We start from the raw sequence: 115,343 nt of genomic DNA on the forward strand, positions 1-115,343 counted from the left end.
GTCGAGTTCATCGACGAAGACATCGACCACGCGCACTGGATTGGTATCGCTGACGTAGTCGTCGAGGCTTTCGGGAAGCAAGGTGCTTTGACCTCGGTGTTCACCCTGGATAAACCGTTTCATGGGATTCCCTTGCAATGAAATTCTTAGAAACTATAGCAAGGGTTTGTCCTGGCGTTTTTACACACTCTGGGCCAGAAGCTAACGGTTTCAGCCCCACGACAAGCGCGACCGTTGATCAACGAATTCGCTTATTGCCACCTCCACGCATTCAATACCCTTTTTCTGAAGACTTCAGAGCGGCTGAGCTAGATAGCCACGGCATTATGAGAGGCAGCATTTTTTGAATTTCTTCCCGCTTCCGCAAGGGCATGGATTGTTACGCCCTACCTTGGGCCCGGTCGAGCGCAGCCTTGAGGCGATAGCGTCCAGCCTAGTTGCTTTGCCCATTCCCTGCGTCAACACATCCATTTCTTCACTCTCTTGCCATGGGAAATCCAAGTTGACCCCAAAACGCAGAGCTTGGTCATTCGGACGAAGACAAACGCCAAACCAAGTACTCGCTCGCTCGGTGTACTTTCGGGCGTGACAATGCCTTTGCAAGTTCGGTCCAGCAACTTCAATCGGGTCGTTACTGCAGTGGATGGTCAAGCCGGTATCGCCTTGGCCTAAGGCTGCAGTGAAATCGTGGTTTTTGCCGTCGATTGCTGCCATTTGGGCTATCTGATCGATGGCCTTGCTAGCAGCAATGACGGTGTCCTCGCTAAGCGTCAGCACAGTGAAGCCGAGATCAATGATGGCGGGCTCTCGTGAGGCTTCAATAGCCTTAACCATGCGACCCAACGCCGTTGTGGCAAACTTTGTAAGTATGCCGTCAGGCGTACCCTTGCCAGGAATGCCCTCTCGCCTAACAAGCATCGCTACGTCCAAGTCTGCCGAAATGTCGTCGTCCAGCAGCACCATTGTGTTCTCATCATTCAGCCACAGGTTCTGCTTGAGGTGGTACGAGAGGATCGTTAGTTCGTGTGAGGCCATCAACTTCTCGGTATATCCCGTCCTGCGGTCGATATAACTGAGTAGCTGGAGCGGCGAGTCCAGCATCTCCGTCATAGCATCGAGCGCAAAAACATCCAGCACGAATGGCTGCGAAATAGTCTCGGTCGGAGTGCACTTCAAGAACTGCCGCGCCTGGAAGCTAAGTGCAGGATAGTGATCGGCAATTAAGCACAAAACGTATATGCGCTTGAGCTTGCCTGGCAGCGTTACAGCATTACCAGCCGCATCCCGGAACGCGCACTTACCCTCTTCCAGCAGATGGGCACAAAGGTATGCCTGATCACTTGAGTCTTGAATACTCTTCTTAAAGTCGTCCTGGATTTGGAGGTCGTTGCCGCGCCGGGCCTCTAGCGTCAGTCGCTTCGACTTGGCTTGCACAACCAGAGCGCGGTCGCCGAACAGCACCAGGACATCAATCTCGCCACGTTTGTTGCCATCCGATCCGAATATATCGATGTTGTAGAGAACGTTGCCTACACCAAAGACCAGTGTTAGCCGCTCGACGGCAAATTGTTCTGTGAAGAGACCGCGGTGCTTCATAGCAGTGCTGACATAAGCCTTATCTGCGCCCATCCAATAGAACGGAGCTTCATACAGCGCCTCGACCAAGCTGTAGATATGAAGGAGTGCGTAACCGCCACCCGGCATGGGTATTAGAGGACAGGCGTTTATGATATTGAAATCGTGCAGCGCAGTGAATTGCTCGTTGCACGGGTTCTCCGGTGCTGCGAAAGCCATCAAGACATGCCCAACGACAGTGGCGTCCATGCGTGCGCAGTCGGCAACTTCCTGGATTGAAAACGTGAAGCTTGGTAGTAACGTCCATTTTTCCGGGGCGACCTGGCTCATCGACTGGAACGTCTTGACCACCTTTTCGTCCTGCAGCCGCGAGATCGCATAGACAACGTCGCGAGCCTGCTGGATCGAGAAATGCTTTTTCGCTACGAGCCAACTGTCATCGCGTCCATATTTGCCCGGCGAGAAGTCGCGGTACTGGAAGCTGTAGGCAGATTCTCCCCCGTAGAAAATGGGTTCTCGCAGGACAGCACCGTTAGTGAACGGGTTGAAGTCTTTGTCGTTGATCTTGGCCGGGTCAAAGCCAGCCCAGGATGCATCCGACATTGCGAGATGAATTTCTTCGAGCAGCGCCTCTGTTGCCTTGATGTAGCCGTCGATTGTCTTCGGCGTGGGCAAGGTGCAGTCGATATCTCGTTTGAGCATCAGGCCGATGAGAGTCGATATTTCAGTGCGGATTAACCGGCTCTTTGAGAAGATTTGCTGCATGTCTTCAGCCTTCATCTCACCCGAATACCGGATCATGTTGTCCCGGAAACAAAGGTAAGCGACAGCATGCACGTACCCCGGCGAGACACACAGCTCTGCCAACGCATTAAAGATTTCTTCTTCCGGCCGCATTAGCTTGGCCACATTCTTCATGAATTTCGCTCCCTGATATTGCGCATCGCCGGCGGATCCTTCTTCAGTTTGCAGTTATAGGGGAAAGTAGACAAATCTCTTATCGAGCAGAGTGGCTGCTTCTGGCCGATTATTGTCTTTCGCAAATGAATGCGATGGGTCGCCTTCTGCGATTTGTGACCGACCTCAGTCGCCCCTATGAGAAGTGTCGAAGAGCAAAGGCAGCGCTCATTCATTGGAGGCAAGGTCCGCTATCCGAGCCTCCGCCGTTGCTTCCAAAAGATAGAGCTGGTTGATCAGCATGAACTCGCGCACAGCCTCCCGCGGATCGCTGAGAATCTCACGGTGTGCCCGTGGATTACGGTAGGCAAGGAAAACTGCCACGAACAGTCCCGCTTTTCCTGCTTGCTCACCGCCGTCTAGATCGTTCCAGTGGAGCAGAGACTTATCACCCTCAAAGGCTTTTTTAAACAGGTGAGAGCCACTCTTGTCATAAATGCCTATTCTATCTCTAACAATGTCTTCTAACCGACGAAAGGCGGTACTAATCGCTGAGTCCGGATTCTCAAAGAGGCTGATCGCCAACTCTACAAGTCTCTCGTCGAGAAGCCCAAAATTGATAGCAGCTGGAAAGCATCGCTGAATACCACGGACCTCAGTTTTCTGCTGCGAATTTGGCCGACTCAGGATGTAGTCGTAGTATCTTGTTGGACGGATAGGGCGAGACTTTTCCAGTTTCTCCAAATCAGATGAAAGTAGGCATCCAGCCTCAGTCCGTTGCTTCAACGCTTGGTCGATCTCGTACTCTTCAATCTCTATACTCAGCAGTTGCAGGATCTGTAGCGCAGTAGAAAGCCCTGTCGGCCCCTCTCCCGAATACCCCGAGGTGAAGCCTGGCTTTATAAGCACCTGTCGTGTTGGGAAGATATTTAGCAAAAAGCTATGTTCGCCAATACGTCCATCGAACCAAGATAAAAGCCACGCTGACTCGATCTTCTCGCCAGAATTGATGATATGCACGATAGCGTCGATTGAGTCCTGAGTGACTCTGGAGCTGCCGTGATACTCAATTCCTGCAATTTTGCTTATATCTATAGATCTCCTCATTTTCGCTCCCTAATATCAGAATTTAGTTCACATGCAGTGGTGGTCCGAAACTTATGGCGTCTTGCTAATGCTCTTGCGAGATGAGCATACCGCACCGTCATCGGACTCGAGGGTGTCCCGAGACGTTCTGCAACGTCACGATGTGCGCACCACTCATGATGAGCTGGCTAGCAACGGTGTGGCGTACCACATGGATGGCTTATTCTCTCCGTAGTTTGATCAAAGTGGACGCAACGACAATCGCGAACAGGAAAAGCGGTAAAGGTTGATTTTGTCTGCTCCAAACGTCCTCCTCTGGCCGTAAGCTACGCTCGGCTCCGACTGTTTGCTGCAATAGCAGCAGGGTGCTAGCCCTGAGTTGTGCCCTAATACCGAAGTTTTCAGCCCTTTTGAAATGTGGTTGGCTTCAGGATTTCCATTTACATCTTAAAGGACCCACGAATTATGGCCGATCAGCCAGCGTCGCATGCACCCGGCCTTTGGATATTCAAAGAGCAGGATGCCGAGGGTATGCTCACCGGAAGAACTACTATCTTCGAAGGGGTAGAGCTGCAGCCGCTAACGTACGCCGACCTTGCCAACATAAAGAAGCTCCACGGTCCGATTAACATCCCGTTGAGCTGGTCCAGGGCCCGCATCGTCGAGAGCAACATACCGGGTATATCCGTTGACGATGTCGCCAACATCAACACTACGTTAGAAACCCCATTTACAAATATGGCGATTGGGCTCGTCCGCGGTGGCTGGCTGCCATCTGGGCTAGCCCTGCGGGACAACATGGTGGTGTTGCCAGATCGTTGCACCATGAGTGATCTGGTGGAGCGTTATCGAGACGGGCAAAAGCTCCGTCATGGAAATGACTTCCTTGATCTCTTCCAAGACAAGACCGTGCTAATCAATCCTGGTTTATTCGCCATGGAGGGCAACAAGCGACAGCTGCCAACATCTGAGCAGGTAGCGGAGCAGTGGGCCGAGGCCTGCGGAAAAATCCGGGCGGCACTACCAGAGGCTCAGCTCACTCCAGACTCCGCAATCCAAGGAATTGTGGGACTATTGGACGAAATGCGCGAGCAAATGTCGCGTAAAATTCAGTTCCTTTGCCAGGTGGCTCCAATGCTGCAGTCACCAGTAAGTAGACTTCGTCTTCCGCAAGTCTGGGATAAGGTACTTGAAATCGCTCAGCGCTGCGGTCTGCCACGAAACACGCTGGTAGTGCTTGCCGCGCTTAGCATTGTCTGCGTCGACAATGGCGCGGGTCCCGCGAAGCGGCTAATAAAACCGTCTTCAAAGTACTCTACCGGAGATGCTCACAATGCCCTTGCGGATCTCCGAGCTTTGGAGCTACTCCTCCATTTTTACGCGCGCTTTCCCCAAGAAAAGATCATGCTTTGTACAGGGGACAAGAATCTGGCGCTGTTCTGGGCGGGCATGCGCGCTTCGGGCTTTGTGTACGGAAATGAAGGGTCTATTAGTTACACGCTTTCACCACTCGATGCGCTATTGCCTAACGTAACTCCTGACTTATGGGAGACTTATATTCGGGGCTGACTGGGCGAGTATGTATGAAGGCCCAGCATGGTCGGCAATAAATGGTTCCATATGTTCGCCATAGCCTTAAAGATAAGGTTGTAGCAGCAAGACCAACATCACGCTATTTTCGCGAGTGTATCTCGTGCGGTTTCGAGGGTGGACCCTGATACAGTTGCTGGCCGAGAGGCGCCTGGAGAAACAGACTAAAACCGGTCAGAAGCAAGCTTTTACTAGGACTCAGCTCAGGATACAAAACTAGGTGCGATTCAACGCCGCCAAACGAATAGAATAGGCAGAACTCTTCACTTAGCCGCTAGAGTCCGGCTACCGGATTTACTTGGGCTCGATGGGCTAGCGTACGGGCAAACGCTATAACAAAAATTAAAATGGTTGGCTGCTACTGAATGGAACTTCAACTACTACTGGATCAGGCAAAATCCCTGAGGGTAAAACGCGTCAAGGGTTACTTGGCAAATTTCGATATTTATCAAGGGCCTTCCTCCCGAGGAATTGGAAATTGCTACGGTCAGAAGGGCGGGCTGGATGGAGAAAAAATCCTCACCAGTGCGATTATGAGCGTCGAGCAGCGGGGAGAGTTATTTGTGCTCACAACGTTCGATGGCTACAACTATATAGTGCTGAATCTTAACCCAAGGGTAGGCCCAATTGATGTGCTTTCGCTGGATATGGCCCGGCGTATGCGAGGTAACGATTCTAATAGGTCAGATTGAGACGCTAAACAGGGTCCAATTGAATTGCCCCTAGATTAGCGGACACCTGCCAGTGGTGAAGGACGGCTAACGCACCAGCCAGGGACACAACGGTACCGGTGGTCATCTCACGGTTTGGGTGTGTCTCGACGGCATCAATCCCCCGGATTAAAGCAGTTGCAGCTTCAACGCGTCTCTGTCCCAACCCGGGCGGCAGCGCGAACTCAGTCAGATCATCCACTGCAACCCAGGCCTGCTGCCAAGGTCCCATATTTGTTTTTTCCAGTACAGATTCTAGTATCACAAAGGTGATCGAACCGCGTACCGGTAACGACGAGTAGAAAGACCGCTGCGCACCCGGACGCAGGTTATCTACCCAGCCGACGTACCAGCCTATGACTGCAACATGATGCCTGAGTGGCGGAGCAGTCTGCTGATAGATGCCGAGGAGGCTGAGCTAAGCCATTTGCTGCTCGCACGGCCGATAGCGGTTCCCTTGTCAGTGAGCCATGCCGTTTCTGCGAGGCGCGTGGTAATAAAATACCCAAAAGACGCTCTCGAACATTCAATAAGCCTGAGAGCCCTCAAGAATCCTATCCGGCGTTTGAAAAAAACGCATCGGGATCATCCTTTTTTGGCAAAAACAGTCATTTAGTGATGTGCGTCTAGCTCTCGAGCGTCTAGATTCGTTCTTGATGCGAACCAGCACTTGACTCCTTTTGGGTACAAGATTCTGGTGCCTGAACAGCTTTGTTGTATCCCTTGTTCAAGCTAGTGCAGTTACTACACATGGAAATGATATTCAGGGTGGTTTATGCCCGAATATGGTGATGAGGCCTGAAAAATGATCACGATAGTGTCTATGAAAGAGCGGGCTCATCCGAGCCAGAAAAAAACAATAAGCTCCTTCGAGGTGACCGATGCGTGAAAACCTGCCTGTAAGCGGCCGTAACCTAGAGCTCCCGGCGAGCGCCAATATCCTCTCCACTACATCTCCCCAAAGTCATATCACTTACGTTAACCACGACTTCATCAAGATCAGTGGCTTCACCGAGGAAGAGCTGATTGGGCAACCACACAATATTGTGCGGCACCCCGATATGCCTACGCACGCCTTTGAACATATGTGGAGCACCTTAAAATCGGGGCGCTCATGGATGGGCCTGGTCAAAAACCGTTGCAAGAACGGTGATCACTACTGGGTCAGTGCCTTTGTCACGCCCATCAAGAAGAAGGGTGAGATCGTTGAGTTTCAGTCAGTCCGCACCAAACCAGCAGCTGAGCACGTCGCAGCCGCTGAGAAGGCCTATGCCAAGCTAAAGAGTGGCAAAGCGCTCGCCACCGGGCCTTCAGTAGGATTGAGGCTGAAGATGGGATTCGCAGTCTGCGCCAGCATACTGGTCGGCGTGACGGGTACAGCGCTGATTACCGGTATGCCTCTGTTTAGTAGCGTGCTGGCAATAACAGCCAGTGCTGGCTTGGGCTCAGCGGCCATTGTTGCGTTGCTTTCTCCCTTGGAGAGGCTGACGCGAATGGCTAAGGAAACAGCACACAACCCATTGAGTCAGGGGCTATATACCGGGCGCCAAGACGAGTTTGGCCAAATTGAGTTTGCGTTGCGTATGTTGGAGGCTGAAACCGCTTCCGTTGTGGGGCGTATCGGTGACGCCTCAGAGCAACTGCGTAAAAATGCGGTCAGTCTTCTTGATGACATTTCATCCAGCAAGAGACTGACAGCCGAACAGCAGGCTGAAACAGACCAGATAGCGACCGCTGTCACCGAGATGGCTGCCAGCATCCAGCAGGTTGCCAGCAACGCGCAAGGTGCCGCAGATGCAGCTGAAAAGGCTGACAGGGAAACATCCTCTGGCCAAAACCTGGTCACACATACCAGCCAGTCCATTACCAAGCTTGAAGCCGAGATTCGTCAGGCTGCGGAAGTCATCGATCAACTTGAAGGCCAGAGTAATGACATCTCCAAAGTACTGGATGTCATTCGGGGGATCGCCGAGCAGACCAACTTGCTGGCCCTCAACGCGGCTATTGAGGCTGCACGCGCCGGTGAGCAAGGGCGCGGTTTTGCCGTTGTGGCCGATGAAGTGCGCAGCCTAGCCTCCCGCACGCAGGAATCAACAACCGATATCCAAAGCATGATCAGCGCGTTACAGGCACATGCCCTTTCTGCGGTAACCGTCATGCGGCACAGCAGTGAACAGGCCAACGCCAGTGTCAGTAATGCCCAGGAAGCCGCTAACGCATTAAACGGCATCGGACTGCGAGTAAACGAGATAACCGAAATGAATACTCAGATCGCGACAGCTGTCGAACAGCAGGGTGCGGTCAGTGAAGATATTAACCGGAGCATCAACAGCATTAAGGTCACCGCCAATACCAGTGTGCGAACCGTACAGAAGAATTACGAAAGTGCCGAAGCGGTCAATCGTCTATCCGCTGCGATGAGCGAGCTGGCGCAGCAGTTCTGGGAGAAGCGCCGCTAGGCGGCTCCTGCCTGGTTTGCACACTGGTTGGATTGATATGCGCAATAGTTGGGGCGATGTGAAATGGAAGTTGTTGTTATCGGGAATGCTGCTTCAGAGCAATGGATGCGCCGACACGTCGAGAAGCTGGCGTCGCAGGGGCTAGCGTGCCGTTTCCTGGATTGGCAGCGTAACCTGCCGGGTGATTTTGCGCCTGATTGCTGGCTGGTTGACCTTGATGCCGTGGATACCAGTGACCTGGAAACTCAAGAGTGCTTTAAAAAGCTGCAGGCCGAGCTTGCAGGCAAGCCTCTGCTCATGATGGCCGAGACCTTCTCTCTCTCGTTGGCACAGTCCGCTTTGACAATGGGCGCGACGCGCTGCCTGGAGAAACCGGTCACACCCCGAATGCTCTGCGAAACCTGCCTGGGAGTTGGCGTCGGAGAGCCGCACCCTGGCGGCAAGGTGGCTGTTCTTGAAGAACGGCCCAGCGTCTATCATGAAGTTAACCAGGCATTGGCGGATGTCGGACTGTGTAGTAATCAGCTGCGTGATATTCAGGCAGGTCTTGTGGCGTTACGCCGCTCTCCCCCGGATGCGGTGGTACTAAGTCACTACCCCGACAGCATCAGCTTTCGAACTGTAATTGATCTGCTGCGGTCCTTTCCTGAAGTCAGCGCGATTCCTGTTTTCCTGCTCAAAGGAAAAGTTCGAGACACAGACCTCCTGAAGACCTTGAATGGGCTCGTTGATGTTGCTTGGGCGAATAATCCGGAACAGCTGGCGACGGCGATCTACCGCCGCCTCGCGGCAACTCCGTCAACGAGTACCATCCGTCACCGTCTCTATGAAAGATTTCATGACTATGAGCAGGAGCGACGCGCATTCAACCTGCATGCCATCGTCAGTAAAACTGACCGAAAGGGTAATATCCTGGAGGTGAACGAAAGGTTCTGTGAGATCAGCGGCTATTCCATGGATGAATTGGTTGGCCAGAATCACAGAATACTCAAGTCAAGCATTCACTCGCCTGCGTTCTATGGCGATTTATGGGCAACTATCAGTCAGGGTCGGGTCTGGCGCGGTGAAATCTGCAATCGAGCCAAAGACGGTTCGAACTATTGGGTATCCTCGACCATTGTTCCCTACCTGGATCAGTACGGCAGTCCCTATCAGTACATCGCGGTTCGCAAGGACATCACGCACGTCAAAGGCGCGGAGTCCATTATTAGCCAGCAAGGCCAGTTGGCCTCTCGTCTGGGCGAAGCCGGAGCCAGGTTGCTCGATGTCGGCTGGCAAAATGGCGCACCCGGGCTTCGAGCAGCCTTGGCACCGTTATGCCAACTGCTGCAAGCAGATAGCATTCGTCTGGAGCTATATCAGTCTTATCCCTTTGTGAAGCATTGGCCAGACTCGTTGCCGGCCACCAGTACTATGCCAGCATTGCTGATTCAGATGGATGAAGTACCTGTCCCCGAAAGCAGCGTGGGCAAGGCCCTGCTGATCGAAGCAGCGCTGTTGATAAATGCTAACCGGGCTGGATCGGTGGGGCTGCATGGCAATGCCAGCACTATCGCCGAAACCTTCACTCAAAGCGGGTTGATGGAGCTGCTCGCCAACATTCTGGCTGCAGCACTAACCCGTTGGGGAAGAGAGTACGAGCATGAAAAGGGGCGGGAGCGCCTTCGTATAGCGCAAAAAAATTCCAGAATCGGCACTTGGGAATGGAATATAGCGGGCGGTGAGCTTTTCTGGACAGAACAGATCCCCGTGCTTTTTGGTTACAGCGAAGGAGAGCTGCAGACGTCTTATGAAAACTTTATCGATGCCGTCCACCCAGACGACCGGGACAAAGTGTCAACCGCGATTCAGGAAACGATTGAGGACGATCGGCCCTATCGTATAGAGCACCGCGTTGTCTGGCCAGATGGCAGCATCCGTTGGCTGCTGGAAACCGGAGACATAACCCGCGACGAAACAGGCCGCGCTGTGCAGATGCTCGGAGTAGTGCAGGATGTGACCGAGCTGCGGGAGGCGGACCTGAAGCTGGAGGGTCAGGCCAGTCTGCTGAACATGCTCCATGACTCGCTCACCGCGTTCGTTCTCGAAGGGCGATTCCGAAGCACCCTGGATACCATGCTGGGCAATCTGCTTAAGCTTACGGATAGCGAGTTTGGCTACCTGGCGGAAGTTCTCTACGACGATAACGCGAAGGCCTACCTAAGAATACAGGCCATATCAGACATCAGTTGGGACGCTGAGTCAGCAGCGAGTTATAGCCGGGTAGGCAAAGACAATTTCGAATTTCGTGATCTGGACAATCTTCTGGGTGCCTGCATCCGGGAAGGTGCTCCGGTCATCGCGGATCAGAGAACGGAGGGTTCTGCGTTCACTAACCTACCAGGAGGCCATCCCGAGATCAGGTCCTTTCTGAGCGTACCCATCTATGTTGGCCCAGAGCTGGTGGGTACGTTTGCTCTGGCTAACCGACAGGGCGGATACGATAAAAACCTCATTGAATTTCTTCGTCCATTCACAGCCACTTATGGGGTGATTATCAATTCGCAACGCATGCTGGATATGGAGGAAGTTAACCGCAAGAATCTGATTCGCGCCAAGCGTCGAGCGGACCAGGCCAACCGGGCAAAGTCAGAGTTCTTGTCCAGTATGAGTCATGAACTGCGTACACCTCTCAACGCAATACAGGGTTTTGGTCAGTTGCTGGAGAATGATTCCGGCCTGGACGAGGAGCAGCAAGACAATGTGCTCGAGATCCTCAATGCAAGCCGGCATCTGCTTATTCTGATCAACGAAGTGCTCGACCTGGCCAAGGTCGAGTCCGGCAAACTGGAACTGTCACTGGAGGTCATCCAGGTCCACGAACTACTGGAAGAGACCCTGACTCTGGTTCGGCATTCCGCCCAGTCTCGCAATATCAAGCTACGCATCAAGGATTCCTCTGGGGCCCGAGTGACTGCTGACCGGACCCGCTTGAAGCAAGCTCTGTTAAACCTGGTGTCCAACGCCGTCAAATACAATCGGGTGGGCGGCGATGTGGTGATCTCTGCCAAACGGCTTGACGATAACTGGGTAGATATCCGGGTATCCGATACGGGGCCGGGGATTGCGCCTTCGCAGATCACAGAGTTGTTTCAACCCTTCAACCGGCTGGGGGCCGAATTGAGCCATATAGAAGGCACGGGGATCGGCCTGGCCCTGACTCAGCGGTTGCTGGATCTGATGGGCGGAAGCGTTGGGGTAGAAAGTCAGGTTGGCGAGGGCTCTACATTCTGGCTGCGTCTACCTTCCGGGGAGAATGACGATAGCGTCACTACCAGCGCCTCGCCCGTGTTACAGCCAGACAGCCTTGCGGTGGCGGGTAGCGAGGAAAACACAAGAACCGTTCTTTACATCGAGGACAACCCCGCAAACCTCAAATTGATAGCCCGCATTCTGCAACGCTACGACGGAGCTCATTTATTGACTACCTCCAGCGGGATGGAGGGGTTTGCCATGGCAAAAGAGCGACAACCGGATATTGTGCTGCTTGATATAAATCTGCCGGATACCGATGGCTATAGCGTTCTGAGGAATTTGAAAGCCAGCGAAGATACCGCAGATATTCCGGTAGTTGCCCTCACCGCTAACGCCATGCATAGCGAGGTACGCCGTGGTAAACATGCGGGTTTTGATGAATACCTGACCAAGCCGATCAGCGTAGACGAGTTGCTCGCTACCCTGGAAAAATATTTGAGGTGATCTGGATATGTCTGCATTCCATGATGTCGATCTGTATGACCAAACCATATTAGTGGTTGATGATGAGCCGGTGAACCTGAAACTGCTGGAACGTATTCTCTCCTCTGAGGGTTATCGACATATTGTTTCTATCAGTGACCCTATGCAGGTTTTGCCGGCGTACAAGCAACACCAGCCAGCGCTGATCCTGCTGGACCTGAACATGCCCGGCCTGAACGGATTTCAGGTGATGGAACAATTGGCCGAGCTGAAGGATTTGATTGCACCTCCCATCGTGGTGCTGACAGCGCAAAGCCAACAGGATTCGCTATTGTGTGCACTTCAGCATGGCGCCCGTGACTATGTGACCAAGCCGTTTGACCGGCGTGAACTACTGATGAGAGTCCGTAATTTTCTGGATGCTCATGTGACTCACCGTCTGGTAAGGGATCAGAAAGAGCACCTGGAAGCGCTGGTCAAGGAAAGAACCAGTGAGCTTCACGACACGCGGTTGCAGATAATCCGCCGTCTTGGTCATGCTGCAGAGTATCGGGACGAAGAAACCGGCAACCACATTGTGCGGATGAGTAAGATGTGTGCCCTGCTCGCAAGCAAATTAGGATGGTCCGAAGCCCAATGTGATCTCATTCTTCAAGCCAGCCCGATGCACGATGTTGGCAAGATCGGCATACCGGATGCCATCCTTCTGAAGCCCGGAAAGTTGCAGTCAGACGAGTGGGAGACAATGAAGACCCATGCAGAAATAGGTGCGCGTTTGCTGGATGGAAACGACAGTGATCTGTTGACCATGGCCAGGGAAATTGCGTTAAGCCATCATGAGAAGTGGGACGGTAGCGGTTATCCTCTGGGCCTGTCTGACACAACAATACCCCTGTCCGGACGAATAGCAGCACTTGCCGATGTTTTCGATGCTTTGACTTCACGGCGGCCCTATAAGGAAGCCTGGTCGGTTACCGATGCTGTTGATCTTATCCGAAATAATCGGGGGCGCCATTTTGATCCCGACCTTGTCGATCTGTTTCTGGCAGATGTCGACAGCTTTGTGCGGATCAAGGATGCATACATTGATTAGCGCCAAGCACTCCATCTAGCTGCAGGCGCATTACCCCGGCGTTGCTACAGATCGCTCCTGATGCTGCAGCCGGGTTCAGCACAATTGTCGTTACTAATTACAGACCGGCTCTTTGTTACTGACCAGCCAACGACTTTCGGCGCTACCAACAGGGTCGCGAAGGACTTTTACGTTATGTCTGTTTTTTTCTAAACGAGCCAGAACTGACAATGTGTCTTTCGGGTATTCACCGAAGGCCGCGTAATAGTAATTAGAGAATCGACCCGTATGTAAAAAGCCCCACTTCATCGCCTGCTGCGCAATCGTCGTTTTCTCGGGATAGCTCTGAATTATCGCTTCTCGTGCCTTGATCAAGCGCCGCCCCCTGACATATTGATAGGGCGATTGGCCAATGTAATCGTGCATCAGATAGTGCAGATTTCGGATGCTCAAGCCGGATCGCTTTGCGATAGATTCGATATCGACTTGGTGCAAAAGCTCCTCGTTCATCAGCGCAATAGCTTTGCAGACGCGGCGATCATCGCTGATTTTTTTTCGAGGCTTAACCGAGGACAAACATCCGGGCTCGATTAATTCATGTAGGAGCCTGTTGAGGTTTTCCAGTTGTTTTTGGGCATGCTGATAGTTTTTGAAGAAGGGCGTCGCACCTAAAAACAAATGTAAAATATCTAACAATTGTGCCTGGCTTCGCTCAAAAGAATAACGATAGCCGCTACCGTTTAAGGTATTCAGCTGTATAGCGAATACATGAGTCTCACCTGACAGGGTAGCCCGGAAGTCCTCGTGGGGATCAAGCACGAACGGTTTCCAGGGGTCGCATATGTATCGGGAACTGCCGGTCTCGAAGTCTATTCTGCCCGCAATTGGCATGATTATAGCCGCTGCCCCGCCGTTGACCCCTGAAATGATACTGCTTTTATTCAGGTACGCTCCGACTGCATTCAAACTATGCGATGAAACAAAGGACAGCCTTGCTCTAAATCCAGTATTGACCAGCGGCACCAAAAATTTTTGGGAAATGATGGGTAGATGCGTGCTCTCCTGTAGGGCAGAGAGCCAAATTTCAGGGTCAGATGTGTCTAGCCGTAAAAAGTGCTCAAGCAAGAATTCTTGACTACTGCAGAGGTCCATACAAATACCTTATGATTTACGCGGGTATTATATGGCAAAAACTCCTCATTTCTTATCCGATTCCTGCACTTTACAACGTTAAGTGACAGAAAAGGCTTTTGTAGCACCATCATACCGCCGATTGGGTTCCACCCGTCACCCCGGAAGGTTGTAAAACGCCTGTGCGCAGTCAACGCGCCCTCAACGATCTAGCAGGCGCTACCGTTGAGCGATTCCTGGACCTGTTTCCCTTCGACATTGCCTGCGGTCGTTTCATGCTTGTCAGCGTGAGTGGCCTGCTGTTTGCCAACCGCCTCAGTTGCTCATCAAGCGTCTGCCCCTGAAGCAGCCAACAACGACGCAACTGTTTTATCAGCGCCTACAATTCATTTCGTCCCACCTCAGAGAGCAGCACTAGGCTGGCTACCTCTTGCTTGAAAAAGGATGAAAAAGTGCATCGTTTTCAGATCATCGGACGCCTTGTTTAGCGAGCTGATTTTACCATCTACGTTGGTGCGCGGGATCGCAAGACTACTAAACCCTCACTTTTGCGTCTATCGGCTGTTGGGCCAAGAGATAGAATTACGCTGGGATGCCAGCGGCATCGCCACTACTCACCATGGCTGCTTCGCTGGACCGACTGTGAACTCGTTGATGGTCATGTCTTCGGGCTGGTCGATCGCAAAGGCAACGACACTGGCGATCCGATCTGGCGAGATACCGAACTTGTCATACACGCCCTGCATCTGGTCCAGCGATGCCTGGTCGGTGAAGGTGGTCAGCAGCTCGGTATTGATCGCCGCCGGATAGATAGTCGCGGTACGGATGTTGGTGCCCTCCATGGCGGATTCCATGCGCAGGACTTCCATGAAATCGCGCACGAACCACTTGGTGCCGCCATAAACTGCGCCGCCCGGGTATGCTTTGAGACCCGCAACCGATGAGGTAGCGATAACATGGCCAGACTTCTGCGCCAGGAATTCGGGCAGTACCGCCGCAACGCCATTGAGCACGCCTTTGATGTTGACGTCGACCATCTGGTGCCACTCGTCAGTCTTGAGTGCGGAGAGTGGCGAATTTGGCATCAAACCCGCGTTCAGGAAAATAACGTCTACGCGGCCAAAGCTGTCTTTGGCCAGCTTGACGATGGTGTCGTTCTCGGGCTGCTGGGTGACATCCAACGCTTGATATATGGCCTGGCCACCGGACTGCTTAATCTCGTCGGCGATGCGCTTCAGGTTGTCTGTGCGGCGCGCGCCGAGCACGACCTTGGCACCTTTACTGGCGAGCAGCTTGGCGGTGGCCTCGCCGATGCCGGAGGATGCGCCGGTGATGATGACGACTTTATCTTTGATCATTATGTTTCTCCTGGTTCAGGCTGCACGTGACGCGAAGTTAGGTGTGCCGGACAAAAATCCACACACCTCTGAGGTTTGTGAGTCCAGCTGACATTCGGTCAAACAGTATCTTGTCTATCTGATCATACAGATCGACGTGACTGGCTGACGTTATTCATTTCTGAGCTGGTTTTTCTACATTCTCGTGTCGTGCTCGCTTTGCACTGCACCGTTCACTGCCTGGGTTCGGCTACTAATTCTTGGAAAACGTGATGTTCGCATCACCGGGGCCAAGCGCCTGTGCCAGGCCGTCTGGGTCGTCTACGTGGCCAAGACGGGTGTAGGAATAAGACGAGTTGAAGCTCAGATAAAAGACCACCAGAGTGCTTGACCCGTAGAGCATCAGGTCGCCGTTGCGGATCGTTTTGGGCCGGCTGGCGTTGGACGGTAACGCCCGTGGCAACTGCGCGTGCTTCTCGTTGTCGTTGAGGTCGGACATGTTGATCGTGAGCGGCAGCATCGCGGCAAACTCGCGAGCCGCCTCGGTATCAGCCAGGGTAATGGCGAAGCGGTGTTCGCCGATGATCATCCACATACTAGCCTCCTCCGGTTGGACAGTGGCCGCAGCGGTTGCCGCGCTGCGCAAGCTTGACGCGCCAGGCTGAGCGGCGGCGCAGGCGCCGAACACAAACAGGCCGCACAGCAGGGCTGCCCCATGAAAGACTCGCTGACTACACGCGGGGTGTTTTTTTCTGCCGATGTAGTATTGGCTGCAGCAAGTGGTGCTAAAAGATGCCTTCATTGGGTTCTCCTGGGATGCGCAGCTCAGGCCACTTCCCGGGGCTGAACGCGTGAAGTCAGAAAGGCGAGTAAGGCCGCGAACAGCAACACAAGCGCACTCGCCCCGAAGGCGCTCTGGTAGCCTGCCGAGTCAAAAAGCATCCCACCCAGGGTCGAACCCAAGGCAATGGACAACTGGATCACTGCTACCATCAGGCCTCCGCCAGCCTCGGCCTGGTCCGGCATGACGTCGGCAATCCAACTCCACCAGGCAACAGGCGCGGCGGTCGCCAGCAAACCCCACAGGCCCAGTAGCGTCGCGACGGCGGCCATCCAGGTCCCGAAGAAAATTAGCGCTACAGCGATCACCGCCATCAACAAGGGTGTCACAACCAGCACCTTGTAGAGGCCGCGATTGAGCATAAAACCAATCAGCGCGGTGCCGATGAAACCCGCTATGCCTATCGCCAGCAGGATAAGCGACAGCGTGGACACACCGACCTGCGTCACCGTTTCGAGGAACGGCCGCACATAGGTAAAGAGAACAAACTGCCCCATGAAGAAAGCGCCACAGGCACCGATGCCCAAGGCAACGGTTCGATTTTTGAGTACCTTGAAAACATTACCTGAACCGGGCGCGCGCTCCTGGGCAGGCATGTCCGGCAAGCTGATCCACTGCCAGACAAGGGCCACAGTCGCCAATGGCACCAGACAAAAGAAGGCGCCGCGCCAACCCATGACTGAGCCGAGGTAAGCGCCAAGCGGCGCAGCGATGACCATTGCCAGCGCGTTGCCACCGTTGAAGATCGCCAGTGCGCGCGGCAGCCGTGCGACAGGCACCAGGCGCATGGCGGTAGCCGCTGACAACGACCAGAAGCCACCGATGACCACACCTATGAGCGCCCGGCCTAGCATGTAGATTAGATAGTTTGGCGCCAGCGCAACCACGACGCCGGACACCGCCATCAGCGTAGTCAGGCCGATTAGCAATGTCTTGCGGTTCATTCCGCCCGCCAACGTCGAGATCGACAGACTGGTCAGTACCGCGAGCGCACCTGAGATCGCAATGCCTTGCCCAGCCATCCCCTCACTGACGAGAAGATCGGTCGCAATCGGCGTCAGCAGGCTGACCGGCATAAACTCTGAAGCAATCAGTGCGAAGACGCACAGCGACATCGCGAAGACGCCGCTCCAATTAGCTGGCGGCGCTGCGGTAGGCTGAATAGAAGCGGCCGTGGGCAGGGCCTCACCTGTGTGGGTCGTCATAAATACACTGCTCTCTGCTATCGGTAGGAAACGCCATACGACCACCAAAGCTTGGCGGCTGGCTTTTCAGTGCTTGTATGATCAACCTCAAGATCCGGCCAGACTAGCTAATGTATTCTTATATAGCTTATTAGCTCAGCTAATTAATATTAGGTCGGATTTTATGGGAAACTGATCCATGGCTAGACGCAACCTCAATGATTTACTGTATTTCGTCACTGTCGCGCGCGAAGGCAGCTTTACGCGCGCGGCCTCGCTGATGGGCGTCACGCAATCGGCGCTCAGCCAGGCTGTCAGCGGCCTGGAAGCGCGACTTGAGATTCGACTGCTGACGCGCACCACACGCAGCGTGTCGCTCACCGCCGCGGGTGAACGTCTGTTGAATTCCATCGGCCATCGCATTGACGAAATCGACGCGGAGCTGGACGAGTTGACGGCCCTGCGCGATAAGCCGGCAGGCACGGTTCGGATCACCACGGGGGAACATGTTCTGCGGACTACGCTGCTGCCAAAGCTGACTCCACTTTTACTCGAGTACCCTGAGATCGATATCGAATTCGACATTAACTATGGCTTTCGGGATATCGTGGCTGATCGTTTCGATGCTGGCGTGCGCCTGGGCGACACGATCGACAAGGATATGATCGCGACGCCGGTCGGGCCGCAGCTGCGCATGGCCGTCGCCGCTTCTCCGGCTTATTTCGCAACGCACCCGGCGCCCCGCCAGCCAAGCGATCTGGTAAACCACAATTGCATCAACATGCGTTTGCAGAGTGCCGGTGGACTCTACACGTGGGAGTTCGAGCATCGTGGCCACCCCCTGGACGTGCGAGTGGATGGGCAGCTCATTTTCAATACCTCACCCGCTATGGTTGACGCAGCTTTGGCCGGAGTGGGCATCGCCTTTTTGCCTGAAGACGAGTTCGCGCCACATCTTGAGGAAGGTCGATTGTTGCGCGTACTGGAAGCCTACTGCCCTCCCTTTCCGGGCTACTACCTGTACTACCCGAGCCGCAGGCAGCCATCACACGCGTTCTCTCTGGTGTTGGATGCGTTACGCGTGACGAGATAAATACTACAACCGTTATTCGCATCCGCTACTGCCAAAAGCGCAGAATATAAGAGTCTTACCTGCCTACACTCAGGCAATCGCCTGATGAAAAAGCCGAGACACCCACGGCCGCGCTGGTGCCTTTGTCTCGTCGTCTTGGCTAGAAAGCGAACATCCGTTGCCAATTGGTCAGTCAAACTTGATAGCGTCTTTGCTGTTAAATTTGCCTCGCTTTCAAGTTGCAGAAAGAGTTCATGCGAACCTGAAGCGTGCTGAACGCTGGCAGTACCTTTTTAGGCACCTTAGTAGAACATCCAGCCGATTCAACCAAGTGCCAAGGTGAGACTTACTCAACACCAGGCTGGGCTCATCAGTGTGTCATCACTGACAAGGAACCCTGCGCGACGCAACAATCGATAAGACCATCAAGGCTCCGGGCAGTCACAGCACCGTAATCCAAATGTCATCTTGCTGTCGCACTCTGTAGCGTCCAACACCCTAACGTCAGATGCTAATGAGGCTTACGATGCAATCAGTTTGTCGCCGACTGCTGCACCACCTGTGCTTTGCTATGGTTTTTTTACCGGGGCTGGTGTCTGCCCACGCGCTGGAAATCCATGGTTCCAACACCATTGGCGCTACCCTGGCACCCATGTTGATGACGCGTTTTCTGGAACAACTAAGCGGCCAGCCCGTTATCAGTAGTGCCAGCGGCACCGAGAACGAAACCCTACTCAGCACGAGCAAAGACGGCAAACCGCTAACCGTATTGGTAGCCGCGCACGGCTCCAGTACCGGCTTTACCGCAATGCAAGCCAACCAGGCCGATATCTGGGCGGCCTCACGTCGCGTCAAACCTGCTGAAATAGCGGCTATGGCAGCGCGCGCAGATATGACCAGTGCCGATAGCGAGCATGTGATAGCCATTGATGGTCTGGCGATTCTGGTACACCCCGCCAACCCGGTAGACCAGCTCAGCATAGAAACCCTGGCACAGATTTTTGCTGGTGAGATCACTAACTGGTCGGCCGTTGGTGGGCCTGATCGGGCGATCCAGGTATACGCCCGCGATGAGCAATCCGGCACCTGGGACACCTTCAAGGATCTGGTGTTGCGCGGCCAATACGCGATGACCGACGGCGCCCGGCGTTACGAGTCAAACGACCAGCTGTCAGCGGATGTAAGCCGAGATCCTGCCGGCATAGGATTCGCCGGGTTTGCCTCCGTCGGTAACAGCAAACTGCTCGCCATCGCTGACGGCAATGCGCCAGCGCTTAAGCCCAGCAAACTCTCGGTAGCGACCGAGGACTACCCACTGTCGCGTCGGCTTTATCTTTACACTCCCGCGCAAACGGGCGAGCCACTGGCGCAGAGCTTTATCGACTTTACCCAAAGCCATGCGGGACAAGAGATCGTCGCTCAATCGGGGTTCTTTTCTCAGACACCCTTTGCGGTTGACCCCGTGCTTGACGACAGCGTGCCGGAGACATTCAAGCGCCTGACTGCACGCTACCAGCGTTTATCAGTGAACATCCGCTTTGCCGAAGGCAACACCACGCTGGACAACAAGGCGCATCGCGACCTACTGCGCATTCAGACCTACCTTGCTGACACTGGCAAAACCGGCTCAGACATTATGCTGATTGGCTTTGCCGACCAGCAAAGCAACGAGCTACGCGCCCAAATGATTTCCGAACTACGCGCTCAGACAGCCAGTAAGGCGCTACGCGAACTCGGCACCGTAGTGCAAGGCTACGTCGGCTACGGTCACTACATGCAGGTAGGGTCTGCGGGTGGCGAGACCGGTGCACAACGCAACGGCAGGGTCGAAGTCTGGGTACAGCGTTGAGCCATTGCACCCCGCTGACTAACAACTGACAACCGCACTCTCACTGAGCTGCAGCAGCCGCGAAACGAACAAGCGAATCATGTTGTCCTAGTATTAGTTCCAATGAGCAAGGCATGCGCATCAGGGAGTCGTTAGTTCGGCGAGCGCAGCCCCGCTTTCCTGTTCTGTTTCAGGGAGTCTATGCAATGCCCATGATCGAGATAAATGGCGTAGAGATCGCTTACGAAGACACCGGCCCGCGCGACGCGCCAGCCATAGTGCTGGCGCACTCGCTGTTCTTCGACCACCGCATGTTTGAGCATCAGGTCGCGCGCTTTGCTGAAGACTACCGGGTGATCGCTTACGACCAGCGTGGTCATGGCTTCACCCCGCATCCCAAGAACGGTGAGTACGGCATGGACGCCCTGACCGAGGATGCCGCCGCCTTGATCCAGCGCCTGGAGCTGGGCCCCGTCCATATCGTCGGCAACTCGATGGGTGGTTTCGTGGCACTGCGCCTCGGCGCCCGTTACCCAGCGCTGGTGCGCTCAGTCACCACCGTCGGTTCATCTGCCGATAAGGAACACAACATCGAGCAGTACCGACCGCTGGTAGAGGCCATGAAGGAACACGGCGCCGCGCCGGTGATTGAGCAACTGATGTACACCATGTTTGGCGACACCACCCTCGCCGCGCAATCGCAGGCGAGCCTGCGTTCAACCTGGCGCAATCGCATGGCGGCACTGGCACGCGAAACTGGCTCAGCCGCCGAAGCGGTCGTTGAGCGCCAGAGCGTGGTCGATGAACTGGCGCTGATCAAGGTCCCGGTGCTGGCGATTGCCGGCGACGAAGACCACGCCTATGGCATCGACCTGTCGGAGCAAATAGCGCAAGGAGTCGATGACGGACGCTGCATTGTCATCAAGGCCGCTGGACACTCCGCCAGTCTGGAGGCGCCCGGGCCGGTTAACGAGGCACTGGCAGCGCACTTCAAGCGCGCTGAAGCGACAAGTTGATTTAGCCTGCCGGGTGATAGTGCGCAACGGTCAGTTGAGCACTATCACCCACAATGCAGCGTCAGGCGTTAATCAGCGTACTGCGCTATTTCCTTACTGCGCGGCTGCGGCCAAGCGTAATGCTCGCTTGCGGTGGCTCAGGTAGATCAGCGCCAGCGCCCCCATCAGCAAGGCCATCGACAGATAGCGTGATGGGTCCAAAGGCAAGCGGCTATTACCCAGCCAACCAAAATGATCAATCAGCAGGCTCATCAGCAGTTGACCGGAAATGACGGCGACCGTCGCCGCTGCCGTGCCAACTCGCGGTACAGCAAATACGATAGCCAGCATGTACACCACACCGAACAGCGCACCAATCAATTGCCATTTGGGTACGCTGAACAAGGTCGCCTCACTTGGCGACTCAAAAAAGAACATCAGCAGAAAGGTAATAACCGCGCCCATGGCGAAGGTTAACCAAGCGCTTTCGACTACGCCCGTCTGGGCGCCCAGCTTGCCGTTGATGGAAGACTGCGCAGCCAATACCGCACCGCCGAGTAATAAGATCGCAAAAATAATGGGTAACATCGGGTCACTCTCCTCTTACATCAGCCAAAGTGCGGCAAAAATCATCGCTAGCGCCAACACCCGGTAACCATCCACCGCACGCTTTTCGCTGCCTAGCAGGCCAAAGTGATCGATGAGTAGACTGGCAGCGACCTGCCCGCAAAGGATACCGACCATGGTCATACCGACCCCGACCAAGGGCGTAGCGATGGTCAGGATAACGACGTAAATCGGCCCCAGAATGCCCCCGGTCAACAGCCAGCGCGGCTGTGCAAACAGCAATCCCAATTGACGTTTGCGGGTAAACACCAAGACCAATGACAGCAGTAGTGCGCCGACCATAAAGATCGACAGCGTGGCGGAAAGATGCCCAACCTGCTCGCCCAACGGACCCAACAGTCCCGCCTCGACCGACAGCCCCATGCCTGCTACCAGTACCATCAGCAAAATGATTGCCTGTTGCATACCGCCTCCTTTTATCAAGCCGGCAAGGGTAATCTGCGTATCGTATTGCTACAATACGCGCAACCAACAAAGGACTATTGCATTTTGGACAACTCTCCCAGCTTGCTCGCGCTTCGCCTGTTTGTGCGTGTTGCCATGACCGGCAGCTTTATCGAGGCCGCACGTTTCTTCAGCCTGCCCGCCTCCTCGGTATCCCGGCATATCGCAGCTCTGGAAACACAGCTAGGCCAGCGCCTATTGTTTCGGCATACCCGTGCAGTCCGTCTGACGGACGCGGGAGAACGCTATTATCAGGATGTAAAACAGATACTCGACAACCTCGAGCTAGCCAACGAGCAGGTCAGCGGCGGCGCCAGCGGCCCGCGCGGACTATTACGCATCAATGCGCCTGTGGCCTTTGGTCGACGGCATATCGCTCCGTTGCTGGCAGCACTGCAATCGCAGTACCCGTTTCTGAATATCGAGTTGACCTTGAGCGATGCCTTTATCGACCCGGTGCAGGAGGGAGCCGATGTGGTAATCCGCGTCGGCGCGCTGCGCGACTCCAGTCTGGTGGCGCGTAAGCTGGCGCCGCAGCGCTTTTTTGCCTGCGCGGCGCCAGCCTATATCGAGCAGCACGGAGCGCCCGCGCACCCGGATCAATTGGCGCACCACAACTGCCTGGTATACAAGGGAACACGCGGCATTCAGCCTTGGTACTTCCGCCAGCAGGCAGCGCCTGAGCTGTTTCAGCGCTATGACGTTAAAGGCAACCTCTATGGTAACAACGCCGAGAGCCTGGTTGAGGCAGCGCTGCAGGGGCAGGGTATTGTGTTGTTTCCTACCTGGCTGCTGTATGAGGCACTGCGCGAACGCACGCTGCTACCCATCCTGACTGCATTTGAAGCGTCCGGGGAGCCGACACTGGAGGGCATTCATGTGATCTATCCGGAAAATCGCCTGCGCTCATCAAAGGTCGCTGCTTTTCTGCAGCATCTTTTCGAGCAAATACACGAGCGCCCCTACTGGGATGACTAACCCGTTATGGGGTGAGCCCATACCTGACCGCCCGAGCCGCTCTATCTGTCGGATGCACAATAATTCTGCGCACTATCTGTCAGGTGCCCAAACCCCGGATCGTAAATAAAAATAGGCCCAATAGTCGCTTGACCGCATGGCTGTCACTGCCTAGGGTGGCGATCGAAATTTCCGCCGAGGCCTTCATGACCGACCGTACCAAGCTGCCCCCAACAGTCTACCTTTTGGGCCTGACCATCTTTTCGTTAGTCACGGCTGAATTCATGGTCGCCGGTATGATGCCCGCCCTGGCCGAATCCTTTTCCGTTAGTCTTGCGCAAGTCGGCAACCTTATCGCCTTTTATGCCTTAGGTATGGCACTGGGTGGACCACCTGTTACCGTCATGCTGCTGGCCCGACGCGTGAGTAACAAGCATGCTCTGGTATCGCTGCTGGCTGTCTATGTATTCGCTGGTGCACTTGCAGCTGCCGCGCCCACCTACCTGATACTGGCGATAGCACGCTGCATCATGGGGGTTTCCAGCGCCGCCTGCATCGGCTTATGCATGACCATCTGTGCGGGCATGGTATCGACAGAAATGCGCGGCCGGGCGCTATCGGTGGTGCTGGCCGGGCTGATGTTGTCACCCGTCGCCGGGGTACCCATGACCGCTTGGGTAGAGCAGCACTTTGGCTGGCGCGCCAGCGGTTGGCTGGTGGTGGCACTGGCACTTATATGTACTGGCTTGGCGGCCAAGCGCCTGCCAAAAGTAAAACCCGGCAGCGAACCGCCGCTAAGCAGCCAGTGGAGCGCACTTAGAAGCACCCAGCTATGGGGCGCCTATATCACCAGCGGCTTGATCATTGGCTCGACCTTCGCCGCGTTCAGCTATTGCACCCCTATTCTGATTGACGAAGTCGGCGTCAAACCAAGCCACGTTGCTCCCCTGCTGGCGGTCTATGGCATAGCCAACCTGATAGGCAACATGTTTGTCGGGCGCATTGCCGACCGGCACACCATGCCTGCCCTCGGCTGGGGCCTGGCGTTGATGGCCCTGGCTCTGGGCGGCTTCGCTCTGGCCGGTGACCTGGTATGGCTTAACCTCGGCTGTTTCGTTTTGCTCGGTCTGACCGGCGTCGCGCTCAACCCCGCCATGGTCGCCCGCGTGATGAAAGCGGCGGAACCCAGTGCCTTGGTCAATGCACTGCACACCTCGGTCATCACCGCGGGACTTGCCTTCGGCAGTTGGGCTGGTGGCGCCGTAATCGAACAGGGTTATGGCCTGCGCGCGCCGCTGTGGGTCGGCGCGGCCATTGCAGTTGTGGGTTTGCTAAGCCTCTGGCGTCCGGTGGTGTTTCGAGCAAAGGCAGAGGTTTGTACCTGAGGACTTCCGCGCTGCTAGTCAGGCCGGGCTGACCAACCAATGCACTTGCCCATGAACCGCGTATTAGCCCCGCAAGGACGCGGACGCCAACGCATCGCGGGTCCCGAAGACGCGGACCAACTCATCGACCGTAGTCAGCCCCTCTCTTACCAGGCGCGCGCCGGTATCCCATACCGGCACATGGTTTGCTTCGGTCAACAGGCCCTCCAGCCGCGCGCGACTGCCGCCCTCTTCGACCCAACGCGCCAGCGGCGCATCGAACACCAGCATTTCATACACCGGCACCCGACCATGGAAACCGGTATGTCGGCAGTAGTCACAGCCCTCGCCACGCATGTGCTGCACGCCCGCCAGTAGCGCATCCAGACCAGCGGGAATTGCGTTCGGCGTTGCCGCAGGCGTTTTGCACTGCGGGCAAAGGCAGCGCGCCAGGCGCTGGTTGATGCAGCCGATAAGCGTCTCGGCCAACGCCTGCGGAGCAATACCCAGCGCCATAAGCCGACCGACCACACCAGATACACTATTGACGTGCAGTGTCGACAATACCAAGTGGCCGGTTTCTGCCGCACGGATAGCCGCTTCCGCGGTTTCCGCATCGCGGATTTCACCCACCAGCATGATGTCCGGATCATGCCGCAGAAAGTGTCGGATAGCGGTGTCGAAGGTGTAGTTCGCCTTGCGGTTAACCTGGGTTTGCGAGGCCACCGGCAACTCGTACTCGATCGGATCTTCGACGGTCAGAATACTCTTGCCGGTCATACCTAATGGACGCAGTCCGGCATGCAATGTGGTGGTCTTGCCCGAACCGGTCGGGCCCGTCATCAGGAAGATGCCGTGTGGCTGCTGAAACAATGCCTGCAGGCGCTGCAGGTGCTCAGGCGCAAAGCCTAATTCCTCCAGCCCGGCAACCGAGACCCCTTTGGGTAACAAGCGCAGAACGACACTTTCGCCTTGTGGCGTAATGCTCGTGGAGGCGCGAATATCGTAGGTCTGATTATCGATGGTGACAGAAAAGCGGCCATCCTGCGGGCGCAGATTGTCGGAAATATCCATCGCCGCAATCACCTTAATAGCGGCCACCAGTCTCATCATGCCGCGATCCAGCGCGATGATCGGGACCAATACACCGTCGATGCGAAAGGCCATATGTAGTGACTGTGGTTCAGGCTGCAGATGAATATCGGTGGCGCGCTCGCTGACGGCCAGCGCCAGCATGTGGTTGATCAACTGATTGACCGGAAAAGAGCCCTGAGTATCCTGGCGAACCTGACGATACTCGCGCTCAAATTCGCTTAATACGGTGCGCTGGTTAGCTGAATACAGGGTTTCTATACGACGGGCTACCGCACTAAAGTCGCCTTGCCACAGGCGCGCGGGCAAGCCACTGCGACGCTGAATCAAACTTTGCGCACGTTGTGGGTCCGCATTACCGACAACGGCCTCCAAGTGCCCTGCGTGAACCCGCAATGGCAGCAAACCGTGGGACAGACAAGCGTCCCGCGTGAACAGCGCAACGACGCCAGGGTCAGATTCGGGCCACTCATCGGAGCCGATATAGGGCAAACCATGATGATCCGCCAGCACGCGGGCAAGGTCGCTTGCAGACACCAGGCCCAACCGAATCAGCATCTGACTCAGCGACTCACCCGTGACGGCTTGCTTTTGGCGCGCGTAGGCCAGCTGAGTAGGATCAAGAATTCCGAGCGACGTCAGCGTATTACCGAGTTCCGGAGCATCCAACGAGGCAGGTAAAGTATCCACGCGGCTCATCAAGGATCCATCAGGTAATAAGCGGTCAAGGTGACCACCTGTGATTCATCAAGGTTCCTGACCGACGTTTGCCCATAGCCCACGCGGTTATCCAGGCTCCACTCGCTGCTGCTGGTGCTGGTTTTGTCCGCCTCGCTTGCTTCCCTGAAGCTACCAAACCGCGCATCGGCATTACCGTCTACCAAGCGGTCGATCATACGCGCCAGATCGGGCGTCAAGCCTCTCAGAACCAACACATTCTTGCGCTGCACCACGTAGAGACCGGCGCTGCTACCCGGAACACTCCAGCTCACGTTGACAAAGCAGGCGCTGACATCCTGCGGGTTACCGTTGCTATCGAGGTAACCATAATGAGTTTCAAAACCCTCCGAGCGCCCAGGCGGCATGGCCACGCCGGCGGCATACATGGCGTTGCGCAAATCAAGACCGCACAGTTCGCTATCATCAGCGCCATTTACCTTGCCTGTGGGAGTGATCTGGCTGTCACCGGGCGCGACACCGACCCGATCAACATGATTGAGAAAGGCCATCTGCCAGCCACGCACAAAGCTGGTCGCCATGTGCTGATAGACCGTATTGCGCTGCAGGTTGCTGCCCAGGGTCAAGGCGCTAATTATCAAGGCGACGATAATCAGGGCAACGGACATTTCCAGGAGGGTAAACCCCCGTTGGCGAAAGCGGTTATGCGTAGTCATAAGAGTCTCTTTAATGTGTTACTGAGCCGATAGCGCATCGGTATCAGCGTTGACGACGTTAGCGCGCACGCTGTCATGCAAGTCATCCAGTTCGTCGATAAGATCGTCGAGTTCATCCAGCTGGTCACGCACCTGGTTCAGGTTCTGTACCGCTGTAACCTGGGTGGCTATTGCCGTGCCCACCAGAATAGTGTTGCCCGCAATGGCACCGATCGAAGCCCCTACAGCAGCTGCAGTAGCCCCCGCTGTATTGATAGCCGATGCTGTCGCGGTAGGCGCACTTGCCGCTGCAGACGCAACCGAGGCAGTTGCCGAAGCGATGGAAGCACCCGTCTGAAAGTTATCCGCAAATGCCATATCCTCGACCAACTCCAACTGGTCCCGATAGTCGCGCAGGGCCTGGCGGAACATAGCCAGGGTAGACACCACATTAGGATGGGCATGTCCGGCGGTCGCGAGCTGTGCCGAGCACTCCAGCTGCTCCCATAGCTGGTTGAAACGAACCGCACTGACGCTATCGTCATAATCGCGACTGCTACTGCGTAGCGGGTGCTCAAAAGCCAGGCCGGTCGCATTGGTGCCGTCGAATAGCGAGCCATTACCGTCGCGATCTGCCTGGCCGGGATCAACCAGAACATAAGCTACTGCTTCGCGGGAACCGCGATACTGCATATGCAAATACTGTGTGTCGGCAGTCGCGGTCTGCGCAACGCCCAGTGCCCGACAAAAATCCAGCGGTGTGCTGCTACCAAGCACGGCCAAACCCGACGTCGGCGGCAATCCGGACACCAGCGTAGGCTGCCAGCGGTCTGCCAGGGTCGTTAGACTCGTATCGTTCATCGCCACATTATCGCTACGCACATAAACGCCATACCGGTAGTCATAGCCATAGGCGTTACGGAGCGGCCCGCCGAGTCCAACCGACAGGTAAGGAAAACCACCGGCCACAGCGGGGCAATCTTCCAACCCGTCCTGATCGGCATCAGCACAGGGCAGTCTACCCGTCGCCAACGCAAAGCCAGCCAATGCGTCCTGGGTACTTGTTACGTCCGTTACCGCGGACTCCACGCTGGCCAGCCGACTCAACGACGGAATCAGTGACATGAGTACCGCAGCGATCAAGCCCATCACCACCAGTACTATCGAAAGCTCAATCAACGTCATACCCTGCTGACGATATACAGGCTTCATTGGAACCACCCCTTTGCATCACGGCTAAGCACCAGGGCCGAAGCCTTTTGCCGATAGGCCAACGCCGCATTACGCGCAACTTCGGCGGCATTGCGCTGCTGCACTGCTGTCGCCAGTTCGTCCTTTTTGCCAGCCACATCCTCAGCGCTACTTTGCAACTCAGTGACGATCATTGCCGCTGCGATCGCCGCATTGACCGACGCTACCGCTATGGCAGCCGCGCCTGTCGCACTGGCGAGGCCGGTAGCCAGGTCATTCAACGCCATCGCAGTGCCCGCGGCCGAGTTGAACAGCGCGATCGTCCGCTTCAACTCAGCCATATCCAGACTGGTTTCACGCACCGACTCACCAAACAGTCGAAAATCCAGATAAAACTGGTATGCACGCCAGGCGTCATATGCCGCGTTGGCATCTCGCGCAGCCGCGCTGACGCTGGCAATGATATGAGGACAATCAAGCCGTGCAGACAATTCAGCAAAACTGATGGCGGTTACCGTGTCATCGTAGTTATCGCTATCGCTACGGCCAACCGACTCGAACACCAGACCAGCTACATTGTTACCGTCCAGTGGCTGGCCATTGGCGTTACGATCCGCGCTACCTGGATCAACGAATAAAAAGGCCGGATTTACGCCAGCACTCCCCCCCAGCGCCAGCACACTGGCCTCGCCAGACTGGAGACCGCCAGACAAACCAAGCCTGAGCCCCTGACAGAAGTCCAACGCGTTGGTTGCCGTCGACACCTCACCACTGAGCAGCTTGGGCTGGTAACTGCTTTGCAGCGCGGTGAGGTTGGCTATGGAATGCTGGTATACCGCGTACACATAGGGGTAGCCGCTGTCGTTAACCAAAGGCTTACCCAGTCCAACGGTGCGATAGGGATATCGGCCGCGCCGAGTGCCATTGCAATTTTCCAAACCATCGCCATTGGCATCAGGGCAAGGAAGGCGGTCATGTTGCACGATAAAGCCAACGCTGGCATTGACCGCCAGCTTATTCTGATCAAGCGATGGAGCCGCACTCTGGACGCTGTCCAGTAAGCTCAACGTCATTGGCAGCATGGCAAACAAAAAGCCCAGGACCGATAAGGACAAGGCCATTTCCAGGAGACTAAAACCGGACTGTCGCTGCGTATTCATCGTACGGTTCCTTTCGAATCCAGTTGGCGCACCAAGTCATCCATACCACTGAAAATCGACAGTGGCCCGGAGCTGGTTCCCAGCGCCGCGCAGGCAGCAGCATCGTAGTACTGGCTAGCGCTATCGCAGAGTGGGTTAGAGTTCTGTGACGCTTGCAGGTCCGCGCAGGCAGCAGCATCGTAAGAAGGGCTGGCAATGTCGCATAACGCGTTGTTGCCAGCATTGCCAGCGCCACTTCCCGGCGCTCCAGCCTTACAGCTGTTGGTGCTGGGGTCATAGTCCTGATTGAACTGCAAAGCACAGTCCAGCGCGGCATAGCTGTCATAGGCCTTGTCTGCCTCACTACGCGCGTTTTCGGCAGCTGCGCGGAGCTGATCCAGCTCGTACCACGCATCACGATCAGCGGTGTAAGCATCAACATGCGCGTCGAACGCAGCCCCCAGATTGTCGCGTAAGGGACAGGGCTGGTTAGCCTGGCATTCAACGCTCGCCAGCAGGGCTTCGCGTGCTTCCTCGATGCGTTGTTGTGCTGACTCTTGGGCAGCTTGCGCATCAGCGGACAAATCAACAGGGTTACCGCTTCCATCGGTAATAGGGTTGCCGTCCCCGTCAACCAGGTCGACACCCGCTAAGTTTTCTGCCGACTGCTCCGCGCTGTACCACGCATCAATCGACGACTCGACGCCTATCACGGGATCTGAGGGGAGATTATCTGGGTCAATATCCCCCGGCCGCGGGAAACCATAAAGATTGTCGCGCGCCGCGGTCTGAGCGTCTGCCGGTAGAAGGCCAATCTGCGCCTCAAGCGCACCGCGACTTGCATCCGCATCGCTCTTGGGGCCAGCCTGATAAGCAGCTTCAGCCTGCGCATAAGCGCTCTCTGCCGCCTGCGCGTCAGCATTGGCCTGCTGATAGTCGGCAAAGGCTGAGTCGACCATGGCCTGCGTAATACCCAAGTCCGTATCCGCGGTATCGGGCGCACCTGCCTTGTCGGCGATATCGACGTACAACGCGGTAGCCGTTATCTGCAACCCCAACGCCGTGCCCGACAGCACCGCCGCCGCAATATTTAAACCCAGCCCAGTAGCCGCCGCCGCAGTGGCGGCAGTATAGACAGGGATCAAGGCACAGCCGAGAAAGGGGGGAATAGGACAAGTGGCTGTTACCCCAGCCAACAGTCCGATTGAGATACCTTGTACTTCCGAGGCACCTGATACCCCAGCCGCTGCCTGTGCAAGCGACCAGACGGCAAGTGCAGTACCTACACCATTCATCAGTACGCCTTGGTCTGCACTGTCCTGATTGGACTCAGCAAAGGCGATATTTTCTTCCTCAAGAGCAATGGCGTTCGCCGCCAGATCCAACGAGCGCTGAGCCACGTCGCAGTGCATCAGGTCAAAAAGTTCTATTAGGCCGCGTCCGCGAACACTATCGTCATAGTTATTGGAGATGGGGGTGCGCGGCGCGTTGAAACCGCTGGCACTGGCGCTATTGAGTCCGTCGTAGCGATCACCGTCGTTATCTGCATCGGCTTGGCCCGGACTGGCCAGCATGTAAGCCATACCGGCTCGCGTCGTGTCGTCGTAGCTAACAAAAAGGTGGCTGGTATCGACGGGGCGAGACGCCGCTGTTGCCAGCCCTACACACAAATCCAGGCTATTGCGGTTACCCAGATCATAGGCTGTGCTATCGGCATTGGTGGGTTTGAAGCGCTCGGCCGCGACGGCCAGGTCAGCGTCGATCGAAGCGTTGCGGTAGACACCATAGCGTAGCGCTCGGCCACCTTGCTCGCCCACCTCGTATCCGACTGCCGCGAGACCAAGCGTGCGGTAGGGCAGTGTACCCTTGGTCACGCCGGCGGCGCAGTTCTCAATCCCATCGGCGTCCGTATCCGGACACGGCAAACGCCCGTTCCAGGCAGCAAACTGGCGCAGTTGTTGGTCTGCGGCAGTCAGCGCAGCGTCCGTATTCTGCAGCGCCTGCTGGATGCTGACGTCCGTCGTTTTATAAAGCAGCGCAAACACCAGACCGGATAGCACAGCCAGCAAGGCGGCTAGCTCCAGCAAGGTGAAGCCTCGAGACCTGGGGTGGGGAGCGGAGGACATTAGCTTCATAACGAATCCTTTCAGCGAAGCTGGGTGCTTTGCGCGATGAGGTCGTATACCGGCAGCAGAAATACCACTACGACGAAAATGAACAGTCCACCCGCCAGCAACAGAATGACCGGCTTGATGACCTCCGCCAACGTAGAGACCAGGTGATTGAGTCGACGCCGATACTCATCGGCCAGGGTGCGCAATTGTCCGTCCAGGTTGCCGCTCTGCTCGCCAACGTTGATCAGGCGAATCATGAGCGGTGAAAAAACGCCGCTACGCTCCAGCTCGCGCGACAGCGAGTTACCCCGCTGCACCCCTTCACGCGCCTGCCGAATCGCCTTGCGATAGACCTCGTTGCGCGTCGCCTCCTCCAGAATAGCCAAGCCTTCCAATAGGTTAATGCCCGCTGCTACCAGAAGCGCCAGATATTCACTGATGAAGGCCATTGAGGAGGTGCGCACCAGCGTACGGCTAATCGGCAAACGATACGCCAACCAGAAAAAACCGGCGCGTACCCGCTGCACCCGACTAAGCAATAGCGGGAATAACACCAGGGCACACAGTACCCAGTAGCCATAAGCAGCAAGCAGCTCGCGCGTCCACTCCACACCGCGCATGACGCTCTGTGTCAGCGGCGGCAAGTGCGCACCCATCTGTTGAAACATATTGGCCAGATCCGGCAGCACGTAATACACCCAGAACAGGGCTGCGCAAACAATGGTGACTACAACAAAGGCAGGGTAAATCAAGGCGCGATACACATCCTGGCGCAGCGCGGTAATACGGCCCAAATGCTCGGCAGCATCCATCAATACGCGATCAAGGTTACCCGAGCGCTCGCCGATATCGACTAGATGGCGAACCGTAGCCGGTAGCTGATGCGAATAAAAAACCATACGTGAAGACAAGGTATTGCCCGCCTGCACGCCAGCAAGCAAATCGCGCGCCATCGACTTCAGGGCCGGCTGAGTAGCATCTTTGCTCAAGTCCTCCAGCGCCATATCAATCGGCAAGCCACTACGCAGCATCAAGCCGAGACTGTGCAGAAACTCGGCCAACAAAGGCAGCGCAATGCTGCGCCGCAGAAGCAAGGCGAACGAGTCAAAAAAAGGAATAACCCAGCTGGGCAGCACCGACAGGTGCAAGATAACCGCGTGCTCCCGTCGCTCCACCAATAGGTGCGCCGCACTAAAGTCGTCGACCGGCAATTTTGACAAGCCGAGCCGCGCTTTGCCCTGCGCGGATACTACGCGGTAAAACACATAGCGAAAGTTCAACGCATTCATTCGCTTGCTCCACCAATGCAATCGAGCAAGTAAGCCGTGTCTGCATCGGGCTGCCCGGTGGCGAGCAAGTCATTCTGCTTCTGGAAAAAAGCCAGCGCAGTAGCGGTGCGCGGCCCCATAACCCCGTCGATATCGGCTTCTGCCAACAGGCCCTGCTGAGCCAACGACTGCTGCAATGCGATGATAGCGCTGTCGTCAGCCCCGAAAGGCTGTGGCTGTGCCGGCAACGCAGAACGAAATAGCACTAGATTACCTTCAGACAAAGGATAACTTGTTTGCCCGTGGCATCCTTCCTGCCAATCCAGAGGCAAAAGTACCGCCAACCAAGGTTGCGTATCGCTTCGCTCCGGCAGCCACTGGATAACCTGCGACCAGTGCTCGGGCGGCGCCTCGCCAACAGCCAGAGGTGCATACCGGTCGATAAACTGTTGCCAGGCAAGCGCTTGCGGCTCAGGCTCGGCTTCAACCTTCGCAACAGCAACCGGCGCTACTGATGCCACCGCGGGTACCGGCTTAATGACAGCCCAGTCCGGGCGGACATCCAACACCACCAGGCCCGCGATCACCCCTATTGCTGCGACGCCAGCCACCAGCTTGGCGGCGTAAACGCCAGGATTCCGCTTGGCTTGAGGCTGAAAACCAAGCTCGTAGGCAGCAGTATTAACCAGGGCCGCAGTGATACGCGACGAGTCGCTCGCCGCCAAACCATAGAGGCAACGGTCAACCAGAATATGCACGCGGCGAATATAACCATGACTAAAATAGTGCAAGCGGCGGAGCGCACCCTGGTCAAGCGTTAGCGCCTGCGGACTTCCCGCCCACTGCAGGCGATGATGCAGGTAGGTATCGAGCTCGCTCAGCGTCAAGGGTGACAACTCCAGACGCAGTGCAATACGGCTGGCCAACTGACGCATATCATAGCGATCCAGCGTAAGACTGATCTCCGGCTGCGCCACCATAACGATCTGGAGCAACTTGGCCTGGCTTGCTTCCAGATTGCTCAACTGGCGTACCAACTCCAGACTGGAAACATCCAGACCCTGCGCGTCATCGAGGATAAGCACACAGTTATGGCCCGCATCTCGCTGCTGCAACAGCCAATCATTCAGGGCTTGCAGTAAAGACTCCAGGCTATCGCCTTGGGCCTCTATACCGAAGTCGCGATTGATCGCGCGCAACAACTCGGGGCCTTGCAGAAAGGTATTGAACACCAGAGCCGTGCGGGTTCCCTGACCTGCCAACCGCGTCAACAGAGCGCGAGACAGGGTGCTTTTGCCAACACCTACGTCGCCCGTGACCAGCATGAATCCCTTGCGCTGCTCGATGAAATGCACCAACTCGGTGAATTGCTGAGCCAATCGAGGAGAAAAGAAAATGCCGTGCTCGTCTGGCGTGACCGGAAAGGGGTTACGCACAAATCCGAAGTGCTGAAGATAGGCTGACAGGTGTACAGACGCATTCATCAGCGCCGCTCCATCATGCGCTGTAATGCACGCAGCGACTCATCATCAGGGTATTGCGCCAGCATTGAACCCACGCGCCCACGCGCCGAGGCCTTGCGACCCGCCTGCCAATCCAGCACTGACAGGTTATAACCCGCCTCGCGATCCTGCGGTAGTCGGGACAACACCCTGGTATAGGCTTGGCGCGCCAGCTCAGGACAGTCCGCACGCATGCAGTAATAGCCTTGCATTCTGGCAACCATCAAATGCGACTCACCCAGCGCCAGCCGCGTTTGCCCAAGCACTGCGTTAGCCTCCTCAAGACGGTCGGCAGCCAAGGCAGCATTGAATGATCTGAAGAGTTCTGCCGGATTCACCTTGGCAGGCGCCAGGGCCGGTTCAGGCGCAGCAGGTACAGCCCTGGTCTGAGCCGGCGCCTGGACTGCTGCTTCACTAGCGACCACAACCGCTGCGGAGGCGATAGTCGGGGCGACGCGGCGTACTGGCGTTTCTACCAGAGGCGGCGACGGCGGCGATGTGGGCAGTACAGTCCGATTCTGACGCGCAGCGGATGCACTGGCAGTAACAGCATCCTGGTCATTCGGCCGGTTCTGCACAGGCCTTGCGCCGACTGGCTTGACCACCCGATCCAGAACGGCACCAGACAAACGCGAGCCAGCCACGGGTTCTGATGACACAGAATCGGTGCTAACTGAGGCAACCGGGACTGGATCATGCTCAACCTGCTGTACTGACACTCGCGACTGCAAAGGCTGGAAGACCAGTACCACCAGCAAGCCCACCAGCAAAATCAGTACCGCGATCACCCAAGGCATTATCCAACGCGCAGGCGTCACGACGCTGCCGGACAGGGTAGGTTCCTGTGCCGGTTGATTGTCGTGCTGACGCAGCGCGTCGAATATCAGGCTCATGGTCTGCGCACTTACAGAATCTGAACGCGAAGGACAAGAACCAGCTCACGTGCAGAGGTCGATTCCGCCTGCCCGCCAAGGATCCCACCGACGAACGGAATGTCGCTAATACCCGGCAAGCCATCTTTGGTACGGCTACCGTTTTCACCGATCAAACCACCAATGATCACCATGTCACCGTCGTTGAGCGACAGGGAGGTAGTCATGCCCTTGAAGTCGACCCGTGGCAGCGAAATCTTCAGTGGGTTTTCGGTACTACCCACATCAACCAGCGCAAGCGAGTTCTCCTGCACCGACGTCTGCATCGGATTGATGGTGAGGTGAATAGAACCGTCTTGCGATACAAAGGGAATCACACCCAGCATGACACCGTCGAAGACGTTGGAGGTGACCACACTGGCCGTGGTTGCCAGCAGACCACCGCCGCCGTTCTGAGTATTGGAGCTGGACTGGGCGATATAGCGGATGTTGCTACCCACGCTCACCACCGCCGGCTGGGTATTACGTACCCTGATCGAGGGGTTGGAGAGAATATGGATAGTACCGAAGGTTTTCATCAGGTCGAGCCCGATGTTGTGATGATCGCCACCCTGAGCGATGCCCAGCGAAGGAGTACCTGCAGTACCCAGTGCCGTAGACGGAATCAATACGCTACGGCCAGCATTGATAGCATCTGGCACTGTGGTATTAATCGCACCCAGGGTCAACGGGTTAGAGGCGTAAGACAGAGCCGCATTGGCGCGCAATATGTTCCAGTCGACGCCGTAGCTGAACTGGTCGTTGAGTTCAATATCGAGAATCTGCGCCTCAATCAGCACCTGGCGGTTGAGCACCGATTTGTAGTGTTCAACCAACCGCCCAACGGCGGCCAACTGCGACGGACGACCGCGCACAAACAAGGTGCCGGTGGAGCGGTTGAGCATGTATGCCGGCTGCTGGCCACTACCCATGCTTTGCTCGAAAGGGTTGCGTTCGGCGCTGGACTCGCCGATCAGGGCAACCAGCATACGATCAATCTGTTCATAGGGGTTGACGTCATTCGTGTTGCGGCCAGAGACCGAAAAACTGCTGCGCAAGCCGCTGCTGCCCGAACCGGCACTGGCTGAAGATGCGCCGTCACCGCCGGTGCTGCTGGCACCAAAGACATCACCACCGGCGTTGAAATCGGCGGTGCTCATGGTCAGCAGAAAATCGAGATCAAAGACCTGCTCCTTGAACTCCTGAACCACCAGCATGTTGTTGTGCACTTCACCTGACAGGTCAAGCGACTTGGTAATTTCTTCAAACGCCTGGCTGGCTGGCACCGAGTTAAGCGACAGCGAGATCGTACGCGGATCACTCGACAGCGTGCCGGGTAGTACCAGGTTCAGTCCTGCCTGATCAGCAATGGCCTTGAGCAGGTTGCGCACGTCTTCATCGTTGGCCTGCAGAGAGACGTTGATGGCATCCAGCGGGTTGAAGCGCGGCACCATCGGCTCAAGCACCGGCGGCTGGGTCTGCTCCAGACTCTTTCTCAGCTCATCCTGCAGTACACGCAGCTTGTCCGATTCCTGCACAAGTCGTTCCTGCAGCAAGGGCTGAGAACGCTCATCAACAGCCTGTACTTTTTTGGCATCCACTTTGGAAGGGCCAACGCTACAACCGCTCAACGTTGTTGCCACAACTGCGCTTAGCCAGAAACTCCGTTTAAAACGAAGCGCAATTCTAGGGTCAAGATTCATGAGGCTACTCCTGGTACGCCTGATTCCATATTAAAATTGTCGGCAGCCCAATTACTGGGTCAAATAACCGAGCAGTTCGGCAAACCCCACCGCTACGATGGCGTCGTCATACTGTTCATCTTGTGTGGTCAACGGACCGGAAACGCAGAGTCCTCCCCCGGCCGGCCACTTGAGATCGCTGTTCTCGCCATCAAAGGCGTCACCGTCGTCATCCGCATCCCGGGTACCCGCGTAGGCCACGAAAAAGGCCAGGTTACCCAGAGGGTTAGTCGCGCAATTGGCGGCACCCGCCTGCTGCGCGTCCCCGGTGACATGAATGCGCCCGGCATCAAAGGCGCGTGCGCCCAGAGCGCGCAGGGCGTAGCGCAAGTCATTCAGACTCAAGTAACCGCTGGTTCCGAGTGCATCGCCGGTTCTTTCGGTCAATGTGCTCAGGTCACCCGCGGTGCTGTTATCGCGGAATACGCCGTAAACGTAGCGCTGCCTTACCGCCTCGCTCAGACCTTGAGTCTCCGGCATATTCAATGTCTGAAAGGGCACACCACCCACCATGTGGTTGGTTGAACCCTGACCACAGGCACCATCGCTGCCGCCCTCGAAACCGTTGCCGTTGGTATCGGCGCAAGGCAGTCGGTAATGGCGTAGCGCATACTGGAACAGGGCGGCCGCTATCTGATCCTGATAGCCTTGGGCGATGCTTTTGTCCTGGCTTAGCGCCTGCCCCCGATATTGCATGACGATCAGCGCCATACCGCCAACCAGCGCCAAAACCAGCGCCAGCTCCAATAAACTGAACCCTTGCTGACGTGATAAATGCCCAGCGTGACTCATGGTGAAACCAGCCCTGATCTCGCGTTCAAGCTGTCGGTAACAGTCTCTTGCATCTCGCGTAAATCACGACTCAGTTGCTGCAGGCGCTGAGGATCCGCACGCGATCCTTTCATTGCCTCAAGCAGCATCGCCTCATTGAGTGCAGCCAGTTCTTGACTGCTGCGCATTTGCTGGCGAACAGTATCAACATCAATCTGGTGCTCAATGCCGTTATCCTTGAGCTGCCGGTTGAGCTGTTCAAGCACAGCAACCATGCCTTCTACATCACCCGGCTTTAGGCTCTTAAGCTTGCTGAACGCATCATCACGCGAGGCCAACAAGGCTTCCCGGCGGCGCTTGGCCTGCTCACGTAGAGCCTCCCGCGACTGCGCTCCGGCAGCACGCTCTGACTCTTCGGAAGCACGCGCTGGCGCGACCTGCTCGGGCGAACCGACAGCGTCTGCCGTTGCTGACGAAGACGCGCTCAGCGCCTCATAGCGCTTCCAGAGCGCATCGATATCTTTGCCACTGTCAGACGAAGATGACGACTGGGTCGGCATCACCACCGCAGGCGCACTCTGCTCTGCAGGTATAAACGTCTCAGGCTGCTCACTTTTGAGCCACACCAGCACCGCCAGCAACAGCAGCACCGGAACACCCAGGGCGAGAAAGCGACCGAGACTCATCTGCCGTCCTTGACCTTCAACACAGCCACTTGGCCGCCGCGACTCAGCGACACCTGACCAGGTCTGATGTCACGAACCACAACACCACGCCCGAGTGAATCACCGCGGCGTACGTAACGACCATTGACCACTGCTGAGCGAACCCCCGCCGACGAGACAACCATGCTGGCTTGATAGCGCGTCCACCACGGCGGACCAGAGCGCACCCGAATCACTTCAGGTTCAGGCGCTTCGGCCTGCGGTTCTACCTGAGGGTCTGGCTGTGGTTCTGGCAGGGGCTGCGGCAGCGTCTCTACAGCAGCCCCGGTGAGCAATACCTCTGCCTTTTCGCGCTCTCGCAATTGGCGGGCATTCTCGAGTTGCTGAGCCAACAGCTCGTTCAGCTCCAGAAACTCCATGACCTTCTCGCCCAAACGCGCGTCCAGACTCTGCAACTGCGAGTCCTGGCTCGCACGGGCCATCTGTATGTCACGCTCGGCGGCCTGCGCCAACTGATAAGCCAAACCACAAGAGCTAGTTGCTACCAGCAACATCGCTGCGGCGAAGTATTTCCTTTTCATTTCTCACTCCAGGTCAGCGCCAGGCGAAACAGGCTGTTACCAAGGCCGCTGGTGATTTCTCGCCGCTCTACTTCGTACCCAAGCTTTTGCAAGGCCTCAACAAAGCGTTCTTCTGCGGCAAAAGGTGCAGCCACACTGGCACTGCGACCAGCCACAATTATCAATACACCTGCGTCGTCAGAGACGATGCCGGCTTCGGTCAGATCAATACCCGCTGGAACCGTCTGACGCAGATCACGAATAAGACTTGCGGGGTCCGGTGTGCGCCGGACACGATCAGACAAACGCACAAACTCTGCCCGCTCGCGCTGGGTTACCGCCATACTCTGCGCCTCTCCCAGAGCCCCGTTCATCTCACTGAAGGTCTGACTCAGGCTCTGTGTCTGCGCCTCGTTCAACTCGGCTTGCAGCGACGATGCCTGATGCTTCCAATAGAGAGCGCCACCTGCCCCGGTCAAACAAAAGGTCACCATCACAGCTGCGACCAAGGGCATAATGCGGTTAGCCAGATAAAGAGAGCGACTAACCCCATCCAGATCAGCGCGCTTCGCATTGAGCTGATCAAACAGCAGGCGTGCCGGCAAGGCAGGCTTAACGCTCTGCGTTCCGGCCTCTTTTAACGCTTCGACAAGCAACTGACTTTCGTCGCTGGTGCGCTCGATCAGCACACACTCAGCTTGATCGTCATCGCCTTGCAAGCCGACCTGCTGGGCATGAATATAGGCTGCGATGCGTCTATACGGCTGGTCATCGTTGGCGTATAGACGCTGACGGCTCGCCTGCAATAGCGAACCATCCTGAAACACCAGCACATCAACACTCTCGTCATGGACAAAGGCCAGCACGCCGGAGACCAGCTGTTGGCGTTGCGCCAGCAGGATCAATGCTTCAAGCAACGGGAACAGCAACACATGGTCGCTCTGCTGCTTAACCCAGCGCTGATACGCCATGTGGAGCGCCACCGGGACAGCCGTGTAGGCTGTTTGGGCAAAATCCCCCTGGCGCTCACACGCATGCATCAACACCCGGGCCAGACCATCGATATCACCCTCGTCGCGAAGTCGCTTTTCCAGCAGTGGCGCAAGGTTCTGATGATGGGCCGGCAAGGCTTCTACGCCGAAGGGCGCGCCTTGATAATCGGTAATGATGATGACGGGACCACGCGGCGACGCCAGGCGCTGTGACAAGGCATTAGCTGAAGCGCCTTCTGCCGGACCACCCAGGTCGAACAGTAGCTGGGCAGCACTCATTGCGCTCTCCGCGAGTAGTACTCACCCGACAACGACAGTTGCACGACACTGCGCTGGTCACTCGCAGGAGAGGCGATAAACAGTGAGCCGTTGTCACTTAACAGCTTCAAGGAAAAAGCCTTGGGCAGCATAAAGCCGTCCTGACCAGATTCCAGGCTGCTGAGCAAGGTGTCGGCCTCAACGCGAGAGAAACGTTTGGCGTCCACTTCAATTGAGCGCACGTCCCATAGACTGGTTCGCCACCCACGCTGGTCGGCGCGTGCAGCCAGCGCGTGCCACTGCTCGCTTGCATCGCTCCAGCGAGCCAGTTGCTGCTTGGCACTGCCCTCTTGATCAGCCTGGCGACGGGTTTCGGTCAGTTGCTGCTGAAGCAGTCTCGCTTCAGCTTTATAACTAAACGCAACACTTGCCAGGAAAGGCAACGCAATAGCACTGACGACAATCAGCAGCATGCATAAACGACCTTGGCTTAGCATGCTTGATCCGGGGAAATGCTGCGTAGTCACTGATCCATTGCCCAATGCGCAGTAACCAGCATCACATCCCGATCGCGCCCAGTGCCCTTACCGAATGCTTCGGGGTGCGCGTCTGTCGATGAGAAGGTGTTGTTAGCACTCCACTCCAACCCTGGCACCTGCCGAGTGCTCTGCAGGGTGTTGCGATTGGCGTTCTGCTGACGAAAACGTCCTTCAGTAGCGTCGGGGCGACCATCAACCATTTGGTCCATCTTGCGCGCCAGATCAGGAGTCAGTCCGCGGATCACCATCACGTTACCCGAGCCGCTGATGGTTCCTACCGGATTCCACTGGAAACAGATTTGCAGCTCCACCGGATTCCCGTTGGTGTCTTTGTAAGCGTAACGATCTTCCATGCCCTCGGCCCGACCTGACGGCATAGTAATGCCGACGCGGTCGACCAACGCTTGCAGATCCAGATTCGACAGAGCGGGATCGCCTACGCCGGATGAGTCAGCTGGGTAGCCGTCACCATGGCATAGTCGGCGTCCGGTATTACGGTAGTTACCAGGAACACCGGCAACAGCGCCGCGCAGGTTGTCGAACACGGTTTCATAGCCGTTCACCATGAGCGTAGGTGCTACCTGGTTATCACCCAGGACCACACCTGTGCGCTGGTAATACAGATCGTAAACCTGCTTCCAAGGCATCAGAAACTTGCTTTGGATCCGGTTATATTCCGCTTCCTGGAGCACGTCACGGCCGATACTCAGACCACCCATGATGAGCCCCATGACGGCCATCACCAGCACGATTTCCATCAAGGTGTACCCAGCCTGCTGTTTGCGCATGGATCTTGCCGTTGGCGACATCATCGCAACCTCCAGACTCACTGGTTCATCTTGTAAGTAGCAACGACCGTAATAACCTGATCTTCATCCAGGTTCTGATCCGTATCAGTGGCGGAACCAGAGCCAGCGCCATAAGCCTGGGTGTTGTTTGCAGCCCACTCAATCCCGGGCAGACCATCGGAATCGTTGGCGATGTCATACTTGCGGAAAAGGCCTTCGCGGGCATCAGCCTGACCATCAATCATTTGATCAAGCGAGCGAGCCAAATCAGGCGTCAGACCGGTAATAACCATGACATTGCCTGAACTGGCGGGAGAGCCCGGATTATTCCACTGGAAGCAGATTTGTAGCTCCTGGGGATTACCGTTGGTATCGAGGTAGGCGTAACGATCCTCGAAGCCTTCGGCACGGCCAGGCGGCATGCGGATGCCGTGACGATCCATTTCACCGTGCAGGATGAGATCGGCTTCACGCGTCATATTTGGCGCAGCACCACCCTGGCAGATAGCGTTGGGTGGGGTAGCTCCGGTCATATCCCGACCTGACACCAGATCATCTACCACTTCAAAGGTAGCGCCATTGACCATCAGCCGCGGTTGAGTCTGGCTATCGCCAATCACGACACCTGAACGCAAAAAATGCGCGTTGTAGGCACTAACCCACTGATCAACAAACTTCTGTTTGACCTTGGTGTATTCGGCGTTTCGCTGAATATCTTTGCCAATAGAAACGGCCCCAAGGATCAAGCCAATTACAACCAGAACGAGAGAGATTTCGACCAAGGTGAAGCCACGCTGGCGCTGGGACGAAACGCGTTTGAATGCACTCATGTTTTTTTCCATTAATGAGTTTTCTGGATATCAGAGCAGGCCAACCGCTTAGCGGAACTAATCCTTTTAAAGCCTGTCAGACTGCAACAGGCCGGACTTTGCCACGGCCAATGTGAATTGCGTCAGTCTCGAATATCTCAAAACTCTCAACGTATTTTTGACATGCGTGCGCAAGCTCCGCATTTAGCGGCATACAGCCATCATAGGTTGGTTGAAGACTCTAAACGCCCTCAGAAAGAGGGCTTAATAGACGGTATTGCCACTAAAAGCAGGCCGCTTTACCGGTAAACACAATACCCTTGCCAAACACCGAGCGGATAGGCAAACGCAGGCCCTGTTTTTTGGCCTTGGCACGGAGACGACTGAGTATGACGTCGATTCTGTGTGTATCGGTTTCCTCTGCGTAATCGAACAGCAGGTCATGTAACGCCTCCCGGCTGAATATCTGCGTTGCAGAGCGCATAAGCGGCTTTAGCAAATCAAGCTCCTGCGAAGAAAGTACAACTTCATCGCCAATAGGGCCTGATAAACGCATCTGTTCAAGATCCAGTAGCCATTTATCCTGCTGCACCTCAAATACCGCGTCACTCGAGTTCGTATCGCCAGCGCGCAATCGACTACAAAGCGCATACAAGGAAGCGGTAAAGCTTGCGAAGTTGATTGGCTTTACCAGGAAAAGATCCGCGCCAAGATTGATTCCTCGCAGACGCTCTCGCTCACCGCCCTGGGCGGTCAAGATAACCAGGCCATATCCACCTAGAGCATGAAGATACTCAATGACACTAAAACCATCTTCGCCGGGTAAACCAAGATCGACTATCACGACCTCTACCGGATTACGGTGCAGTTCTTTCCAGAAGGCTTCGGCGCTCCCCACGCCCCACGCGCTATAACCACGGTGACGCAAAAAGAACAGCAATTCCTCGCGTAGATCCACGTTGTCTTCGATCACGGCAATACGCAAGCCAGCCAGACTCATAACTCCCTCCCCCAAAGGTCTGGAAATATAAAAACAAAACGGCAACCCGCATTACTGTTGTCCGCCAACTTCAGGCTTCCGCCATGCGCCTGGGCAATTTGTCTGGCAACAAAGAGCCCCAAACCAACGCCTCCTGCGTTTTGGCCAGATTGACTGGCTTGGCGGTAGCGCTCGAAAATATGCGGCGTTAACGCGGCGGCTATCCCGTTGCCGGAATCAGCTATAGATACAAGCCAGGCGCTATCCTCGCGCCGCAGCTCCACGACAATGGCCCCCTTCGGAGAGTACTTCACCGCGTTGTCGATTACGTTTGATAAGGCAATACGCATCAGCGCCGGATCGACATTGGCCACCGCCTCAATATCGGACAAATCAGTCACTTCCTCGCCTTCGAATGTAAGCACCCAGTGGTGATGATCTGAAAGATGGACGAGTGAGGCGGCAGAACTGAGTAACTCGGCCAAGCGGGTTGGCTCTGGCGCGATGATCAGACTCTGTGCATCAAGGCGGGAATCTGCGAGGCAATTATCCGTCAGCTGCACCAGACGTTCCGTGGCTCGCTCAATGCGTCGATGGCGTCGGCTCTGAGATTCTGCCGAGGTATCTGCCAATCGCATATTTTCCAGACTGGCCGTAATCACTGCCAGCGGTGTTCTGAATTCGTGAGCAACCATACCCATAAATTGACGCTGATGAAATCTGGCCTCGCGCTCGACTCTAAGATCATGCGCCAAGCCTGCCTTTTCCAACGCTTGTTGCCGCCTTTTACGCACCTGGATAATGGCAAGCCACGGCACCAGCAGCATGTTCTCAAGCAGGGCCGCCTGCCAAAGCACATAGATTTCTTTGCGGTACTCTAAAAAGCCCAGCACAGTCCCCACGCCCGCCAGACTGATGAGAATGCAAAACAAGGGACTGGCGCCCACCAGCAAGGGAACTGAAGACGGTCGATCGTGCCACCAGAGATAAAGACCTAAACCGAGGCTGAAAAAACCGACCAACAAGTAAAGAACGATCATGCAGCGAAAGGCTTCGCCATAAAAACCCAGCGGCACACTAAATACCAAGAGTGCAATCGCGCCACTGCTGGCCAACATCGCGCGATAAATCCGCGGCATGCGTTTACGCAGCGCCAACGCCTCAGCGGTCAGCCAGATGACGGCAGCGTAGGAAAGCAGAGTGAAAACGCCAGTTAGGTAATGCTGTATAAGCAAACCCCGGGCGGGCAACAGCCAGGCTATATAACCCTGAACGCAGGCAACTAATCCGTAAGTAGCCGACATTGCGGTGACAGACCACAGCAGCCGACTTCGAAGGGTAATGGCAAGCGACAAGGCGATCAGGCTGGATAAAAGGGCGACACCAAAGTAAATACTCCACTTATTGGTCGCGCGAATAGCCTGCGGCGTGAACTCGTTTGGCTCCCAGAAGGTCAGCTGCAGCATCAAGGCACTACTGCTGGCAACCCTCAACAAAAACTCATAACCGGCTTCGCTTGCCGGCACTTTAAACAAGGGAAAACGATAATCCAGATTACCCGCCGGGCCAGGGTGAGTGTCGCCGCTCTGCCACAGCTGCCAAGCGCCCGCCTGGTTCAGCGGACGGTAAAAAATCTGCACATCGTCAAGAAATGTAGGATGCATTTCCATCCAACGCTCGCCGGACGTAAAGGCGGAAGCAGGCAGCTCAAAGCTAAACCAGTATACCGAGCGGGTGTAGCCCCTGGAGACCGTAACCGAGGTATAGGTATCGGCCTCAGCCTGCAACAACGGCAGCACCGTATCCCTGGTCAGATCGCCAGCAATATCTTCATAGGTTTCGTAAGGCAGATCACTACCCAGCTTGAGCGGAGCAGACCAAACTGGCATGACAAAAGACACGCACAGACACAGCAACAGAACCAGACTGAAAAAGAATCGCACAAATCCCTCGCGCGTTACGCCACAGGAAGCAACCCCACCCCCCCGTGAAAAGTTGTGAATCATTGCACATTTTGGGAAAAAAGAGGAGGTTGAAAAGAGGAGCTCAACGCTAGGCTTGTCGGATTAACGCATACCGATCACATCAAGAGGATTAAGGTGAGGGAAATAGGGCGCAGCTAGAGTAAACGCTTCAGGATAGAAAAACTGGAGTACTACGGCGCTTGGTTAAAGCCGCAGCACACAGCAACATTACCGCTCTCAATCGGCTATATAATTCACGTCCGGCAGGCACTCAAAACCCGGTTTGGCGAGAAGATAGCCCTGCATCAGATCGACACCCGCAGCTCGCAGCCAGCGATACTCTTCAACTGTCTCGATGCCTTCAGCCAAGGCAGTGATGTTAAGATCGTGGAGCATGGCCAGCGTATTACTAACGATAACCTGCCGCGTCTTGTCGGTATCGATATTGCGGATCAGCCCCATATCGAGCTTGACGATATCGGTTTGAAAATCGGCCAGCAGATTTAGCCCGGAATGCCCGGAGCCAAAGTCATCCGTAGCCGTTTTAAAGCCCAGCGCCTGGTAATACTCCACGATCCGCTTAATGTGAGCACTATCTTCAAAGCGCTCGACCTCGGTGAACTCGAACATGATACGTTCAGTCGGAAAACTGAATTGCTTGGCAGCTTCCAGCGTCGTGCGAATACACAGCTCCGGCTTATAGATGGCGTTGGGAAGAAAATTGATACTCAGCATCGAGTCGATACCCAGCTTTGATGCCAAGGCGATAGCCTTGATGCGACAAAGCTGATCGAATGGGTAGCGATTATCTTCATTTACGCGGGAAATAATTGAGTAGGCCGACTCATTATTCAGACCGCGCACCAGAGCTTCGTAACCGTAGACACGCTGATCCTTGCTGCTCACGATAGGCTGAAAGGCCATGGTGAAATCAAACTCCAGATCGTTGCCGTCGACGCACCGATCACACATCACTCTTTCAACATTACTTGATTCGCTTCCCATCACCCGAGCCCCGCTGCACCTTGTTTATTTAATTAATCGTGGCGTAAATAGCGCTTATATAGCCACGGAAATTACCGAGCATGATCATGCGACCAACGACGCAGCACTCAGTAACTAACCAGACAAAATACATTAGCACTATAGCTGAAGCATGCCCGGTCAATACTGAAGGCTTACCCAGCGGGTTGTCCAGCATACAAAATAGCGGGGGGAAGGAAATATGACCAAGAATTAAGATCTACGACCACCTGCAAGGCAGGCCTGCAGGCAGCCGCGGTCAGGGATTACATTGTCAAAAGCTAACCGAGTAGATCAGCCAGCGAGTCAAACTTATCGAGCAAAAAGGCATTTAACCGGCACCAGGCCAGCGGGTTGGTGCTGCACTCCCCCGCAGCAATCGCCTGCCTGAACGCGTTAACATCTACCCGGTTCAGATAACCCAGCGCGTCATCCATCCGCTCGGCCGTACCAAAGCCACCCTCGAGCATTTCCGCAATAGCTTCTTCACGGCTCCAGCCGTCATATACGATGCGGTACATGGCGCTGATCAAACCGGTGCGGTTTTGCCCGTGCTTGCAATGCATCAGCACACCGCCGCGCTGCTCGCCTGCGCGTATGGCCCGCAGCACAGCAATCACCTGAGTATCCGTCACGCGATCAGCTCGCAGCGGCATGTGGATACCCCGGATATCGCTACCGGCCAACCATGATTCATCACTCTGCTGATACAGATTGATCACGGTGCGGATACCACGCTCGTGCAACTCGACAAGGTCCCGGGTATCCGGCAGAGCACTGCGGTAAAGCGTGGGGCTGAGTGTGTAAAAACGAAAACGCGCGTTTAGCGGGGCAGCCCAACCTGACGGCCGAGGATCTTCTGCGCCCAAGGTCGGCGGCGGGATAGTCACATCACCACTGCGCAATACGTCCGGCCGCCAGAGCGCGACAATGGCCAGGATGCAAACCGGCAGCAATAACCAGGCGGCGAGCCGGCCCAGGCGCTTAAACCGGCTCATGGCGAACCTCCTCGCCAACCGTGACCGCACGCGCAGCAAGAACTGGCTGACGGTAAAGTATCAGGCGATAGCACATCAGGCTGATGCACCAGTCAAATAATAGCGTCCACAGGTTGTGCGACATGAAATGCGCCCCCTGCATGGTCCGCCCGATAGAGAAAATCGTCCCCAGGCTCAACGCCACAATCAAGGCAACGCGAGCCGCGCGCGGGCGACGATCGCGCAACATGAAAAACAGCGCCAGCAGCGAAAACCCGGAAGAAGCGTGCCCACCGGGCCAGCACCGACCAGGTTTGTCAGACGGTGGCCGCGCGCTCAGCAGCGGCGTATGCACCTGATCACCGCCGTATTGTTGCAAACTCCACGGACACTGCACATTGGTCAGGCGCTTTAGTGGTGTGACCAGACTGGTGCACAGCGCCATCGCCAGCACCAGGTAGCCCAGCGAGCGGCGATACTGCCGAAAACGCGTTGGCAGCAGGCTAATCAGAAAGCCGACAATGGCCAGCACACCTATGACGATCACCGCCTGTTTCGCGCGGTCGTGCAATATGTCTTCCAGAAAGAAGCTGTGCCGCCCGATAAAGCCGACACCCGGCTCATAGAAAAGGTTTGAGATCGCCACATCCACCGGGGTCGGATCCAGCACCAGCAACAAAGCCATGACAGTCAGGGGCAGGGTAAACCAGAGACGAAAGTTGAAGTCTCTGGACGTCTGGTTAAGCGACCTCATTTTTGGCCAACCCGCACGGAGGGTTGAACCAATGGATGCCAGGCCAGCAACTCGTGGGTAAAGTCGTAACTGGCGCCCTCGTAATAGGCAATACTGCGCGCCACCAGCGGGTCACTCTGCTGCGCGCTGCTTTCCAGGCTTTCGCCCAGGGCATCGTCGTGCCGACGCATCATCTGCCGCGGGCTGAGAATCGCCAGGTTGGTACCGTCGAACAGGCCCAGATGCTGGTAGTTGCCAATCAGCGCGCGGCCAGGGGCAGCGTCCTTGCGCAGCACATTGCGGCCGAAGAAGGTCGAGGTGTAATCCATGTTCAACAAGCCGAGCAGCGTAGGCGCGATATCGATCTGACTGGTCAGGGTGCTGACATCAGCTGGCGTAATCAGGCTGGGCGCATAAATGAACAGTGGGATGTGATAGTTACTGACCGGCAAGTCCTCCATACCGGCGCTACCCGCTGTATGGTCAGCGACAAAGATAAACACCGTGTTAGCAAACCAGGGTTTCTGGCGTGCGGCGCGCAGGAACTCGCCAATAGCGTAATCGGTGTACTTCACCGCGCCCTCACGACCACTGCCTGAGGGAATATCAATACGCCCCTCAGGATAGCTGTATGGGCGGTGGTTGGAGGTGGTCATCAGCTGCAGAAAGAACGGGCTGCCTTGAGCAAAGTCGGCATCTGCCACTTTCAGGGTCTGCTGATAAAGGTCCTCATCGCTCATGCCCCAGGCGTTGGTAAAGGTGACTTCATCATCTGGCACACTGCCCTGATCGACGATGCGATAACCATTGCCCTCGAAAAAGGCATTCATGTTGTCGAAGTAGCCGCGCCCGCCATACATGAACACGCTGTCATAGCCTTGCGCACTGAACTGCTGACCCAGGCTGGCAAAGCCGCTTTCGCGACCCACCCGCTTGACGATAGAGCGGCCAGGCGTGGGCGGAATTGACAGGGTAATGGCTTCTAACCCGCGGGTAGTGCGAGTGCCAGTAGCGTAAAGATTGCTGAAGTACAGGCTCTGCTGACGCAGGGCATCCAACTCGGGGCTGAGGCCGCGAGTATCGCCCTCACTGCCCAGATACTTGGCGCTCAAACTCTCGATGGTCACCAGAATGACGTTCATGCGCTTGGGTTGACCGGGATTATCGATGGTCCGGCGAATGCTCAACGGGTCCGCATCGACAAAGAGCGCGTTGGGTTCTTTCACTTCATCACGCAGTTGCGAGGCAACCTGCTGCAACGGTAGCACCGGATAGAACTGCTCATAGTCCAGCTCGTTGTTACGGAAAGCCGCAAAGAACTGATAGGGGCCGTTCGCAGACAGCTCGTGCTGGTAGGCGTTACCACCGCTAGCACGAGGAAAGTCCTGTCCTACCACGAAAATACCCAGACCAAAGAGCAACGCCCAACCTGTGAGCACCAGGCCACGCTGGCGCCACGCAAGCACGGGCGCGGTAGCAACGCGGCGCATCTGACCACGCAGCGCCACTGTCATACCCACAGCGATTAACGCCAGGACCGCAAGCAGCGGATACACCGGATAAGACTCAAGAATATTATTGAGCACCTCATCGGAGTAAACCAGATAGTCCACTGCGATAAAGTTGAAGCGCACACTGAACTCATCCCAGAACAGCCATTCCGAGACCGCAGTGAACAGCATGATGAAGATGCTCAGGGTCAGCACTGCTTGCAGCAGCAGCCGATTCCAGCGACTCTGCCACAGCCGCGTAGGGCAAAGCAGCAGATAGAGCGCCAATGGCGCCAGTGCATATAGCAGAAAAACCAGGTCGTAGACAAAGCCTTCGCTGTAGAGCGACAGGGTGCTGCCAAGGTCCAGCTGCGCCTCAGGTAAATGCGTAAACAGCAATAAGCTGCGCGTCATTACGAAAAGGGCCAGCCAGATCAGCGCGATCAGAGCAATAAAACGTGTTTGCGCATATTTGAACAGGTGCATTGTATGATCCGTATTGATGAGACTGGCGCCAGTGTGGCCATACGGCTGTCAGCAGCTCGTCAACGCGGTGTGAAAAAAACGTTAATCAACATCGACTCAAGGGTGAGGCAGCTGGATGCGAATTCTGGTAATTGAAGATAACCGCGACATTCTGGCCAATGTGCTGGACTACCTGCAGCTCAAGGGCTACACGGTAGATTGCGCGCAGGATGGGCTGTCCGGCCTGCACCTGGCGGTAAGCGAACACTATGACCTGATCGTGCTGGATATCATGCTGCCTGGCATCGACGGCTATCAGCTCTGCCAACGCCTGCGCGACGACGCCCAGCGCGATACGCCGATCATCATGCTGACCGCACGCGACCAATTGGAAGATCGACTCAAGGGACTTAATAGCGGCGCCGATGACTACCTGGTCAAACCTTTTGCCCTGTCCGAGCTGGTGGCCCGTATCGAGGCTATATTGCGAAGGAGCCAGGGCGGAGGCGCCAAACATAAGCTGCAGGTAGCCGACCTCAGTTACGATCTGGATACCCTGCAGGTGAGCCGTCAGGGCCGAGCACTTAAACTCAACCCGGTTGGGCTGAAGTTACTGGAAGTATTGATGCGCAAGAGTCCGGCGGTAGTGCGTCGTGCGGTCCTTGAGGAAGCACTTTGGGGCGAGGAACTCCCGGATAGCGACAGCCTGCGCAGCCATGTACACCAGTTGCGCCAGGTCATAGATAAACCTTTTGCCCAGCCGCTGCTGCATACCATGCACGGACTGGGCTACTGCCTTGCCGAGCGTAGCGATGACCTCTAAACAACCACTGGTTCGCCGCATCATCATTGCTTTTACCCTGATGACCCTGGTTGTCAGTGGCGGCTTCTCCCTGGGCATTGTGGCCATAGTGCACTTTATTGAAGAGCATCTGGTCACCAAGGAAATGAGCGAGGAGCTCGATAGCATTCTGCAAAAGGATCTGGCCAAGGGCATACCGCCGCGGCTGGACCTCAAGACCCAGCTGTTTGCCTCGCACATGCCTGGCTATGAAATACCCAAAAACTTTATTGGTCTGGATGAAGGCTTTAACGAGGTAGTGGGCGACACAGAAGCCTATTACGTCTTTATCCGCGATACACCGCAGCAGCGCTATGTTCTGGTGCAGGAGCAAGCCGAGTTCGAGGCGCGAGAAAACGCCCTGTTCGCTGTCGTCTTTGCCGGCTTCATACTCACCGGCCTGGCCGCCTGGCTGCTCGGCTGGTTGATGGCGCAGACCATTATTGCGCCGTTGGCACGCCTGGCTCAGCAAGTTCGCCACCGCGATCAGCTGCTGACCATCGCCCCCAATCTGGCGCCGGAATATCCGGAGGATGAAGTCGGCCACCTGGCTGCCGCGTTCGATGAAACCCTGGGGCAACTGCGCAGCTCGCTTGAACGCGAACGCCTGTTTACCAGTGATGTCAGTCACGAATTGCGTACGCCGCTAATGGTCATAGCCTCTTCTGCCGAGCTGCTGGAAGCTAGCGTGCTGGACGAGCGAGGCCGTAACCAGGTTGATCGCATCCAACGCGCCACCGCTGAAATAAGCGACCTGGTCGAGACCTTTCTATTATTAGCGCGCGCCACAACCCATCCAAACCCAACAGGCGGCAGCTTGACCCTCGAACAGGTTGCACGCGAGCTAGCCGAACGCTGGGCTCCCCGCTTCGCCGAAAAGGGGCTCGCGTTTAACCTTGTTATTGAAGAACATAACCCGCAGTTACTGCATGGCAGCTTTCTCAGCACCGTCATGTCCAACCTGATGCGCAATGCGTTGCATTACACCGAGCACGGCGAGGTTCGCCTGCTGCTGAGCGCCCGCGGCTTTCGTGTGGAAGATACCGGCCAGGGCGTACCCCGCGCGCAACAGGAGGATATTTTCAAGCCCTTTGTACGTGGCTCCGAGGCACGGGGGGAAGGCCTTGGCCTTGGGCTGTCACTGGTCAAACGCATCTGCGCCCATCAGCGCTGGCAAGTGCGTATGTATTCCTTGCCCGCGGGCGGTAGCTGCTTTGAGGTGAACTTGACCTGAGCACAGCAGCCGCATCAGGGAAAAGGGCCTTGGTTGGCCCACGGCATAGGCGCCATCGCGGTAATAGATGACGTTTCACGAAATTTTGACATGCTTTTGACACGCGCTTGACCGGCGGATGCTTAGTCTGGCCCAGAAATATCATTCTGAGAGCCTAACCATGACCAAGCCCGCCGCCATCAAGCTCGAGTTTTCTGAAAAGTATGATCAGCAGCACGCCCACCAGTATCTGCACAAGCACCAGACCGGCCTGTTTCGCCGACTGTCGAACTGGCGTGATATGCAGCTGGCGCGTCATGCGCTGAGCGATGCCGGTGCGCCACAACTGGTTCTTGATCTGCCCTGCGGCGCGGGCCGCTTTTGGCCGCTACTGGCCGAGTCACCCAACCGAGTCATTCTCGCTGCCGATAACTCAGAAGACATGCTGAAAACCGCAGTGGCTGGTCAGCCAGCCGATGTGGTGGCACGGGTCAAGACCTTCCAGACTTCAGCCTTCGATATCGACTTGAGTGACAACGCTGTCGACAGCATCTTTTGCATGCGCCTGATCCATCACGTCGCCGAGTCTGAACATCGCCTCGCCATGTTACGTGAGCTGCGCCGGGTAACCCGCGACACCGTCATCATTTCACTCTGGGTCGACGGCAATTTCAAAGCCTGGAAGCGTAAGCGTCTTGAAGCGAAGCGCGCCGCACGCGGAAAGCGCTCAGACAATCAAAATCGCTTTCTGGTGCGCCGCGAAACCATCGAGAGTGAGTTTCGGGCAGCCGGTTTCAGCATCCTCAATCATCACGACTTCCTACCCGGCTACGCCATGTGGCGCGTTTACGTCCTGCGCAAGGTTCGCCCATGAACGCTGGGTTCTGGCAGCCAGCCGGGGTAATTGAGCGCTTTCAGCAAAGCGCTTTTGACCGCTGGTGGAGCATGCCGGGTGAATGGGTCGAAGAAAGGAACCAACGCCGTGGCGGTGAAAGCGGCGTTAAGTTGCTGCCGCCGCTGAAAGGCGGTCAGCCGCCGCTGTACAGCAAGCGCCAGGTGGGGCACGTATTTCGCTCATTGCGCCACCCGCTGGGCTTGCCAACCGTGCTGCGCGAGCAGCACGCATTGATGGCCTGTGAACAGCTCGGGATCAAGGTGCCCAAGCGGGTGTTCTGCGCCGCGCGCAAACGGCAGGGACAGTGGCAAGCGCTGCTGATAACCGAAGAGCTTAGTGGCTTCGTCAGTCTTGATGACTGGTATGCCGAGCACGCACCCACGCTGCACGCCAGCAGCCGGCAGGCGATCCTGCAACGCTTGGCGCAGGTGTTACGTCGGCTGCATCAGAGCCGCCGGCAACACGGTTGCCTGTATAGCAAACACATCTACATCAGCCTCAACACAAAAGAGCCCGAGGTAGCACTGCTGGACCTGGAAAAAAGCCGCCGCCGACTGCTGCGCAGCGAAGCCGCTCAACATGACCTGTCACAGCTGGAACGCCGCCGTGGTGCGATGCCCGAGTCCGACTGGCAGTATTTGCTAAAATGCTACAACACATCCAACGTCGAATTAATAGGAGCCAATAATGCGTCCTAATCCTGCGCCTCGCGAAGAAGCACTGGCCTTTAAAAGCCGTGGCGGCTTTGGCCGGGTCTTCAAGGCGACCGGTTACTCATTGGCGGGCCTGCGCGCAGCCATAGTGGGTGAAGCGGCGTTTCGTCAGCTACTGGCCTTGAGCGCTGTATTGATCCCACTGGCCTGCCTGCTTGAGGTCAGCTCGCTGGAGCGTGCCGTGCTACTACTGGTGGTCTTTGTAGCGCTGATCGTTGAGCTGCTCAACTCGGCTATAGAGGCCGTGGTAGATCGTATTTCGCTGGAACTGCACCCACTGTCCAAACAAGCCAAGGACATGGGCAGCGCCGCACAACTGATCTCGCTGTTGATGATACTCACCGTCTGGCTGGTGATCTTGCTCTAATCCCCTGCCCGCCCCGGCCTCTACCTGACTGGAAACTGCCTATCCATGCGTGCTTCCCGTAATTCGACTGATACACGTCAGCCGATCGTTGGCCTGCGCGGTCAACTGCTGTTCGTTGTCGCTTCGCTGTTTGCCATCACCGCACTGCTCACTCTGCTACGCGCAGCGTTGCTGAGCTACAACTGGGAACTGGCATCCACTGCCTCCTGGCGCGACTTGGGCGAAGCCTTCTATAACGGGCTGCGCTTTGACATGCGGATTGTGGTCCTGGCCGGCGCACCGCTGATCCTGTCATTCTTCAGTATCAGATTGATGCAATTGCGCAAGCTGCAGTGCCTTTGGCTAACGTTTGCGGCTTTGCTGATCAGTCTCCTCGGCGTCGTTGAGCTGAATTTCTATCGCGAATTTCATCAACGCCTGAACGCACTGGTATTTCAATACCTGCAGGAAGATCCAGCCACCGTACTGCGGATGCTCTGGTATGGCTTTCCGGTCGTGCGTCTGCTGCTGGCACTAGCCATTTTATCCGTGCTGATGTTCAGCGTGTTTCGCTGGCTTGATCGACACACGCGGAGCGCGCCCGGCCATAACAGCACTCTGCTCACCCAACGCGGCGCGCTCGCGGCCAGACTGGGTATCTTGCTGCTATTACTCATCAGCTCCACCGTATTGGCTCGCGGTACCCTACGACAAGGCCCACCGCTGCGCTGGGGGGATGCCTATACTACCGACTCGATGTTCGCTAATCAGCTAGGACTGAATCCGGCACTCACACTCTACGCCGCCGCCAAGGCGCAATACTCGGATCACAGAAGCAACGCCTGGGTAGACCTGATGCCGGCAGAACAGGCAACCCAGATAACGCGAGAGATGTTGCTTGGCGCACATGACCAACTGGTCGAGCCAGAACTGGCACCGATCCGCCGCGACTACCAACCGCCCGCAGACGGCACACTACCCATCCGCAATGTAGTGGTCATCCTGATGGAGAGCTTTGCCGGCTACTACACCGGCGCGCTCGGCTCACCGCTGCAGATTACGCCCGAGTTCGACAAACTGAGCGAGCAGGGTCTGTTGTTTACCCGTTATTTTTCGAACGGCACCCACACCCATCAGGGTATGTTCGCCACCATGGCCTGTTTCCCCAACGTCCCTGCCTTCGAATATCTGATGCAGGAACCGGAGGGCACCCATCAGTTCTCCGGGTTACCGCAGCTCCTGAGCGCGCGCGACTTTAATGACCTGTACGTCTACAACGGCGACTTTGCCTGGGACAACCAGCGTGGTTTTTTCGGCAATCAGGGCATGACGCGCTTTATCGGCCGCAACGACTACGTGAACCCCGTGGTGTCAGATCCCACCTGGGGCGTGTCCGATCAGGACATGTTTGACCGCGCCGTCACCGAGCTACGCCAACTCGACCCGGAGAAGCCGTTCTACGCGCTGCTGCAAACGCTATCGAATCACACGCCCTACGCACTGCCCGATACGCTGCCCGTGGAAGCGGTTACCGGTCAGGGTAGTTACGCCGACGAGCATCTGACGGCGATGCGCTACTCAGATTGGGCGCTCGGTCGCTTCTTTGCGCAGATCAAGGACGAGCCCTACTACGATCAGACGCTGTTTGTGATCGTCGGTGATCACGGTTTTGGTACACCACAACAGCTGACCGATCTGGACCTATTGCGCTTTCATGTACCGCTGCTGCTCATCGCACCTGGCATGACCGAACGCTTCGGTGAAAATAACGACATCGTTGGCACTCAGGTCGATATCGTTCCCACCATCATGGGCCGACTGGGCGGCGAAGTACGACATCAATGCTGGGGGCGTGACCTGCTCAGTCTGCCCACTGACGACCAGGGCGTTGGCATAATCAAGCCGTCTGGCGGTGGCCAAACGGTCGGCATTATCCGTGGTGACGAGGTGCTGATTCAGCCACGTGACGAGGAACCCAAACTCTACCGCTATCAATTGGGTGCCGAGCCCAAGGCCATACCAGAGACGGCTGCGCCGCAACTACAAGACTGGCAACAGCAGCTTGAAGCCTATGTACAGACTGCAACCCAGGCGCTGCTGGATGACAAGGTGGGCGTTGCGGAGTCCACGCAACGCACCGGCTTGGACCCTGCCACCCCGTAGCCGTCAGTCAACTCAGCCTGCGCGTTAGCTGTGCGCGCAGGCTGGCAGACCACCAACCACGGGCCGCAAGCGGAAAAAGAACTTTAAGCAACGTCCACTTCGGGCGCTGCGTCTTCGGGAATCACCAGCGATAAAAAGATCGCACTCAAACCTGCCAGCGTGATCGGCGTTGCAAAGACCTGCTTCATCAGCCCAGGCAAATGCTGAGTCGCATCAGGCACCAGGGTGACCCCCAGAGCCAAACCAAAAGACACCGCCATGATGTAGACACGACGCAGAGTCATTTCCTGAGCAGCCAGAATACGCACACCGGCCACAGCAATGGTTGAAAACAGTACCAGGGTCGCACCACCGAGAACCGGTTTTGGGATGATCAGAAAGAACGAACCTATCACCGGGAACAACCCCAATAGCAGCAAAAAAACGCCTGCCCACAAGCCGACATGACGACTGGCCACACCGGTCATTTGGATGACACCATTGTTTTGTGAAAACGTGGTATTCGGAAACGTATTGAAAATAGCCGCGATCGCCGAGTTAATGCCATCACCCAAGACGCCGCCCTTGATGCGCTGCATATAGAGGTCACCTTCCACCGGCTCCCCTGAGACAACCGAGTTGGCGGTTAAATCGCCGGAGGTTTCAATCGCCGTCACCAGATACAAAAAGGCGATGGGTACGAACAGTACGAAATCAAAATCGATACCGTACTTAAAGGGGATCGGCAGGGCAAAAAACTGAGCCGAGCCCAAAGAAGACCAGTTAACCAGTCCGAGAAAGCTAGCGACCACGGTACCCAGGATCAAACCGATCATGATCGCTGAAATACGTAACATCGGTTTGCCAATAAAGGTCATCACCAAAATAACAGCAACCACAAAACCGCCCAACAACAGGTAAATAGGTTTACCCAAATCCTCCCCGGCCCGCGCGCCGCCGGCAAAATCAGTGAAGCCCGATTTAATCAGGCTTAAACCAATGATGGTAATAACGATGCCCGTTACTGTCGGTGTGATAACCCGCTTCAATTTGTCCAGAAACTGCGACAGCACAATTTCGACAAGAGAGCCGACCAGACACAGCCCAAAGATCATCGCCAGAATATCTTCCGGCGTGCCACCTTTGCCTTTAACGGCAAAACCGGCGGCTAGCACAGCACCCAAAAACGCAAAGCTGGTACCTTGCATGCTGAGCATGCCAGAACCAACAGGCCCGATTTTTTTACACTGAATGAAGGTCGCGATGCCCGAGACAAAAAACGCCATGGCAATCAGGTAGGGGGTATAAGCACCCAGTCCCAAGGCGCCACCAATAATCAACGAAGGCGTCGCCACGCCAACAATCGACGCCAGCACATGTTGCACCGCGGCCAAGGCGGCTTTTGCCGGAGGTGGCACGTCATTCAAGCCGTACACCAACGCGGTTGAAGTTTTGCTCATTGGTCATTCTTCCCTGTTTTATTACGTTTTTTATCACACCCCCCTGGGTGTAAAAAGCAAAAACGCAAATGTTCATTAACGAGGCATGACCTTGGATTACCCGATGTGCACCGCACTAAAATCAGGCAATACCACTAAAAAGTACACTTAAGCCGCGGTCTAACCCCGTTGCTAGCGTCACTGCGATTTTTGCGCCAACCCTGCATGACCTCTTTAAATGACAAAAAACGGGGCTCGAAACCGTAGTAAAAATCCAACGCTCGCGCCCCCACCAAGAACCACTCGCTCAGGTAACAGCAGTTACAAGGTGCGCGCAATGAGAGCCGCCGATTCCTGCACCAAGTCATCTTCTACCGCCTGACGCGCCAACCTTTATTGCGTCGCAGCCGTCGCCAGGCCATAACTGTGCCGGTCAGGCTAATCAGCAAACCAGCTATGCTGAACGCGATCATAAGCCCATCCCACAGTGGCCTGTTCTGCAACAACGGCAACCAATCCCAACTGTGTAACAGCGAAAACAACACTCGCGACAGTCGCCCCGCGCTGCCGGTGTGGCTCAGTATCACCCCGCTGCGCGGGTCGATATGCAGCCAGGTCTGCGCCGGGTCATCAAAGCGTACGCGCAATACCGGCAGCGGCTTTGCCAAGTGCCCCAGCATGCTGTGCTCACTGCGCGCGTAGTAGTAAAAGTCGTAATGACGGAGCCACTCCTGCTGCACCCTGCCCTGCGGCCAGACTCGCTCTACCGCACGCGCCAACAAAGGCTCGGGTAGACGCTGCGCCACCGGACCGTTACCCAACAGCACGCGGCTGCTGCCAGCCGCATCTCTGGCCACCACGACCGGCTCACCAGCCACTCGCCGCCAGCTCAGCTCTACCGGTGTCATACCGCTGGCCTGAAAGCGCTGCAGCGTTTGCGTTGGTGTCTGCGCAAAGATCTCAGGAGCCAGAGTTCCTCCGCTATAGGCCGAGGTATCCAGCGCAGGCGTGCGGGTAAACATCGACCAGGGATTCATCGACATCAGGCCGCTAAAAATCCAGCAGACCAGCAAACCGCCCGCGACCAGGCCAACCAGATGGTGCCAGCGCGCAATCCCTTTATAGGGCGAATGCGAGCCGTTGCGATAACGCCGCTTGCCACGCCAGCGCAGTACGCCCAGCACCATACCCAACAACGCCATGACTGTTGCGGCCAAGGACAGATATACGACTGTGTTGTGCCATGCAGGCTGCAACCAGTTGCCGCGCAGCGGGTAAAGCCAGTGAATCCAGGCACCCGCCCAATTCCACCGCCGCTCGTTAGCTGTCGCATCACGCACCACCGCGCCGCTGTGGCTGGAAATATAGAGCAGGCGCTGGTCTGCGTCCTGCAGCTGCACGCGGTAAAGCGGACGGTCCGCATCCAGCGCACGCGAATGGGTCCAGACATCTTCATCAATCAGCCCGCTCGCCTGCATTACCGCATCAGGCGCAAACTGCCGCGCTGCCTGCAGGGCCTGCGCCGCGCTAATCGAGCTTACCCGCTCGCCGGTACGCGCATTGATCGCCACGTCCCTGGCGCCGCGATAGCCCAGCACGTAATGCGGCTGTCCACGCAGACTGGTCAGACGCATGCTGTCCGGCGGCTGACGGTAATCGGCGCTCGTCTGGGCCCGTGCCAGGCTAATGCAGCACTCATCCACCGACAGTGGCGGCAAGTGTGCCAGATGCTCTCGCGGCGTCAGCTTGGGGTAACCCACATACATCATCACCACGCCCGAGATAAACCACATCGCCATAAACAGGCAAAGCACCATGCCAAGCCAGCGGTGCCACAAATACAGGTAACGTTTCATCACCCTCTCCCGGCCAACAGGTGCAAGGCACCCACTGGCGGCTATCGGTTATCAGAAGCGGGTTTGCAGCGCGACCTCGAAGGTACGTGGCGCGCCAAGATAGAGCATGGTCGAGCCGGCCTGACGGGCGTAGATCTCGTCCGTCAGGTTGCGACCACGCAACGTTAGCTGGGTATCGGCGGCCACTTCATAGCCCACAAAGCCGCCGAATAGTGTGTAGGACGGCGTCGACAGCGTATTAGCCGCGTCGGCGTACACCGAGGCCACATAACGCGCGTCCAGTCCCAACTGCCAGCGCGGCGCGACATCATAGGTCAGCCACAGGTTGCCTACCTTGTCCGGCACATTGCTCGGGCTGTTGCCCGCGCGTGAGACGCTGGCGCCGCCGATGGTTTCGTTGAATTCGTCGTACTCGGCATCCACCCAGGCGACGTTACCCTCGGCCAACAATTTTGGCGTTACCAATAAGGAACCGGCCACTTCGATGCCGGTAGACGTCTGCTGCCCCACCGGCAGTGTTTCGCCCGGATTATTGGGGTCGTTGGTGACCAGATCCTTGCGGGTGATTTGGTAGATTGCCACTGTGGCGCTGCCGCGCCCGTCGAGAAAGTCGAGCTTGCTGCCGACTTCCCACTGCTCGCCGGTGGTCAGGTCAAAATCCTGAGTCTGGCCAAAGCTGGCCGTCGTCAGCACGCCAGCCGGCGGATCAGCGGCGGTGCTGTATTGCACGTATACGTTGGCTGCCGGCGTCAGTTCGTAAACCAGCCCAATACGTCCTGTGGTCGGCTCATAGGTTTGACCAAATTCGGCAGGATTGCTGGCGGAAGGCGTTTGGTGGTTAGTGACCTGCAAATCGATCCAGTCGTGCCGCAGGCCGGTTAACAGCGCCAGCCGGTCGGTCAGCTCGGTACGGTTCTCCAGATACAGCGCCCAGGTATTCAGCTCGTTGCTGCGCTGTGGCTCATGACCCGGTGTCATGCCTGGTATGTCGTAGAAGTGGCCGGGGGTAAAGTTGTCCGGGTCGACTACGTCAAACACCGCCGAGATAGAGCGCGGATAGCGCGTTTGTACGTTGTGGCTGTAATCCAGCCCGAGCGACCAGTCGCTCTTGCGGTGAAACAGTAAGCGATTATGCAGTAGCTCTACGCGGTCGCCGTTGACCTCCTGATCGTGGCGCTGCAGTAGGGCTGCCGAGCGGCTGATCTGGCTGTTGTCCGCCGTATAGGTGTAGCGCTCCAGATTGCGGTAATTACGCTCGGTATTGTAGTGATAGAAGGTATTGCGCAACCGTGTCTGATCGCCGATCCAATACTCGGTGATCGAGCGCAGCCAACGCACCCGCTGCTCGTAGCGACCATCTTCTACGTTATAGTTTTCAAAGCGACGGCTTTCGTCGATCGTCATTTCGCCGCTAATCGGTTGCAGTACCGGCGTGCCCCAATAGGGGCTATCGACCTGCTCGTTCTGGTATTCCAGCGCCAGGGTATGTGATAGCTGCTCGCTGAAGTCGGTGCGCAGCGACAGGGCTGAGGTAAAGGCGCTGCGCTCCTCGCGATCCACATAGCCGTTGCTGTCCGTCTGGCTGATATCCAGGCGCAGAGTATTGCGCACCGGTCCGTCATTGAGCACCTGGTTCAGGCCTAATGCGAATTCGCGGCTGTCATAGCTGCCGTACTTGATGCGCCCCTCGCTGAACGAGTGGCTGGGGTCGGCCAGCTTGCTAATGTAGTTGATTGAACCGCCTACACCGCCAGCCCCGTTGAGAAAGCTCGATGCCCCGCCAATCGCCTCAACCCGGTCGTAAATCCAACTATCTACCGGGCGGGCGGCAATGGCATCGTACTGCAGCGTGATGCCATTAAACATCTGGGTTACCTGCGAGCTGGTAAAGCCGCGCCAGGAAACAAAGCCCGCAGAGCCGGGCGGCGCAGCAGCTGTCACACCGGGAATACCGGCGAGAATATCCTGAGTATTCTCGGCGCCGCGTGCGCTGATCTGCTCACGGTTGACCACCGACACCGAGGCCGGAGTTTGCCGCGGCGTGATGTCCAACCGCGAGCCCGTTTCGGCAGGTACATCAAGCTGCAGGCCGACGGGGCTTTGCCTGTTGCCAAGCACTTCCAGCGCGGGCAGCTCAAGCGCATCCTCGGCCAAGGCATATGTAACAGGCGCGCACAGCAGCAACGCGCCAGTAGAGCGAAGAAAAAACGATTTCATTGGGTAATTCCTGACAAATCCATTGGCTCGATCAGGCGCACTGCAAGGCAGGGCAAGCGGGTCGAGAGCATCAATACCGCCACGGTGGCGGTGGAAAGGTCAGAACAGTGGCGACGCCCTGGGGTTGGCCGGCGGCCAGGCATAGCGTGGGTACCCGCGCGGCACCAGACGGCGCAGGGCGGGCGGCTGATCGCGCCGTATCGTCAATAACCAGGCAAGCGCAAACAGCAATGCGATGGAAAGCGTAATGCTCCCGCAAACCGGGCACTTGAACGCCATCAGGTTGGTTGCCGAGCTGCCATCATCAGCGCTTAAATCCACACTGCTACCGTAGCCCAGCGAGCAAAACACAATGCCCACGCCGCTCAGCTGCATGCCCGCCGTCTGCCCATGCAGCAGACCACAGGTCGGCACATTGAACAGGATGCTGAAATACAGCAGCCAGGCAAAAAGGGAGCGTTGGGAGGGCGTAAGTATCATGGCGGCAAGTCTAGCAACGCGCCAGCAAGAGCGGAACGTAATCTATAGCTACAGAATGTCGCAAGGCTTAAGCCAGCGGCTCAATAAAAGCCTATTAGCTATCGCACAAGTGGGCATCAATCAAAGGCGCCACCCTATCGGCGGCCTCGACCACCACCCAATGACCAGCCTCATTGAAGCGCTCAACCTTGCTGGCACCAAAACGGTCAGCGTATCGCGTGGCAATGAAGGGGTCACGCTGCCCCCACAGCACCAGCGTCGGATGCTCTGCGGTAACGACCAGCATACGGGTCTCCCAGCCAGCGAAGTTGCCAGGATCGGTCGCGCGATAAAGTTGCAGTGCCTGTTGGCGAACCGAGGGTGTGAAACGTCGGTAGGCGTCAGTGATCTGCCGCTGACTCAGACCCGGACCACCGCTGCGCAGTGCAGCACTGAACATGGCCTTGCCCAGCCAGGGTACCCCCATCAGCAGCATGGCCAACTCACCTAATCGCGGCTGACGCCAGACACGCGCCCAGAAGTGCCAGCGATAGTCCTGCTGAAACACGCTATTGGTAATAATCAGGCGGCGCACACGTTCAGGGTAGGTGGTCGCGAAGGCGAGACCATAGACACCACCAAAGTCATGCATCAGCAGGTCAACAGGACGCTCCACACCAAGAGCATCGAGTAAGTGGGCGACCCATTCGGCCATACCTTTCAAGGTGGTTTCACTGTGATCCGCGCGCGCTTCACTGGCGCCGAATCCGGGTAGGTCAGGCACTATCAGGTGGTAGTTGCCACGTAGTTTCGCAATCAACGGCAACCACATCAGGTGGCTGTCGGGATTGCCATGCAGCAGCAGAAGCGGTTGCCCAGCTCCGCGCACATAGACTTCATTGGCTACGCCGTTTACCTGAACCTTCATGGCTATCCATAACCTGAGTCATGCCCCCCCTTTCCGTGGGGCGAAGTGGAAGCGGCGGTCTGGTCAGAAGCGATTAAAGATATCGCTCACCACAGCGATGGGCGAGCCGAACAGGTCGCCGGTTGGCAATGGCGATTGGGATGAAGCAAAAACAGCGGCTGCGCCAAACATCAAAGCGAGCGCCAGAGGAACGAACCACGAAGAACCTGACTTGATCATGCTAATTTCTCCTTCATCCAGCCTGAGGCGGAATGCAGAAATATTATTTTTGTATTGAAGCAACAGTTTGTTGCATAAAACGTAGATCGTCCACTGTTAAAGCGCCAGTTAACTGACAATGCGCGCCATATTCGCCGCGGATATGACACACCATTGGAAAATACTGCGACTTATCGTGAGGCTGAATGTCGTATCGGCCGTAAAGCGTGCAAGCGGGCTGTACAGCGACCTTTAGACCAAGGTAAGTATTAGTCAGTGTTGTGTTTGAATGACAACAATCCCGCTAACTCGAATTCAAATGATGCTAGCCAGCCAAGCTGGACTCTGCGGAGAAAGGTGAGGCAGAGTAGAAACCCTGTAGTTACCACAGAGTCACGCGAGAGAATGGCAAGATGAAAATTGGCAAACTGGCCGACCTCACCGGCACCGCGGTGGAAACCATTCGTTACTATGAACGCGAAGGTCTGCTACCCGAAGCAGCGCGCAGCGAGGGTAACTATCGCCAGTATCAGGATCATCACCTGGAGCAACTGGTGTTCATCCGCAACTGTCGTGCGCTCGATATGACGCTGAATGAAATCCGTGAGCTACTGCGTTTGCGCGAGCAACCTGAAGCCAGCTGTGGCGACGTCAACGGTCTGATTGACGAGCATATTGGTCACGTCAGCGACCGCTTACTCAGCCTGAGCCAACTGCGCGAACAACTGATTGAGCTACGCCATCGCTGCCATAGCGCCAGCGACGTAGATCATTGCGGCATTATTCAGCAGCTGGAAACCAGCGGCGCCGTAGAGTGCGGCGACGCTGATTCACATGTTGGCCGCAGCCATGGCCACTGACCTTAGCTGGCCTGGCGGACTTCTTTCTCCAGCTCGGCCTTGAGTGCCGGATCGAGCTGCAACTGGCTAGCCAGCTCCTGCAGATAGCTGCGCTCCATAAAGTTCTCTTCATCCACAATCAGCACGCTGGCCAAATACATCTCTGCCGCCATTTCCGGCGTGCTGGCAGCACTGGCAATCTCACTCGGGTCCAATGGTTTGTTCAGCTCGCGATCAAACCACTGTTGCATTGACGCATCGCTGGTCAGCTTGCCGATTTCCGCGTCGATTAACTCACGCTCGCGATCATCCACGTGACCATCTGCCTTCGCCGCGCCAATCACCGCGCGCAGAATGGCATGGCTGTGCTGCTCTGCCTGCGGTGCCGGCAAGCGATCCACGGTTTGCGGTTGCCCTTGGGGCGCAGATTGGTTCTGCTGCTGCCAATTGCTGAAAGCTTTGTAGGCCACTACGCCCAGTGCAGCCAGGCCACCATACTTGATCGCCTTGCCACCAAACTTGCGGGCCTTTTTGTTACCCAGCAGCATGCCGATCGCGCCTGCCGCCAGAGCTCCACCGCCAGCACCGCTGAGCAGGCTACCCAGCTGACTGTTACCGCCACCGCTGTTCTGGCTGGCTTGCGTCGAGGAACCGCTCTGTCCGCCCAGCATACCGCTACCCGCCTTCAACAACTGATCGAGCAATCCACCTGTGTTCATTCCGTTCTCCTGAAATAGTCACTACTCGGATTTGGACCTGCTACCGACAACAAGGCTCCCGACAAGAAAAGCCAAGTTGTTGCCACATTTTTCCGTCACTACGACGCAGAATGAACCACACTGAACTTAACTGGAGCTTACAATCTGATTGAGGAAATACCCATGGTAGAGACCAAGGGCAAGACACTGCTGGTATTCGGCGGCAGCGGACTGGTGGGCATGGACATTCTGCGGCAGGCGCTAGCCAATCCGGCCGTTACTAAAGTAGTAGCGCCCACCAGGCGGCCTTTGCCTGTTTCGGTCACGCACTATGCGCATTTAGAGAATCCGCAGGTCGACTTCAGCGAGCTACCCGATGACGCCCCATGGTGGCGAGCCGACGCCGCGCTATGCGCACTTGGCACAACCCTGAAACAGGCCGGTTCAAAAGCGGCTTTCCGTTTGGTGGATCGAGAGTATGTCTGTGCGGCGGCGCGGCTATCGCTGCGCGCGGGAACCCGCACCTTCGTGCTCAACTCGGCCGTCGGAGCCAGTGCACGCTCCGGCTCTTTCTACCTGCGGGTAAAGGGCGAGGTAGAGCATGATCTGGGCGCCATGGACTTTCGTTCCTTAACACTGGTACGGCCGTCGATTCTCGATGGCGGCCCGCGACCGGATGACCGCCCGGGCGAAGTTATGGGGCTGCTGATTTCGCGAACCTTCAAACCTCTAATACCCAAGCGCCTGCGAGCGGTTAAAACCAGCGATGTAGCAGCAGCCATGCTGCAGGCAGCGTTGACCGCACCGGTGGGTCAGCAGGTAATCGAATCCAACGCCATCACCCGGCAGCGCTGAATCCAGGCGGCCAAACCGGCTTAAGGTGCCAATGTCATCACATCAACGCGCAGGGCTAAACCGGCATGGTGGGCTGGCATGGCACCCTTAAGTGTTGCGATAGATCAGGGTGGGGGGCTTACAATCAATTTCGGGACTCACCAACGCTGCGCTAAGCAGCACCAGATGAAGCCTATCAATTCAAATAATGGCACAATGATCTCAATGCGGCGCAGCAGAAACGAGTCAATAAGGTCTAGACTCATTAGCATTAGCATTAGCAGCTCGCCATGACGCACACTCGGGACACCAGATGATCAGCTACAACCAAAAACGCTTTCTTATCGTTGATGACTTTTCCGACTTTCGCTCCTCGGTAAAAAGCATGCTGGGCCAAATGGCGGCAAAACATATCGATATCGCAGCCAATGGCGAAGAAGCGATCGCCCAGTGCCGCAACTGCAAATACGACATCATTCTGCACGACTACAATCTCGGCGAAGGCAAGAACGGTCAACAGGTACTGGAAGAATTACACCAAGGCGGCCTGATCAGTCCGCAGTGCATTTTTATCATGGTGACCGCCGAGAGCAGTCAGGCCATGGTGCTCGCGGCACTGGAATTCGAACCCGACGCCTACCTGACCAAGCCCTTTACCCGCGCCAGCCTGCAACAACGGCTGGACAAGCTGGTCGAGCGTAAAATCGCGTTGCAGCCTATTCTTGCGCCACTGGCACAGCAGCAACACCGCGAAGTACTGCAAGCGTGCGAAAAAGTAATCAAGGCTGAGCCACGCTACGCCCCGTTATGCCAGCGCTACAAAGCCGATGCTCTGAAGGCCCTTGGTATGCACAAGGAACTCGAAGCCCAGCTGACGAGCCTGCTGGCAGAGCGCCCCATGCCCTGGGCACTGAGTATGCTGGGTAATCATTGGCTGGAACGCGGCGAACTCGACAAGGCAGAAAGCAGCCTGGAACAGGGCATGAGCCAGTTCCCCATGTTGCCGGCGCTATATGACTGCCTGGCTAAGGTAAAAGTCGCCAAAGGTGACCTGATCAAGGCACAGACGTTTCTCGAACAGGCTGTCAAGATTTCGCCTAACAGCCCGCAGCGCCAGGCCGAGCTGGGCAAACTGGCCCGCGCTAACCAGGACCCCGAACGTGCTATCAGAGCCTACCGGCAAGCCGTCAATCTGGGCCGTCACTCAAAGTTTCGTGATCCGGAAAACCATTTGAATCTGGCCGGCAGCCTGCAGGATCAGGCCGGTGACGGGGCGCCCTCGCCCAAAGCCTTGCTGGAAATCAGGCAAACCCTGGGGGACGTCAGCAAAAGCTGGAAGAATGATCCGGGCCTGACCGCGCGTGCTGACCTGGCGCAGGCCACCAGCCTGATCAAGGCTGGCAAGCAGAGCGAAGCCAAACAGTTGGCGCTCAACGCCAGCGAAAAACTCGGCTCGCTGGATACCTTCTTCCCTGCAGAGACAGCGCTCGAGGTGGCCAGCCAACTGCGTGCTTTGGGACAGGCTGATCAGGCGGACACGCTGCTTAGCACCTGCGCCGAAATGTACGGCGATGACCCCAAGGTGATGGCAGGCATTGCCGAACAGACCAGCGATCCCGCTATCCTGACCGCGGGCGAGCATGCACAAACGCACAACCGCGAAGGTATTCGCCTGTATCAGCAAAAGCAGTATCCCGAGGCGCTGGAGAGTTTCCGCGCCGCACAGGCAATGCAACCGCGCAACATCAGTTTCGCGCTCAACACCGCCCAGTCACTGGTGCGTCTGCTGATCAACGAGCCGACACCCGCGCTACGCGAAGAGTGCATGGCCTGTCTGGAGCAGGTGCGCAGCATGCCCAGCTCAGATCATCGACATGAGCGGTATCGCAAGCTGTGTGAGCGATTAGCGTCACTATGAGCAGCCAGGACGAGGGTCTGGAGGAGGAACAAGCGCTGGGGTTTTCTACCGTCATCGCCTCCACCGTCCATGATATGAAGAACTCGCTGGGTATGTTGATGCAAGCGCACAGCGCGCTCGCCGCCAAGCTCCCGGCAGAACTACACAGTAGCCGCGAGCAAGCCATCATCGAATATGAGTCGATGCGCCTCAACGGCATGCTGGTGCAGATGCTGGGGCTGTATAAGCTCGGGGTAAATCAGCTGCCCTTGCAACCGGTACATGTCGAGGTTGAGGATTTTTTTGAGGCCGCCCTGGCGCGCTATCATGACATTCTCATATCGCACCACATAGACAGTAGCTACAGCGTGGCCACCGAGGGAATGCTGGGCTTTTTTGACCCCGAACTGGTTGACTCGGTTATCGGCAACGTCATCAACAATTCGATTCGCTACGCCAAAAGCGCTATTCATCTGCGCGCCTGGTTAGAGCAGGAACAACTGGTACTCGCCATCAGCGATGACGGCGATGGCTACCCCAAGAGCATGCTCGAAGCGCAGTCCGATTATATTCTGGGCATCAACATGAGCAGCGGCAGCACCGGACTGGGCCTGTATTTTGGGGCGCGGATCGCAGAGCAGCATCAACGTAATGGCGTTTACGGGCACATCACCATCAGCAATAACAGTGCACTGGGCGGTGGGGAGTTTCGGATTTATCTGCCATGACGGGATGCTTGGCTGCCTGAGCCAAACCGTTAAGCCCGGAGACCGGCGGCTGTCTCCAATTGATGTCACCTGCGCTGGCTAGCTCCCTGTCGCTTTTCGCCTCTAGGCGAGCCAAGGGGGAATGCTTGCCCATTCCCCCTTGGCAATCCCCCTAGGCACCCAGCTATGCGGCCCTGCGGGTTCGCTGCGTTGCTCGACCTGCCGGGGACACTCGCAAACTCGGCGCTACGCACCTCAGACACCGCGAGCGCCTTTTCCCCGGCAGCTCTGCGCTACTCGCCCGCTCAGATGGGGCTTTCTGGTCCGTGCAACCGCGTAGTTGCGCCTCAGGCGCTATTCGTAGTCATACACCAAAACCCGCTCAACGCGGCATCATCCTCACCCCATCGAGTTCAATGAGCGGTTGCGGCCGACCAAGATGATAGCCCTGCGCATAATCCACTCCCAGCTCGCGCAACTGCTGCATGATCGCTTCGCTCTCGACAAACTCCGCGACCGTTTCCAAGCCCATTTCATGGCCTATGGTATTGATTGAGGCGACCATGGCGCGAGCGATCGGATCACTGGCGATATCCTTGATAAACACGCCATCTATTTTCAGGTAGTCCACCGGCAAGGTCTTGAGATAGGCAAAGGAAGATAAACCCGAACCAAAGTCATCCAGCGCAAACATGCAACCGATGGCCTTGAGCTGCTGCATGAAACTAATAGCTTTACCCAGGTTGGCAATGGCACTGGTCTCGGTGATTTCAAAACAGAGGTTCTGCGGCGGTACCGCATGGCGCTCAATCGCCTCCAAAACAAAATCAAGAAAGCTCACTTCAACCAGCGACGCCGCCGACAGGTTAATCGAGTAGTTGCCAATATCGCCGTTGTGCCGACGGTTGAAGTCGCCCATCCAGGCCAGAAAGTTACCTACAACCCAACGATCAATCGCTGATGACAAATCATAGCGCTCGGCCGCGGGCATGAATGCCCCTGGCGGAATAACGCGGCCATCCTCACCGAGCATGCGCACCAGCACTTCATAGCTCGGCTTGTTCTGTTGCCGGCTGATCGCATGGATGGGCTGCACATAGAGCCGCAGCAGGTCGGCATCCAGCGCCTGACGCAGGCGATTGACCCAGAGCATCTCACCACGACGCTCCAGCAGTTGCGCGTCGTCGGCCTGGTACAAATGAATACGATTACGCCCCGCCTCCTTGGCGGCGTAGCAGGCGCTATCTGCTGCACTGAGCAGCACATCGATGGTCGCCATCTGTTCTTCAATCGGCACTAGCCCAATACTGACGCCAACGGCGAAGGTTTTGTCCTGCCAGCTAAAACGAAACTCCTCAACCAGGGCGCGCATGCCGTCCACAATCGGGATCGCCTGCTCCAACGAACAACCCGAAAGCAACAGACCAAACTCGTCACCGCCCAAGCGGGCCAGCACGTCGCTGTTGCGCACATGGGATTGAAACAGCTTGGCCAACTGGCGCAGCAGCTCGTCGCCGGCGGCATGGCCACAGGTGTCATTGACGATCTTGAACTGATCCAGATCCATGTAGCAGAGTACTTGCTCGCCGCGCTCAACGGGCGGCTTTGCCAGGGCCAGGGCAACCCGGCGCTCAAACTCCTTGCGGTTGGTCAGTCCGGTCAGCGTATCGTGCGCCGCCTGATGCGACAGCTCGCGCGCCAGCTGGCGATTGGCGGTGACATCTCGGAAGGTCAGTACGGCGCCGATGATGTGCCCTTCGGCATCACGAATCGGCGCGACAGAGTCTTGAATTGTCACTTCGCTACCGTCACGGCGGCGTAGCTGGCACATGGTGCCTTCCTTTCTGGTCAGCGCCTGCCGGTAGCGCCGCAGCAACGCCGTCACTGGATTACCCAGACGCTCATCATTGAATTCATCGTACAGACAATAAACCTCATCCAGAGCGCGACCGGCAGCGTCTGCCTCACTCCAGCCAGTCAATGTCTGCGCCACCGGATTCAAGTAGCGCACTCGACCCTCCGGCCCGGTCGTGATCACGCCATCGCCGATTGAGGCCAGCGTCACTTGCGCCAGCATCTTTTCCTGAAATAGCTGCTGCTCAATGCGACGCCGCTCGGTGATGTCGCGGATCATGCAGGTATACACATCCTCATCAAAAGCTCCGCGACTGACGGTCAGCTCAGCGACAAACTGATCATGCTCATTACGGCTGAACAGCACCTCGCTCATCAGCTCACTGCCCGCAGCCGGCTGCGGCATGCCCTGCCAGCTGCGATCTGCCACCAGGCGCCCCAGAGGCTGCCCAATCAAGGCGCCCGCTGGCATGCCAAACAGCCGCTCTGCGCCTGGATTACAGCTCGCCAGAACCCCGTCGCTGGTGCAGGTAATCACTCCATCGCGGATGTCGCGGATGATGCTCTGCGTCATACCTACCGCGCGGCGCAGTGCATGAATCACCTTGTTGTACTGCGCAGCAATCTGCCCTACCTCGGTAAAAGGCTCAACCGGCACATCGCGTTGCAGATCGCCTGCCTGCTGATGTGCGGCCATCGCTTCCAGCAGCTCAATCAGCTCGGTGCGCGCGCCATGCTCAGCGATATTCAGCCCCTTGCGCTCGGCCTCAGCGGTCACTCGCATGGGCCAGAACCGGTTGATGCTGCGCAACAGAATCCAGGTCACACCAAAGGCCCAGACTGCGGCCACCAGCACGCCCTCCAGTTGTGCTACAAATTGCTCCCAGCGGCTCAAACCCGTGCCGATCAATGACAGATCGCCAAATAGCGCTACAGCCAGCGTACCCCAGACCCCGCTTGCAAGATGCACAGGAACGGCACCCACGGCGTCATCAATACGCAAACGATTGAGCAGGCGGTCGGCCAGATACATTACCAGGGCGCCGCCCAAGCCGATCAGCACTGAGGCACCAGCATCCACCACATGCGCACCGGCAGTGATTGCCACCATGCCCGCAATCAACCCATTCAGCGGATAGACCGGGTCGACCAAGCGCCAGCGCCACCACGACAGAAGCATGCCACCCAAAGTGCCGGAAATCGCAGCGAGCACCGTATTGGCAATAATGCCGGGCACCCGCCCGTCAAACGCCAGCGTGCTGCCGCCGTTGAAACCAAACCAGCCGAACATCAGCATCAGAGCGCCAAGCATTGCCAGCGGCAAATTGGAGCCCGGCATGCTGCGGCCTTCGCGCTCCTGATCGTAGCGACCATGACGCGGACCAAGAATCAGGATCACCGCAAGCGCAATCCAGCCGCCAACACCGTGCACCACGGTAGAGCCGGCAAAATCGACAAAGCCGCGACCGGCCAGCCAGCCTTCACCGGCACTGAAGCTGCCACCCCAGGCCCAGTGGCCGAAGAACGGATAGATCAGACCGGCGGCGATGGCTGTGACCAGCAAATAGGCGGTAAAACGCATGCGCTCGGCCGCAGCGCCAGAGACAATGGTCGCGGCAGTGGTACAGAACATCGCTTGGAACAGGAAGAATGCCGCCTGCCAGGTATCATTGAAGGAGAGCATCACGAAGCCACCACCAAATAGCCCGGTGGAGCTGGCACCAAACATCAGACTGAAACCGAACAGCCAGTAAAGAAAAACCGCTACGCCCAGGTCAGCCATGTTTTTGACCGCAACATTAATCGCGTTCTTGCTGCGGGTCAGGCCTGACTCCAGACAGAGAAAGCCAATCTGCATGTTGAATACCAGCCCGGCACACAGCACGAGCCATAACACATCAATCATAGAGACGGGCATAGTCGATACCTGGTCCGCTTCGAAACTGGCACTTTGATAGCGCGCCGGTGATAGCAATGCCCTGTTATCGAGCACGCGCAGCACAATAAACCGCGCTTGGCTCAGGACAGTGCAATCGATGCAGTTTTTGTACCAAAAGACGCCGAAACAACAGCAACTCGCAGGCATTATGCGGCAAGACGAAGAGAGGGATTAAAGCAGGAAAAGGATAATGCGGAGGAGAGAGCTTATATAAAGTCATCAATCACCGGGCGACCGACGCCGCCCGGTGAATTCAACACTCAGGCAGATCAGTCAGCGATGTGTACCAACTGCTTGCCGAAGTTCTTGCCGTTGAGCATGCCTTTGAACGCATCAACCGCGTTATCCAGACCTTCAGCTACGGTTTCGCTGTACTTCAGCTCACCGGACGCTACCTGACCAGCCAGCAGTGCGGTGATTTCCTGATGCTTATCCTGCCACTCGGTGACCAGGAAGAAGCGATGCTCAGGCTTGGGATCAAGGGCGCCAAAGATGTGGAAAGGTGTTTCTACCTTGCTCTGATCTTCAGCATTGTAGGCAGATACATAGCCGCAGATCGGCACGCGAGCACCGGGATTGATCAGTTTGGCAACCGCTTTGGCAACGTCGCCACCGACGTTCTCAAAATAGACATCGATGCCTTTCGGGCAGGCAGCAGCCAAATCGGCATCCAGATTACCGGCCTTGTAGTCAACGCAGGCATCAAAGCCCAGCTCTTCAACGACATAACGGCACTTCTCGGGGCCACCGGCAATACCCACTACGTGGCAGCCTTGTTTCTTCGCCGTCTGCCCAACCACGGTACCCACTGGGCCGGAAGCCGCAGCCACTACAACGGTCTCGCCTGCCTTGGGCTTGCCCACGTACATCAGGCCGCAGTAACCGGTACGACCGGGCATACCGGCAACGCCAAGATACGTCTGCAGCGGCGCGCCCTGATCCTTGATCTTGTAGACCATGGGAGCGTCGCCAGGAATGATGCAGTACTCCTGCCAGCCTGAATAGACGGTGACCACATCGCCAACGCTGTAGTTGTCAGACTTGCTTTCAATAACACGGCCAATGCTTTCACCGACGATAGGTGCACCGATTTCGATCGGGTCCATATAGCCTTTGCTGTCATTCATGCGGGGGCGCATGTAGGGGTCCAGCGACAGCCACAGGGTTTGCAGCAGCACTTCGCCGTCTTTCAGCGCACGTACCGGCTCTTCTTTAATGACCAGATCGCCATCTTTGATTTCGCCCTGCGGGCGCTGGTTGAGAACCACTTTACGATTTGTATGGGCAGACATGATTGCCTCTCGCTATCAGGTGTATGGGCGGCCAGATTGCCGCGAACTCGCCGATCATAAACCAGCAAGGCGGCAAGTCATGCCCCTTGGCCGCACTATTCATCGCACTGATTGGTCGCCAATTGGCAGGCCGAAACGCCGGCTAGTCAATATCGCTGAGCGACAAGCCTCCGCCGTTACTGATCACACGATCACGGCCATAAGCTTTGCCACGATACAGGCGCTGGTCGGCACAGCGGTAAAGCGCCTCCGGATCAGTACCATCTACCGGCCACTGAGCCACACCAAAGGTAGCAGATAAAGGAATGCACTTGCCGTTCACCTCAAGAGGCGTATCTGCGAGCTGCTGACGCAGATCCTCAACCAAAGTCGCGCCGGCCTCAACCTCGGTATTCAGCAACAGCAGCCCAAACTCCTCACCACCCAGGCGGCCAATATAATCCGTTACGCGCAGCCGCCGCTGTAACACCCGGCAGAGGTGTTGCAACGCACTATCACCCACCTGATGGCCCCAGCAATCGTTTACCTGTTTAAAGTGGTCAACATCCAGCAATACCAAACAAAATGGCTGGTGGCTGCGCGCGGCCCGCTGCGCAGTATCCAAAAACAACATCTGAAAACGTCCGCGATTGAGCACGCCGGTTAACGCATCGGTCTCGGCAACGCGCTCCAACGCCCGCTGCGCGGCCGCCCGCCTTGACTCGTATATATGCACAAAAAGCATCAATACCACGCCGCAGAGCATGGCATTACCCAAATCAATCAAGCCGGTGGCACTGCGCACCTCGGCAAAGCGCCAGACATAAAGCAGCGCGGCGAGCAGAATAAAAGGGGTCGCCAGGAGAAAGCCGCCGACCCGTCCCAGCAACAGGTACGACAAGACCGGCACCATGTAGATCCAGACAAAAGCCGTCTGCGACGCATTAGGCATTACCATGATATAGAGCAGAAAGCAGAAGGTCGGCAGCAGGAAAACATATATCCAGGGTGTGAGATTGCGCACTTGCGCCAGCTTCCAGCAACCCCAGAACAACAACAGCCCGGCGGCGAGTTCGCCCGTTGCCAGCAGCAGATTATGATTACTCAACTGCAATACGGCGAAGCCACACAGAATGAGCCCGGTGGCCAAAAACACCAGACGCAAAAGCACCCGCTGATCTGAGTCTTCCAGCGCAAAACGGGCGGATGAGGATAGGTCCCTATCCTGTCGCTTGAATTTGTTCGGCATTTCCCTCGCCTGCTTGTTATTCAACCCACATAGTGTAGTGCCCGATGGTCAACTAACCAGCCCAAACCTCGAGCAAATGCTGGTCCTTGAGTCGAACATAATTGTCGGCAGAATAGCTGAAGAAGGCTTTTTCCTTATCAGTCAGCGCTCGTACTTGCCGCGCCGGGCTGCCCATATACAGATAACCACTTGCCAGCGTGCGATTGGCTGGCACCAGGCTACCGGCACCAAGAATCACTTCGTCTTCCACGATGGCACCATCCATAACGATGCTGCCCATGCCGATCAACACCCTGTTGCCAATGGTGCAGCCATGCAACAGAACCTTGTGCCCAACGGTGACCTCATCACCTATTATCAGTGGATAGCCATCCGGGTTAAAAGGTCCGGCGTGGGTAATATGCAGTACGCTGCCATCCTGAATGCTGGTGCGCGAGCCAATGCGAATATGCAGCATATCGCCGCGAATCACCGTCGCCGGCCAAACCGAGCAATCATTACCCAGCACCACATCCCCCAGAACCACAGCCGACGGATCGACAAATACGCCCTGACCGAGTTGTGGAATCTTGCCGCCAAAGGGTCTTACATTCATGCTGGCTACCTCGTTTGCCGGGTCGCGTTCAGTCACTTGCCTTGAAATGAAAGAACGCAGCCCATAGATCAATGTAAAGACAGGCTCGACCGACCATTGAGTCGCATCGTCCTGCACCGATATTCAATATGATGGCGGTCGAACGCCATCACTGTCCAATTCAGGAAGCTATCCATGTCCAACCCGCTACTGCAACCTTATGACCTGCCGCCGTTCAGCGCGATACGCGCCGAGCACGTCAAGCCTGCTATCGAGCAGATCCTGGCTGACAGCCGCAACCAGGTGCAGGCGCTACTGGCAGCACCGCCGGCCCAGTGGACCTGGTCCAACCTGATTGAACCACTGGACGACATGGGCGAAAAACTCTCGCGCGCCTGGTCACCGGTCAGCCATCTGAACGCGGTAATGAACAGCCCGGAGCTGCGTGAAGCCTATGAAAGCTGCCTGCCGCTGCTCAGTCAGTACTACACCGAGCTGGGACAAAATCAGGCGCTGTTCGAGGCATATCAGCAACTCGCCAACAGTGCTCAATTCGCCACCCTGGACAAAGCCCAGCAAACCATCATCGAGCACGCGCTGCGCGACTTCCGCCTATCCGGCATCGCACTGCCGCCCGAGCAGCAAAAGCGCTACGGCGAGCTACAGATGCGCCTGTCCGAATTGCAAAGCACCTTCTCCAACCAGGTTCTGGACGCCACCCAAGCCTGGACCAAGCAGATAAGCGACGCGGCGCAACTAGATGGTCTACCCGATTCCGCTCTAGAGCAGGCCAAGCAGGCGGCCGAAGCACGGGAACTGGACGGCTGGTTGATCACGCTCGACTTTCCCAGCTTTTACGCGGTAATGACCTACGCAACCGATCGTGCCCTGCGCGAAGAGGTCTATACCGCGTATTGCACCCGTGCATCGGATCAAGGCCCGAACGCCGGAAAACTGGATAACGGCCCTATCATCGACGAAATACTGACCTTGCGCCAGGAGCTGGCCGAGCTACTGGGGTTTGCCAATTACGCTGAGCTCTCGCTGGCAACCAAGATGGCCGACAGCACCGACCAGGTACTGGGCTTTCTGCGCGACCTGGGGCAACGCAGCAAAAGCTACGCAGAAGAAGACCTGTCAGCCCTGCGTGCCTTTGCCGCGGAGCAAGGCTGCAGCGATCTCCAGCCCTGGGATCTAGGCCACTACAGCGAAAAGCTGCTGCAACATCGCTATGCCATTTCGCAGGAAGTACTGCGTCCCTATTTCCCGGTCAACACCGTGATCAAGGGCATGTTTGGCATAGTACAAAAGCTGTACGGCATTGAACTGCGCGAGGTCGAACAGTTCGAGCGCTGGCACGCTGATGCGCGTCTGTTTGAAGTCAGCGAAAACGGCGAAGTCATTGGTCGCTTCTTTCTTGATCTCTACGCCCGCTCGCACAAGCGCGGCGGTGCCTGGATGGACGGGTGCCGCGACCGGCGTCTACTCCCCAGCGGCGAGCTGCAACGCCCCATCGCCTATCTGGTGTGCAACTTCACACCGCCCGGCAGCGGCGGCAAGCCCGCTCTGCTGACCCACGACGAGGTCACCACCCTGTTCCACGAATTCGGCCATGGCCTGCATCACTTGCTGACTCGGGTTGACTATGCGTCTGCCAGTGGCATCAATGGCGTCGCCTGGGATGCCGTAGAATTGCCCAGTCAGTTCATGGAAAACTGGTGCTGGGAGCCGGAAGGTCTGGCACTTATCTCCGGGCACTTCCAGACGGGCGAACCACTGCCACAAGAGCTGCTCGACAAGATGCTGGCTGCCAAGAACTTCCAGTCCGGCATGGGTATGCTGCGCCAAGTGGAGCTCTCACTCTTTGACTTTGAGCTGCACGTGCGCGAAAACCCCGAACTCAGCGCTCAGCAAGTACTGGATAAAGTGCGTGACGAAACCTCGGTGCTGCGTGCACCTGCATTCAATCGCTTCCAGAATGGCTTCAGTCATATTTTTGCGGGTGGCTACGCCGCCGGGTACTACAGCTACAAGTGGGCTGAAGTACTTTCCTCTGATGCTTTCTCACGCTTTGAAGAGGAAGGTGTGCTGAATGAGAAAACCGGGCGTGCCTTCCGCGACAATATTCTTGCGCGTGGCGGCAGCGAAGAGCCGATGGCGCTCTTTGTGGCCTTCCGTGGTCGTGAGCCCTCGATTGACCCACTGCTGCGTCACCTTGGCTTATCCGGGGAAGCAGCATGAACCAGCCGGTAAAACGCTTCATCGCCGGGGCAGTGTGCCCGGCCTGTAGCACCATGGATACGATTCGGATGTTTGACGTGGACGGCGTGCCGCACCGAGACTGCGTTGAGTGCGGCTACGCCGATACGCTCGATGAGCGTGGCAATGCAGTGCCAAGCGAGCTGACAACAAGGGTCAACGCAGCCAAACCCAAGCCCGCTAAACCGACCACTCAGACCGTGCAGTTCTTCCCCAACCCCAGGCTGAAGAAGAAGCCCGAATAGTCCTCAACGGTGCCGCCTAGGCGGCACCGCGCCAGGCTATATCAACCCCCAATTGCTCGCTCATGCAGGGCCACTGGTGCCAGATTGCACTATTGGCCCCTTCTTGTTGCGCAAGGTAAGCCTGGAAGCTCTCCGAGCTGAAGGCGTCCTCCGGAAACAGGCCTGCTACCGCCGCATCAACTGCGGCATCCAACTGGTTGGCAAAGTCATCTCCCAACAATTGATGCACGATCAAATTGGCCTTGGTGGTGTCCATCGGAATCAACGCTTCGCCGCCGTGCGCCAGATAACGATCATTAACGTCCTCGACCAGGCGATGGGCCAGATAAGCTTCATCCAGCAGTGCCAACAGCCCTTGATGCTCTGCCGGCAAGTCCGGCGGCTGCAGAAAAAAGGCTTCTGCCACTTTGAGCACCGGCAGCAAACGGCTGCGCATACTCGCCAAATCAGCTACAGCAGCAGCAGCATCCAAAACATTGGGAACCTGCTCGACATAAGCCTGAACAAAGTTGAAAAGTGTCTCAACCCCGTCATCTTCCAGACGAATGGCCGGATGCAGCTGCGGCAATCGTTCAGCCAACCAGGCATGCAATCTTTGTTGCTTGGCCTCCTGACTTAGCGCCAGTTCAACCTGACGTTTCAACGCGGGTGTATTCATGAATATCTCTCCACAACGACAGCTAAATGCTGCAGATGATTGAAGTGCTTGCTGGATGTCGCAGTCAAGCTAGCAGAGGGAAGCGATCCCGTCAAAGTGACTCAAAAATGAGGCACCATAACGTTCTGTCATAAAGAAATAAAACTCCTCAAGCTGCCACAGAAAAGCATCAACTGAGACAATTTATAGCGGCCTTTTGCCCGAAGCGCCAGCCGCCCACACAGGTTAAAAAATAACCGCCTGCAACATTGCCAAGCCCAAAGCCGTGTCTATACTCGACATTGTCCGGTAGCCATTTGGGGTACTGGCCAGGGAGGGCTTGCGGTGATTTTCGGCCGCTTACTGACTCTGGTCCATTGCTTATACAGCGACTAAAAGCCGCATTGTAGAGCCGCCCCTTCGCGCCTGGAGTGATAAAAACAATAAAAGGGGAACCGGGAATGTTGCGATTAGCAATCACCTGGCTGGTTGGCTTGTCCCTATCCGTCGTTGGCGCTGCCGCCAATGCCGAGTGGGGCGTCAACATGCGGCCTGGCGTCACCGAAGTCAGTAAATCCGTATTCGACCTGCACATGGCCATTTTCTGGATCTGTGTAGTGATCGGCGTCATCGTGTTCGGCGTTATGTTCTGGTCGATGCTGATGCATCGCAAGTCCGAAGACAGCAAGCCGGCCACCTTTCACGAGAACCTCACGGTCGAGATTCTCTGGACGGTTATCCCTCTGGTCATTCTCATCGTCATGGCGGTGCCTGCCACCAAGACGCTGATCGACATATACGATGCCGAAGAATCTGACGTCGATATCCTGGTCACCGGTTATCAGTGGCGTTGGCAGTACAAGTACGTGGGCGAAGGCGTCACCTACTTCAGCTCGCTCTCCACGCCGCGCGAAGAGATCACCAACGTCTCGCCCAAAAACCCCAATTATCTGCTCGAAGTAGATAATCCGCTGGTGGTACCGATCGGCAAGAAAATTCGTTTCCTGATTACCTCGGCTGACGTTATCCACTCCTGGTGGGTACCCGCCTTTGCGGTCAAAAAAGACGCTATTCCCGGTTTCGTCAACGAGTCCTGGACCCGTATCGACGAGCCCGGCATCTATCGCGGGCAATGCACCGAACTCTGCGGCAAGGACCACGGCTTCATGCCCATCGTAGTCGAAGCCAAAACCCAGGAAGACTACGACACCTGGCTCGCCGAGCAGAAAGAAGCCGCCGCCAAGGAGGCCGAACTACGCGACAAGGACTGGTCACTGGAAGAACTGGTCGCCCGCGGCGAGAAGGTTTACGGCTCAGCTTGCGCGTCCTGTCACCAAGCGACGGGGGAAGGTATACCTCCTATGTTCCCGGCGCTCAAAGGCAGCAGCATTGTGCTGACTGACATCCAGGAACATATCAACACTGTCATCAATGGCCGTCCCGGCACTGCGATGGCGGCCTTCGGCAAGCAACTCTCTGAAGTCGATGCAGCAGCGGTCATTACCTATGAACGTAACGCATGGGGCAACGACACCGGCGAACTAGTCAGTCCGCTGGATATTCTCAACTTCAAAGAAGCCCAATAGGAGACCTGTCATGAGCGCAGTGATCGATCACCATCACGCCGACCATGCCCATGGTCCAGCCAAGGGCATGATGCGGTGGGTACTGACCACCAACCACAAAGATATCGGCACCATGTATCTGTGGTTCAGTTTTGCCATGTTCCTGCTCGGCGGCAGTATGGCCATGGTCATCCGGGCGGAGCTTTTCCAGCCGGGCCTGCAGCTGGTACAGCCCGAGTTTTTCAACCAGATGACCACCACCCATGGTTTGATCATGGTGTTTGGCGCGGTCATGCCCGCCTTCGTGGGTCTCGCTAACTGGATGATTCCACTTATGGTAGGTGCGCCGGACATGGCCCTGCCGCGTATGAACAACTTCAGCTTTTGGTTGCTACCGATGGCCTTCGGCCTACTGGTCTCGACGCTGTTTATGGAGGGTGGCGGGCCGAACTTTGGCTGGACTTTCTACGCACCGCTATCGACCACCTACGCACCACCCAGCGTGACCTTCTTCATCTTTGCCATTCACCTGGCCGGCATCAGCTCGATCATGGGCGCGATCAACATCATCGCCACCATTCTCAACCTGCGCGCGCCGGGCATGACGCTGATGAAAATGCCGCTGTTTGTCTGGACCTGGCTGATCACCGCCTTCCTGCTGATTGCGGTGATGCCGGTACTGGCCGGGGTGGTGACCATGATGTTGATGGATATTCATTTTGGCACCAGCTTCTTTAACGCTGCCGGTGGCGGTGACCCGGTGATGTTCCAGCACATCTTCTGGTTCTTCGGGCACCCCGAGGTGTACATCATGATCCTCCCGGCCTTTGGCGCGGTCAGCCAGATCATCCCCACCTTCAGCCGCAAGCCGCTGTTTGGTTATACCTCCATGGTCTATGCCACCGCAGCAATTGCCTTCCTGTCGTTCATTGTCTGGGCGCATCACATGTTCACCGTCGGCATTCCGATCACCGGCGAGCTGTTTTTCATGTACGCCACCATGCTGATTGCCGTGCCCACCGGGGTGAAGGTGTTCAACTGGGTGAGCACCATGTTTCGCGGTGCGCTGACCTTTGAAACGCCGATGCTGTTTGCCATCGCCTTCGTGATTCTATTCACCATTGGCGGTTTCTCCGGGCTGATGCTGGCTATCGCCACGGCGGACTTTCAGTACCACGACACCTACTTTGTAGTGGCGCATTTCCACTACGTACTGGTGCCCGGCGCCATCTTCGGTATCTTCGCGTCGGCCTACTACTGGTTACCCAAGTGGACCGGGCACATGTACGACGAAACCCTGGGCAAGACGCATTTCTGGATGAGCTTCATCGGCATGAATCTGGCGTTCTTCCCGATGCACTTCGTCGGTCTGGCCGGGATGCCCCGACGGATTCCGGACTACAACATCATGTTTGCCAACTTCAACATGGTGTCGTCGATTGGCGCGTTCATGTTCGGGGCAACCCAGCTGCTATTTCTGTTCATCGTCATCAAGTGCATCAAGGGCGGACCCAAGGCAGCAGCCAATCCATGGGAAGGGGCAGAAGGCCTGGAGTGGACAGTACCCTCGCCAGCGCCTTATCACACCTTCACCACACCACCCGAAGTGAAGTAGTCGGAGGCCGCCATGAGCGAGCAGCTGTCGAATGCACGTCTGGTAAAGCGCCTGTTGTTTACGGTGGTGGCGATGTTTGCCTTTGGCTTTGCCATGGTCCCGCTGTACGACGTGATGTGTGATGCGCTGGGCATTAACGGTAAGACCAGCGGTACCGCCTATCAGCAGGAAACTGAGTACATCGATGAGAACCGCACGGTACGCGTGCAATTTCTCGCCACCAATGCCGAAGGTATGAGCTGGTCGTTTGGGCCGCAGGCCGATGAATTATCGCTGCATCCCGGCGAAACCCGCGAGATGCTGTTTCATGCCAGCAACCCAACCGACCATCCCATGGTGGCGCAGGCGATTCCCAGCGTCGCGCCATCCAAGGCCGCCGCCTATTTTCACAAGACCGAGTGTTTCTGCTTCACCCAGCAGGTGCTGCAACCGGGCGAGAGCGTGATGATGCCAGTGCGCTTCATCGTCGACCCGGCGTTGCCCAAGGACGTGAAACACCTGACGCTGGCCTACACGCTGTTTGATGTATCGGATCGGATGCCTGAGAAGCTGGCAATGTCAGCGCCACAGGCTAACTGAGTAAAGACTGCCAGATAAGGAGAACAACAGATGGCGAGTCACGAAACCTACTACGTACCGGCGCAAAGCAAATGGCCAATCATCGCTTCGGTCGGCCTGCTGCTGACCGTATTTGGCGGCGGCAGCATGATTAATGGTATGAGCAGCGGCACCGGCAGCGCTGCCGGCAAGTGGATCTTCTTTGCCGGTGCATTGACCATTGCCTACATGATGTTTGGCTGGTTCAGCAGCGTGGTGAAAGAAAGCGACCAGGGGCTGTACAGTCAGCAGATGGACCGCTCTTTCCGCATGGGCATGGGCTGGTTCATTTTTTCCGAGGTCATGTTCTTCGCGGCGTTCTTCGGTGCACTCTTCTATGCCCGCACCTTTGCCGGACCCTGGTTGGGGGGCGACGGCGACAAGGGTGTAGCCAATATGCTGTGGCCGGATTTCCAGTTCGCCTGGCCATTGATGGTCAACCCGGACGCCACAACCTTTCCTGGCCCCAGAGAAACCATCAGCCCCTGGCAGCTGCCACTGTTCAACACTATCATCCTGATTTCTTCGAGTGTGACAGTCACCTTTGCGCACCATGCCCTGCGTGCCGACAAGCGCGGCGCGACCAAAGCCTGGCTGGGCCTGACCGTGCTGCTCGGGGTGATCTTTCTGGTGCTGCAGGCGCTGGAGTACCAGCACGCCTATCACGATCTGGGACTCACCCTGAACTCCGGTATCTACGGCTCAACCTTCTTCATGCTGACCGGCTTCCACGGCGCCCACGTCACCATGGGCACGCTGATTCTGGCGATTATGCTGATCCGCATCACCCGTGGCCATTTCACCCCGGACAAACACTTTGGATTTGAGGCGGCCAGCTGGTATTGGCACTTTGTCGATGTGGTCTGGGTAGGCTTGTTTGTCTTTGTCTACATACTCTGAGGCCGCCCGGCGGCGCGGCGCACGTTCTGGTTCAATGCAGCCAGGGCGTGCTCCAGCGCAACTCGCCGGACCAAAAGCCGTAGCCAATCAGCGCCACCAGCAGCACGGTCAGCGTGATGCGCAGGGTCAATGCCTTGACCAAGCGCCCGCTGCGATTATCGGTATCTTTCATGAGAAAAAACAAACCGCTGAACAAACTGCAGACCACCGCAGCCAGCAAAACCAGAATCGCCACTTTCAGCCACATGGGCAGACACTCCCTTTTATTGTTCTGCGCGCCAGTATAGTCCTGCAGGCAGCCGACCGTGATCATGTCTGAGACCATTACCCAAAGAAGGCGTTTTGCGCCAGGCCTCGGGCTATGGCTGTTTACGCTGAGCCTGCTGCCAGTGCTGGTCGGCCTCGGTTTATGGCAGTTTGATCGCGCCGCGCAAAAACAGCAGCAGGAGCGCCAGATGCAGGAGCGCCAGCAAGCGCCCGCGCTCAGTCTCAGTCAGCTTGAGCAGAGCCGCCCCGCCAACTGGCAGCGGCTGGTACTGACCGGACATTTTGATCGCCAGCGCATCTGGCTATTGGATAACCGCACCCGCGATGGCGCGGCGGGCGTTGAGGTATTACAGGCGTTTCAGGATGACAGCGGCCAATGGCTACTGATCAATCGCGGCTGGATGCCCTGGCCAGACCGCAGCGACGTTATCCAGGTCAGTACACCCAGCGGCCGTCAGCAACTGCTGGCCGAGGCACTACCGGCCCCGGGCAGCGGATTTCGCCTGGGCGATGCCGCAGCCGCTTCAGCCGATTGGCCGCGTCTGATTACCCAAATCAATCTCGCCGAATTAAGCCAACAGGCCGGTTTGCCGCTGGCCAGTTGGCGCGCGCGACTGATCGAACCCAGTGCATCGGCCGCCCTTCGGCTCGACTGGCCTGATCTACCGATGAGCTCCAGCCGCCACACCGGTTACGCCGTGCAATGGTTTTGTCTGGCTGGCGCACTCTTTGTCTTATTTGTCTGGGCCGGCCTGCGGCCCGAATCTCGGGGGAATAACAATAATGATGAGCATGACAGATAACCCGTCAGCCACCCGCCCACGTGGTCAGCTCAAGCTGCTGGCCATCTGTGCTGTGGTATTTGGTCCGATTCTGGTCGCCGGTTTAATGGCCCATTTTGAGATCGGTATTCCGCAGACGCAATCGAACAAGTCCGATCTGGTCGAGACGCCCATACAGCTTAGCGACTGGCAATTGAGCGTTGAGCCGGTTGGCTACGGTGCGCCCTGGCGATTGCTGGTCACCAGCGCTGAGGCCTGCGCCGAGGCGTGCCAGCAACTGGTCCATGAAGCGCGCCAGATTAACGTGGCAGTAGGCCGCGAAGCAGATCGCGTAGAGCACATGCTCGCCACCGGTAATCAGCTCACCGCCAGTGAGCAACAGCGTCTGGAAACGCGTTTCCCGCGTCTGCAGCAAACCACCATCTCGGCAACGGCCTATAGCGCGAACCTGCAACAGCTGCCGGCTGAATGGCAACAGGGGCCGCAGCTGTGGCTGGTCGATCCGCTGGGGCGTGTCGTGTTGCATCAGAGTGTTGCCGAACCCGGCAAGCAGCTACTGGATGACCTCAAACGCCTGTTGAAAATGTCCAAAGTGGGGTGAGCCATGCACAAACCCGGATACAGATGGGCGGTGATCGGCCTGGTCCTATGCTTTGTGGTGGTCATTCTCGGTGCCTACACCCGGCTGGTGCATGCCGGGCTGGGCTGCCCGGATTGGCCGGGCTGCTATGGCTTTCTCAGCGTACCGCAGAGTGACGGCGCGCTGGAAACCGCGCAAATGCGCTTCCCGGATGATCCGGTAGAGGCGTTCAAGGCCTGGGCCGAGATGATCCATCGCTACGCCGCTGGCTTGCTGGGCCTGCTGATTCTGGGGCTGGCGCTGTACAGCCTGAAGCAACGCCACCAGCCGGACTATCCGGTCGCACTATGCTTTGGTCTGCTCGGGCTGGTGATCTGCCAGGCACTCTTTGGCATGTGGACAGTGACATTGAAACTCTGGCCGCAAGTCGTCACTGCGCACCTGCTCGGCGGCTTTACCACGCTAAGCCTGCTGTTACTGCTCAGCCTGCGCCTGTCCGGTCGTCTGCAGGCATTACCCGCCAGCCCAGGAATTGCGCGCCTGCGCAACCTGGCGCGCCTGACCCTGCTGGTCGTGATCGGACAAATCATGCTCGGCGGCTGGACCAGCACCAACTACGCCGCCGTCGCCTGTATCGACCTGCCCACCTGCCACGGCGAATGGTGGCCGGAGATGGACTTCGCCACCGGCTTCAATCTGTTGCATCAGGAGGTAGGGCCGAATTATCTGGGCGGCATGCTGGAAGGACCGGGGCGCACCGCGATCCATTTCACCCATCGTATCGGTGCGGTGATTACCACGCTCATGGCGCTCACCCTGGCTTGGCAACTCTGGCGCAGCCGCTACCCGTTATTGGCCAGCCTGGTGACGCTGATGCTGACAGTACAAGTAGCCCTGGGCGTTACCAACGTACTGGCGCATTTGCCGCTACCGGTTGCGGTCGCGCATAACGGCGTAGCGGCACTCTTGCTACTGAGTGTCATCAGCGTGAATTATCGCCTGCGCGCCCCGACCAGCGTGCGAAGGCCAATGCAATCCAATAGCAGCCGCCGAACGCTGGCGGGCTCGGTCTGACTGACCCATACTCACAGCACAACAATAACGGCGGCGCAGAGCCGCTGAAGGGGAAATGACCATGACAACCTTGACCCACACGCTATCGACGCGTGCCGGCTGGCGCGACTATCTCGAACTGACCAAGCCCAAGGTCGTCGCCTTGATGATCATTACCTCGGCGATCGGCATGTTGCTGGCCAGCGACGCCGCCGTACCCTGGCAAACGCTACTGCTAGGTAATCTGGGCATAGCCCTGTGCGCTGGTTCAGCCGCCACGGTCAATCACGTAGTTGATCGGCGTATTGATATTCTCATGGCCCGCACGCAGCGGCGTCCGCTCGCGCAAGGCCGGGTCAACCCGTTGAATGCACTGCTGTTTGCCGTTCTCCTCGGCAGCATTGGTATGGCCATACTGCTGCAATGGATCAACGCCATTACGGCCTGGCTTACGCTCGGCTCATTACTCGGCTATGCCGTGATCTATACCTCCTTTCTCAAGCGTGCGACGCCGCAGAATATCGTCATCGGCGGCCTCGCCGGTGCAGCACCGCCGCTACTCGGCTGGACCGCTGTCACCGGGCAAGTCCAAGCCGAAGGCCTGCTGCTGGTGCTGATCATCTTCGCCTGGACGCCACCCCACTTCTGGGCGCTGGCAATTCACCGCAAGGCTGAATACGCCAAGGTAGACATCCCCATGCTGCCGGTAACGCATGGTGAGCGCTACACCAAGCTGCATATTCTGCTGTATACCTTTATCCTGTTGGCCGTCAGCATGCTGCCCTTTGTCATTCACATGAGTGGCGTGCTCTATCTGGTGGTGGCAACCGGGCTGGGACTGCGTTTTATCGATTGGGCCTGGGCATTGTGGCGAGATAGCCGGCCACATGCAGCGATCAAGACCTTCAAATTTTCATTGTGGTATCTGCTGTGGCTGTTTGTGGCCCTGCTGGCAGACCACTACGCAGGAGTAGCTGGATGGCTTTGAGTGGTGTGCAAAAGACCGTACTGATCTGTACGGCTAGTGTGGCCCTGGTGTTGGGTGCCATCGTCCACAAGGTCACACGCCCCGTGCCGTTCGACCGCAACGCGCTACAAGACGCCGGGGTTTTTCTATTTGATAACCCACGGCCGATCCCCGACGTCAGCCTGCAGGCAGCCTCAGGCGAGCCATGGAGCAAAACCGATCTGCAAGGCCAGTGGGATATGCTGTTTTTTGGCTACACCTTTTGCCCCGACATCTGCCCGACTACCCTCGCCGACCTGCGCCAACTGCACGAAAAGTTGCCCGCTGACGCCCGTGCGCAATTACAGGTAACGCTGATCAGCGTGGACCCCAACCGGGATACACCGCAGCGGCTGAAAACCTACCTTGATTTCTTCAACCCCGACTTTGCCGGCGCCACCGGTGACGCCAGCGAACTGGCCAAGCTCGCCAAGTCGCTCTCGATTGCCTATATCGAGCCAGACACCAGCAAGGAAAATTATCTGGTCGACCACAGCGGTCAGGTGGTGCTGGTCAATCCGCAGGGCGAGTATGTGGGCTTCATTCGCCCACCACTGAAAAACGATCAGTTGGCCAGTTGGCTGCCGCGGATCATGGCGCGCTAAGCGCGCGTTAACACCAACAAGACAGGCTGGCTAAGGGGCTTTGCGATTCGCGGTGCTGTGCTGTTGCAACGACCGTATAACCTTGCCTGACTTGCCCGCGAGCGCCTCGGTCTGACCGTGCTTCTGCGCCCCGGTGCGCGCACGGCTGATCAATCCGGCAATCAGATGTCCTTCTGGCAAGCCTGCCCAGAACCGCAATGGCATATGCCCCTGCATCACCTCGGGGTTCAGGCGCGCAGGATTAAAAATGCTGCTGTAATAGGTCTCCCATAGCGGGTCGCCGCTATCGCGCGCGCGCGCTGCCAGCGATGCCCACTCACCAGGGCAGGTTCTGCGGTAATGCAGTTCATGACCGTCGTACCAGACCGCATCGCGAGAAGAAACGATCAGCCACCGTTGGCGCCCCAACCGCTCGGCAAAATGCATACTGGCGCTGGCCAACACATCATGTGCGCACTCGTGCCAGGCCACGTAGTCCAGCCAGGGGTGATCCGTTAGCGGATGAAAGCGCACAAAGGCATGCAAGTGATGCGCCTCACGACGCACGGCCTTGATGCGGCGCTGCAACTCACTACCGTCCTCGTCGCCCGCCAGCCCTGCATGACGCTCACCTTCGACCACCCTCCAGAGCACGCGATAAAGCAGGTTCCAGCGGCCAGGAGTGCGGTACTGCGCCGCCGTTTCAAGCTCACCCAAGAGCTGCGCTGAAACACGCGGCGGCGGCAGCGCAGGCACTATGGCAGGCTGTTCATCAGCGTTGGGCGCATTAGCGAACAGCTGAGGCTGAGCCTGATCTGCCCATACCACCGCATGTGGCGCCACCTGCTGCATCAGCAAGTGCCGGGCCTGAGCGCGCCAGCGTTCAAAATCGTCGTCACAGCACAGCACCTGCATAAACGCCCCTAGCCCCAAAGCGCCATTTGCGCTGGTTGATCACTCAATTGCCGACGCAATACGCTGGACTCCAGGCTCGCCTGCTGCGGGTGATAGTCGCTGGTAATCATGAAGGGCTTGGCTTTCTCGATGACACAGCGCAAACGCACCACATCGTCGAAGCGAATCCGCTTGAGCCGACGCAGATCAACAATGCGCTGCGCCGAGCGCACACCAATGCCCGGAATACGCGCGATGACCTGCGGTTCAGCCAGGTTCAAGTCAACCGGAAACAGATCACGATTGGCCAGGGCCCACGCCAGCTTAGGGTCGATATCCAGCGGTAAATTGCCCTGCGCGCCGATCAGTTCGTTCACCTTGAAGCCATAGCCACGCAGCAAAAAATCCGCCTGATAAAGGCGATGCTCGCGCATCAGCGGCGGTGCCTGAAAGGGTACGGACGAGGGACTGTTGGGTATCGGGCTGAAAGCCGAATAGTAGACACGCCGCAGCCGGTACTGCCCATACAACGTCTCGGCGGTACGCAAAATTCGGCTATCGTCACTGGCATCGGCGCCCACGATCATTTGGGTACTCTGCCCACCCGGAGCAAATGCTGGCGCACGCTTATCAAAACGCGACTCCTGCGACGCCGAATCAATGGTCCCCATCGCCCCCGTGATACTGATCAACTCTTTCTCCGGCGCCAGCCGGACGAGACTTTCTGCGCTGGGCAGCTCAATATTCACACTGAGCCGGTCAGCGTAGCGCCCAGCCTCTGCAATCAGCGCCGGATCGGCCTCGGGAATGGTTTTGAGATGAATATAACCGCGAAACTGATGCTCTTCGCGTAGCACCTTGGCCACACGTATCAACTGCTCCATGGTGTAATCGGGCGACTGAATAATGCCCGAACTCAGAAACAGGCCGCTGACATAGTTGCGCTGATAGAAATCCAGCGTCAGCGTCACTACCTCTTCCGGCGTGAAGCGCGCGCGAGGCACATCACTGGAACGGCGGTTGATGCAATACTGGCAATCGTAGAGGCAAAAGTTGGTCAACAGGATCTTCAACAGCGACACGCAGCGACCATCGGGCGTATAGCTATGGCAAATGCCCATACCGTTGGTCGAGCCTATGCCATCCTTGCCCTTTGAGCTGCGTTTGGGCGCGCCGCTGCTGGCACAGGAGGCGTCGTACTTCGCCGCGTCGGCCAGTACGGTGAGTTTCTCGATCAGCTCCATACCGCACCTTTATACTGTATATAAATACAGCATAATCGATGCACTGAAGACACTCAATATACTCTTGCGCGCGAGCATCACCCAGCTAGCCCCCAGGAAGAGCAGGCATAAGTCCAGCGGCTGGGTGCGACTATGCGCGTCGGTCAGTAGCGACGAGCTGGCGTCGCACGCAGGCGTTGAGCAGCTTTATAGCAGCGACCTAACTGCGCCGCGGCACACTCAGCGCCAGCATGAACAGAGCCGCCGCGCAGACCACAATGGAAGGCCCGGCCGGCGTATCCAGATGCCATGACATGCTCAGGCCACCAAGCACGGCCAAAACCCCCAGTACGCTAGCGCCCAGCGCCATCTGCTCGGGTGTCCGCGCATGCCGCTGAGCCGCTGCCGGTGGAATGATCAGCAGCGATGTAATCAGCAACACCCCCACGACCTTCATCGCCACCGCAATCACGATCGCAATCAGCAGCATCAGCGCCAAACGGATCGCCGTGACCGGCAGCCCTTCGACTCGCGCCAACTCTTCATGCACGGTAATCGACAACAGGTTGCGCCAGAGCAGACTCATCAACACCAGCACGACCAACAGACCACCCAGCATCCAGCCCAGATCGGATGCGGTGATCGCCAGCAAGTCGCCAAACAGATAGGCCATCAGATCGACGCGCACGTTCTCGGTCAGCGCCAGCACGACTAGGCCAAGCGACAGGGTGCTATGCGCAAGAATGCCCAACAGCGTATCGCTGGCCAGCCATTCCTTGTGCTGCAGGGCGACCAGCAGCACGGCAATCAGCACACAGCCGACCGTTACTGCCAATGTCAGGTTGATATCCAGCAGCATGCCCAGCGCAATACCCAGCAGCGCCGAATGCGACAGGGTATCGCCAAAATAGGCCATGCGCCGCCAGACCACAAAAGAGCCCAGCGGACCGGCCACCAGTGCCAGCCCAAGCCCGGCCAATAAGGCGTACAGCAGAAAATCAGGCATGGTTGCAGTCAGGTCCGTGGCGGTGTTCATGGGGCACGACTTCGCCGTGCATATCGTGGGCATGGTCGTGGTGATGGCTGTAAACCGCCAAGGCGCTGGCCTGCTCACCAAACATGGCGACAAAGGCCGGGTCCAGGCTGACCTGCTCCGGATGCCCGGAACAGCAAACATGCCGATTAAGGCAGACCACGGTATTGGTCGTCGCCATCACCAGATGCAGATCATGCGACACCATGAGCACGCCGCAGCCGTAGCGATCACGCAAGCGGGTAATCAACTGATACAGCTCAATCTGGCCGTTCACGTCGACGCCCTGCACCGGCTCGTCCAGCACCAGCAAATCAGGCTCGCGCAGCAGTGCGCGCGCCAGCAAAATGCGCTGCAACTCACCGCCCGATACCTGCTGCAGTGGGCGCTGCAATAGATGCTCAGCGCCTACCTCGGTCAATGCCGCCAGTGCCGCCGCCTTCTTCGCCCCGGGTGACAGCAATAGAAAACGCTGCACCGTGAGTGGCAAGGACGCATCAATCTGCAGCTTCTGCGGCATGTAGCCGATACGCAATTTTGCCTGCCGGTTCACCTGCCCGGAGGAGGCCTTAAGAAGGCCCAACACAATACGTACCAGGCTGGTTTTACCAGCGCCATTGGGCCCGATCAGGGTGACAATCTCACCGCGTTTGACCTGCAGATTCACATGCTCAAGCACATCCGTGCCATGCAAGCGCAGGCTGACGTCCTCCAGCGCTAACAGCGCTTTACTCACGCTGCCTCCCGGCACTGCGAACATAGGCCGCTGATCTCAACGGTTTCGCCCTGTACCGCAAAGCCATGGCTCTTGGCCGCACCGGCTATCGCCTTACTGATGCCAGCGGCATCCAGCTCAATCGCGATATGGCAGCCAAGGCAAATCAGAAAGTGACCTTCATGCCGGTGTTCCGGGCTGGCGCAGCCAATGAAGGCGTTGAGCGAGGCGATGCGGTGCACCAGGCCCTGCTCCTGCAGAAAATCCAGCGCCCGATACACAGTGGGCGGCGCGGCACGACGACCGTCATCGCGCGACAGGGTTTCCAGAATATCGTAGGCACCTAGCGGCTTGTGGCTTTGCCAAACCAACTCCAGCACGCGTTTGCGCAGAGTGGTAAAGCGAACGCCCTCGCGCGCGCAGACCTCTTCGGCAGCGCCCAGGGCGTGGCTGACACAGCGAGTGTGATCGTGCGGCTGCTGCGGGTCTTGCGCGGAGAGAAACTCGGTCATGGGATCGTCCTGTCGGGTAGCACTACAAAATGGAATCTGTGCGCTCGCATTTGAGCTGTTATCATATAACACTTTACTGTTCAGAGGTACGCCCTACCATGTCATCCTTTCGCCTGCTTGCTGCCTTGTGCGGGCTGCTGCTCACCCTCAACGCCCACGCCGACCCAGTACGCGTGCTCGCCTCAATCAAACCAGTACAGCAAATCGCTGCTGCCGTACTCGATGGCATCGATACGCCCGCCGCACTCCTGCCCGCAGGTGCATCACCACACTCCTTTGCACTGCGCCCCTCGGACCGCCGCGCACTGGCAAGTGCCGAGCGCATCTACTGGGTCGGCCCTTCGCTGGAACTCTTTCTGCAAAGCACCCTGCATGAACTACCCAGCGCTCGCGAACTGGCCGAGATACCCGGCCTGCGCCTGCGTCACTTTGACGAAGACGCACCGGCACATGACCACAACGCCAATGAGCACGCCGACGACCATGACGCAAGTGCGGAGCACGACGGCCATGACCACGGCCCGGGCAGTATTGACCCGCATATCTGGCTGTCACCGGAAAACGCAGTCGTTATCGCGCGCTGGATGGAGGACGATCTCGCCCCTCTCTACCCGCAACAGCACAGTCTGATCGAAGCCAATGTCGCCGCTTTCGAGCAACGCATGCAAATACTGGAGCAGCAACTCACAGAGCGCTTTGCACCGTTAAAAGACAAACCCTACTTTGTGTTTCACGATGGCTACGGTTATCTGGAGAGCTATCTGGGATTGCAGCACCGCGGCGTGTTCAGCCTCGCCCATGAGATTCAACCGGGGGCACGCCACGTTAACGAATTACGCAATACCCTGAGCGCAGCAGCGCCAGCCTGCGTATTCAGCGAACCGCAATTCACCCCGCGTCTGATCAACAGCCTGACTGCCGGTTTGCCGGTGCAAAGCGCACAGCTCGACCCAATGGGCGCAGCGACTAAGGTTGGTCCGCACGGTTACGAGCAGCAGCTAAGAGCGCTGACCAACACCTGGGCGAGCTGTCTGGAACAACTATAACCCTTCCGCATAACGTCAGCCCCAGCCCGCTGCAGCCCACAAGCAGCGGCGGTCGCGCTTCGCGCCTAACGCCCTTCTCGCAAAGAAGGCAGCAATTTGACGTCAAAAACATAGACCGTTAATAGCACTTTGCCATAATATGCCTGGCATTGGGTTTTGCCAGGCTGCGCAAATGTGCAAGTGCTCAGGTTTCTGACACAACAGGACCAAGCAAAGCCACATCTCGACACTGGACGACGAAAGGCCCCGCTATAAGGGCTACTACTGGATAAGGACATCATGTGAGGCGTGACCGTTCACTGCGGCTTTCGGCCGTAACTTCATACCCCGCTTTTTCTCAGCACACCGCATACCAGGCCACTGCGGCGGCCTATTACTGCGTCGGTGGCAACCAGCCCTGCGTTAAATCTGCTCTAACACTCACTGCGCTGAAACGGCGCCTCCCCCAACCCAAGCGCTCAAGAAGAACCTATGTATAAATACTCCAGAAATATGTTGCCCGTAGTTGCCGCCCTGGCACTCATCGCCTGTTCTAGCGGCCCCTCTGAAAGCGATATCCAGGCGCTTCTAGAGGCACAGGTGACGCAAACCAATAGCATGCTGAAGGGAATGGTTGGCTCTGACATGGCGTCTGACATGCAAGCCAAAATCCACGAGGTCACGCTCCATGGCTGCGACGAGATTCGTGATGCCACATACCGCTGCGATGTTGAAGTGGATCTCTCCATGCCCATGGCCGGACGCACCACAACACGTTCGAGCATGACCCTGACGCAAACCGAAGCAGGCTGGGCAGCCACCCGCTAGAGCCTGGCTCATTCCAACACCGTCGCGGTAACAGCGACAATACTGATCAGAAGTAAAAGGAAGCTAAAGATGACTCAATCCACACCAACACTCTCTGCAAACGATGCAGGAACAGCCAAGATTGTTTATATCCTGTATATGGTTGGGCTCGTAATGGGCATTACCGGCATCGTAGGTGTCGTCCTCGCTTACGTGAACAAAGACAACGCGCCGGAATGGCTGAAAAGCCACTATCAGTTTCAGATCCGCACCTTCTGGATCGGCGCTTTGTATATTTTTGTCGGCTGCCTGTTTGCCCTGCTGCTGGTCGGCTACCTCGTGCTCCTCTTCTGGGTGGTATGGCTGATCGTACGCTGCATCAAGGGTCTCCAGGCACTGGATAGCCAGCAACCGCACCCTAACCCCAAAAGCTGGATGTTCTGAAGCTTGGTTGCCAATTGAGCGCGGCACACGAATAGCGTTGCCGCACTCACCCCAAAGACAGACAGCGGCGCGCAGATCAATCCTGCGCGTGCGTGTTACCGCACTGAGCTCCCCTTATCTGCCCCATGAATGCCGCAAACGCCAACGCCAGAACGCCCAGGCGCAAATCGTCAGCTCCACCAAAAACACCCAATGGATAACAAAATTCAGCCACCACGGCTGATAACGCGCGGTCACCTTGACCAGCGCATAGCGTTGATCAACCAGTGGCGCAAACCACCAGATGTCACCGGCCAGGGTATCCAGCAACACATGCAGCATGCCGCCCAGGCTGAATATCAGCAGTAAACAGGCCGCCGCCGACTGCCGCCCCAACCAACGCCAGCCCAAGGCAAAGGCGATCAAGCCCAGCCATAGGGACGGCCAGTGCGTCATGTAACGATGATGGTGCGTCTGACCGTGGTCGACAAACAGGAAGTAAAGCATGTCGAAGTCCGGCGCCACAGCGCCCAGCATGCCGGCAGCGATCACCCATGAGGCTTTGACTGGCAGCGCGCGCACCCGTTCGAGCAGGTAACTGGAAAGAATGTAGCCGGACGGCAGGTGGGCAATCAGCATCGGAGTCTAGCGCCTATTCAACAGGGGACTTGCGGGCGAAACGACTCCGCGCCACCCTGTGACCACGTCTTTTGCCCCGGGTTTCACGCGCACTGTCAGTAGCCTTATTTACAGGTTACCGGTAGTACTCGAACGCCTCCTCCTCATGCGCCGGCAGCTGGCGAATGAAGTGCTCAGCTGAGTAGCTTTTGCAGGGTATATCCGCCAGCAACTTGTCATCCTTGACCACATAAACACCGGCCCTCTCTATCTTGTCTCGACCACCATCGGCCAGCCAATCACCATTGCTGATACTGGAATAGACGACATACTTGTAGCGGCCAGCAGCAAAGGTCAAATTACCCTCACCGCCACCGCTGTAGGCCGTGCGACTGAAGTGAATCGGCGCGGTTATCTCCAGCTCCACGCGCTCAGGGGTACCAAAGCGATAGCTCAGCGTGTCATCGGCGAGCCCACAAACCGACAGACTTTTACTGCCCACTCCGCACGAAAAAGCGACCGTCTCGCCTTCAGCGCACAAACCCTCGGCCTGTGCGTAACCGGTCCCGAGTAACAGCAGTAGCGCTAACATCCTGTTCATCTAATTACCCCGGAGCAAAGTTGATCTGCCCGTTATCGATCAAGCGAATAAGCGCTGACAGCTAAGTATAGCGACGATCAGAGCCAACTAGTCCTGCGTCACCATACCCGTCTTTTTGCCATCCAGGCTCAGTAGGTTCTTCTCTGACCAGTAAGTCTCGACGCCCTCTGCACCCCTGCCATCGGCCCATTTAGTCAGCGTGTCGCGCTCGGCCTTGAACTCATAGAAGGGCACAGCAAAGCCGCAGGAGGTCTGCACCAACTCAATCTGCAAGTCGAAAATCTGCCGGGCGCCCGTGTACTCCGGGAATAAGCGAATCAACTCGGGCCATTTGGGATGATCGGGATAGATCACCTCTGCGCTGCCATAGATCCGCAGAATCAGTGGCTGCTTGTCGAAGGAACAAAACATAATGGTCATGCGCGGCAGTTCAAGCACATGCGCGGCGGTTTCATTACCACTGCCGGTCAGGTTCAGCCATACCAGCCGACCAGCCCCCAATACCCGCAAGCTATCCATGCCCTTGGGCGATACGTTCACCAGACCATCTGCCGCAGCAGAGCCGACAAAGAACAGGTGTTGCGCGGCAATAAACTCGCGGTGCGGCACCTCTAATGCTGCATATTTTTGTGACACTGACTACCTCCTGTAAACCAGACTCGGTTAGCACAGCAGAACCTATGGTGCCTTATCAGGCTCGCCACCCGCAGCCAGATCACCCGCTACATTGCCAGCGGCATTGATCACCCTGGCGGCATCGCCGTCAGCTTCAACCTCAATAAGATGCGGTATGAAATGCAGTGAGTCATAGCCTCCAACAGTTCTACGCAGCGACGCAAAACGAGCGCGCAGATACTAAGCGATACCAATTGCCCAAGGATAAGACTGAAGACGACCGACCCGCCTTGCGGACGATGCGGTTACCAACTGCGTGAGTAAGTGCGCGCCATCCTTGAGCTCCGGCGAACTGACGACTACCAGAATCCGAAAGTAATCCCATAGCGGACCGAGGTAAAGCGGATGTTATGCATGGTGCGCTGGAGCCCTTATGGGCAGGGGCCTGGAGCCGACATCGCCACCCACTTGTAGCGATTTATTGGCATTCACTACATTTATTGAATACAAAGCTGCTACGTTTTTGTACACAATGTGCGCCCTTTTCACGCACTTGGGCTTTGTTCGGCCTGGGTTCTTGTCTTGATTCAGGCCTGTAACGGCTAGTTGGCCGGTGCAGGAGAAGGCGGAACAGAACGTGCAAGCGCAACCGGCAGGGCGGTGAACTCAGGCCCTGCTTGGCAACCACAACAAGACGCAAGGAACGGCCCATGGCTAACGACGACTTTCAGATACATGACATCGACCCGTCGCTACACAACGAAGACCTGGCGCCATTGCCACCGAGCAAGCGCAACTGGGGCTGGTTCGAGATCTTCAATGTGTGGTCAAACGATATTCAGAGCCTGTTTGGCTATACGCTGGCGGCAACGCTATTTATTTCCTACGGCCTGAGCGGCTGGGCGGTACTGGGCGGCATCGTATTGGCGGGCTTTATCGTCATGGGGCTGGTGCAGTTGACCGGTAAACCCAGCGTTAAATACGGTATTCCCTTCCCGGTGATGGCGCGCTCCAGTATGGGCGTGCGTGGCGCCAACTTCCCTGCGGTGGTTCGCGGAATTGTGGCGATCTTCTGGTATGGCGTGCAGACCTATTTTGCCTCTACCGCAGTAGCGCTGCTGCTAAACGCGGTGCTGGAGTCACCGGCTGACGCGGCGACGTTTTTGGGGATGACCACGGTTGGCTGGGTATCTTACTGTCTGGTCTGCGCCTTTCAGGTCATGCTCTTTGTGCGCGGCATGGCATGGATTACCCGCTTTCTGAACTGGGCTGGCCCGCTGGTGTATGTGGTGATGATCGCACTGATGCTGATCATCTGGTATCAGGCCGGGCCCAGTTTGTGGAACGAGCTAGACACCATCTTCAGTGGCACTGGCGATTACAAGTCAGGCCCGGTTGCCGCTTTCTTTGCAGTGGTGGGCACCATGGTCGCCTACTTTGCGGCGGTGGTAATCAACTACGGTGACTTCGCCCGCTTCGTAACCAACGAGAAGCAGATGACCAAGGGCAACTTTCTTGGCCTGCCGGTCAGCCTGGCGATTTTCTCGCTGATTGCCTTGGTGATTACCGCCGGCACCGTGGTGGTCTTTGGTGAAACCCTGACCAACCCGACCGATATTGTCGCCCGGGTCGACAGCCTGACGCTGACCATCATCGCGGCGCTCACCTTCTTTGCTGCAACCGTGGGCATCAACCTGGTGGCCAACTTCATTCCACCCGCTTACGACATTGCCAACCTGGCACCCTCGCGCATCAGCGCTCGCACCGGCGGCTTTATCACAGCGGCCATTGCCTTTTTTATTGGTGCGCTGTGGGTGTCGTTTATCAGCCAGGTAGGCATCGCAGCCTTTGTTGATACCCTAGGGGCGATCCTGGCACCGCTATACGGCATCATAGTCGCGGATTACTACCTGGTACGTAAGCAGCAGCTGAACCTGCAGGATCTGTTCAGCGCCAAGGCGGGTTCAACCTACTACTTTGATGGCGGCTGGAACCGCAAGGCAATGATCTCCTTTGCCGTAGCCTCGATCTTCTCGGTGGCGTCCGTATGGACGCCAGCATTAAGCCAACTGGAGGGCTACTCCTGGTTGCTGGGCGCCTTGTTGGGTGCGGTGCTGCATTACGCACTGATGCACAACGCGGCCGCGCTGCATCAAGCCAAAACAGCTGAAAACCAGAGCTGAAAGGGGTAACTGCACCGCGCCATGCAGGCCCGGTGCAGCATTATTGCTTTACTGGATACGCTGAAATGCCTCGCCGATGGATTGGCAGGCCTTGCGCAGCCACACCTTGGTGCGCTGACGTTCCATCATGCTCAGATTTGCACCATCACTGCTCTTGATGTTGATCGCCGACCAGAAGCTGAGGGCCAGCTTGTCGATGCGGTGCAGGGTGGCCGTGTGCAGCTCGGGAATATCCACTACGGCCAGCAGGCGGTTGGAAAAGCCCTTGGCCAACACCGTATCAATATCCCTGAAGTCGTTGCCGCAACCGTGATTTTTGACCACCACAAAGGGCATGACCGAGCCATACTTCTGCTGAAAGGTTTCCAGCAGCATGACCGAGTCGCGGCCGCCGTCTACCACATACCAGAACACCGTTTTGAGCCCCAGCTCATCACACATCTCCAGTACACCGCTATCCTCCAGCCAACGATCCAGAAACCGCTGACTCTGCGAAGGTAGGTCGACCAGCAACTGCTTGTCTTCTTCATCGGTGGCCAGTTCAACAATCTGATCGATGCTTTCAAAATCGTCCAGCACGATGGGCCGGGTGAACTCCGGGTAGTAGTGCGTGAGGGTCGCGTGGGACTGGTCCGCATCAAACCCGGCATAGAGCAGGCCGTTATCCAGAAAAAACTGAGACAGCAGGCGCGAAACCACGGATTTACCAACGCCGCCTTTCTCGCCGCCAACGAAATGAATGGTGCTCATGGGCCTTCCCTATTGGTGATCATAAACACTGAGTGAATGCGAAATATAGGCCAGTATTGCGTCCCGGCGATGACAAAACCAGCCGCATTGATGCGCTTAGAGCGCCAGCGGCAAGCCAACGGCTACGCGCTGATGCTGAATCAGTACCCGCATGAAATGCTCAGGGTCTTTAACCAACACACCTTGCTGCCCTGCGTGCTGATCGGCTGCCAGGCGACGAGAAAGCCAAAAACGCAACGCCGCTACCCGCAACATATCCGGCCAGCACCGAGCCTCGGCGGGAGTGAAATGACGCAGACTGGCATAACCGGCCAGCAGCGCCTGGGCGCGCTTGGCATCAACACTGGCATCAGCGTTCAAGCACCAGTCATTCACCGCGATGGCGACGTCATAGAGGGTCCAGCCACTGGCGGCGTTATAAAAATCGATCACGCCACTGAGGTGGTGCCCTTCAAACATGACGTTATCGCGAAACAGATCGGCGTGCAGCACCGAACGCGGTAGTCCGGGGTCGGTCAGTTGCCAGTCGGCGAGCGCACCCAGCAGGGCATCGAGCTGGCTGTTATGCAGCGCGGGGCTATCTGCCAGCTGTTGCAGGGTCTGCCGCAACATCCATTCCAGCCCGCGCTCGCTCGGCCGCGCCATGGGCGAGTCAGCAGTGGCATTGTGCAGCTGCGCTAACCAACGCCCCACAGCCTGACAATGGGTAGGATCGGGATGATCTACATGCTGGCCAGGAAGCCTGGGCTGCAGCAGCGCTGGCCTACCATTGAGCTGATGCAGGCACTGGCCCTGGCGATCAGCAATCGCATAGGGCACCGAAAGCCCGGCCTGATGCAGCAGCTCCAGTAGCTCAATAAAAAACGGCAATGCATCAACGTCGCCGCGCTCGACGAGCGTCAGTACATAATCGCCAGAACTGCAGCTGACAAAGAAGTTGCTGTTCTCACTGCCGCCACTGATGCCAGCAAACTCGATCAACCGCCCCAGCGCAAACCCCGCCAGGAAGTCTTCAAGTTGAGCGCGACTGACCTCGGTAAAGACCGACATAACTCAGCTCACCACTCGAAGATTTTCCAGGAGGGAATACGCAGGCCGTCGGGCTGGTCGGAGCGCACATAGTTGCCTTCGTCATCAACGGCAACCAGATAGTAGGGCGCGCCGCTGGTGGGGATCACCTTGATAGCATAGAGAAAGCCATTTACCCGGTACTCTTCAACAGTGCGATCGCCTTCTTCCCGGATGGTGACATCCGGTTCGCCAGTGACGGCATCCTGCGCCATTACCGAGAAGCTGGATGCCAGCAGGAGCACGGCCAGGCCGCGGCCAAATAGTCGAATCATGGTAGTCTTGTCCTATTGTTTGATGACACCCCTATTCTAGCCCCATTACCTCCGGAAATGTTGACCTGACGCATGACTGACTCCGCTCCCCTCGTTTTAGTAGATGGCTCCTCGTACCTGTACCGAGCCTTCCACGCACTGCCACCGCTGATGACCTCAAAAGGCCTGCCCACGGGTGCGGTCAAGGGCGTGCTCAACATGCTCAAGAGCCTGCGCAAACAGTATCCGGATAGCCCCATAGGGGTGGTTTTTGATGCCAAGGGACCGACCTTCCGCGACACCATGTTCGAGCAATACAAATCCCATCGCCCGCCCATGCCCGATGATCTGCGCGTACAGATCGAGCCACTGCACGCCAGCGTCAAGGCCCTGGGCCTGCCGCTGCTCTGTGTTGAAGGCGTAGAGGCGGACGACGTGATTGGCACCCTGGCACGCGAAAGTGCCGCCCATGGCCGTGCCGTGGTGATCTCTACCGGCGATAAGGATATGGCCCAGTTGGTTGATGCGCACATCACCCTGGTCAACACCATGACCAACACCGTGATGGATATTGAAGGGGTAAAAGAAAAATTTGGTATTGGCCCGGAGCTGATCATCGATTACCTGGCGCTGATGGGCGACAAGGTCGATAACATTCCGGGCGTGCCCGGCGTCGGCGAGAAAACCGCGCTGGGTCTGCTGACCGGCCTCGGCGGCGGGCTGGATGTGATCTACGCCAACCTCGACAAAGTGCCCGAGCTGCCTATTCGCGGCGCCAAGAAGCTGCCCGAGAAGCTGGCCGAACACAAGGACATGGCCTACATGTCCTACGCGCTGGCGACCATCAAACTCGACGTTGAGCTGGATGTTCGCGCTGATGCGCTCATGCCCACACCGGCCAACCGCGAAGCCCTGGCCGAGCTGTATCAGGAACTGGAATTCAAGACCTGGCTGGACGACCTGCAGCGCGAAGCCAAGGCCGCCGCCATTAGCGGTGATGTTGCCGCAGCTATCGAGCCAGAGCAGGAAAACAACTACGAAACCATCACCGAACAGGCTGACTTTGAGCGCTGGCTAGACAAGCTCAAGGCCGCCGAGCTGTTCGCCTTTGATACCGAGACCACCAGTATTCATGCGCAACTGGCCGAGCTGGTTGGCGTCTCACTGGCGGTTAGCCCGCACGAAGCCGCTTATATCCCGGTTGCGCACAGCTATATGGGCGTGCCCGATCAACTGGATCGCAACGCAGTGCTCGCGGCACTCAAGCCCTACCTGGAAGATCCGAACAAGGCCAAGGTGGCGCAGCATGCCAAGTACGACATCAATGTACTGGCGCATTACGACATCAATGTGCAGGGCGTGGCCTTTGACACCATGCTGGAATCCTATGTGCTGGACGCCACTGCAACCCGCCATGATATGGACAGCCTGGCGCTGAAATACCTGGGCCAGGGCACCATCAAGTTTCAGGATATCGCCGGTAAAGGCGCCAAACAGCTGACCTTCGATCAGATCGCACTGGAGCAGGCCGGGCCCTATGCCGCAGAAGACGCCGATGTCACCCTGCGTTTGCACCAAACCCTGTGGGCCAAGCTGCAACCGCAGGAGCGCGTAGCCAAGGTACTGCAGGAGATCGAAATGCCGCTGATGCCGGTGCTGGCGCGCATTGAGCGCTGCGGCGCGCTGGTCGATGCCAAACTGCTCGGTGAACAGAGCATTGAGCTGGGCATCAAGATGGTCGCGCTGGAGCGTGAAGCCTTCGCGCTGGCCGGGCAGGAGTTCAACCTGGGCTCACCCAAGCAGCTCGGCGCTATCCTCTATGAAAAGCAGGGCTTGCCGGTACTGTCGAAAACCGCCAAGGGCCAGCCTTCCACGGCGGAATCGGTTCTGGCCGAGCTGGCCGAGCAGGGCTACGAGTTGCCGCAGGTGATCATGCAGTACCGCAGCGTCAGCAAGTTGAAGAGCACCTATACCGACCGCCTGCCGGAGCAGATCAACCCGCGCACTGGGCGCATTCACACCTCTTACCATCAGGCGGTAGCCGCGACCGGACGCCTGTCATCCTCCGACCCGAACCTGCAGAACATTCCGATCCGCAGCGCCGAGGGGCGTCGTATCCGTCAGGCGTTTATCGCCCCCAAGGGTTACAAGGTACTGGCCGCCGACTACTCGCAAATCGAGCTGCGCATCATGGCCCACCTGGCGCAAGACCCCGGTTTGCTGGATGCCTTCAAGCACAACCTCGACGTGCACAAGGCCACCGCCGCCGAAGTATTCGGGGTTGAACTGGATGCAGTCACCACCGAGCAGCGCCGCAGCGCCAAAGCGATCAACTTTGGTCTGATCTACGGCATGAGCGCCTTTGGCCTGGCCAAGCAGATTGATGTTGACCGCAAGCAGGCGCAGGCCTATATCGACCGCTACTTCGCCCGTTACCCCGGCGTACTGGCCTATATGGAACGTACCCGCGAGCAAGCCAGCGAGCAGGGCTATGTTGAAACCCTGTTTGGCCGCCGTCTGTATTTACCTGAAATCAACGCCAAGAACCCGGCCATGCGCAAGGGCGCCGAGCGCACCGCCATCAACGCGCCCATGCAAGGCACCGCCGCCGATATCATCAAACGCGCCATGATCAAGGTCGATCAATGGCTGACTGAGAGCAAGCTGGACGCCCGCGTCATCATGCAAGTACACGATGAACTGGTACTGGAAGTGCGCGAAGACCAGATCGATGCCGTCAGCCAGGGCCTCAAGGACCACATGGGCGAGGCAGCCGATTTGGATGTGCCGCTACTGGTCGAAGTGGGCGTGGGTAATAATTGGGATGAGGCGCACTAAGCGCGCCTTTGGCGTGCAGCGGCAAGTTACAAGCTAAAAGCTGTCCGAGGGGAGTCAAGGGTTCTCTGGTTCGTCTTGAGGCTTGAGGCTTGAGGCTTGAGGCTTGAGGCTTGAGGCTGAAAAACCCGGCGCCTAAGCGCCGGGTTTTTCATAACCAACCGATCTAAATCTTTTTTTGAACTTAGCTGCAACCAATCCGTCAGACCTTACATGGACGGCTTACCAGCCATTCATGCTCCTTAGATGTGATTTAGTGTTGGCAGAAAACCGGGCACTCCCTTTCCTAGCACAGCCCGGTAGTTAACCCCGAGCCTACCTCCCCATAGAAGCTCGGGGTTTTTTTTGCCTGCGATTTAGTGCGGACGATCAATCCGCAGCATCATCACCCCAGTCGTCATCACTCAGCTCTTCTGGTTCATCTTCGTCAAGGTGGTCGCCCATCAGCTCTTCCTCTGGTGGATAAAGCCACTGCTCCAGGCGAGCATAAGCTTCTTCTATCCCTTGACGCTTGGGCGCGGAAAATAGCTGTACGGTCGACATCTCGCCAAAGCTCTTGCGCATCGTGCTCTGAATTTTCAATAGCGCATTTTTGGCCGCACCAAACGCCAGCTTGTCTGATTTACTGAGCAGCACGTGAGCAGGAATATTACTCATCTGCGCCCAATCGAGCATCATGCAGTCAAATTCAGATAGCGGATGGCGGATATCCATTACCAGCACAACGCCAGCCAGGCTGTTGCGCTGCGTCAGATAGGCATCCAGATGCTGCTTCCAGTGCTCTTTCAGTTCCAGCGGCACCTTGGCGTAGCCATAACCGGGCAGGTCAACCAGACGGCGATCATCGTCCAACTTGAAAAAGTTGATCAGCTGAGTGCGACCCGGCGTTTTCGAGGTGCGCGCCAGACGGGCGTGGGTTAGCGTATTGAGCGCGCTGGACTTACCGGCGTTGGAGCGCCCGGCGAAGGCGACTTCCAGGCCAATATCGGCGGGGCATTGCTCAACCAGGCTGGCGCTCTTGATAAAAGTGGCCTGTTGGCAGAGAGATACGAGGGGAGTTGTAGACGACATGGGAAACCTGTTGATTCCGCCCAACGGGCTGGAAAGCTGATGACATTCACGTTTGCGGCGAGCTTAGTATATAATGCCGCGGTTGTGGGAAGCACTGACCAATTGCCTTGCGTTTGCTTTAAAGGCAATTTATCGGTATTCAATGCCCATATTCCTGTGCCTGCGGCAGTTCGACCATTGCGCCGGACGAAGGCGGCAGCTAGCATGGGCAACTATAAGGCAACCTGTGAAGAAAACGCGGTCATCAAGGCCGGACAACAGGCAAAGCCATCATTTTTCTTTTAGCCGTAATTGGATTAGCCGATGAATAAACTACTCGTTAGTCTGGTATTGACTCTGGGCTTTGCCACCTCAGCGCACGCTGTTCAAGGCGATGCCGAAGCGGGCCAAGCCAAAGTAGCCGTCTGCGGGGCATGTCATGGTGCCGATGGTAACAGCGCGGCGCCTAACTTCCCCAAACTGGCTGGTCAGGGCGAGCGCTACCTGCTCAAACAACTGACTGACATCAAGGAAGGTAACCGTAACGTAGTAGAGATGACCGGTTTGCTGACTGATCTGGACGAGCAGGACCTGGCTGATATCGCAGCCTATTTCTCTGCCCAGACCCAAACCATGGGCGTAGCTGATCCGGCGCTGGCTGAGCGTGGCGAAGCCATCTTCCGCGGCGGCGATATGGCCACAGGCCTGCCAGCCTGTACCGGCTGTCACTCACCTACAGGCAAGGGCAACTCGCCAGCGGGCTTCCCGCATCTGGCTGGCCAGCATGCTACCTACACGGCCAAGCAGCTGACTGACTTCCGCGAAGGCAATCGCACCAATGATGGCGACGCCATGATCATGCGCACCGTTGCCAGCCGCCTTAGCAACAAAGACATTGCCGCCGTTGCCAGCTACATCGAAGGCCTGCGCTAAACGCTAAGCTCGCTGTAAAAAAGGATGGCTCAGGCCATCCTTTTTTTTGTCTGCGTTTTCGTACCAAGCCCGCTCTTGTGGCTGCCCGCAGACGCTGCAGGTAATAAAGGCGCATTACCTGCCCGCAAAACCAAAACGTCCGCCAAGAGCAGAGCAGCCAGACAGCTGGCAATGAGCGACCGTATCGAGGGCCCATTCCCTTCCTGGTCGCCAATGGTAAGCACCGTATTGAAGGCAGAATGGCTGGCAGTTCGAGAACATGCCGAAAATTACCGAGTATCTGGTCGAACAGGAACCTAAGGCAGAGCAAAGGACAGCTCGTATGCTATTGACTGGCAACATAGCGCCACAGCTTGCGTCTGGTAATCGGGGAATCTTTGTTCTACTGTCGGGTCTGAAAAGCTAAGATATACGCCTACTACCTGTCTTTGGAGAACTACATGCGTGCGTTGTTAACCGTTGGTCTGATCTGGCTGCTCGGCAGCTTCGGTATGGCTCAGGCGCAAGAGGCGCCTTACCAGGCCGGTGTGCATTACGCCGTACTGCCTACGCCTGCCACTACCCAGGACCCCGACAAAATCGAAGTGGCCGAACTATTCTGGTACGGCTGCCCGCATTGTTTTTCGTTCCAGCCAACGCTGCACGCCTGGTCAGAGACCTTGCCTGAAGATGTTAATTTCCGTCCGGTTCCCGCCATGTTTGGCGGCGACTGGAACACCCACGCTCAACTGTTCTACACCCTGGAAAGTCTCGGCAAACTGGATGAAACCCATGACGCCGTGTTCAACGCTATCCACAGAGAGAACAATCGCCTGAACACCGAAGAGGTCATGGTCGAGTTCCTTGAGCCCTATGGCATCAGCGAGGAAGACTTCAATAAAGCGTGGAACTCCTTTGGCGTGAAGAGCAAGATGAGCCAGGCCGAGCAGCTCGCACGTGCTTATCGCGCTACCGGCGTGCCTTGCCTGATCGTCAATGGCAAGTACCGCATTGAAGGCAAGATGGCTGGCAGCTTCGAGAATATGCTGAAAATTGCCGAGTATCTGGTCGAGCAGGAACGTCAAGCACAGTAAAGGAACGCTCGCATGCTATCGGCTGGCAACATAAAAGGCTTTCGTAATTCACGCGGCTCCATGTCGCCAGCCGAGCTACGCACCAACCACGAGTGCACTCCCTGTGAGCAGAAGCTGCCCGATGTGCTGCGCCTGCTCAGCTTCAACATTCAAGTCGGCAACAATACTCAGCATTATCGCCACTACCTGACTCGCAGCTGGCAGCACCTGCTGCCCCATGCCGGTCGGCATATACAGCTGGGCAAAGTCGCCCAACTGCTGAGCGATTTCGACCTGGTAGCCTTACAGGAAGTAGACGGCGGCAGCCTGCGCTCGGGCTTCATCAATCAAGTGGAACATCTTGCCCGCGAATGTGGCTTCCCCTACTGGTATCAACAACTCAACCGTAACCTTGGACGCTTTGCCCAGCATTCCAACGGGTTGCTGAGCCGCTATGCGCCTGAGCTGCTGGAAGATCACAAACTGCCGGGCATACTGCCTGGACGCGGCGCAATCCTGACCCAGTACGGCCAAGGCGAAGAGTCCTTGTTGGTGGTCATGATGCATCTAGCGCTCAGCCCCAAAGGGCGCGCCAATCAGTTGGCCTATATTCGCGAACGCATTGCAGATCACCGCCACGTGGTACTGATGGGCGATATGAATACCCATGCCGAAGATCTCCTGGAAAAATCACCATTGCAGGGCAGTAAGCTGCACACGGCGACGCTACCGGGCACCTATCCAAGCTGGAAGCCCGCCAAGGTGCTGGATCATATTTTGATCAGCCCCAGCCTGAGCATTGAACAGGTAGACGTGCTGCCACACGCCATCTCTGATCACTTACCGGTCGCCATGCACATTCGCCTACCTGACACTCTCTGCAAACCGAGCTCACAAGGCTAGCCAGAATTTGTGGTTCACCTATAATCTCTGGAAACATCTGGAGCCTGCATGTCTGCCACCCACCCATATTCTTCCAGTTCGGAGCAATCCAGAGAGCCAAGCGAGCAAGAAGAAATGCTTAAGCGCGGACTCGTACGCGTAAGTATTGCGGCAGAGGGCATTGATCCACTGCTGGATCGCCGCTTGAAAGAGCTGCGTAACTCGCTGCGCAGTGACGCACCGGCGTCCATGCTTACGGCACTGCTGCCTGACCTCGAACGGGCTGTCTTGGCTGCAGACCAATCACGCCAACAACGCAGGGACCAAGTCTGCGCACTATTGAAGAAATTGATTCGCCAACTGCAAGAACGTGATCCGCCCAAGGAGACTGATAGAGCATTGCGCGCCTTGAGCAAGCCGCTCGATGCGCAGGATAATATCGCGCAAAGCCTACCCAAGTTGCTGCAAGAGCTGACACAGCTGCAGGCTGCGGCCTTGAACAGCACACCGGAACAGAGTTCATCAGGCCTTTGGTCCCGGCTATTCAGTAAGCCCAGCGAAACGCCTGCGGGGCATTCCCAGATCGATGAGCTGGCAGAGCTTCCAGCATCGCCAGCTGAAGAACCTTTGCTCGCCGAGCAAGCTGCTACCAGCCTGGAACAGCCAGCCACAGAAGCGGCCCCTACGGTAGAGACAGCAATAGAAACCGCAGCCGGCGATACGCCCGAAACCAGCGCAAAGGTGTCCGGCAATATCAGCGGAGAGGAGCAAAACTACTCAAAAGTCGCCGCTCACGTCGAATCCATCCTGCTAAATTTGCTCAATGGCATGCAGCTGCTGGAGCAGCAGGAGACTGACTGTCAGCGACTGCGTGACCAGGTCAGCAAGGGCCTGAACTGGTATGAGCTTACGGCGGTACTTGATGCATTAGCGGCGCTGGTATTGAATTCCCAGCAAAACCGACAGGTCGAATTTGAGAGTTACCTGCAGCAACTCAACCAGCGCCTTAGTCAGTTTCAGGGCAACCTGGAAGATGCGCAAAGCTCCTACGTTGACTCTTTGGAGACCGACCGAACACTGGAAGTCGACATTCGCGATGAAGTTAAAGTGCTGCATGAAGATGTGCGCGAAGCCGAAGACCTGGATACCCTGAAAGCCAATGTCGAGGCCAAGCTTAGCTCGCTGCTGAGCAAGGTAGACCTCGCGCGCGACAGGCGCGAAGCGCGTGACAGCAAGGTGTCTGAGCGACTGACTACTATGGTAGAGCGCATCCAGGTGATGGAAGTGGAGGCGCAGACATTCCGCAAGCATCTGGAAGAACAACGCCAGCAAGCGATGATCGATACGCTCACCGGCCTGGCCAACCGCGCCGGCTTGCAAAAACGCATGAGCGAAGAGTTTGAACGCTGGCAGCGCTACGGCGGACAATTGCTGCTGGTAGTACTGGACGTCGACCACTTCAAATCAATCAACGACCGTTTTGGCCACCTGGCAGGTGACAAGGTATTGCGCCTGATTGCACTGCAGCTATCACGCCGACTGCGCAAAACCGACTACATCGGTCGCTTTGGCGGTGAAGAGTTTGTGGTGCTAATGCCGGGCACCACACTGGAACAAGGCGCGATTGCGCTGGAGGAGCTACGCGCTGGCATTGAGGGTAGCCCATTCCACTTCAAGAACGAGCCGGTGAGAGTCACTATTTCAATCGGCTACACCCAGTTCTGTAAGGGCGACACCCTAGACACCGTGTTCGAGCGTGCCGATAAAGCCATGTACAGCGCCAAGGATCAGGGGCGCAATCAAGTCATACAAGATTCCCACGGCACGCACGCCTGATCTCCCGGCGTGCTAACCTGCGCGCCTTGACCGCTACAGGTAACGTCCAGTGAGCTATTGGAAAACACTACTACCGGCATTAGCGCTCATCGCCGGCTGCAGTGAGCAGCTGGTGATTGACGATCGATATCAGGCAACTAGCCAGGACAGCCGCGTGCAGTACATAGTGCTGCACTACACCTCATCCGGCTTCGAGCGCTCGTTCAAGGTTTTAACTGAGGCAGGTGTCAGCAGCCACTACCTGATCAGTGACCATGACCCTATGGTTTATCGTCTGGTGGATGAAAACCAGCGCGCCTGGCACGCCGGCGCCAGCAGTTGGCAAGGGCGTACCTGGCTCAATTCCAGTTCCATCGGCATTGAGCTGGTAAATGACGGCTATGTTAACCGCGGCGACTGCCGCCAATGGCAGCCTTGGGATCAGCGTCAGATCGACGCGCTAATTACACTGCTACGCGATATTGAGCAGCGCCATGATCTGAGCCCGGAAGCGGTAGTCGGGCACAGCGATATAGCACCGCAACGCAAGGTCGATCCCGGCCCGCTCTTTCCATGGCAGCAACTGGTCGCCGCTGGCGTTGCCATCGGGCCTGATGCGCAAGAGGTCGCCAAGATGCAACAGTGGCTGGTAGGGCGCATCCCCGCCGTAAGCTGGTTTCAACAAAGCCTGGCGGCTTGGGGATATAAGGTGCCGCAAAGCGGGGAGCTGGATAACGCCACCCGCAACGTCATAGCCGCGTTTCAGATGCGCTTTCGCCAAGCCGATTATCGAGGACAGCCCGACAGCCAGACAGCCGCATTACTGGCAGCACTGGTCCCGGCGCAAGCCCAGGCGCTGCTTAGTGAGCGTCAACCGCAGTGGTACATACCAGACGAGAATCCATCAATGCCGCAGTCCGGTGCACCGCTGCCGCCGTGTACTCCTCATCATCCAGCAGGCTGAGAAAGGCAGACAGGCTGGGGTACTCGAATATCAGCACCTGATCCCACTGCTCGCCCTGCGGGGCGATCAAGGTATGTAACGCCTTACCCTGCAACAAAATAGTGGCGCCTGCCGCCGCCATCTTGTCTGTCACCGCACGCAGATAACGAGCATAGGCCTCACGGCCGGAACAGGGACTGACGTCATGACCGGATGGATACTCGGCATGGGCATTGAAGCGCAGCAGATTGAGCATCTGGATACGGGTATCTGCCGGGACCTTCTCGACAAGGGTCTTGAGGTTACCGGCGGTAGGGTTGAGACTCGGCATTAGACTTCCTTTGCAGCGGGACTGGACTAACTGTCAGCAAAGCAGGCAAGCTCCGCCTACGCCAGCGGCGCACGGCAGAAATGTCGGCGTTATTGCTCAGTACTACAGGAAAACCGCATTACATGCTCAACTGGATCTGGCTCGGCTTCTTTCTCAGCGCCTTCGCCGCCGCACTCTGGCAGTGGCTGGGCCTCGGCGACGCCGAGGTATTCAGCCGACTGGTCAGCGCCTTGTTCGAGATGGCGCGGCTGAGTGTAGAAATCGTATTGGTGCTGGTGGGCACCATGACCCTTTGGCTGGGCTTTCTCAATATTGCCGAAAAAGCCGGGCTTATCAGCCTGATGGCGCGTTTACTCGATCCGCTGTTTCGTCGCCTGATGCCGGAGGTGCCCAGCGGTCACCCGGCGCTGGGCCACATCACCATGAACTTTGCCGCCAACGTGCTAGGGCTGGATAACGCTGCCACACCAATCGGCATCAAGGCCATGCACTCGCTGCAGACACTCAACCCGAGCAAGGATACCGCCAGTAATGCGCAGATCCTGTTCATGGTGCTCAACACCTCTTCGCTCACATTGCTACCGGTCACCGTATTCATGTACCGCGCGCAGCAGGGCGCCAGCGATCCTACCGAGGTGTTTCTGCCTATCCTCTTGGCGACCACCGCTTCCAGCCTGGTGGGCCTGCTCAGCGTAGCGCTGATGCAGCGGCTTAAACTATGGGACCCGGTGGTACTTGCCTATCTGGCCGCCGGTGCAGCCTTCCTGGGACTGTTGCTGACGACCCTCGCCGGACTCTCTTCTGAGGCACTGGCCGCCACTTCGACGCTGGTCGGCAATCTGACACTGTTCGGTATCATCATCGCCTTTTTGCTGATTGCCGCGCTGCGCAAGGTGAACGTCTACGATAGCTTCATTGAGGGAGCCAAGCAGGGCTTTGAGGTGTCTGTTTCGCTCTTACCCTACCTCGTCGCCATGCTGGTTGCCGTAGGTGTACTGCGTGCCAGCGGCGTACTGGATGCAGGATTGGATGGCATCCGTTGGCTAGCCGAAACCTGCGGCTGGGATACCCGTTTTGTCGATGCGCTACCGACCGCCTTTATCAAGCCCCTGTCAGGCAGTGGCGCGCGGGCAATGATGATCGAAACCATGAATACCTTCGGCGTCGATAGCTTCCCGGCAAAGATGGCCGCGACCTTCCAGGCCAGCACCGAAACCACCTTCTATGTACTCGCGGTGTACTTCGGCGCCATCGGCATCAGCCGCGTACGCCACGCGCTGGGCTGCGCACTGCTGGCGGACCTGGCGGGCATGTTGACGGCGATTGGGGTTTGCTATTGGTTTTTTGGTTGAGTTGAGCTTCAAGCTTCAAGCTTCAAGCTTCAAGTCAGAGCTTAGCTGGCCATCGAGCGGCGCCAGGCTCACCCCTTATGCTAACCTGTTTGGCACACACACCCGCTTGCGGCTTGTAGCTTGCCGCTTGTAGCAGAGAGAAATGCATGCCCGCCCCCCGCTTCGACCAACTCCACCGCCAACCCGGCCCCTGGTTCGTGGCGCTGGGCGGTGCGGGCATGTTTGGCGCCAACTTTTATCTCTACGGCTCCGGCGGCGAGTGGATTGCCATAGACTGCGGCTTTGCGCTGAACGCCACCCCCAGTGGCCGCAATAGCGTGACGGTACCCAGCCTGTCGGCGCTGGAGCGGCATGACATCAAGCTCTCGGCCATCCTCATTACCCATGGCCACGAAGACCACATTGGCGCTATCCCGCATATTTGGCGGGCCATGGATTGTCCGATCTACGCCAGCCCCTTTGCTGCTCGACTGATCCGAGCGAAGCTCGACCCTGGCCTGACCTGGCCACGCATCCACGAGATTCAACCGCTAGAGCCCATCGGCATTGGCGCTTTTCAGGCTGAATGGATACCCGTCACGCACTCCATCCCCGAATCCCACGCCATCATGCTCGACGTCGCCGGTAAACGGCTCTACCACAGCGGCGACTGGAAGCTGGACGCTCAGCCGGTGGTGGGCGGTCTGACCGCGCAGGGGCGCTTGCAAGCGTTAGGACGGCAAGGCGTAGATGTGATCATCGGCGACTCGACCAACGCGCCGGTTGCCGGCGCCAGCCGCACGGAAGCGGCGGTGCAAAACGGTCTGCAGGATGCCATTAAACCCTGCAGTCAACGCGTTATCGTCACCTGCTTTGCCAGCAATCTGGCCCGCCTGCACAGCCTGGCTGAAATCGCGTTTGACTGTGGCCGCTACGCAGCACTGCTGGGACGCAGTCTGGTCAACATGCACGGCTTTGGCCGCGCACAGGGCTACCTCAATAGTCGTCCCGGTTATATCGGCCCGTGGGAATTGGGCCACCTGCCACGCGAGCAGCAAATGTGGATCTGCACCGGCAGTCAGGGCGAACCTGCTGCTGCTCTGGGCCGACTGGCCAGCGGCAATCACCCACAGCTCAGTCTGGAACCAGGCGACACCGTGGTGTTCTCCTCACGCCTTATTCCCGGCAACGAAGAGGCGCTAGCGCGGATCAAACAGGGGTTGAAAGAGCAGGGGGTGCAGATCATTGATGACGATATGGCACCGATCCACGCATCCGGCCATCCACCGCAGGAAGATCTGCGCGAACTCTATGGCTGGTTGAAAGCGCGCTACCTGCTACCAGTACATGGCGAGCTATACCACCAGCAGGCGCACATGCAGTTTGGCCGCAGCCTGGGATTGGGTGGTCTGGTGCCAAACAATGGCGACTTGATCGACCTCAGCGCCCAGCCCTGCAAGGTAGCCGAATTACCCCACGGGCTGGTCGAACTGCAGCAACGCTAACCGCCCCTCCCGCTTCCAGCTTGAGACTTACGGCTTCTAGCTTGTCGCTTGCAGCGTGAAACCTAAAACAACTCCTTGGCCTGCTCCCAGAGCATGCCCATCGCCAGCAGCGGCGCGCGGAAGCGCTGACCGCCAGGAAAGGCCATGTGCGGCACCTTGGCGAACAGTTCAAAACCATTGCTGGCCTGACCGCTGATAGCTTCGGCGAGTAGTTTGGCCGAGAGATGCGTAGCGTTGACGCCGTGACCGGAATAGGCCTGGGCGTAAAACACGTTGGGCTGGTCAGGCAGCTTGCCGATTTGCGGCAGGCGGTTGGCACCGATGCCGATCATGCCGCCCCATTGATAATCGATTTTCACGCCCGCCAGCTGCGGAAATACCTTGAGCATCTTCGGCTGCATATAAGCAGCAATGTCCGCTGGATCACGACCAGAGTAATGGCAGGCACCACCAAACAACAGGCGGTGATCCGCCGACATCCGATAGTAGTCCAGCGCCACGCGCTGATCACAAAGCGCCATATTTTGTGGGATGAGGCTACGCGCACGCTCCTCGCCCAGCGGTTCGGTCGCGATCACATAGCTGCCAGCCGGAATCACCGTGCCGCTCAACTTGGGATGCAAGCGGCCCAGGTAGGCGTTGCAGCCAATCACTAATTGCTTGGCCTGTACCGTACCGGTTGCACTGTGAATGGTCAGGGTGCTGCCGTAGTCGATCTGCGTCACGGCCGAGTGCTCAAACAGACGAACGCCCAGCTGCTGCGCCGCGGCTGCTTCGCCTAGTGCCAGGTTAAGCGGATGCAGATGACCGGAGCCCATATCAGTCATACCGCCAATATAGCAATCGGAGTTCACGACCGTATGCAGTTGATCGCGCTCGATCATGCGCATTTCGTGGCTGTAACCCAGTGACTCCAACTCGGCCTTGTCTGCCAAAAAGCTGTCCATGTGCGCGGGCTTGTTGGCCAGATCGCAGTAGCCCATGGTCAGATCGCAGTCGATCCCAAACTCGGCAATCCGTCGCTTGACGATATCCACCGCCTCTATGCCCATCAGCTTGAGATTGCGCACACCCTCAGCACCGATTTGCTTTTCAAACTGATCCACATCGTGACCGACACCACGGATGATCTGCCCACCATTTCGCCCGCTGGCGCCCCAACCAATCTGATGGGCCTCCAGCAGCACAACGGACAGGCCCTTCTGAGCCAACTCGATTGCGGTATTAAGGCCGGTAAAGCCACCGCCAACAATGCAGACATCAGCCAGCTCTTCACCCTGGAGCACCGGCAAGGACAGCTGACGATTGGCACTGGCGGCATAATAGGAAGGGGCATGCTGATGGGTATGAGTGGCGCTGACTGACATGGGATATCCGTTTGATATAGGCGAAATAGTGTCAATAAAAATTTACAGCAGCATAGAACATTAGCTACCCGCATAACAATGCCGCGGTAGTTAATCCGCCTCAGGGATGGGAATCGCCAGGGTCTCTTTCAGCTCTTCCATGACGATATAACTCTTGGATTCGCGCACCCCAGGCAACCGCAGCAGAATATCGCCAAGCAATTTGCGATAGGACGCCATCTCGGAGATTCGCGCTTTGATCAGATAATCGAAATCGCCGGATACTAGATGGCATTCCAGTACGTGGGGCAGCTTGGTGGCGGCACGACGAAAGTCATCAAAGATGTCCGCTGACTTCGAGTACAAGCTGATTTCAACAAATACCAACAGGTTGGCCTGCAATTTCTGCGGGTTCAGTCGCGCCCCATAGCCCAGGATGAACTTTTCCCGCTCCAGTCGCTTGACCCGCTCCATGCAAGGCGTAGTCGACAGGCCCACGTGCTCGCCGAGCTCTACATAGGACATACGACCCTCGTCCTGCAGCAGCTGCAGGATATGGCGATCGATCTTGTCCAGCTCGCGACTGGAAGCTCTTTTCGTTTTCATGAAAAACCTCTGAATATTAATAACAGCAAAGAATCTTTCTTTATTAAATATAAAATAAACGAAAAATCACTCCAGTTCACTTGCCCTAGAATAGTGATATCGCCCACAGGCTATATTTACTTATTCGGAGCAGCGCCATGCAGGTCCTTATTCTCGGTAGCGGCGTCATCGGTATCACCAGCGCCTGGTATCTGGCCAAAGCAGGACATCAGGTCACTGTAGTTGATCGCCAAAGCGGTCCCGCACTGGAAACCAGCTTCGGTAATGCCGGCATGATATCCCCCGGCTACTCCGCGCCCTGGGCCGCTCCGGGCGTACCCTTGAAGGCCGTCAAGTGGATGCTGGCAAAGCATGCACCGCTGGCGATCAAGCCAACCAACGACCCGCTGCAGTACCGCTGGATGATGCAGATGCTGCGCAACTGCACCGAGGCCAGATATGCGGTCAACAAGGAGCGCATGATGCGTCTGGCTGAGTACAGCCGTGACTGCCTGATGACGCTGCGCACCGAGAGCGGCGTGGATTATGAGCACCGCGAACTCGGCACCCTGCAACTGTTCCGC

Annotated in this window: 104 protein-coding genes and 1 pseudogene (1 of these 105 running past the window's edge); 46 read left to right on the forward strand and 59 right to left on the reverse strand. The window is 57.0% G+C overall.

The window, feature by feature from the left end; translation table 11 throughout:
* The 3 genes from EF096_RS20550 to EF096_RS06035 all read right to left on the reverse strand — a co-directional run.
* On the reverse strand, positions 1-123 hold a 123-nt coding region (locus EF096_RS20550), incomplete at its 3' end, for a hypothetical protein (protein ID WP_235869651.1).
* A 201-nt stretch (positions 124-324) separates the two neighbouring features.
* Positions 325-2,493, reverse strand: coding sequence for an SEC-C metal-binding domain-containing protein (locus EF096_RS06030; RefSeq protein ID WP_218565718.1), 2,169 nt, complete (start codon positions 2,491-2,493; stop codon positions 325-327).
* A 207-nt stretch (positions 2,494-2,700) separates the two neighbouring features.
* On the reverse strand, positions 2,701-3,579 hold the full coding sequence (locus tag EF096_RS06035; protein ID WP_123888731.1) for a TIGR02391 family protein: 879 nt from the start codon (positions 3,577-3,579) through the stop codon (positions 2,701-2,703).
* Between the two features lie 444 nt (positions 3,580-4,023).
* Between EF096_RS06035 and EF096_RS06040 the strand changes: the two genes are divergently transcribed.
* The 6 genes and pseudogenes from EF096_RS06040 to EF096_RS06075 all read left to right on the forward strand — a co-directional run bounded on the left by EF096_RS06040 (position 4,024) and on the right by EF096_RS06075 (position 13,127).
* Positions 4,024-5,127 carry a hypothetical protein gene (locus EF096_RS06040; protein ID WP_123888732.1) on the forward strand — a complete coding sequence of 368 codons (1,104 nt, stop codon included), beginning with the start codon at positions 4,024-4,026 and terminating at the stop codon, positions 5,125-5,127.
* Between the two features lie 386 nt (positions 5,128-5,513).
* Entirely contained in the window at positions 5,514-5,840 is a 327-nt protein-coding gene (locus EF096_RS06045) for a hypothetical protein (RefSeq protein ID WP_123888733.1), read from the forward strand.
* Between the two features lie 899 nt (positions 5,841-6,739).
* Positions 6,740-7,069: pseudogene (locus EF096_RS21070) on the forward strand (PAS domain-containing protein); the annotation flags it as partial.
* Positions 7,070-7,189: 120 nt separating this feature from the next.
* Entirely contained in the window at positions 7,190-8,317 is a 1,128-nt protein-coding gene (locus EF096_RS06050) for a methyl-accepting chemotaxis protein (RefSeq protein ID WP_456239103.1), read from the forward strand.
* Between the two features lie 63 nt (positions 8,318-8,380).
* A complete protein-coding gene (locus EF096_RS20455) occupies positions 8,381-12,055 on the forward strand; it encodes a PAS domain-containing hybrid sensor histidine kinase/response regulator (RefSeq protein WP_218565719.1) in 3,675 nt (1,224 codons plus the stop codon).
* A gap of 7 nt (positions 12,056-12,062) precedes the next feature.
* Positions 12,063-13,127: an HD domain-containing phosphohydrolase gene (locus EF096_RS06075; RefSeq protein ID WP_123888735.1), complete on the forward strand. Its 1,065-nt coding sequence runs from the start codon at positions 12,063-12,065 to the stop codon at positions 13,125-13,127.
* A gap of 93 nt (positions 13,128-13,220) precedes the next feature.
* Here EF096_RS06075 and EF096_RS06080 read toward each other — a convergent pair whose 3' ends face one another.
* The 4 genes from EF096_RS06080 to EF096_RS06095 all read right to left on the reverse strand — a co-directional run bounded on the left by EF096_RS06080 (position 13,221) and on the right by EF096_RS06095 (position 17,530).
* A complete protein-coding gene (locus EF096_RS06080; protein ID WP_123888736.1) occupies positions 13,221-14,258 on the reverse strand; it encodes a helix-turn-helix domain-containing protein in 1,038 nt (345 codons plus the stop codon).
* Positions 14,259-14,851: 593 nt separating this feature from the next.
* Positions 14,852-15,595 carry an SDR family oxidoreductase gene (locus EF096_RS06085; protein WP_123888737.1) on the reverse strand — a complete coding sequence of 248 codons (744 nt, stop codon included), beginning with the start codon at positions 15,593-15,595 and terminating at the stop codon, positions 14,852-14,854.
* A gap of 232 nt (positions 15,596-15,827) precedes the next feature.
* Positions 15,828-16,376: a cyclophilin-like fold protein gene (locus EF096_RS20555; protein ID WP_235869647.1), complete on the reverse strand. Its 549-nt coding sequence runs from the start codon at positions 16,374-16,376 to the stop codon at positions 15,828-15,830.
* Between the two features lie 23 nt (positions 16,377-16,399).
* Complete coding sequence (locus EF096_RS06095) at positions 16,400-17,530, reverse strand: MFS transporter (RefSeq protein WP_218565723.1); 1,131 nt, start codon at positions 17,528-17,530, stop codon at positions 16,400-16,402.
* A 268-nt stretch (positions 17,531-17,798) separates the two neighbouring features.
* Between EF096_RS06095 and EF096_RS06100 the strand changes: the two genes are divergently transcribed.
* From EF096_RS06100 to EF096_RS06110, 3 genes are all read left to right on the forward strand, one after another.
* Positions 17,799-18,692, forward strand: a complete 894-nt coding sequence (locus EF096_RS06100; RefSeq protein ID WP_123888739.1) for a LysR family transcriptional regulator — start codon at positions 17,799-17,801, stop codon at positions 18,690-18,692.
* Between the two features lie 505 nt (positions 18,693-19,197).
* Complete coding sequence (locus tag EF096_RS06105; protein ID WP_218565720.1) at positions 19,198-20,520, forward strand: substrate-binding domain-containing protein; 1,323 nt, start codon at positions 19,198-19,200, stop codon at positions 20,518-20,520.
* A gap of 185 nt (positions 20,521-20,705) precedes the next feature.
* Positions 20,706-21,515: an alpha/beta fold hydrolase gene (locus tag EF096_RS06110; protein ID WP_123888740.1), complete on the forward strand. Its 810-nt coding sequence runs from the start codon at positions 20,706-20,708 to the stop codon at positions 21,513-21,515.
* Between the two features lie 93 nt (positions 21,516-21,608).
* On the opposite strand, the gene EF096_RS06115 is transcribed toward EF096_RS06110, so the two are convergent.
* Positions 21,609-22,082 carry a DMT family transporter gene (locus EF096_RS06115; protein WP_123888741.1) on the reverse strand — a complete coding sequence of 158 codons (474 nt, stop codon included), beginning with the start codon at positions 22,080-22,082 and terminating at the stop codon, positions 21,609-21,611.
* 15 nt (positions 22,083-22,097) lie between these two features.
* A complete protein-coding gene (locus tag EF096_RS06120; protein WP_123888742.1) occupies positions 22,098-22,526 on the reverse strand; it encodes a DMT family transporter in 429 nt (142 codons plus the stop codon).
* Positions 22,527-22,610: 84 nt separating this feature from the next.
* Here EF096_RS06120 and EF096_RS06125 point away from each other — a divergent pair, with 84 nt between their 5' ends.
* Together EF096_RS06125 and EF096_RS06130 are read left to right on the forward strand one after the other, a co-directional pair.
* Positions 22,611-23,543: a LysR family transcriptional regulator gene (locus EF096_RS06125; protein WP_123888743.1), complete on the forward strand. Its 933-nt coding sequence runs from the start codon at positions 22,611-22,613 to the stop codon at positions 23,541-23,543.
* 185 nt (positions 23,544-23,728) lie between these two features.
* Complete coding sequence (locus EF096_RS06130; protein WP_123888744.1) at positions 23,729-24,907, forward strand: MFS transporter; 1,179 nt, start codon at positions 23,729-23,731, stop codon at positions 24,905-24,907.
* A gap of 63 nt (positions 24,908-24,970) precedes the next feature.
* On the opposite strand, the gene EF096_RS06135 is transcribed toward EF096_RS06130, so the two are convergent.
* The 22 genes from EF096_RS06135 to EF096_RS06240 all read right to left on the reverse strand — a co-directional run bounded on the left by EF096_RS06135 (position 24,971) and on the right by EF096_RS06240 (position 50,252).
* A complete protein-coding gene (locus EF096_RS06135) occupies positions 24,971-26,677 on the reverse strand; it encodes a GspE/PulE family protein (RefSeq protein ID WP_123888745.1) in 1,707 nt (568 codons plus the stop codon).
* The gene (locus EF096_RS06140) at positions 26,677-27,372 is read right to left on the reverse strand and encodes a type II secretion system protein (RefSeq protein ID WP_123888746.1); all 696 of its coding nucleotides are present in this window, start codon (positions 27,370-27,372) and stop codon (positions 26,677-26,679) included. Before EF096_RS06140 ends, EF096_RS06135 begins: the two co-directional genes overlap by 1 nt.
* Before the next feature lie 18 nt (positions 27,373-27,390).
* The gene (locus EF096_RS06145) at positions 27,391-28,563 is read right to left on the reverse strand and encodes a type II secretion system protein (RefSeq protein WP_123888747.1); all 1,173 of its coding nucleotides are present in this window, start codon (positions 28,561-28,563) and stop codon (positions 27,391-27,393) included.
* Entirely contained in the window at positions 28,560-29,702 is a 1,143-nt protein-coding gene (locus tag EF096_RS06150; protein ID WP_123888748.1) for a type II secretion system protein, read from the reverse strand. The genes EF096_RS06145 and EF096_RS06150 overlap by 4 nt, the downstream gene beginning before the upstream one ends.
* Positions 29,699-31,816, reverse strand: a complete 2,118-nt coding sequence (locus EF096_RS06155) for a hypothetical protein (RefSeq protein WP_123888749.1) — start codon at positions 31,814-31,816, stop codon at positions 29,699-29,701. Before EF096_RS06155 ends, EF096_RS06150 begins: the two co-directional genes overlap by 4 nt.
* Before the next feature lie 11 nt (positions 31,817-31,827).
* Positions 31,828-33,084, reverse strand: a complete 1,257-nt coding sequence (locus tag EF096_RS06160; RefSeq protein WP_123888750.1) for a type II secretion system F family protein — start codon at positions 33,082-33,084, stop codon at positions 31,828-31,830.
* Positions 33,081-34,547 (reverse strand): ExeA family protein, encoded by a 1,467-nt coding sequence (locus tag EF096_RS06165; protein WP_123888751.1) that lies wholly within the window; start codon positions 34,545-34,547, stop codon positions 33,081-33,083. The genes EF096_RS06160 and EF096_RS06165 overlap by 4 nt, the downstream gene beginning before the upstream one ends.
* Complete coding sequence (locus tag EF096_RS06170) at positions 34,547-35,458, reverse strand: tetratricopeptide repeat protein (RefSeq protein ID WP_123888752.1); 912 nt, start codon at positions 35,456-35,458, stop codon at positions 34,547-34,549. The genes EF096_RS06165 and EF096_RS06170 overlap by 1 nt, the downstream gene beginning before the upstream one ends.
* Before the next feature lie 11 nt (positions 35,459-35,469).
* The gene (gene mshL, locus EF096_RS06175; protein ID WP_123888753.1) at positions 35,470-37,179 is read right to left on the reverse strand and encodes a pilus (MSHA type) biogenesis protein MshL; all 1,710 of its coding nucleotides are present in this window, start codon (positions 37,177-37,179) and stop codon (positions 35,470-35,472) included.
* A gap of 51 nt (positions 37,180-37,230) precedes the next feature.
* Positions 37,231-38,010: a prepilin-type N-terminal cleavage/methylation domain-containing protein gene (locus EF096_RS06180; protein WP_123888754.1), complete on the reverse strand. Its 780-nt coding sequence runs from the start codon at positions 38,008-38,010 to the stop codon at positions 37,231-37,233.
* Complete coding sequence (locus EF096_RS06185) at positions 38,007-38,675, reverse strand: hypothetical protein (protein WP_123888755.1); 669 nt, start codon at positions 38,673-38,675, stop codon at positions 38,007-38,009. Before EF096_RS06185 ends, EF096_RS06180 begins: the two co-directional genes overlap by 4 nt.
* Entirely contained in the window at positions 38,672-39,235 is a 564-nt protein-coding gene (locus EF096_RS06190) for a general secretion pathway protein GspB (protein ID WP_123888756.1), read from the reverse strand. Before EF096_RS06190 ends, EF096_RS06185 begins: the two co-directional genes overlap by 4 nt.
* The gene (locus tag EF096_RS06195) at positions 39,232-40,485 is read right to left on the reverse strand and encodes a hypothetical protein (protein ID WP_123888757.1); all 1,254 of its coding nucleotides are present in this window, start codon (positions 40,483-40,485) and stop codon (positions 39,232-39,234) included. The genes EF096_RS06190 and EF096_RS06195 overlap by 4 nt, the downstream gene beginning before the upstream one ends.
* Complete coding sequence (locus EF096_RS06200) at positions 40,482-40,961, reverse strand: hypothetical protein (RefSeq protein WP_123888758.1); 480 nt, start codon at positions 40,959-40,961, stop codon at positions 40,482-40,484. The genes EF096_RS06195 and EF096_RS06200 overlap by 4 nt, the downstream gene beginning before the upstream one ends.
* Before the next feature lie 26 nt (positions 40,962-40,987).
* The gene (locus tag EF096_RS06205; RefSeq protein WP_218565721.1) at positions 40,988-41,791 is read right to left on the reverse strand and encodes a prepilin-type N-terminal cleavage/methylation domain-containing protein; all 804 of its coding nucleotides are present in this window, start codon (positions 41,789-41,791) and stop codon (positions 40,988-40,990) included.
* A 38-nt stretch (positions 41,792-41,829) separates the two neighbouring features.
* The gene (locus EF096_RS06210; RefSeq protein ID WP_123888759.1) at positions 41,830-42,621 is read right to left on the reverse strand and encodes a type II secretion system protein; all 792 of its coding nucleotides are present in this window, start codon (positions 42,619-42,621) and stop codon (positions 41,830-41,832) included.
* 262 nt (positions 42,622-42,883) lie between these two features.
* The gene (locus EF096_RS06215) at positions 42,884-43,600 is read right to left on the reverse strand and encodes a response regulator transcription factor (protein WP_123888760.1); all 717 of its coding nucleotides are present in this window, start codon (positions 43,598-43,600) and stop codon (positions 42,884-42,886) included.
* The gene (locus EF096_RS06220) at positions 43,597-45,522 is read right to left on the reverse strand and encodes a sensor histidine kinase (protein WP_158611242.1); all 1,926 of its coding nucleotides are present in this window, start codon (positions 45,520-45,522) and stop codon (positions 43,597-43,599) included. Before EF096_RS06220 ends, EF096_RS06215 begins: the two co-directional genes overlap by 4 nt.
* A gap of 258 nt (positions 45,523-45,780) precedes the next feature.
* Positions 45,781-46,515 (reverse strand): EAL domain-containing protein, encoded by a 735-nt coding sequence (locus EF096_RS06225; protein ID WP_235869648.1) that lies wholly within the window; start codon positions 46,513-46,515, stop codon positions 45,781-45,783.
* Positions 46,516-46,847: 332 nt separating this feature from the next.
* A complete protein-coding gene (locus tag EF096_RS06230) occupies positions 46,848-47,564 on the reverse strand; it encodes a dual specificity protein phosphatase family protein (protein ID WP_123888763.1) in 717 nt (238 codons plus the stop codon).
* Positions 47,551-48,297, reverse strand: coding sequence for a phosphatase PAP2 family protein (locus EF096_RS06235; RefSeq protein ID WP_123888764.1), 747 nt, complete (start codon positions 48,295-48,297; stop codon positions 47,551-47,553). The genes EF096_RS06230 and EF096_RS06235 overlap by 14 nt, the downstream gene beginning before the upstream one ends.
* Positions 48,294-50,252 carry an LTA synthase family protein gene (locus EF096_RS06240; RefSeq protein ID WP_123888765.1) on the reverse strand — a complete coding sequence of 653 codons (1,959 nt, stop codon included), beginning with the start codon at positions 50,250-50,252 and terminating at the stop codon, positions 48,294-48,296. Before EF096_RS06240 ends, EF096_RS06235 begins: the two co-directional genes overlap by 4 nt.
* A 115-nt stretch (positions 50,253-50,367) precedes the next feature.
* Here EF096_RS06240 and EF096_RS06245 point away from each other — a divergent pair, with 115 nt between their 5' ends.
* The 6 genes from EF096_RS06245 (at position 50,368) to EF096_RS06270 (ending at position 56,402) form a co-directional block, all read left to right on the forward strand.
* Complete coding sequence (locus EF096_RS06245; protein WP_123888766.1) at positions 50,368-51,054, forward strand: response regulator transcription factor; 687 nt, start codon at positions 50,368-50,370, stop codon at positions 51,052-51,054.
* Complete coding sequence (locus EF096_RS06250) at positions 51,044-52,306, forward strand: sensor histidine kinase (RefSeq protein WP_123888767.1); 1,263 nt, start codon at positions 51,044-51,046, stop codon at positions 52,304-52,306. The genes EF096_RS06245 and EF096_RS06250 overlap by 11 nt, the downstream gene beginning before the upstream one ends.
* Before the next feature lie 160 nt (positions 52,307-52,466).
* On the forward strand, positions 52,467-53,159 hold the full coding sequence (locus EF096_RS06255) for a class I SAM-dependent methyltransferase (RefSeq protein ID WP_123888768.1): 693 nt from the start codon (positions 52,467-52,469) through the stop codon (positions 53,157-53,159).
* On the forward strand, positions 53,156-53,878 hold the full coding sequence (locus EF096_RS06260; protein ID WP_123888769.1) for a lipopolysaccharide kinase InaA family protein: 723 nt from the start codon (positions 53,156-53,158) through the stop codon (positions 53,876-53,878). Before EF096_RS06255 ends, EF096_RS06260 begins: the two co-directional genes overlap by 4 nt.
* Positions 53,868-54,260, forward strand: a complete 393-nt coding sequence (locus EF096_RS06265; RefSeq protein ID WP_123888770.1) for a diacylglycerol kinase — start codon at positions 53,868-53,870, stop codon at positions 54,258-54,260. Before EF096_RS06260 ends, EF096_RS06265 begins: the two co-directional genes overlap by 11 nt.
* A 45-nt stretch (positions 54,261-54,305) precedes the next feature.
* Positions 54,306-56,402: an LTA synthase family protein gene (locus tag EF096_RS06270; protein ID WP_123888771.1), complete on the forward strand. Its 2,097-nt coding sequence runs from the start codon at positions 54,306-54,308 to the stop codon at positions 56,400-56,402.
* An 83-nt stretch (positions 56,403-56,485) separates the two neighbouring features.
* Here the strand turns inward: EF096_RS06270 and EF096_RS06275 are convergent, their stop codons facing one another.
* The 6 genes from EF096_RS06275 to EF096_RS20255 all read right to left on the reverse strand — a co-directional run bounded on the left by EF096_RS06275 (position 56,486) and on the right by EF096_RS20255 (position 63,499).
* Positions 56,486-57,841, reverse strand: a complete 1,356-nt coding sequence (locus tag EF096_RS06275; RefSeq protein ID WP_123888772.1) for a nucleobase:cation symporter-2 family protein — start codon at positions 57,839-57,841, stop codon at positions 56,486-56,488.
* A gap of 350 nt (positions 57,842-58,191) precedes the next feature.
* Positions 58,192-59,676 carry a PepSY domain-containing protein gene (locus tag EF096_RS06280; RefSeq protein ID WP_123888773.1) on the reverse strand — a complete coding sequence of 495 codons (1,485 nt, stop codon included), beginning with the start codon at positions 59,674-59,676 and terminating at the stop codon, positions 58,192-58,194.
* 51 nt (positions 59,677-59,727) lie between these two features.
* On the reverse strand, positions 59,728-61,893 hold the full coding sequence (locus EF096_RS06285) for a TonB-dependent receptor (protein WP_123888774.1): 2,166 nt from the start codon (positions 61,891-61,893) through the stop codon (positions 59,728-59,730).
* A 99-nt stretch (positions 61,894-61,992) separates the two neighbouring features.
* The gene (locus EF096_RS06290; RefSeq protein WP_123888775.1) at positions 61,993-62,373 is read right to left on the reverse strand and encodes a DUF2946 domain-containing protein; all 381 of its coding nucleotides are present in this window, start codon (positions 62,371-62,373) and stop codon (positions 61,993-61,995) included.
* A gap of 94 nt (positions 62,374-62,467) precedes the next feature.
* Positions 62,468-63,280: an alpha/beta fold hydrolase gene (locus tag EF096_RS06295; RefSeq protein ID WP_123888776.1), complete on the reverse strand. Its 813-nt coding sequence runs from the start codon at positions 63,278-63,280 to the stop codon at positions 62,468-62,470.
* Between the two features lie 63 nt (positions 63,281-63,343).
* Positions 63,344-63,499 (reverse strand): hypothetical protein, encoded by a 156-nt coding sequence (locus tag EF096_RS20255; RefSeq protein ID WP_158611243.1) that lies wholly within the window; start codon positions 63,497-63,499, stop codon positions 63,344-63,346.
* Between the two features lie 392 nt (positions 63,500-63,891).
* On the opposite strand from EF096_RS20255, the gene cadR reads away from it, so the two are divergent.
* Positions 63,892-64,338 (forward strand): Cd(II)/Pb(II)-responsive transcriptional regulator, encoded by a 447-nt coding sequence (gene cadR, locus EF096_RS06300; protein WP_123888777.1) that lies wholly within the window; start codon positions 63,892-63,894, stop codon positions 64,336-64,338.
* Between the two features lie 2 nt (positions 64,339-64,340).
* Here cadR and EF096_RS06305 read toward each other — a convergent pair whose 3' ends face one another.
* Positions 64,341-65,036: a tellurite resistance TerB family protein gene (locus EF096_RS06305; RefSeq protein ID WP_123888778.1), complete on the reverse strand. Its 696-nt coding sequence runs from the start codon at positions 65,034-65,036 to the stop codon at positions 64,341-64,343.
* A gap of 162 nt (positions 65,037-65,198) precedes the next feature.
* Here EF096_RS06305 and EF096_RS06310 point away from each other — a divergent pair, with 162 nt between their 5' ends.
* The 3 genes from EF096_RS06310 to EF096_RS06320 all read left to right on the forward strand — a co-directional run bounded on the left by EF096_RS06310 (position 65,199) and on the right by EF096_RS06320 (position 68,474).
* On the forward strand, positions 65,199-65,870 hold the full coding sequence (locus EF096_RS06310; protein WP_123888779.1) for a Rossmann-fold NAD(P)-binding domain-containing protein: 672 nt from the start codon (positions 65,199-65,201) through the stop codon (positions 65,868-65,870).
* Positions 65,871-66,162: 292 nt separating this feature from the next.
* Positions 66,163-67,767 (forward strand): tetratricopeptide repeat-containing response regulator, encoded by a 1,605-nt coding sequence (locus EF096_RS06315; protein ID WP_123888780.1) that lies wholly within the window; start codon positions 66,163-66,165, stop codon positions 67,765-67,767.
* Positions 67,764-68,474 (forward strand): sensor histidine kinase, encoded by a 711-nt coding sequence (locus EF096_RS06320; protein WP_123888781.1) that lies wholly within the window; start codon positions 67,764-67,766, stop codon positions 68,472-68,474. The genes EF096_RS06315 and EF096_RS06320 overlap by 4 nt, the downstream gene beginning before the upstream one ends.
* A gap of 361 nt (positions 68,475-68,835) precedes the next feature.
* Here EF096_RS06320 and amt read toward each other — a convergent pair whose 3' ends face one another.
* The 4 genes from amt to EF096_RS06340 form a co-directional block, all read right to left on the reverse strand.
* Positions 68,836-72,225, reverse strand: a complete 3,390-nt coding sequence (amt, locus tag EF096_RS06325) for an ammonium transporter (protein WP_123888782.1) — start codon at positions 72,223-72,225, stop codon at positions 68,836-68,838.
* A gap of 290 nt (positions 72,226-72,515) precedes the next feature.
* On the reverse strand, positions 72,516-73,538 hold the full coding sequence (locus EF096_RS06330) for an NADP-dependent oxidoreductase (RefSeq protein WP_123888783.1): 1,023 nt from the start codon (positions 73,536-73,538) through the stop codon (positions 72,516-72,518).
* 142 nt (positions 73,539-73,680) lie between these two features.
* On the reverse strand, positions 73,681-74,766 hold the full coding sequence (locus tag EF096_RS06335) for a GGDEF domain-containing protein (protein WP_123888784.1): 1,086 nt from the start codon (positions 74,764-74,766) through the stop codon (positions 73,681-73,683).
* 52 nt (positions 74,767-74,818) lie between these two features.
* Complete coding sequence (locus EF096_RS06340; protein ID WP_123888785.1) at positions 74,819-75,361, reverse strand: gamma carbonic anhydrase family protein; 543 nt, start codon at positions 75,359-75,361, stop codon at positions 74,819-74,821.
* Positions 75,362-75,535: 174 nt separating this feature from the next.
* Here EF096_RS06340 and prlC point away from each other — a divergent pair, with 174 nt between their 5' ends.
* Together prlC and EF096_RS06350 are read left to right on the forward strand one after the other, a co-directional pair.
* On the forward strand, positions 75,536-77,581 hold the full coding sequence (gene prlC / locus EF096_RS06345) for an oligopeptidase A (protein WP_123888786.1): 2,046 nt from the start codon (positions 75,536-75,538) through the stop codon (positions 77,579-77,581).
* Complete coding sequence (locus tag EF096_RS06350) at positions 77,578-77,844, forward strand: YheV family putative zinc ribbon protein (RefSeq protein WP_123888787.1); 267 nt, start codon at positions 77,578-77,580, stop codon at positions 77,842-77,844. The genes prlC and EF096_RS06350 overlap by 4 nt, the downstream gene beginning before the upstream one ends.
* A 16-nt stretch (positions 77,845-77,860) precedes the next feature.
* Here the strand turns inward: EF096_RS06350 and EF096_RS06355 are convergent, their stop codons facing one another.
* On the reverse strand, positions 77,861-78,502 hold the full coding sequence (locus EF096_RS06355; RefSeq protein WP_123888788.1) for a hypothetical protein: 642 nt from the start codon (positions 78,500-78,502) through the stop codon (positions 77,861-77,863).
* Between the two features lie 440 nt (positions 78,503-78,942).
* Between EF096_RS06355 and coxB the strand changes: the two genes are divergently transcribed.
* The 4 genes from coxB to EF096_RS06375 are packed head-to-tail and all read left to right on the forward strand — an operon-like array spanning position 78,943 to position 83,158.
* Positions 78,943-80,067, forward strand: coding sequence for a cytochrome c oxidase subunit II (gene coxB, locus EF096_RS06360; protein ID WP_123888789.1), 1,125 nt, complete (start codon positions 78,943-78,945; stop codon positions 80,065-80,067).
* Positions 80,068-80,077: 10 nt separating this feature from the next.
* On the forward strand, positions 80,078-81,661 hold the full coding sequence (ctaD, locus tag EF096_RS06365) for a cytochrome c oxidase subunit I (protein ID WP_123888790.1): 1,584 nt from the start codon (positions 80,078-80,080) through the stop codon (positions 81,659-81,661).
* A gap of 12 nt (positions 81,662-81,673) precedes the next feature.
* A complete protein-coding gene (locus EF096_RS06370; RefSeq protein WP_123888791.1) occupies positions 81,674-82,240 on the forward strand; it encodes a cytochrome c oxidase assembly protein in 567 nt (188 codons plus the stop codon).
* A gap of 30 nt (positions 82,241-82,270) precedes the next feature.
* Entirely contained in the window at positions 82,271-83,158 is an 888-nt protein-coding gene (locus EF096_RS06375; protein ID WP_123888792.1) for a cytochrome c oxidase subunit 3, read from the forward strand.
* A 31-nt stretch (positions 83,159-83,189) separates the two neighbouring features.
* On the opposite strand, the gene EF096_RS06380 is transcribed toward EF096_RS06375, so the two are convergent.
* Positions 83,190-83,471 carry a twin transmembrane helix small protein gene (locus EF096_RS06380; RefSeq protein ID WP_372237854.1) on the reverse strand — a complete coding sequence of 94 codons (282 nt, stop codon included), beginning with the start codon at positions 83,469-83,471 and terminating at the stop codon, positions 83,190-83,192.
* Between EF096_RS06380 and EF096_RS06385 the strand changes: the two genes are divergently transcribed.
* The 5 genes from EF096_RS06385 (at position 83,470) to EF096_RS06405 (ending at position 87,451) form a co-directional block, all read left to right on the forward strand.
* Positions 83,470-84,228: an SURF1 family protein gene (locus EF096_RS06385; RefSeq protein WP_123888793.1), complete on the forward strand. Its 759-nt coding sequence runs from the start codon at positions 83,470-83,472 to the stop codon at positions 84,226-84,228. The two genes, EF096_RS06380 and EF096_RS06385, sit on opposite strands and share 2 nt — an antisense overlap.
* On the forward strand, positions 84,209-84,808 hold the full coding sequence (locus EF096_RS06390) for a hypothetical protein (protein ID WP_123888794.1): 600 nt from the start codon (positions 84,209-84,211) through the stop codon (positions 84,806-84,808). Before EF096_RS06385 ends, EF096_RS06390 begins: the two co-directional genes overlap by 20 nt.
* A 3-nt stretch (positions 84,809-84,811) precedes the next feature.
* Positions 84,812-85,861, forward strand: a complete 1,050-nt coding sequence (locus EF096_RS06395) for a COX15/CtaA family protein (RefSeq protein WP_123888795.1) — start codon at positions 84,812-84,814, stop codon at positions 85,859-85,861.
* 61 nt (positions 85,862-85,922) lie between these two features.
* Positions 85,923-86,828: a heme o synthase gene (cyoE, locus tag EF096_RS06400; protein ID WP_123888796.1), complete on the forward strand. Its 906-nt coding sequence runs from the start codon at positions 85,923-85,925 to the stop codon at positions 86,826-86,828.
* Positions 86,825-87,451 carry an SCO family protein gene (locus tag EF096_RS06405; protein WP_123888910.1) on the forward strand — a complete coding sequence of 209 codons (627 nt, stop codon included), beginning with the start codon at positions 86,825-86,827 and terminating at the stop codon, positions 87,449-87,451. Before cyoE ends, EF096_RS06405 begins: the two co-directional genes overlap by 4 nt.
* A 30-nt stretch (positions 87,452-87,481) precedes the next feature.
* Here the strand turns inward: EF096_RS06405 and EF096_RS06410 are convergent, their stop codons facing one another.
* From EF096_RS06410 to EF096_RS06430, 5 genes are all read right to left on the reverse strand, one after another.
* A complete protein-coding gene (locus tag EF096_RS06410) occupies positions 87,482-88,345 on the reverse strand; it encodes a TIGR03915 family putative DNA repair protein (protein ID WP_123888797.1) in 864 nt (287 codons plus the stop codon).
* 8 nt (positions 88,346-88,353) lie between these two features.
* Entirely contained in the window at positions 88,354-89,568 is a 1,215-nt protein-coding gene (locus EF096_RS06415) for a putative DNA modification/repair radical SAM protein (RefSeq protein ID WP_123888798.1), read from the reverse strand.
* 199 nt (positions 89,569-89,767) lie between these two features.
* Complete coding sequence (gene znuB, locus EF096_RS06420; protein ID WP_123888911.1) at positions 89,768-90,553, reverse strand: zinc ABC transporter permease subunit ZnuB; 786 nt, start codon at positions 90,551-90,553, stop codon at positions 89,768-89,770.
* The gene (gene znuC / locus EF096_RS06425; RefSeq protein WP_123888799.1) at positions 90,546-91,316 is read right to left on the reverse strand and encodes a zinc ABC transporter ATP-binding protein ZnuC; all 771 of its coding nucleotides are present in this window, start codon (positions 91,314-91,316) and stop codon (positions 90,546-90,548) included. The genes znuB and znuC overlap by 8 nt, the downstream gene beginning before the upstream one ends.
* On the reverse strand, positions 91,313-91,807 hold the full coding sequence (locus tag EF096_RS06430; protein ID WP_123888800.1) for a Fur family transcriptional regulator: 495 nt from the start codon (positions 91,805-91,807) through the stop codon (positions 91,313-91,315). Before EF096_RS06430 ends, znuC begins: the two co-directional genes overlap by 4 nt.
* 98 nt (positions 91,808-91,905) lie before the next feature.
* Here EF096_RS06430 and znuA point away from each other — a divergent pair, with 98 nt between their 5' ends.
* The 3 genes from znuA to EF096_RS06445 all read left to right on the forward strand — a co-directional run bounded on the left by znuA (position 91,906) and on the right by EF096_RS06445 (position 94,083).
* Complete coding sequence (gene znuA / locus EF096_RS06435) at positions 91,906-92,853, forward strand: zinc ABC transporter substrate-binding protein ZnuA (protein WP_123888801.1); 948 nt, start codon at positions 91,906-91,908, stop codon at positions 92,851-92,853.
* A gap of 471 nt (positions 92,854-93,324) precedes the next feature.
* Positions 93,325-93,660 (forward strand): hypothetical protein, encoded by a 336-nt coding sequence (locus tag EF096_RS06440; protein ID WP_123888802.1) that lies wholly within the window; start codon positions 93,325-93,327, stop codon positions 93,658-93,660.
* 69 nt (positions 93,661-93,729) lie between these two features.
* Positions 93,730-94,083, forward strand: a complete 354-nt coding sequence (locus tag EF096_RS06445) for a DUF4870 family protein (RefSeq protein ID WP_123888803.1) — start codon at positions 93,730-93,732, stop codon at positions 94,081-94,083.
* Between the two features lie 114 nt (positions 94,084-94,197).
* Here EF096_RS06445 and EF096_RS06450 read toward each other — a convergent pair whose 3' ends face one another.
* The 3 genes from EF096_RS06450 to EF096_RS06460 all read right to left on the reverse strand — a co-directional run bounded on the left by EF096_RS06450 (position 94,198) and on the right by EF096_RS06460 (position 95,917).
* The gene (locus tag EF096_RS06450) at positions 94,198-94,701 is read right to left on the reverse strand and encodes a metal-dependent hydrolase (RefSeq protein ID WP_123888804.1); all 504 of its coding nucleotides are present in this window, start codon (positions 94,699-94,701) and stop codon (positions 94,198-94,200) included.
* Between the two features lie 115 nt (positions 94,702-94,816).
* On the reverse strand, positions 94,817-95,281 hold the full coding sequence (locus EF096_RS06455) for a hypothetical protein (RefSeq protein ID WP_123888805.1): 465 nt from the start codon (positions 95,279-95,281) through the stop codon (positions 94,817-94,819).
* 87 nt (positions 95,282-95,368) lie between these two features.
* Positions 95,369-95,917 carry a pyridoxamine 5'-phosphate oxidase family protein gene (locus tag EF096_RS06460; protein ID WP_123888806.1) on the reverse strand — a complete coding sequence of 183 codons (549 nt, stop codon included), beginning with the start codon at positions 95,915-95,917 and terminating at the stop codon, positions 95,369-95,371.
* Between the two features lie 689 nt (positions 95,918-96,606).
* Between EF096_RS06460 and EF096_RS06465 the strand changes: the two genes are divergently transcribed.
* The gene (locus tag EF096_RS06465) at positions 96,607-98,079 is read left to right on the forward strand and encodes an NCS1 family nucleobase:cation symporter-1 (protein ID WP_123888807.1); all 1,473 of its coding nucleotides are present in this window, start codon (positions 96,607-96,609) and stop codon (positions 98,077-98,079) included.
* A 48-nt stretch (positions 98,080-98,127) separates the two neighbouring features.
* On the opposite strand, the gene EF096_RS06470 is transcribed toward EF096_RS06465, so the two are convergent.
* The 3 genes from EF096_RS06470 to EF096_RS06480 all read right to left on the reverse strand — a co-directional run bounded on the left by EF096_RS06470 (position 98,128) and on the right by EF096_RS06480 (position 100,172).
* Positions 98,128-98,829 carry a P-loop NTPase family protein gene (locus EF096_RS06470; protein WP_123888808.1) on the reverse strand — a complete coding sequence of 234 codons (702 nt, stop codon included), beginning with the start codon at positions 98,827-98,829 and terminating at the stop codon, positions 98,128-98,130.
* A 96-nt stretch (positions 98,830-98,925) separates the two neighbouring features.
* Entirely contained in the window at positions 98,926-99,879 is a 954-nt protein-coding gene (locus EF096_RS06475) for a homoserine kinase (protein WP_123888809.1), read from the reverse strand.
* Positions 99,880-99,887: 8 nt separating this feature from the next.
* Entirely contained in the window at positions 99,888-100,172 is a 285-nt protein-coding gene (locus EF096_RS06480) for a DUF2782 domain-containing protein (protein WP_123888810.1), read from the reverse strand.
* Between the two features lie 72 nt (positions 100,173-100,244).
* Between EF096_RS06480 and polA the strand changes: the two genes are divergently transcribed.
* The gene (polA, locus tag EF096_RS06485) at positions 100,245-102,989 is read left to right on the forward strand and encodes a DNA polymerase I (RefSeq protein WP_123888811.1); all 2,745 of its coding nucleotides are present in this window, start codon (positions 100,245-100,247) and stop codon (positions 102,987-102,989) included.
* Positions 102,990-103,355: 366 nt separating this feature from the next.
* Here the strand turns inward: polA and yihA are convergent, their stop codons facing one another.
* On the reverse strand, positions 103,356-104,057 hold the full coding sequence (yihA, locus tag EF096_RS06490) for a ribosome biogenesis GTP-binding protein YihA/YsxC (RefSeq protein WP_123888812.1): 702 nt from the start codon (positions 104,055-104,057) through the stop codon (positions 103,356-103,358).
* Positions 104,058-104,096: 39 nt separating this feature from the next.
* Here yihA and EF096_RS06495 point away from each other — a divergent pair, with 39 nt between their 5' ends.
* The 6 genes from EF096_RS06495 (at position 104,097) to EF096_RS06520 (ending at position 109,682) form a co-directional block, all read left to right on the forward strand.
* Positions 104,097-104,342, forward strand: a complete 246-nt coding sequence (locus EF096_RS06495; protein ID WP_123888813.1) for a hypothetical protein — start codon at positions 104,097-104,099, stop codon at positions 104,340-104,342.
* Between the two features lie 18 nt (positions 104,343-104,360).
* Positions 104,361-104,969 carry a c-type cytochrome gene (locus EF096_RS06500; protein ID WP_123888814.1) on the forward strand — a complete coding sequence of 203 codons (609 nt, stop codon included), beginning with the start codon at positions 104,361-104,363 and terminating at the stop codon, positions 104,967-104,969.
* Between the two features lie 440 nt (positions 104,970-105,409).
* On the forward strand, positions 105,410-106,042 hold the full coding sequence (locus tag EF096_RS06505) for a thiol:disulfide interchange protein DsbA/DsbL (RefSeq protein ID WP_123888815.1): 633 nt from the start codon (positions 105,410-105,412) through the stop codon (positions 106,040-106,042).
* Between the two features lie 12 nt (positions 106,043-106,054).
* Positions 106,055-106,924 carry an endonuclease/exonuclease/phosphatase family protein gene (locus EF096_RS06510; protein WP_372237855.1) on the forward strand — a complete coding sequence of 290 codons (870 nt, stop codon included), beginning with the start codon at positions 106,055-106,057 and terminating at the stop codon, positions 106,922-106,924.
* A 48-nt stretch (positions 106,925-106,972) separates the two neighbouring features.
* The gene (locus EF096_RS06515; protein WP_123888816.1) at positions 106,973-108,739 is read left to right on the forward strand and encodes a GGDEF domain-containing protein; all 1,767 of its coding nucleotides are present in this window, start codon (positions 106,973-106,975) and stop codon (positions 108,737-108,739) included.
* Positions 108,740-108,788: 49 nt separating this feature from the next.
* A complete protein-coding gene (locus EF096_RS06520; protein WP_123888817.1) occupies positions 108,789-109,682 on the forward strand; it encodes an N-acetylmuramoyl-L-alanine amidase in 894 nt (297 codons plus the stop codon).
* Here the strand turns inward: EF096_RS06520 and EF096_RS06525 are convergent.
* Positions 109,579-109,992 (reverse strand): DUF1330 domain-containing protein, encoded by a 414-nt coding sequence (locus EF096_RS06525; RefSeq protein WP_123888818.1) that lies wholly within the window; start codon positions 109,990-109,992, stop codon positions 109,579-109,581. The genes EF096_RS06520 and EF096_RS06525 overlap by 104 nt on opposite strands.
* Before the next feature lie 122 nt (positions 109,993-110,114).
* On the opposite strand from EF096_RS06525, the gene EF096_RS06530 reads away from it, so the two are divergent.
* The gene (locus EF096_RS06530) at positions 110,115-111,344 is read left to right on the forward strand and encodes a nucleoside recognition domain-containing protein (protein ID WP_123888819.1); all 1,230 of its coding nucleotides are present in this window, start codon (positions 110,115-110,117) and stop codon (positions 111,342-111,344) included.
* Positions 111,345-111,490: 146 nt separating this feature from the next.
* Positions 111,491-112,828: a ribonuclease J gene (locus tag EF096_RS06535; RefSeq protein ID WP_123888820.1), complete on the forward strand. Its 1,338-nt coding sequence runs from the start codon at positions 111,491-111,493 to the stop codon at positions 112,826-112,828.
* Positions 112,829-112,890: 62 nt separating this feature from the next.
* On the opposite strand, the gene EF096_RS06540 is transcribed toward EF096_RS06535, so the two are convergent.
* Positions 112,891-114,195 carry an NAD(P)/FAD-dependent oxidoreductase gene (locus EF096_RS06540; protein WP_123888821.1) on the reverse strand — a complete coding sequence of 435 codons (1,305 nt, stop codon included), beginning with the start codon at positions 114,193-114,195 and terminating at the stop codon, positions 112,891-112,893.
* Between the two features lie 90 nt (positions 114,196-114,285).
* A complete protein-coding gene (locus tag EF096_RS06545; protein ID WP_123888822.1) occupies positions 114,286-114,780 on the reverse strand; it encodes an Lrp/AsnC ligand binding domain-containing protein in 495 nt (164 codons plus the stop codon).
* Between the two features lie 137 nt (positions 114,781-114,917).
* Here EF096_RS06545 and EF096_RS06550 point away from each other — a divergent pair, with 137 nt between their 5' ends.
* Positions 114,918-115,343, forward strand: the start of a protein-coding gene (locus EF096_RS06550; protein WP_123888823.1) for a D-amino acid dehydrogenase. It continues 876 nt past the right edge of the window; 426 of the gene's 1,302 nt are visible here — the first part of the coding sequence; it begins with the start codon at positions 114,918-114,920; the stop codon falls past the right edge of the window.

Origin of the sequence: Pseudomonas neustonica (assembly GCF_003797945.1) — a bacterium.
Taxonomy (GTDB): domain Bacteria; phylum Pseudomonadota; class Gammaproteobacteria; order Pseudomonadales; family Pseudomonadaceae; genus Halopseudomonas; species Halopseudomonas neustonica.

Excerpts from the sequence above, each read along its gene's own strand:
- EF096_RS06310 (WP_123888779.1), top strand. The coding sequence starts at position 65,199 with ATGGTAGAGACCAAGGGCAAGACACTGCTGGTATTCGGCGGCAGCGGA.
- EF096_RS06430 (WP_123888800.1), bottom strand. The coding sequence starts at position 91,807 with ATGACCGAGTTTCTCTCCGCGCAAGACCCGCAGCAGCCGCACGATCAC.
- EF096_RS06030 (WP_218565718.1), bottom strand. The coding sequence starts at position 2,493 with ATGAAGAATGTGGCCAAGCTAATGCGGCCGGAAGAAGAAATCTTTAAT.
- EF096_RS06290 (WP_123888775.1), bottom strand. The coding sequence starts at position 62,373 with ATGATACTTACGCCCTCCCAACGCTCCCTTTTTGCCTGGCTGCTGTAT.
- EF096_RS06390 (WP_123888794.1), top strand. The coding sequence starts at position 84,209 with ATGATGAGCATGACAGATAACCCGTCAGCCACCCGCCCACGTGGTCAG.
- EF096_RS06415 (WP_123888798.1), bottom strand. The coding sequence starts at position 89,568 with ATGGAGCTGATCGAGAAACTCACCGTACTGGCCGACGCGGCGAAGTAC.
- EF096_RS06050 (WP_456239103.1), top strand. The coding sequence starts at position 7,190 with ATGGGATTCGCAGTCTGCGCCAGCATACTGGTCGGCGTGACGGGTACA.
- EF096_RS06110 (WP_123888740.1), top strand. The coding sequence starts at position 20,706 with ATGCCCATGATCGAGATAAATGGCGTAGAGATCGCTTACGAAGACACC.
- EF096_RS06210 (WP_123888759.1), bottom strand. The coding sequence starts at position 42,621 with ATGAGTGCATTCAAACGCGTTTCGTCCCAGCGCCAGCGTGGCTTCACC.
- EF096_RS06350 (WP_123888787.1), top strand. The coding sequence starts at position 77,578 with ATGAACCAGCCGGTAAAACGCTTCATCGCCGGGGCAGTGTGCCCGGCC.
- EF096_RS06170 (WP_123888752.1), bottom strand. The coding sequence starts at position 35,458 with ATGAGCCTGATATTCGACGCGCTGCGTCAGCACGACAATCAACCGGCA.
- cadR (WP_123888777.1), top strand. The coding sequence starts at position 63,892 with ATGAAAATTGGCAAACTGGCCGACCTCACCGGCACCGCGGTGGAAACC.
- EF096_RS06140 (WP_123888746.1), bottom strand. The coding sequence starts at position 27,372 with ATGACTACGCATAACCGCTTTCGCCAACGGGGGTTTACCCTCCTGGAA.
- znuA (WP_123888801.1), top strand. The coding sequence starts at position 91,906 with ATGTCATCCTTTCGCCTGCTTGCTGCCTTGTGCGGGCTGCTGCTCACC.
- EF096_RS06130 (WP_123888744.1), top strand. The coding sequence starts at position 23,729 with ATGACCGACCGTACCAAGCTGCCCCCAACAGTCTACCTTTTGGGCCTG.
- EF096_RS06335 (WP_123888784.1), bottom strand. The coding sequence starts at position 74,766 with ATGCCGAACAAATTCAAGCGACAGGATAGGGACCTATCCTCATCCGCC.
- EF096_RS06285 (WP_123888774.1), bottom strand. The coding sequence starts at position 61,893 with ATGAAATCGTTTTTTCTTCGCTCTACTGGCGCGTTGCTGCTGTGCGCG.
- EF096_RS06100 (WP_123888739.1), top strand. The coding sequence starts at position 17,799 with ATGGCTAGACGCAACCTCAATGATTTACTGTATTTCGTCACTGTCGCG.
- EF096_RS06230 (WP_123888763.1), bottom strand. The coding sequence starts at position 47,564 with ATGAGCCGGTTTAAGCGCCTGGGCCGGCTCGCCGCCTGGTTATTGCTG.
- EF096_RS06120 (WP_123888742.1), bottom strand. The coding sequence starts at position 22,526 with ATGCAACAGGCAATCATTTTGCTGATGGTACTGGTAGCAGGCATGGGG.
- EF096_RS06080 (WP_123888736.1), bottom strand. The coding sequence starts at position 14,258 with ATGGACCTCTGCAGTAGTCAAGAATTCTTGCTTGAGCACTTTTTACGG.
- EF096_RS06525 (WP_123888818.1), bottom strand. The coding sequence starts at position 109,992 with ATGCCGAGTCTCAACCCTACCGCCGGTAACCTCAAGACCCTTGTCGAG.
- znuB (WP_123888911.1), bottom strand. The coding sequence starts at position 90,553 with ATGCCTGATTTTCTGCTGTACGCCTTATTGGCCGGGCTTGGGCTGGCA.
- EF096_RS06395 (WP_123888795.1), top strand. The coding sequence starts at position 84,812 with ATGCACAAACCCGGATACAGATGGGCGGTGATCGGCCTGGTCCTATGC.
- EF096_RS20255 (WP_158611243.1), bottom strand. The coding sequence starts at position 63,499 with ATGATCAAGTCAGGTTCTTCGTGGTTCGTTCCTCTGGCGCTCGCTTTG.
- EF096_RS06545 (WP_123888822.1), bottom strand. The coding sequence starts at position 114,780 with ATGAAAACGAAAAGAGCTTCCAGTCGCGAGCTGGACAAGATCGATCGC.
- EF096_RS06540 (WP_123888821.1), bottom strand. The coding sequence starts at position 114,195 with ATGTCAGTCAGCGCCACTCATACCCATCAGCATGCCCCTTCCTATTAT.
- EF096_RS06190 (WP_123888756.1), bottom strand. The coding sequence starts at position 39,235 with ATGAAAAGGAAATACTTCGCCGCAGCGATGTTGCTGGTAGCAACTAGC.
- EF096_RS06505 (WP_123888815.1), top strand. The coding sequence starts at position 105,410 with ATGCGTGCGTTGTTAACCGTTGGTCTGATCTGGCTGCTCGGCAGCTTC.
- EF096_RS06410 (WP_123888797.1), bottom strand. The coding sequence starts at position 88,345 with ATGCAGGTGCTGTGCTGTGACGACGATTTTGAACGCTGGCGCGCTCAG.
- EF096_RS06385 (WP_123888793.1), top strand. The coding sequence starts at position 83,470 with ATGTCTGAGACCATTACCCAAAGAAGGCGTTTTGCGCCAGGCCTCGGG.
- EF096_RS06245 (WP_123888766.1), top strand. The coding sequence starts at position 50,368 with ATGCGAATTCTGGTAATTGAAGATAACCGCGACATTCTGGCCAATGTG.
- EF096_RS06445 (WP_123888803.1), top strand. The coding sequence starts at position 93,730 with ATGACTCAATCCACACCAACACTCTCTGCAAACGATGCAGGAACAGCC.
- EF096_RS06275 (WP_123888772.1), bottom strand. The coding sequence starts at position 57,841 with ATGAGCAAAACTTCAACCGCGTTGGTGTACGGCTTGAATGACGTGCCA.
- EF096_RS06185 (WP_123888755.1), bottom strand. The coding sequence starts at position 38,675 with ATGAGTCTCGGTCGCTTTCTCGCCCTGGGTGTTCCGGTGCTGCTGTTG.
- EF096_RS06355 (WP_123888788.1), bottom strand. The coding sequence starts at position 78,502 with ATGAATACACCCGCGTTGAAACGTCAGGTTGAACTGGCGCTAAGTCAG.
- EF096_RS06205 (WP_218565721.1), bottom strand. The coding sequence starts at position 41,791 with ATGCGCAAACAGCAGGCTGGGTACACCTTGATGGAAATCGTGCTGGTG.
- ctaD (WP_123888790.1), top strand. The coding sequence starts at position 80,078 with ATGAGCGCAGTGATCGATCACCATCACGCCGACCATGCCCATGGTCCA.
- EF096_RS06500 (WP_123888814.1), top strand. The coding sequence starts at position 104,361 with ATGAATAAACTACTCGTTAGTCTGGTATTGACTCTGGGCTTTGCCACC.
- coxB (WP_123888789.1), top strand. The coding sequence starts at position 78,943 with ATGTTGCGATTAGCAATCACCTGGCTGGTTGGCTTGTCCCTATCCGTC.
- EF096_RS06255 (WP_123888768.1), top strand. The coding sequence starts at position 52,467 with ATGACCAAGCCCGCCGCCATCAAGCTCGAGTTTTCTGAAAAGTATGAT.
- EF096_RS06530 (WP_123888819.1), top strand. The coding sequence starts at position 110,115 with ATGCTCAACTGGATCTGGCTCGGCTTCTTTCTCAGCGCCTTCGCCGCC.
- EF096_RS06510 (WP_372237855.1), top strand. The coding sequence starts at position 106,055 with ATGCTATCGGCTGGCAACATAAAAGGCTTTCGTAATTCACGCGGCTCC.
- EF096_RS06295 (WP_123888776.1), bottom strand. The coding sequence starts at position 63,280 with ATGAAGGTTCAGGTAAACGGCGTAGCCAATGAAGTCTATGTGCGCGGA.
- EF096_RS06515 (WP_123888816.1), top strand. The coding sequence starts at position 106,973 with ATGTCTGCCACCCACCCATATTCTTCCAGTTCGGAGCAATCCAGAGAG.
- EF096_RS06480 (WP_123888810.1), bottom strand. The coding sequence starts at position 100,172 with ATGATTCGACTATTTGGCCGCGGCCTGGCCGTGCTCCTGCTGGCATCC.
- EF096_RS06495 (WP_123888813.1), top strand. The coding sequence starts at position 104,097 with ATGACATTCACGTTTGCGGCGAGCTTAGTATATAATGCCGCGGTTGTG.
- prlC (WP_123888786.1), top strand. The coding sequence starts at position 75,536 with ATGTCCAACCCGCTACTGCAACCTTATGACCTGCCGCCGTTCAGCGCG.
- EF096_RS06160 (WP_123888750.1), bottom strand. The coding sequence starts at position 33,084 with ATGAATGCGTTGAACTTTCGCTATGTGTTTTACCGCGTAGTATCCGCG.
- EF096_RS06035 (WP_123888731.1), bottom strand. The coding sequence starts at position 3,579 with ATGAGGAGATCTATAGATATAAGCAAAATTGCAGGAATTGAGTATCAC.
- EF096_RS06085 (WP_123888737.1), bottom strand. The coding sequence starts at position 15,595 with ATGATCAAAGATAAAGTCGTCATCATCACCGGCGCATCCTCCGGCATC.
- EF096_RS06155 (WP_123888749.1), bottom strand. The coding sequence starts at position 31,816 with ATGAAGCTAATGTCCTCCGCTCCCCACCCCAGGTCTCGAGGCTTCACC.
- EF096_RS06265 (WP_123888770.1), top strand. The coding sequence starts at position 53,868 with ATGCGTCCTAATCCTGCGCCTCGCGAAGAAGCACTGGCCTTTAAAAGC.
- EF096_RS06150 (WP_123888748.1), bottom strand. The coding sequence starts at position 29,702 with ATGAATACGCAGCGACAGTCCGGTTTTAGTCTCCTGGAAATGGCCTTG.
- EF096_RS06115 (WP_123888741.1), bottom strand. The coding sequence starts at position 22,082 with ATGTTACCCATTATTTTTGCGATCTTATTACTCGGCGGTGCGGTATTG.
- EF096_RS06250 (WP_123888767.1), top strand. The coding sequence starts at position 51,044 with ATGACCTCTAAACAACCACTGGTTCGCCGCATCATCATTGCTTTTACC.
- EF096_RS06040 (WP_123888732.1), top strand. The coding sequence starts at position 4,024 with ATGGCCGATCAGCCAGCGTCGCATGCACCCGGCCTTTGGATATTCAAA.
- EF096_RS06270 (WP_123888771.1), top strand. The coding sequence starts at position 54,306 with ATGCGTGCTTCCCGTAATTCGACTGATACACGTCAGCCGATCGTTGGC.
- EF096_RS06455 (WP_123888805.1), bottom strand. The coding sequence starts at position 95,281 with ATGAACAGGATGTTAGCGCTACTGCTGTTACTCGGGACCGGTTACGCA.
- EF096_RS06470 (WP_123888808.1), bottom strand. The coding sequence starts at position 98,829 with ATGAGCACCATTCATTTCGTTGGCGGCGAGAAAGGCGGCGTTGGTAAA.
- EF096_RS06535 (WP_123888820.1), top strand. The coding sequence starts at position 111,491 with ATGCCCGCCCCCCGCTTCGACCAACTCCACCGCCAACCCGGCCCCTGG.
- EF096_RS06225 (WP_235869648.1), bottom strand. The coding sequence starts at position 46,515 with ATGTGTGATCGGTGCGTCGACGGCAACGATCTGGAGTTTGATTTCACC.
- EF096_RS06370 (WP_123888791.1), top strand. The coding sequence starts at position 81,674 with ATGAGCGAGCAGCTGTCGAATGCACGTCTGGTAAAGCGCCTGTTGTTT.
- EF096_RS06045 (WP_123888733.1), top strand. The coding sequence starts at position 5,514 with ATGGAACTTCAACTACTACTGGATCAGGCAAAATCCCTGAGGGTAAAA.
- EF096_RS06375 (WP_123888792.1), top strand. The coding sequence starts at position 82,271 with ATGGCGAGTCACGAAACCTACTACGTACCGGCGCAAAGCAAATGGCCA.
- EF096_RS06145 (WP_123888747.1), bottom strand. The coding sequence starts at position 28,563 with ATGAAGCCTGTATATCGTCAGCAGGGTATGACGTTGATTGAGCTTTCG.
- EF096_RS06135 (WP_123888745.1), bottom strand. The coding sequence starts at position 26,677 with ATGAGCCGCGTGGATACTTTACCTGCCTCGTTGGATGCTCCGGAACTC.
- EF096_RS06165 (WP_123888751.1), bottom strand. The coding sequence starts at position 34,547 with ATGAATGCGTCTGTACACCTGTCAGCCTATCTTCAGCACTTCGGATTT.
- EF096_RS06320 (WP_123888781.1), top strand. The coding sequence starts at position 67,764 with ATGAGCAGCCAGGACGAGGGTCTGGAGGAGGAACAAGCGCTGGGGTTT.
- EF096_RS06180 (WP_123888754.1), bottom strand. The coding sequence starts at position 38,010 with ATGAGTCACGCTGGGCATTTATCACGTCAGCAAGGGTTCAGTTTATTG.
- EF096_RS06200 (WP_123888758.1), bottom strand. The coding sequence starts at position 40,961 with ATGCTAAGCCAAGGTCGTTTATGCATGCTGCTGATTGTCGTCAGTGCT.
- yihA (WP_123888812.1), bottom strand. The coding sequence starts at position 104,057 with ATGTCGTCTACAACTCCCCTCGTATCTCTCTGCCAACAGGCCACTTTT.
- amt (WP_123888782.1), bottom strand. The coding sequence starts at position 72,225 with ATGCCCGTCTCTATGATTGATGTGTTATGGCTCGTGCTGTGTGCCGGG.
- EF096_RS06105 (WP_218565720.1), top strand. The coding sequence starts at position 19,198 with ATGCAATCAGTTTGTCGCCGACTGCTGCACCACCTGTGCTTTGCTATG.
- EF096_RS20555 (WP_235869647.1), bottom strand. The coding sequence starts at position 16,376 with ATGAAGGCATCTTTTAGCACCACTTGCTGCAGCCAATACTACATCGGC.
- EF096_RS06315 (WP_123888780.1), top strand. The coding sequence starts at position 66,163 with ATGATCAGCTACAACCAAAAACGCTTTCTTATCGTTGATGACTTTTCC.
- EF096_RS06280 (WP_123888773.1), bottom strand. The coding sequence starts at position 59,676 with ATGAAACGTTACCTGTATTTGTGGCACCGCTGGCTTGGCATGGTGCTT.
- EF096_RS20455 (WP_218565719.1), top strand. The coding sequence starts at position 8,381 with ATGGAAGTTGTTGTTATCGGGAATGCTGCTTCAGAGCAATGGATGCGC.
- EF096_RS06240 (WP_123888765.1), bottom strand. The coding sequence starts at position 50,252 with ATGCACCTGTTCAAATATGCGCAAACACGTTTTATTGCTCTGATCGCG.
- EF096_RS06235 (WP_123888764.1), bottom strand. The coding sequence starts at position 48,297 with ATGAGGTCGCTTAACCAGACGTCCAGAGACTTCAACTTTCGTCTCTGG.
- EF096_RS06260 (WP_123888769.1), top strand. The coding sequence starts at position 53,156 with ATGAACGCTGGGTTCTGGCAGCCAGCCGGGGTAATTGAGCGCTTTCAG.
- cyoE (WP_123888796.1), top strand. The coding sequence starts at position 85,923 with ATGACAACCTTGACCCACACGCTATCGACGCGTGCCGGCTGGCGCGAC.
- EF096_RS06440 (WP_123888802.1), top strand. The coding sequence starts at position 93,325 with ATGTATAAATACTCCAGAAATATGTTGCCCGTAGTTGCCGCCCTGGCA.
- EF096_RS06475 (WP_123888809.1), bottom strand. The coding sequence starts at position 99,879 with ATGTCGGTCTTTACCGAGGTCAGTCGCGCTCAACTTGAAGACTTCCTG.
- EF096_RS06340 (WP_123888785.1), bottom strand. The coding sequence starts at position 75,361 with ATGAATGTAAGACCCTTTGGCGGCAAGATTCCACAACTCGGTCAGGGC.
- EF096_RS06095 (WP_218565723.1), bottom strand. The coding sequence starts at position 17,530 with ATGTCGCTGTGCGTCTTCGCACTGATTGCTTCAGAGTTTATGCCGGTC.
- EF096_RS06330 (WP_123888783.1), bottom strand. The coding sequence starts at position 73,538 with ATGTCTGCCCATACAAATCGTAAAGTGGTTCTCAACCAGCGCCCGCAG.
- mshL (WP_123888753.1), bottom strand. The coding sequence starts at position 37,179 with ATGAATCTTGACCCTAGAATTGCGCTTCGTTTTAAACGGAGTTTCTGG.
- EF096_RS06215 (WP_123888760.1), bottom strand. The coding sequence starts at position 43,600 with ATGAGTCTGGCTGGCTTGCGTATTGCCGTGATCGAAGACAACGTGGAT.
- EF096_RS06305 (WP_123888778.1), bottom strand. The coding sequence starts at position 65,036 with ATGAACACAGGTGGATTGCTCGATCAGTTGTTGAAGGCGGGTAGCGGT.
- EF096_RS06075 (WP_123888735.1), top strand. The coding sequence starts at position 12,063 with ATGTCTGCATTCCATGATGTCGATCTGTATGACCAAACCATATTAGTG.
- EF096_RS06380 (WP_372237854.1), bottom strand. The coding sequence starts at position 83,471 with ATGATCACGGTCGGCTGCCTGCAGGACTATACTGGCGCGCAGAACAAT.
- polA (WP_123888811.1), top strand. The coding sequence starts at position 100,245 with ATGACTGACTCCGCTCCCCTCGTTTTAGTAGATGGCTCCTCGTACCTG.
- EF096_RS06195 (WP_123888757.1), bottom strand. The coding sequence starts at position 40,485 with ATGAGTGCTGCCCAGCTACTGTTCGACCTGGGTGGTCCGGCAGAAGGC.
- EF096_RS06450 (WP_123888804.1), bottom strand. The coding sequence starts at position 94,701 with ATGCTGATTGCCCACCTGCCGTCCGGCTACATTCTTTCCAGTTACCTG.
- EF096_RS06465 (WP_123888807.1), top strand. The coding sequence starts at position 96,607 with ATGGCTAACGACGACTTTCAGATACATGACATCGACCCGTCGCTACAC.